Below are 115,343 nucleotides of genomic sequence, written 5' to 3' on the forward strand. Positions count from 1 at the left end.
GATCTTTAGGCACAAGCTCATCAATACAGACAAACTCAAGGGTGGACTGGGTTTGGGGGCGTTCTTTTAACATGGCTCTATTATAAAAAATCCTCGTCATTTGACGAGGACTTTTTCAGCAGTCTGACCGCTCAGTGAGCGGCTTTTAACATTTTCAGCGGTTCATGAACCAAAGATCAGGTTCGGTAGCCACAGTGCAATCTGCGGGAAAATCACCACCAACGCCAAACCAATAACCTGCAGAATAATAAACGGAATAACCGCTTTATACAGGTCGTAAATGGTAATGGACGGCGGTGCCACCGATCGCATATAGAAGAGATTATAGCCAAAGGGCGGCGTCAGATAAGCCGTCTGCATACTGATAATAAACAACACAGCAAACCAAACAGTATCAAAACCCAACTCCTGCACAATAGGTACAAACAGCGGTACGGTGATAAACACGATGGCAAAGTCATCGAGGAACATACCCAAAATAAAGTAGGTTGCCAGCATCGCCACAATCACCATATAAGGCGATAAGTTCGAGTCCTGCACCAGCTCAGTAATCAACATACCCGCCCCTAGGCCGATATAAATCTTACTGAAAAATACCGCCGCGAGCGTAATCCACAACAACATCCCCATCAGCTGCGTGGTGCTCATCAACACCTCTTTAAGCATCTTCAGGTTAAGCGTGCGATAGATAGCGGCGCAAACCAATGATCCCGCAGCTCCCACCGCAGACGCCTCGGAAGGAGACGTGACACCACCAATAATAAAACCCAGCACCGTGGTAATCAGGGCTCCAGGTAGAATCAATGCTTTAAGCGCCTTGATCTTATCGATTGCCCCCAAACGTTCAGACAGCGCAATCGGCGGTGCTTTATCGGGGTTTTTCACCGCAAATATGAAGATATACACCATATAAATAACGGCTAACATCAAGCCTGGCATCATACCCGCAGCAAACAGTTTGCCAACGGATTCCCGCGCTAGAAAGGCGTAGACAATCATCAACACACTTGGTGGAATCAGAAAGCCCAATGCGCCACCGGCCATAATCGTACCGGTCACCAGCTTCTTATCGTAACCACGACTCAGCATCGATGGCAGCGCAATAATCCCCAGACTCACAGTCGCCGCACCGGAGACCCCAGCCATCGCCGCGATAATCGCACAGATAATTACCGTGCCCATACCGAGGCCGCCCGGCACTCCACCCATGAGCTTATTGATCATATCAAACAGATCATCGGTGATACCCGAACGCTGTAGCATCAAGCCCATGAAAATAAACATCGGCAACGCCACCAACAGGAAGTTATCCATGGCGGAAAACGAACTGGTGGCCAATAACTCAAGCCCGGCTGGACCCCACAAAAAATAAGCCGAACCCACACCCACAGTGAGCAGAGCCCACGTCAGCGGAGCACCTATCGCCAACAGAATCAGCATCGAAAAAAACATGCCGAAGGTAACCAGTAAGGGATCTAGATCTAACACACATACACCTTTCTTATCATTGAGGGTCTGATTCGGCAAACACCGAGTGCTTGCCGAATTAGACAAAGAGCGTTACTACACTTTTAGATCAAATCGACTTTAAACCTGTGGTTCTGGTTGTATGCCGATCATGATCATAAAGCTACGAATCAGCTCAGCAATACTCTGCAAAATCATCAACCCTACTGCCAACGGCAGCACAGATTTAAATGGGTACACCACAGGTCCCCAGGTGCTTTTTGACGAGACCTCTCTAATCGCCCAAGAATCAGCAGCGAAATTAAAGGTAATGTAAAAGAACACCGCAAACACCACGATACCGATCACACCGGTCAGCACATCAAATGCCGCCCGCGTCCGCTCGGAGAACAGGTTGTAGATCACTTCACTGCGCACATGGCCATGGTGTTTATGGGTATAAACACCGGCCAAAATGCAAAATGTGCCGTACAACATGGTGGTCGATTCGTGTGCCCACGAGGTTGGGCTGTTAAATAGATAACGCGCCCCCACCTCGTAGCAAAGCCCTGCGATCATGGCCAGACATAACCAACAGAACGTCCGGCCGACCCACTCAGATACCCTGTCCTGAAAAGCAAGATATTGAGAAAGCTTTGACATCAGATTCTCCCTGTTGCCTTCGCTGTCGCTGTAATCGCCTCAATCGCTTTAGCGTTACGTGGAGACTTAGCCGCTTCTTCTTTCCAAATATCCATCGCAGCGGTTGTCAGGGCTTTAGAATCGGCTTCAGGCAGTGAGGAGAACTCAAAGATACCTTCACCATTCACATCCAAGCAGCCATTCACGTTCCAAGCATGCATATTGACCGCATGTTTAGCGGTGGCCAATTCCAATGCTTTTTGCTGATCTTCCGAGAGAGATTCCCATTTCTTCATATTGATCAGCATACCGTCGGCATAGCCTGGGTTGATCATATTCAGGTAGGTGTAATATTTCGCAGATTCGTGCAATTTAAGCGCTTTATATTCCAGTGAACCGCCGTAAATAACACCATCAATGGCACCGGTCGACAGCGCAACATAGAGCTCTTGGCTTGGCAGGTATACGGTAGGAATATCAAATTTTTCTAAGATTCCAGCAACGGTTGCCGTCGCACGGATTTTCAGTTTTTTCAGATCTTCAAGGCTATTCACAGGCTTAGTGGTCAGCAAATCATAAGGCCCACCAAAGACAGCCCCTAAGTACTTAACACCTTTCTCGGCATAGGCTTCTTCCAGTAAGGCAGTAAATCCTTTGCCCTGATGCAGGTAGATCGCTTCATCGTAGCTCGCCCAAGCGCCAGGAATACCGGATTCAATTTTGCCAATATCCAACTGCCCAGCCCAATAGCCCGCATAGCCTTGGCACATATCCAACGTACCTTTAGAGACCGCATCTAACATCTGGTCATTAGGCACTAGTTCTGAACCACGGAAGCGCTGAATACGAACACTCTTATTAGAGACAGTTTTCACATCATTAGTGAACGCCTTATAAAGATCATCCGTTTCAGTACCATAGAGCGTCTGCATACGCAGGCGAACATTTTTACCTGCATGAGCGGCGGTTGAGGAAAGGGCCAGTGGTGCAGCAGCAATACCGGTTGCTGCGGCTTTAAGCAAGTCTCTTCTTTTCACTATCGTCTTCCTATTTTTTTATAAATTCTTATAACTCAGGTAGGCATAGGCCTTGCGACAATCGATTTATCGACTGTTCTCTGGTGCCTGAATAACGAGCCCATCTCTTAGCGGATAGGTGTGCAGTATTTTTAACACTCATTATTATAAATAGGAAGTCCGTCTGTTCGGATAATTGCCACACTCACCTTCCATCAGTAGGAGAAACCTTACTAAAGAAGCCTGTAACAAAAACCGATAACCAGCTAACAAAACAACTCTAATTCATTGTTTTTATGACATAAATCAGAAAAAATAAAATTTACATCCACCCTGAAATGATGCTTCATTTTGATGTTTTTAACTGCCTACCCCTTTCAGGGGATAGTCTATGTTTGATATTCAGAACAGCAATAAACCCGCCAGCCTCAATAGCCAACCACTATAACTTAGTCTATTACACACAGAGAGCATGCAGGCTAAATACCGACAACCTAAGCGGATAAAACGAAAAACAATCGAACAACAACGGGGACAATATTGTTAATAGCACCTAAGTAAAAACGGGCTTCCCGCGCTAACAGGAACCTAACCCCTTAACGCCGCCAGATTAAGGTGAAACGAAACTATGTAATTTTGTTGGCCTACGCCGTAGAATCAATCTCATACCAGTCAAAAATAATTCTTCTAGATCTGGTTCCTTTATTCATTAAATGCGACTCCGCCGACGAATGAACGCGCAAGAGCAACAGGTCGCTACCTACTATTAAGGAACGCTGATGTCTCAAGCATTACTGATAGCCCCCACCGGTGTGGGTGCAGGACTAACCACTGCGGTGCTGGGCCTTTTTCAAGCCATGAACCGGCAAGGTATAAAGGTCCACTTCTTTAAGCCGATCGCCCAAGAAGAGCGTGATAAGGTCGATTCAACGATCGCCATGCTGCAGGGAGATTGTGCCGCCCCGATTGCCGAGCCGATCAGCATCCGTGATATAGAACAACTGGTCAGCCAAGATAAAGGCAATCAATTATTAGAACAGCTGGTTGCCCGCTATGAACAAAGCCTGCCGGCGGATAATGAAGTGGTGATTATCGAGGGAATGGTGCATACCGAACATCAGCCCTATGCGACTCGCATCAATAATGAGATCGCTAAAGCACTGGATGCTCAGGTGATTCTAGTGGCGACACCCGGTACCGACAGCATTGAAGCGTTGCAGGATCATATTGATATTACGGCGCGCGCTTATGGTGGCATTAAAAGCAAACAGCTAGTCGGCTGTATTTTAAGCAAACTGGGCGCACCGGTTGACCGTGATGGCCATATGCAGCCATTCCTCGGCGCCGGCCAAACCGTTATTCACAGCATAACCGAAGAGGTTATCCGCGAACACGCCACTATCTTTAGCGATCAGTTTCGCTTGCTCGGTTGTATTCCGTGGAACCGCGACCTGATTACTCCCCGTATCAAGGATATAGCCTCGTACCTAAATGCGACCATTATCAACACGGGGGATATCGACACTCGCCGCGCCAATCGCATCACACTCTTCGCCCGCAGTGTCGCTAACTCAGTCGACGAATTGCGGCCAGGTGCCCTAGTGTTTATCCCCGGCGACCGGGACGATATGATCATTGCCGCCTGCATGGCCGCCGTCAACGGGATTGAATTAGCTGCCGTGGTGTTAACCAGTGGCTTCACCCCCTCCTCGCCGGTATTGAAACTCTGTGCCGGTGCCTTTAAAACCGGCTTACCGATTCTCAGTATTCAGTTGAACAGTTGGCAAACGGCACTAGCGATGACACAGATGAATCAACGCACCCAAACCGATGATCATCAGCGCATCCGTGATATCAAAGAAGCGACCGCCGCCTATATCGATCGCGACTGGCTTAACACCATGGTGGATGATAGTTATCAGCGCCGTCTGTCTCCTCCGGCCTTCCGCTATCAATTGATCAACCGAGCGCGCCAAGCAGATAAGTTAATTGTGCTCCCGGAAGGCAATGAACCACGCACCGTGAAAGCCGCGGCGATCTGTGCCGAACGAGGCATCGCCCGCTGCCTACTGCTCGGCAATATCAAAGAGATTGCTCAGGTTGCCAAGAACCAAGGGATCACCCTCAACGATAAGATCACCATTCGTGATCCAGAGCTCATTCGTAATGACTATATTCAACGGCTAGTCGAGTTGCGGAGCCAACGTGGTGTCTCAGAGTTTATTGCCAAGCGATTGTTGCAGGACAATGTAGTGCTAGGCACTCTGATGCTGGAGATGGGCCATGTTGATGGGCTGGTCAGCGGAGCAGAACATACCACCGCCAATACCATTCGCCCGCCCATGCAGCTGATTAAAACAGCGCCCGGTAGCGACCTAGTGTCATCAATCTTCTTTATGTGCCTTCCGGAACAGGTATTGATTTACGGCGACTGTGCGATCAACCCCGATCCTAACGCCGAACAATTAGCCGATATTGCAATCCAGTCGGCGGATTCAGCGACCGCCTTTGGCATCCCCCCGCGCGTTGCGATGATTAGCTATTCCACAGGCATTTCCGGCAAGGGAGCCGATGTTGATAAAGTTAGAGAAGCGACCCGTATCGTACGCGAAAAACGTCCGGATCTGCTGATCGATGGTCCATTGCAATATGATGCCGCCGTCATGGAAAGTGTCGCGAAATCTAAAGCCCCCAACAGCTCGGTGGCTGGCCATGCAACCGTCTTTATCTTCCCCGACCTAAACACCGGCAATACCACCTATAAAGCGGTACAACGTAGTGCCGATGTGATCAGTATCGGCCCGATGTTACAGGGGATGCGAAAACCGGTGAATGATCTATCCAGAGGCGCCCTTGTGGACGATATCGTTTTCACTATCGCGTTAACGGCGATACAAGCAAAAGCCTGTGAAAACAACGAATAACCAACGGAAGAAATGCCGTCAAACTTGAATAAAAAAAGGCCGCTGTCGAAACAGCGGCCTGAAAAAAGGACAATGAAAACCCAGTGTTACCGGATGCATCAATTGACCACAGCAGTTGAACATCATCGGGAAAAAGAACAACAGGCGTTATCTGGTGAGAGAACAGATGAATATACAGCGCTGTTAGAATCCGAATCAATTACCCTTTGAGTATATATACCCCACTAATTCAGTCAAGAATTTATTGGCTGTTTTTTAACCAAGCAGTTCTGTTTTGATGATTCCAATTAAGATTGAGATTCGATATCACTCTTGTTTAAATCGCTACAAACCTTATGTGCCAAGGACTACAAGTAATTGATGATGATCTTTCAAAATGAACCTTTTAAATTTAACGTGAGATCCTTCTCTGAAGGCAGGTAAAACTTAAGTTCGAACAACAACGTAATCATGCATCATTGCCTGCTCTGAAAACACGTTATGGAGGATCTATGTGATTTATTATTCCAATTATGATTTATTGCTGAACAGTAAATCGAATACAACCCATGCAAAGCTCTGAGATACCACGGGGTTGCTCAATGTTTACATCATCAAGTTTTATCCGTCTCCGAGCTATCTATCTCGACATCATCAACCGTTTTTTGGGGGGAAATCGGGGTCCCCGCCTTTCGCTATTACTGGTTTTATAATAGGTAGTCGCATAATTCTATGTGCAGGATGACATCTACTGTAACAGGCTCATTTGTAGTGAGCACGCGAACGAAAAATACGGCCTTGTTAGCCATGTCTCTGCTTTGTCATGACTCTTGCCTCTGTTAGTTTCTTTCCATTCAAAGTAAATAGCTCAAAAACGGGGTCATGGCCTGTCTCTTTGAGCATGCCCATAAAATGAGACAAGCGATTCACCATTTGCTTAAATGGCACAAGGCCCTTATTAGCAGTATCTTCGATTTTAAAAACACATGATCCTCGATCGTTATTTACAGAGAGTACTTTAAATCCTTCCAGCCCGATTCCATTACCAATTTGCGAGATAATGGTTTCTATAGTAAGTTCAATTCTTCCATATTTATCGAATTGAATCTCTTCCATGAACTCTATCATGCAAAAACTTACGGCTATTTTTTGTAGCGCTTGTAGCTTGTTGAGAGCAAATAATAATTCAAGTAGTTGTTCAACAGTAAGATGAACTGTTTGAGAATTGTTTAACCCATAAATGCACGTAATTGTCTTGCTTACCTTGTTATATTGGTAGCCTGAATGTTGTGCAATATTTCGCCATTGGCTCAAACTCACACCATATAACTGTGTTTTATACACTACTTCTAACTGATTTATTTCCAGCAAAGAAGAAACAGCTTTCCCAAAAGACACAACTTCTGGGCGCCCATATAATTGGTTAGATGGATCACAAGAAATCATTCGGTAGATTAGTAGTGCGAGTGGCTTGTGAGTACTCTCTACGGTATCACCAAGCATTCTAAAGTACGCACGCACAGTATGTCTTGGGTTTTGTGAGTTAACCCCCTGCTGTAAGAAGAAAGAATCATGGTAACAGGCTAAGGATTCATGAATACTGGGGTACATCTGTTCAATAATAGATATTCCCTTTTCTTTATTTTTAATCATTGTTGAACGAAGTGAGCGCGTCAAGTACAACAAAGATTCAGAAAACCAAGGTTCTTTTTCCATTTCCAGTATTAATGATAGTTCCCAATTATGGGATCCTATATCCATCATTTTAGAAACTATTTCTTTGTTATCAATGAATCGATTAAGTGTTTTAAAAGCGAGAGAATTAAACTCCGCTTCCTCCAAGTCGCTTTTGAGTTTGGCAAGATATTCAACATCATTAATTGATGCTTGCGCCATTATTTTAAACTGATCGTGATCCATATTTTTTTCTGGCTAACAGTTAATCGCAGTCCCATTTGGCACTAAAGTTCTGAAAACAGATAAGCCAAAGACAAGAAAACTTTACATTAAGTATCAGCAGACTAACAACCATAAAAGGAATTTTCAATGAATTATAGCGCCAATTTAGGCGGTATCCCTGCCATCAACTTACCTCTATTTAATAGCCACATGCCGTTAAATCAAAGTGCTAGTTAGATGCTAAGAAGTACGGCTTCAATCACGACGAGGCGTCGTTCGCTACAACCGGCGGTGGTGATATATCGCAACATGCTGCGCTTCATGTTTCGCCACACTCTTGCTCCTATCCGCTTGCCTGTTTGTTCGGCTGCGCTGATTAAGTAATCGCCCCTAGAAGGGGCTCCCACATAGAACGCGACCACGCCTGCCTTTCAGCTTCCAGCTTCAATTGCCATCATCCTCCATACAGCGGTGATACACGACATCGTTCTAGGTTTATTATTGATGGGGCATTATTAGTTATTGTTAATATATCAGAGCAATCTGGCTCGAATGTTTGTTACCTAAGGCGATATCATCTTACGTTAAAAAAACGGGTAAAGATCTGACCTTAATGCTTCAGACCATCCTAAGTTATTGAAAAATAATATCAGAAGGTCTCAGCGTAAATGCAAATCATCAGAAATCATCGGCCGCCACGATGATCCACTGCTAAGCTTTGTACGTACAAGCCTTTAATAAAGCTGAGAGCCAAGGAAATAAGCATGAATACAATCTCCGAAACCACTAATATCCCCGTCGGCATCAGCGCCTGCGTCATGGGTGAGGAAGTTCGTTTTAACGGTGGCCATAGCCAATCACGAATCTGTCGTAATCAGCTCGCTAGCCATTTTAAGTATCAAACATTCTGCCCGGAAGTCGCGGCGGGCTTTGGTATCCCCCGTCCCACCATGCGTCTGACCGGTGATCCACAAGCACCTTCGCTCATCTTTTCGAGAACGAACCCTGATGTCGCCAGCGAAAACCTCGGTCAACGACTCACCGACGCCTGCCAGCCCATGCTGCAAAAATGTGTCGACCTCGACGGGTTTATCCTCAAAAAAGATTCGCCAAGTTGCGGTATGGAAAGGGTGAAAGTTTATCAGCCGTCCGGCCATCCCCACGAGCAACGGGGCGCAGGATTATTCGCCAAAGCATTGATGCAACAGTACCCCAACCTGCCCATCGAAGAGGACGGGCGTTTAAACGATGCCCAGCTGCGGGAAAATTTTGTTATGCGGGTCTTTGCTCACCATCATTTTCGTAAAGAGGTGATCGAACAACCTAGCTTCCATCACTTATTACAGTTTCATAGCAGCTATAAATATCTGCTGATGGCACACAACCAGGTTGCCTATCGGACCCTCGGAAAGATGCTCGCTGATGCTCACCAAGAGCCGCTAGACAAGCTGATGGAGAGCTACTTTGAGCAGTTTATGCAGGCGATTAGCCAACCCGCTTCCCGTGGTGCTCACTGCAATGTGATGCAACATATCATGGGCTATTTAAAGCAGAGTGTTGATAGCACCGCCCGTCAGGCTATTTTAACGGTGTTTGAACAATATCGACTCGAAGAGGTTAACCTCATTACCCCGATGACCCTGCTCTCCCATTATATAAGTCAAAATGGCAGCGACTATATCCGCGCCCAACGCTACCTCGAGCCTTACCCAGCACACCTTGGGCTACGCAATCAGGTATAAGGAGCAACAACTTGAACACCCCCGTTATTGTCTGGCTGCGGCACGATCTTCGACTGGCCGACAATCCAGCCCTTTACTATGCCGCTCAGACTGGCCGAGTGATACCGGTATTCATTGATGACTGCACCACGCCAGATCAGTGGAGCCTAGGCGCAGCAAGCCGATGCTGGCTCAATCACAGTTTGGTCGATCTCAATGATCAACTCTCCGGCCAGTTACGCATCTTCAGGGGCGATCCGCTGCCGATTTTATTATCGCTAGTACAGCAAACCGGTGCCCAAGAGATCCACTGGAATCGCTGCTATACCCCGCATGCCATCGGGCGAGACAGCCAGATCAAGCTCGCGTTAAAAAGCGCAGGCATTGAGGTACACAGCTACAACGGCTCGCTGTTGTGGGAGCCTTGGAACATCAGCAAAGCCGATGGTAAGCCCTATAAAATATTCACCCCCTATTATCGTAAAGGTTGCCTCAACGCAGCGCCTCCGTCCGAACCCCTTCCCCGTCCAGATCTACAACTGTTTACTGACGAGATTACCGGTTCAGACGAGCTACAACAGACGCCCGTGGCTGAGCTGATATTAGATGAGCCTAGTTGGACCAAGAAGATAACCGATCACTGGACGGTCTCGGAAGAGGCGGCTTGGCAACATCTACAGCAATTTATACGCGAGCGCCTGCCAGACTATCAGGAAGGTCGTGATGTTCCCTCATTAGAGGCCACCTCTAGCCTCTCGCCTTACCTTCAGTGGGGACAGATATCACCCCACCAAGTATGGTATTACAGCCAACAACAGGGTAATCAACCCGGCTTAGAGGATGCCCTCGATACCTTTTTAAAAGAACTCGCTTGGCGCGAATTTTCCTATTACTTGCTTTATCACAATCCAAAGATGGCAGAGGAAAACCTGAATGAACGCTTTAATCGTTTCCCTTGGTTAAACCACCCCGATCAATGCCAAGACTGGCAACAGGGGCTAACAGGATTTCCGATTATAGATGCGGGGATGCGGCAACTATGGCAGACCGGTTATATGCATAATCGCGTGCGCATGTTGGTCGCCTCATTTCTGGTGAAGAACCAGCGCCAACACTGGCACCTTGGTGCCGCGTGGTTCTGGGATACACTCGTGGATGCCGATCTAGCCTCCAACAGCGCCAGTTGGCAGTGGGTTGCCGGCTGCGGTACCGATGCATCCCCCTACTTTAGGATTTTTAACCCCGTACTTCAGGGACAAAAATTTGATAAGGATGGTGCCTATATTCGTCACTATATTCCCGAGCTTAAAACTCTACCGAGCCGTTATATCCATACGCCTTGGGAAGCACCGGAACAGGTACTCACGGAGGCGGGCGTCACACTCGGAAGCAGCTACCCTCATCCAATACTGGATCTTAAGCAATCCCGGCAAGATGCACTCAGCGCGTTTTCGAGTCTCAAAGAGCAACAGAATCAAGTGCTCTAAGCCGTCGGTGAGCACGGATATTCACTAGCAGCAAAGCAAAAAAAACCAACACAAGCGGCTGGTTTTTTTATCTTTAGCAATGACTCATCGATACTTAGAAGATCAATAAGCCCAATGAGATAATCACACCCGAGCCCAACAGCGCCATGATGCAATAACCCATCACATCTTTAGCCCCTAAGCCAGCAATCGCCAGCGCGGGTAGCGCCCAGAAAGGCTGAATCATGTTGGTCCAAGCATCACCCCAAGCGATCGCCATCGCGGTCTTAGCCGCATCAACGCCTAGCGCCGCACCTGCAGGCATCATGATCGGCGCCTGAACAGCCCACTGACCACCACCGGAAGGCACGAAGAAGTTAACAATACCCGCACTCAAAAAAGTGAATAGTGGGAAAGTCGTTTCGTTGGAGATAGAGACGAAGGCTTCCGAAATAATCCCAGCCAAAGAGGCACCTGAATCACCGGTAGCCGTCATCATGCCCATGATACCGGCATAGAACGGAAACTGAAGCAGGATGCCCGCACAGTTTTTCGCGCCTTGAGATACCGAGTTCAGCAGACTTTTAGGTGTGCCGTGTAACAAAATAGCCGAGAACAGGAAGGTGAAGTTCACAATGTTTAGGTTTAGCGCAAAACCATTATTAATAAAATAATAAATAATGTAAGCAAAACCCATCGCACCCAATAACAGGGACAGGATACGGCTGTTTTCTAGACGTTCCGCTGGAGACATATCCGCTTTGTTAGGCAAAGGCTCTGGCGCGGCCGTCTCTGCTAACAGTGCAGGATCGATCACCATGGTGTCTTGAGCAGCCGGATGCATTAGACGATTCAACAAAGGAATGGTAATAAACATCACCGCAAGAATCGCCAAGTTCATGGTAGAAAACAGCGTTTCAGAGGTTGGGATTGGCGCTGTAACGGCACCATTGGTCACGATTTCAATTTTGGTACCACTGGCGATCGCCAAAGGAATAGAGCCGGACAGGCCCGCATGCCAAAACAGAAAACCACTGTAAGCCGATGCGATTAACAAACGGTAATCGACGCCTTTCACTCTAGCCGCAATTTCGCGGGCAAAAATAGCCCCCACGACTAAACCAAAACCCCAGTTAACCCAACAGGCAGCAGCACTGATCATGGTCACGAGAATAATAGCTTGGCCTGGCGTCTTAGCAATGCCAGCCAACATGGCTAACTTACTTTTAAACGCAGGTGCACTGGCCATCGCATGACCGGTAACAACCACCATCGCCATCTGCATAGCAAAGGTTAATAGTTTCCAAAACCCACCGGCCCAAGCATCAACAACCTGCATGGGGCCTTGGTTTGTGGCTGGCATCACCAACACAAAAACCACCAAGGTTAAGACAATAGCAAAGATAAATGGATCGGGAAGATAACGCTGCAACAGGGTAACAAAAAATTTACTCAGTCGTTGCAATAGCGTTAATTGCACAGCACTCGTATTCATATTTTTTCCTATTATTATTTATTATTAAACAGCCTCGATAAGAGGCCCTTTATTTATTGACGCTTTTGGCGTAGATCAAGATAACGGCATGTGGCCCCTACCCTGATAAGTTGATATTACCCCTAATCGGGCGCGCAATCATATAGCAACACCCGCGCTTGCACCAATACCCAATAAAATCAAACCGTTATTCTCGATATTTCAGCTGGCTGAAGCGACGCTCTCCATAGGCCGTTTTACCGGTTGTAGAGAGATAAAAGCCACGGAGAAAAGTCCCCTGATATTGCCAAGCTTTATATCAGTGGGTCAGGAAGCGAAGAAACGTTGGGGGTTTAAACGATTGAGGCTGTTGAAGTCGTCGCTAATAGCGCGGAAATAATAGTGTGATGTTAGGCTGTAGAACGACGCTCATCACGAGCGTCGATTGAGTTGTGCGTTGGTACATCAAGAGATTTTAGAGCTATGAACATTCTCTTTAACGCTAAATGCCTGAGCTTAGTTATGAGTGAAGGTCAAAACCCATCGCCACCATTTCGACTGATCAGCTCCACCCCTGCTTCCAGGTTTCGCTATCATTGAGTTGCTGCCAGGGGATTCGTTGCTCACGATGGGTTAGCACCGCTTCTAACACACACTGCTGTACCACGCCGTCATCATCCCTGATTAACGCGGTCACCAAAAAATGTTTTTCTCTCTGCTGTGGCTTAATCGCGGTCCACTTGCTGAGATTAAGCTTGTTAGGGTTGAGTTGTCCCATCCTAAAAACCGGTCATCGGCTGTACGAGCTTGCCAAACAAGGTGGTGAACCGTAACGGCGCATCGGTCGCAATTAAGCAGATACAATCCTCATCACTATCCACCAGCGGTTGATGTTCTATTTGGTCATCCAAATCGGCAATATCACCGCGACAAAAGCGGCCTACCTCATCGGAAAATGAGCCACGTAAAACCAGCGTCAGTTCATTACCATTGTGGGTATGGGTTAACATCGACTTACCCGGCGCTATCCGCAATAACCGTGACACCCCTCGTCCCTGCCAAGGCATATCGTAATACGCCACACCAGGAACAATTCTTTTCCACTGCAACTCATCCAGAGGACCGCTGACATATTCATTTAACGGCATTGGAATTTCAGGATCACAGGCGCGTGGAGTCTGCTGTTGTGGCTCGATGATGCTAGTCTCAGGCTCATCGATCTGCGCCAGTATCGCAGCTAACATATCATCTTCGATGGTTTCTGCATCAAGGGATTCAAGCAACACCCCACCCACCGCATCATTCATTTCCGCACGTTCACGGCAGGCAGAACAAAACGCCAGATGAGATGCCACCACCAATGCCATGCCTTGCGATAAGCTTCCAGCGGAATAGCTCATCAGGGTTGCATCATCCAGATGGTGATTAATGTTCATACTGATCACCTCCCCAGATCTGTTTAAGTTTTTCTGACGCCAAACGGATTCTAGATTTGACGCTGCCAAGGGGAATATCGAGACGACCGGCGATGTCACCATGTGACCGCCCTTCGAAATAAGACATATAGATAACCTGCGCCTGTTTTTCAGGAAGTAACTTAATAGCGGCCGCAATCCGATCCGATAGGACTTTCTGTTCGCCCTGACCCGGCTCAGAAGCAGTTTCGCTCCACTCATCCAGACTGTATTGAGGGTATTTCTGTTTACGCATCCAATCGATGCTTTGATTTCGTGCGAGGGTGAAGATCCAAGTACTCGCAGCCGCTTTTTCCGGGTGATACATGTGCGCTTTGCGCCACACCGACAACATCACTTCTTGGGTTAGCTCTTCGGCTGTTGCTAGCGCTACCCCTAAACGAACAATATAGGCCTTCACTTTAGGGGCGAAATGGCTAAACAGCCGAGCATATAAACGCTTATCAGGCTTAACCGCTAGGTGACCCAGCAGATTACTCCAGTCAGCGCTGGCCATCTCCGCTTGCTTCAGTTGTATGATGTTATCCACATCGTCTCCCGGTGGTCTTTTATTCATATACCTCCTATACGTCTTGCCGAGTTAAGCGGATCAGTCGAATGCTAAAAAAATCGACCCGTATTGATATATCAATAAAAACAACGGTGATCCTATTTCTGCTGCCACACGTAAAGTGCTGCAAACAGATTACAGTATGGACTGCTCAGATGAATATTACCGCCATCCGCCCGAAAAAAATTGCCGTTATCGGCTCAGGTATCTCCGGCCTCAGTTGCGCATGGCTGTTAAATAGAGCCCATCAGGTAACCCTGTATGAAAAAGATGATCGTTTAGGTGGGCATTCCAATACCGTTAACTTCGATCTTAACGGCACCCGAGTGGATGTGGATACCGGTTTTATTGTCTTTAATCCGGTGAACTACCCTAATTTGGTTAAGTTTTTTGAACATATCGATCTGCCCACCTGTGCAACCGATATGTCCTTTGCCGTTTCGATTGATGATGGCCAACTCGAGTACAGCGGTTCCGGCCTGACAGGCCTCTTTGCCCAAACCCGCAATATTATCAGTCCCTCTTTTTGGTCCATGATCAAAGACTTAATGCGTTTTTATCGCAACACCGACAGCATGATGCTAGACCCCTCGTTAGCGAATATCAGCTTGGGGGAGCTATTAACCCAGCACGGCTATGGCGACCGTTTTATTTACGACCATCTATTACCTATGGGTGCGGCGATCTGGTCGACGCCGGTCAAGCAGATGCTCGACTACCCCGCTCTCAGCTTCCTACGCTTCTGCAAAAATCATGGTTTATTGCAGGTCAAAGATCGCCCTCAGTGGCACACTATTCCCGGTGGCAGCATCGGCTATGTCAACAAACTAGCCGCCGCATTAGCGGGCAACATCAAGCTCAACAGCCGTATTCATAAGGTTATCCGACAGCCTGATGGCGTCATTATCGAAGACCTACACGGCGCTCAGGAACACTATGATGATGTGGTATTAGCCTGCCATGCAGACCAAGCACTCGCCTTGCTGGATAATCCAAGCGATACAGAGCAGCAACTGTTAAGCAGCTTCCCTTATCAGCGCAACAAAGCTTATCTACACCTAGACCAAAGCTTGCTCCCCCGTGACCCTAAGGTCTGGTCGAGCTGGAACTATATGGCCACCGGTAGCGGCCCGGATGACCGTGAGGTATCGATCAGCTATTGGATGAACTGCCTACAACCGCTGGCAACCAAACAACCGGTGATCGTATCGCTCAACCCGCTCAAAGAGCCGGCCGCCGATAAGATGATTCGCACCTTCTTCTATGATCATCCCGCCTTCGATCGCCACTCGCTAGCCAATCAACAAAAACTCTGGAGCCTACAGGGGCAGCAAAACACCTGGTTCTGTGGTGCCTGGTTCGGCTACGGTTTTCATGAAGATGGTCTACAATCCGGTTTAGCCGTTGCCGAACAATTAGGTGGCGTCCCCCGCCCTTGGCACTTGGACGAACCGAACAGTCGTATTTTTGCCTCGGCACCAGCATCAAGTGATCATCCGACAGCGGAAGTTAGGGAGAGCGCCAATGGCTGAGTATGCATCAGCAATCTACACCGGCACGGTGGTGCACCAACGGTTTACCCCAAAACAGCACCGCTTTGCTTATCGGGTGTTCTCACTCTGTCTCGATCTCGATGAACTGCCACGGTTGCAGCAATTAAAATTCATGGGCATTAACCGCTTCGGTTTATTTTCCTTTCATGAAAAAGATCATGGCCGTGGTGATGGCCAACTGCGCACTGAGATCACCGAACTGCTGTCAGCACGAGGCTACAGCAGTGCGAGCGCCAGAATAGAACTTCTCTGCTATCCCCGCATTATGGGGTATACCTTTAACCCCCTGAGCGTTTACTTCTGTTACAACCAGCACAATGAGGTTGAGGTGATTATCTATGAAGTCAGCAACACCTTTGGGCAGCGCCACAGCTATTTATTGAGTAATGACAACCGCGACCATAAAACCGTCACCCAGGGCTGCCAAAAGCAGATGTATGTCAGCCCTTTTATGCCGATGGATACCGCCTATCAATTCAACATTCGCCCGCCCGCTGAACGGGTTACCGTCGCCATTCTACAATGCAGCCAAACGGCAGAAGCGACCCCTATACTCAATGCGACATTTAGCGGTCAACGACAAACACTCACCGACCGCGACCTATTAACACTGTTTTTCAGTCACCCTCTTATGACCCTGAAAGTCATCGGGGCGATACATTGGGAAGCACTCAGACTATGGCTGAAAGGCCTAAAACTACAACCGCGTCATACCACCAAAAGTTACAGCATTAGCTGGTCAGATCGCAACGGAGAACATCACTATGAAAACCTGTAACTATAAAACCGCGACCTCGGGCCAAGCACAGGTTAAATCGGTTGCCCAACAACACCATTACAGATCCAGTAAACCTAGCTGGCTGGAGCAACAGCTACTCAAACGCCTTGAGGGACCGCTGAGTAAAACCCGTGGCCGTTTACACTTGACCATGCCCAGTGGTTATCAACAGAGCTTTGGCCACTTAACGCCTTTAACGGCAACTGAATCTGAACCAAACGATGCCATACAGGTGAGTGTCACACTCAACTCTCTGCGCTGCCTGCTACGCCTCGTTAGCGGGGGTATCACCGGCTGGTCTGAGGGTTATATCGCCGGAGAGTGGGATAGTTCGGATGTCACCGGGCTGGTACGCTGGGCATTGCAAAACGAAGCCACACTGGAAGGCTTATCAAAAGCCAGCTTTATCAAACAACTCTTTGATAATATTCATCATTGGCGCAATAACAACAGCCCCAGCGGTAGCCGTCGTAATATCGCCGCCCACTATGATTTAGGCAATGACTTTTATCGGCTCTGGCTGGACCCTACTATGTCCTACTCTGCCGCACTGTTTGAATCGGAGAGCCAGCCCCTCGAAGCGGCACAACGGGCGAAATACCAGCGCATATTAAGTCTGTTAAAACCGGCTGAAACCGATCATATTCTCGAAATTGGCTGTGGTTGGGGTGGTTTTGCCAGCGAATTATTAGAAAATCATAATGCTCGGCTACATGGCATCACCCTGTCGAAAGAGCAGCGTCAATGGAGTCGTCAGCAACTAACAGCCAAAGGCCTCGATGAACAAGCCGATATCAGCCTGACCGATTATCGAGACTTACTGAAGCAATATGATGGCGTCGTTTCCATTGAGATGTTTGAAGCGGTGGGAGAACAGTATTGGGACACCTACTTTAGCACCTTGAAAAATAGCCTCAAACCCGGCGGGGTCGCTGTACTGCAGGTGATCAGCATAGAGGAACAGCGGTTTGACAGCTATCGTAAACAAGCTGACTTTATTCAACGCTATATCTTCCCTGGCGGAATGCTGCCAAGTATCGAGCGACTCGAACAGAAGTTCGCCGAACATGGCTTCAGTCTGCAGCATAAACAGCTATTTGGTAAGGATTACGCCCGCACCCTGCGCCACTGGCGAGCCAGCTTTGAACAGCAAACCGACGCCCTCGAAAAACTCGGCTACGATGAGCAGTTCCGACGCCTGTGGCATTACTATCTGTGCTATTGCGAAGGTGGATTCGAAGAGGGTTCTATCGATGTAGGGCTCTACCAGCTAGTTAACAACAACTCTTAAACTCGATAAGCCGTATGAGGTTACCCCTCATACGGCGTCGTTAGACATAGACAACGTCTAGGCGCCAGCCTCTATAGACACTACTCGATAGAACCGTCTCGATAGAAACAATCCCTACTAAACAGCCCCGATTAAACAATCCCGACTAAACAGTCCAGACTAAACAATCCCGACTAAACAGCCCCGATTTAACAGGCGAAAAAGGTGTCTCTTTCAGCCTGAATGTTATTTCGCCTGATAAGCACCACGCTGACGAATATAGAGGATCAATCCCTCTAACAACGGAAGCTGCTCCATTAATAGGCCAGCATCCTAGTATCGTTCATCCCACTCCCTATAAATTCTTTATAACTCATGCATTCACTGTTTTTTTTGAGTTTTCACCGGACATAAACGCACCATCCAGGTACATCGAAAAAATCGATTTTATCCATTGAAATATTTAGTTTTTCTGTTCCCGTTTTTTTCACTAAATTGTTATCCATGGCTTTTGGCCAACAACACTTTTATTCACATGAAAAATGATAAAAACTGGAAACAACCATGACAGAAGCAATCAACTTTACTGAACAAAACGCGGTGCCTTTTGATGTTGCGCCATCGGTCATACCTGCACTCGCAGACTTTGTTGATCTGGATAATTATCCTATTGACGATACAGCATCATCAACACGTCAGGCGCTGATCGAGCAATGCCGGAAAGAACTGGATGCCGTCGGTTGTTGCCGGATTCCTAATATCATTCGCCCGGAATCGATTGAAAGAATGCGTCAAGAAGTTGAACGTCAACGTGCCAATATTTACTGGTCCGAGGACAGCCATAACCCTTATATGACAAAGGAAGATGTTTCCCTGCCAAAAGAACACCCTGCACGCTCTTTTCAGAAGCGTTCCAGTGGGTTTGTTAATTCAGATATCCTAGAGGAATTTTCCGACCTCAGGGCGATCTACAATAACGATGTCATGTTGCAGTTTATATCCGACTGTCTGGGTGTCGCTCCACTGTATCGCTGGGCTGACCCTCTGGGATCCAATCCTTACAGTGTGATGGATGAAGGCAATTATTTTCCGTGGCATTTTGACGGTAACGAGTTTACCGTCAGCATCTTGGTTCAGGAGCCAGAAAAAGGGGGAGAATTTCAATATTGCCCCGACTTACGTACGTCTGAGAATGAAAACCTAGAAGCGGTTGCAGACGTCCTAAATGGTGATCATTCAAAGGTGCACTCACTCGAGCTTCGCCCAGGTGATATGCAGATTTTTAAAGGACGCTTTTCTATGCATCGAGTGACTCCCGTAGAGGGCAAGCGTTCCCGCTATATTGCTTTGCCAACCTATATGCGCGACCCCAATACCGTTAACCGTCCGGAGCATGCTCGGCAGTTCTATGGCCGCGCTTTACCCATTCATTACGAGCGTGAAGCTAATCGTCCCGATACTTTACTCGACTGATCAATAGCAAGATAACAAACTGTTTCAATGGTTAAACGGGCGGTTGAAATTCGACCGCCCTATTACACTTCGAGTATTCCAACACACAAAGCATGATCTTATCTGAAAACGACTAGGCCCCTAATATGGATTGATTGAAACTCGAATATCGTTATATTAACGCTATAAATATAAATGGCTGCGCTCTATGAATATCAATCACATGAAGGCTTTTTTAGAAGTTGCTCGTAGTGGCAGTTTTCAAGTAGCTGCAGAAAAACTCTATATTACTCAATCAACGGTTAGCGCACGCATCAAAGTACTGGAAGATCAGTTAAACACTCGTTTGTTTAACCGTATGCGGGGTGGCTCCGAACTGACATCCTCTGGACGGAATTTCATACGTTATGCAACGACGTCTGTCAGAGCTTGGGAACAAGCAAAACAGGAGATTGCTCTGCCTGAGGAGCTAGATGCCATGATCTCCCTTGGTGTACAACTTAACCTCTGGCAGCAAATCACGCCAAACTGGATTGAGCAAATGCAAAATAACTCACCAGAAGTCGGAACCCGCGTGGTAATGGATTATTCCGATAATCTGTTAAGACAACTGATGGATGGTGAGTTAGATCTAGCACTCACCTATGTTAACTGCAATCTCTCTGAATTATGTACAAAACAATTGTTTGAAGACACCCTAGTGTTAGTTGCAACCAAAGCTCGTGATGTACAGTCAGGTTGGGTCGATGATTATGTCTTTGTTGACTGGGGTGAAGAGTTTCGCGAAGCTCATGCTATTGCCTATCCAGACACACTGGCCCCGCGCCTATCGGTTGGCCTTGGTATGACCGGCTTAGATTATATTTTAAATTATGGCGGTGCTGGTTACTTCCCAGAACGCATGGTTGATGCACTCATTAACGATGGTCTGCTATTTTATGTTGATAAAGCTCCCATGTTTAAACGCCCCGTGTATTTATCCTACCCAAAAGAGCCGATCAATTGCGAACTATTAAATATGGCACTGATAAATTTACAGCAAGTGTTACAAAATGCTAACCAGACAAATAATGTTAACGCCTTCAGTAACATGCATGTATCCCTGAGCTGACAAGGTCGGTTTCGCTTAACGAAAGAACTTAACAAAAGAGCTAAACCATAAACGACATAGCCCTTAGGCTTTATATGCCGCCCGTCGGCGAATATAGCGAATAATTCGGCCAAGCAGAGGAAACTGTTCGATCAAAGCACTGGCATCCCAGAAATCCTGATGACTGACCACCAAGCCCTGATGATTAAAACAGACGCGGCTGGTGCCTTCGGTCGAAAAAGCTCCGGTTAACGAAGATGATGCTGAGAAACGCCAGTATAGATAACCGGTTTGTCCCTGTATTTGCGTTTCAAATACCTCAAAACTGACATTATTTAGCTGCTCAAACATCTCACTCATCAAGCCAAGAAAGTTAGCCTTGCCCTTCAGTCGATTAAAGGGGTCAGTGAAATAGATGGTTTCGCTGACTAACGGGTCGAGTTCGACAACATTGGCCGCTGTCAGTTGAGACAGCAGCAGCGCATAACGGTTTAAGCGCTCGGTATAGGATACCGTTGCAATAGGCCCTTCAGGATTAGGCCGATCTTGGCCTTCCGCTTCATGCGTCGATCTAGTCGTCGAGTCAGTCATTGTCTTATCCTCCCGTTATCCGCTTAACCAAACTAAAGTAACAGCTATAGGGCAACAGTCTGAAGAGTTTTAGCAGATAAACAAAGCGACGGGGAAAGACAATTTCGAATCGCTGACTTAACAAGCCTTTTAGAATTCGCCGAGCAGCTTCATCCGCCTCCATTAACGCAGGCATAGGGAAATCATTCTGCTCTGTTAACGGTGTCCGCACAAAGCCAGGGTTAATCAGCTGTAACTTCACCCCACTACCCTGCAGATCAAACCTCAGCGCTTCGCATAAATTTATCAACGCCGCCTTGCCGGCCCCATAGGCCGCCGCGGTTGGCAAACCTCGATAACCCGCCACCGATGCGACCACGGCGATATGTCCTCTACTCGCAGATGGCCCCTGCCTTGCTGTTAACGGTTCAGCGATACTATCTTGATTCTGATCAACGCCATGAAGATAACGGTATAAAACAGGATCGAGGCAGTTAATGGTTCCCTGTAAATTAATATCCAGCAGCGCCTTACAACGCTGTGCCGAAAAATCAGAGGCTGAAAAGGCATCATGGGTGCCGGCATTTAAGACCACTAATTCGGGCATAAGCCCCTGCTGATCCCACAGGTTAAACTGCTGCTGCAAACTATCGAGATCGCCAATATCAATCGGCACGGGGATAAAGGTACCGGCGGAGGAAGCCAGCTCCTGTTGTAACTGTGCTAACTGTTCGGTACTGCGGGCTGAGCCGTAGACGGTTACACCATGACGACATAATAGACGGCTTAGTTCAGCGCCAATACCTCTTCCTGCCCCCGTTATCCAAGCACTTTTCCAAGGCAGGGTTGTATTCCCTCTATTCGTTTTCATCGATAATTCCTCAGACTTTGGTGCTGCCATACGTCATTACGATGGCTCATCTTTATGCTCAGTTCTCTAAGTCCAATGCTAGGCCCAGCACTTAGACCAACCCTTAGTTCAACGCTAAGCCCGTCTCAAGACTCAGCCGCTGGTTCAATCACACAATCCGGCGTAGCCGACACAGCCGTAGCGGCGCTTTCTGCATCGCTCAGTTTGCGGATATGCAGGGTTAACTCCCCTACCGGTAAGCCCCATTTTTTCATCTTGGTTCGATTGATCAAATTATTCTCATCGATCAGATATAACCAATCATCCAATGCGATATCCCACACTTTGCCATTCACCGGCACCTGCAGTGTGTAACGCCAGTTAAGGGCATTACCCTGCACTTCGCCACGGGCTTCACCGACAATATCCTCGGCCGTACCACGATAATGATTACCCTGCTTGGTTAAACGCCAACAGCGCTGTTGCTGTTCACCATCACTGAACACAAAGCGTTCATCTAATATGCCCTGTTCACCTTGCCACTGAGCGGTGATGTCTGCGCGAAATCGACGGGTCACTTTGCCCGAGAAATTCTGCACCATGCCATAGGCCACCAGTTGACCGTTAAAGAAACGATCCAGCGCCAAGGCGGGTTGCTCATCACGGTATTCATCCACGCTGCGGGCGCACCCTGGCAACATAAGTAAAAGCGGTAAGGACAATGCCATAAATGTAAGACTGGTCGGTGTCATGTCTGATAATCCTGCTGCTCTTATACGATTATTGTTGACCGGTTAACGCCCGGGTTAACTGGGGGAAATCACTGTTATCCGCTAACCAGATGGCCAGAAAGGCTTGGCTAAAGCCGGCATCATTGATCGAGCCGATATAACGCTGATTGTGATAGAAATGACCACCATCACTGGCTTGATAAAAACTCAAAGAGTCCTGCTGGCGGATATCCGGCCAAATCTGCGCTAATGATGTTAGCCAACGGGCTTGATCGGTCGGATTGACCTTCGCCCTTTGCCATTGAGAGGCGGTTTCGTCGAGTAATTGCTGGCGACTAATATCTCGCTGATAATCCAGATGCAGCACTAAAGGCGACATGTCAGCATCATAACGTCCGGCCAAACTTTCAAGCCGGGCACTGTAGACCTTGAACCACAGCACCTTCAGCTCTGCCTGGCCGACTAGCTGCATATTGTCGGGTAAGGGTTTGGGTTTGGCTAAGGCATGGGTGATACCGGTAAAAAATAGAATTAATGAGATTACTAACAGATTAAGCCGCATCACTTAGCTCCCGTCTTAAACGGCCGTTACTCAAGCCGATTAACAGTGGAAATAGCACCATCCAGATGAGCATCAATAGCAGACCACTCTGTAGTAACGGCCAACCTAGCGTGACCGCCTCTAAGTTGGCGGCGGCTAAATAGGTCAGGCTGCCAAAGAGTCCGCCACAGAGTGAGGCGAGCGATAGATGCGAAGCAAAGAAAGCTAAACTCTGGCGCAGCGTGGCCGCAAAGCAAAACCATAAGAACAGCAACCACAGGGGCAAACCCGGTAATTCAAAGCGAAAGATTCCCAGGGTGGTGAGCAACATATCCACCGCGAAGCCGATAAGACCACATAGCAGCAATACGTAAAACTCCCGCAAAGGCTGAGAGTGAAACAGTAGATGCAGCATTAATAGCAGGATCAAAACAGGCACACTGGCGCTCGTGTATAAAATGGCACACCACCAAGCCAGCTGAAAGCCGAGCAGATTAACCCATGTATGTTCTGAGACTGTTTTGTTCATTATCTTTACCTCTTCTGACACTGCTTACGTAAATCAGCAAGAGAAAGATCAGTGGTTTTATTTCACCGTCGATAATGGTTAAACACGACCTATATCAAGAAACCCCTATTCTGTTTGAAACTAAACAGGATAAACAACCATTTTGGGTATCTGCTATCTGTACCCGTTTAGAAACACCCGTTAAGATGGCCCTCTTTTTTCTATCTAAGCTTCTGGTGAAAGGGTTTATTTTCGATGTCCAGGCCTCCGCAGGTTAATAATCGGTTACTCGTACGGCATATTGCCCAACCGAACCTCATCAACTGCCAGCCAGATACTCAGGCTGATCAGCTAGTGCAACTGATGGATGAGAAAAAAATTGGCAGTATTGTGGTCTGTGAACAGCATCGGCCCATCGGTATTGTCACCCGTCACGACCTGATCAACCGATGGCTAGAACATGAAGCGACGGCCACCACAGCGGTACGACATTTTATGTCTAGCCCCGTCATCACCATTTCCGAATGGGCCTCCGTCGATGACGCTGGGCAAACTTTCCTTAGCCATAAAATACGCCACCTGGTTGTCACCAAAACATCGGGAGAGGCCTGTGGGATTATTTCTGAAACGGATGTGGTGAACAGCCATAGTATTGAACATGATCTTTTTATGCGTTCCGTGGATGAAATCGCCAACCACAGCCCGATTATCCTTGATGGCGAAACCTCCGTTCTCGCAGCCTTAACCATACTCAATGAATCGAATGATTCTGCCCTACTGGTCCGCCAGCATAACGATATTAAGGGCATACTGACTGAACGGGATGCGATCAAACTATTAGCTCAGAACCGCCAACATGACATTCTGATCGATACTTGTAACCCGTTACGGCTCACCATTGAAGAGGATTTAAGTTTATATAACGCCCGTCAGGTGTTTAATCAGCACCGCGTTCAACATCTCGCCATTACCAATCATGGTGGCGAGATTACCGGTGTTATCTCCTATTCGGATATTCTAAAAACCGTCGAAAATGACCATATCGACCGTCTACGTGAACTGCTCAGCGAGCGGGATCGTGCCTTAGAAAAATCTCAGCATAACCTCAAGCTAGCGGATAAAGTGATTGAGGCGTCGATGGAGGCCATCGTCATTTGCGACCGCCATGCCCGCATCGTACGGGTCAACCCATCGTTTACCGAGATCACCGGCTACACCAGTGCCGAAGTGTTGGGACAAAACCCGAATATTCTCAGCTCAGGACGGCATCGTCCCGATTTTTATATCGATATGTGGCAACACCTGACTGAGCAGGGCTCTTGGCAAGGGGAAATATGGAACCGCCGTAAAGATGGCTCAGTTTACCCTGAGTGGCTGAGTATCACCGCGATCAAAGATGAAGAGGGTGAAATATCCCAATACGCGTCCATTTTTACCGATCTAACCGAGGTTAAGAAATCGGAAGCCCGCATCAAACGGCTCGCCTATTTTGACGAACTCACTCGGCTGCCCAATCGTAAGCTGTTTAATGACCGCCTGCAGCTGTCGCTAGGCTATGCAAAGGAACATGGACACCGGGTAGCCGTGGCCTATATCGATGTGGATTTTTTCCAGCAGATCAATGATCTACATGGTCATGAGATAGGCGATAAAGTACTCAAAGAGATTGGCCGGCGCATCGATCAGCAACTCGATGATGGGGATACTGTCGCCCGCTTTGGTGGCGATGAGTTCAACCTTATTCTGACCGATGTCGATGATGATGACAGCCCGCAAATCAGTGAGTTTCTCAACCGTATTCTCAGCTCAGTCAGCCAACCGATGCTGTTTGATGATACAGAGATTAAAACCACCGTTAGCATTGGTGTCAGCTTTTTTCCAACCGATGCCGATAAGGCGGAAGCGTTACTCAAATGTGCCGATTCAGCGGTTCACTTAGCGAAAGATTTTGGTCGTAATAGCTTCCGCTTTTTTTCCTCTGAACAGCACCGCATGATCCAAAGCCGTTATCAGATGGGCAGCGATCTGCAGGTAGCCATCGATAACCAAGAGTTTCAACTCTACTATCAACCCAAAGTCAGCTTAAAAACAGGTAAACCCACCAGCTGTGAAGCCCTATTGCGTTGGCTACACCCCCAGTTGGGGTTTATCTCTCCCGAGGAGTTTATTCCCCTCGCGGAAGACTTAGATCTGATCAACCGTATCGGCCACTACGTCATCGAAGAGGCCTGCCGCCAAATGGCCGATTGGAGTTTACAGGGCGACACTGTCAATGTGGCCATCAACGTCTCGGCCAAGCAGTTTCAACAAGGGGATATTGTCGAGCAAATATTTGCGGCTCTGCAACAGCACCAGATTCCACCGCAGCAGCTATCGGTCGAACTCACCGAAACCAGCTTTCTTCACTGCCCCGAAGAAACCAAACGTGCCATCAATGAATTACGTAGCCAAGGCATTCAGGTTGCCATCGATGATTTTGGAACCGGCTACTCCAGCCTGAGCTATATCCGTAATATGGCCTTGGATATTCTAAAAATTGATCGCAGCTTTCTGATCAACCTAGAAGAGTCCGAAGTCGATCGCGCCATCGTTTCATCCATTATTGAGATGAGCCATGTCTTGGGCTTGCAGGTGGTGGCCGAAGGGATCGAAAACGAGACACAGCTGAATATTCTCAAAGGGATGAACTGTGATCAGTTACAGGGGTTCTTGCTCGCCAGACCGATGCCACCCGAAGACTTTAGAAATTGGTATCATCATCAAATGAATAGCCGATAAAGCCTTAGTCAAGCCTGTCCCCCGTTGCTCATACGGGGCTCTCTATCGAAAGCCCCGACATTCGCCAACCTCTTAATTGATATCCCCTTCCCGCTCACCTAGACACTGACCAGCCTTCCGCCACCTGACATTCCCAAGCAACCAGCCTTTTAATCCAACAGCGTCGTTATGGCGAAATATAAAACAATTGTATGAATTTCAGCTACGCTGAAACTAAGGCTTGTTATGCCGTAGAGGTCATTTACGCCTTTAACAAAGCGTTTACTGAGCGTTATCCGCGGCCCTTTAAGCTATGTTTAATTCGCTAAGCTGATGATCATTGCCTACCTTTAGAGGTGATCTAACGGTGTGATCCTCATCCTTAGCGAAGCAGCCTTATACCTTAGAATCCAATAATCGAACGGACAGATCTTCTCAGGGAGTCAACAATATGAGCGATGACATTATCACTAGCACCGGCCAATGGTCCCTTGTCGTGCTGCGCACCACACAACAGAGCGTGAAGATCTGGGCCGGCACCCTGTTCTCCACCTTGACCATGCCCGAGCAAGCGAGAATCGAACTGATTGCGCCGGATAATAGCGTCACCGTGCATCCTATTGTGAAAGCCGATTGGCACAGACCCTTTAGCAGTATCCGCAAACGCTTCTATATCACCGCGGAGTTTTCTGACTTACAACCGAATACCCACTACAAGGTGCGTTTTCTGCGGCGCATCGAAGCCGTCAGCGGCGTCCGCGAAGCCTCTTGGCAAGAGTTACGCAGCGCACAGTTCAACACCCTGCCGACACAGCTACCCCTGCCAGATCAAAAACCCTTTACCATCGGCTTTGGTAGTTGTTTCTATAATCATCGAGATGGTGGTCAGGCGGCAGGCTCCTACAAAGCGCTCTATGATCGCGGCGATGAGGCGGTCAAACCCGACATCACCTTTCTGACGGGCGATCAGGTTTACCTCGATATTGGCTTCGATTCGCTCTCCTTTATTAGCAGCGAAATCAGACAACGGGTTGCCGACGATTATGCGTTACATTGGCAAGCCCTAGGCAGTATTCTTAATCGCGGTGCCACCTGGATGCTGCCCGATGACCATGAATACTGGAATGATTACCCCTTTCATGACTCGCTGATTCCAACGCTACTGGCATTAAAAATCAAAAAAGTCAGAGAAACCTGGGCGAAAGCCTCCCTTGATGGCGTCCAACGGGTGCAACAAAGCCCTAAGGTAGACATATTCAATCTCGGCACCGACCTATCATTCTGCCTAGCCGATCTTCGCTCTTTTAGGGACGATGATGGTTTTATGCCGGCACGTGAATTCAAACAGTTAACCGACTGGGCCGAATCATTGCAATCGCCCGGTGTACTGGTATTGCCGCAGCCGCTCATCGTGGAAAAAAACCCAACCGAACGCAACCTGCTGAGTTTTAAAAACCAATACCAAGCGTTACTGCAAGCACTCGGCTCGAGCGGCCATGATATCGTATTACTCAGCGGTGATGTCCACTTTGGCCGTATCGCTACCGCGACCCTCGGACCACAGGGCGGACGACTCATTGAAGTGATCTCTTCACCGCTATCGAACCTCACCGGCCTGAATGGTATTGCTACCGCGAAGCCCAGCTTCAAACCCACTCACTTTCCAGACCCTTCGGTCCTGAGCGTACCCGGCTGGTCAGCCGAACCGGTGCACTACAACAAATCATTTGCGGTGAGTACGAAAGAGGGTCGTTTGTTTTCCGCCTACCCTAAATCACGTACCCGAGAGCATTTTATGACCGCCAGCTTTCATCAGCTAGACAGCGGTGCTGTGCGCTTAAACGTCAATGCTTGGCGTGTCCGTGAACGGGACAATAACAACCTGCCTGTGCGTGATTTTGACACCTATGAGGTCGAACTGACATGAGTCACGCGGACGAGATGATTCATCAGCTACACTCAATATAGGTAAGAAAATCAGATCACAGTCAGATCAAGGAGCACCACTATGCAGATCGATTTCCATCATGCTGTCACCTATGTGGTTGCTCGCTTAGCAGGGTTTGCCCATGCTAAAGCCGAGGTCATCGCCCATGCGGCACAATATGTCGATGATGCCACCAATGAGGGGCTGATCTCATTTGATAATCAGGCGATGTATCAACGTATCGCCTCGGCCCACAAAATGATCGACTACAAAAACATCCAAAAATTAGCCAATCATCAGGTCTGGATTCCGTTTCACTTTCTACCCGGTAATGAAGGCCTAGCGGCGGGTGAGAATCCCGATGCGGATTTTCGCCATAAGATTGTTTGCCGCCCCAATAGTTTTGTCGCACAGGAGATGGTGCGCGCCTGTATCAACGATCACCAGAAACCCAACGCCCTTCATCGGCTGGGTATTACCATGCATGTCTTTGCCGATACCTGGGCACATCAAGGCTTTTCCGGTATCAACGATCGCATCAACCTCGTTGAAGACGTGCTCGATGAGAATAACGATCCCGATCCTAGTTTATTAATACAGGTGAAAAATTACTTTCTAGACCGCTTCGATGAAGCGCAGTCGCAATTTGTAGGCGGTCTTTTGCCCCTTGGGCATGGTGCAGCGCTGAGCTATCCCGACCGCCCCTATCTTAAATGGCATTACACCAATGGCGAGGGCCTTCATATTGAGCGCGATAATCCGAAAGACTTTATCACCGCCGCGGATGAGATGTGTAAAGCGATGCGGCGCTTTCAACTCGGTGATGCCGATGCCAAGGTGGCGGGGCTCTCTCCCGAAAGCCGCCATCAACTCGAAACGATGATGCGCGAAATCGTTGAGGAGAACGGTGATAAGCGCCATAAAGTCTGGCTCAACGCCATTGCCAATGAAGCCTTTGGCTTTCCTGCCGAGAAGCTACGTTATGTCGCTAAAGGGGTGGGATCATGGAAATATCAGGCGATTAAAGATAACCGCGCAAAACAGCTCAAGCATCAGATATACAGCTATCACCCTTCCTTTCTCGACAGCGATTGGAAGCATTTTCATGATGCCCTACAGGCCCATCGCTTCGCGGTGATCCATGAAATTCTGCCACGTTACGGCATCAGTGCCGCCTGATGTGGCTTATGCGCTAGGCAGGCATCGCTATGCTGCACAGCACAAGATCATTGTAATAAATAGCTTTATGCTCCCCAAGAGCAGTTGAAATAGACTAAATCCTGTGCCTATTATAGACGCCTAGTTGGCTTTAATGATCACAAAGGCAGGTGTAATTATGGCGATGGTTAATCGATCCAGCGATATAGTGATCTTCGGTGCCATGGGTGATTTAGCGCAACGCAAACTCATCCCGGCCCTATTTCAACTCGACAGTGCAGAGCTACTCGGACAGGACACCCGCATCATCGGTCTGGCCCGCGTGACACAAGACAGCCCCGATTTTCGCAAAATTTGTAGCGACAGCCTCAGTAAACACATCAAACCCGCAGAGCTCGACACCGATAAGGTCAGCCGCTTTCTAACAAAACTCGAATATGCCATCGTCAGTTTCGCCGACCTGAGTAGTTATCAAACACTCAAGTCCACACTCGACAGCAGTGCCGAACGGGCGCGTATTTTTTACTATGCGACCCCCGCGTCCCTCTATGGTGCCATCAGTCGAAACCTAACGAAGAGCGACTGCATCAATACCAATAGCTGCGTGGTATTGGAGAAGCCCATCGGCCATAACCTGAGATCTTCCAACGAAGTTAATGATCAGGTGGCGGAGTATTTTGATGAATCGCAGATCTATCGTATCGACCACTATTTAGGTAAAGAGACGGTACAAAACCTGATCGCCTTGAGGTTTGCGAACCCCCTGTTTGGCTCGCAGTGGAACCAGAGCCACATCTCTCATGTTGAGATTACCGTGGCCGAAAAGGTCGGTATTGAAGGCCGCTGGGGTTATTTTGATAAAGCCGGTCAGATGCGCGATATGGTGCAAAATCACCTGTTACAGCTGCTCTGTTTAACCGCCATGGACCCACCCGACGACCTCTCTGCCGATATGATCCGCAATGAAAAGGTCAAGGTACTCAAAGCCCTACGCCCCATCACCGCCGCCATGTGTAACACCCATGTCGTGCGTGGCCGCTATACCAAAGGGATGGTTGAGGGGAATCCCGTGCCGGGCTACATGGAAGAAGAAGGTGCTAACCCCGATAGTAATACCGAAACCTTCGTCTCCATCAAAGCAGAGATCAACAACTGGCGCTGGGCGGGGGTGCCCTTTTATCTACGCACGGGAAAACGCTTGCCGGAGAAACTGTCGCAGATCACCATACATTTCAAACCGCAACCCCACTTTATTTTTGATGAGAGTCAGCGCCATCTAGCACAGAACAAACTGATTATCCGCCTACAACCGGAAGAAGGCATCTCTCTGCAAATTCTCAACAAGGATCATGGCTTAAACCAAGGGATGCGTCTACGGAGTGAAGCACTCAATCTCAACTTTTCACAATCGTTTGAGAAGAGCCGCGTCCCCGATGCTTATGAGCGTTTATTACTCAAAGTGATTCAAGGCAACCAATATCTGTTTGTCCGCCGAGATGAGGTGGAACATGCTTGGCTTTGGTGTGATCAACTGATGGAGCACTGGAAAAACGAAAACAAAGCACCACTACCCTATGCCGCCGGTAGCTGGGGACCGAAAGCCGCCGACCTGATGTTAATCAAAGATGGGAACTGCTGGTATGAAGATCAGTGACCTACGGCTACCCGATCACATCCAACTACAGACTTTCGCCTCCCGCGACGCCCTCAACGCTGAACTTGCTGAATCCATCGAACAGCAGCTTAACCAAGCGATAGCTCACAAAGGGCAAGCCACTCTCGCCCTCTCTGGGGGCTCGACCCCGGTGCCGCTGTTTAACCGTTTAAGTCATACACCACTCACGTGGGAGCAGGTCACCATCACCCTCGTGGATGATCGCTGGATCAACCCCAGCGAGCCCGACAGTAATGAACACCTGCTGCGTACACAGTTGCTGCAAGATCACGCCCGTCAGGCCCGGTTTATTCCCCTCTGGCAAGCGGGGATGACGGCTGAAGAGGCGGTACAAAGCTGTCAGGCCCGCCTGCAAACGATCAACGGCCCATTCGATATCGTCATACTCGGCATGGGCAACGATGGCCATACCGCCTCGCTGTTTCCTGACGCCGCCGAATTGACCGCAGCACTGCATAGCAGGGCCGACTGTGTGGCGATCAACCCAACCCAAGCGCCCTATCCGCGCATGTCATTGACACCCGCACGGCTACTCAACAGCCGACAACGGATTTTACATATCGTCGGTGAGGACAAATTAGCCACGCTGGCGAAAGCCTTAACTCGCCCCCCAGAAGAGATGCCCATTCATCTGTTTTTACAACACCCCCTGACCATCTATTGGGCGCCCTAACCTTCAATATGACTCAACAGAGCCCGCTAACCTTTTGCACAGAGGATCACCGATGAACACATTATTACCGGAGATGATAACCAGAACCGATCAGCTCTGCAGTCTAGGGCCGGTGATACCGGTGCTCACCATCAACCGATTGGCAGACGCTATCCCGATCGCCGAAGCTCTCGTGGCGGGCGGCTTGCCGGTGTTAGAGGTAACATTACGCACGCCAGATGCTCTCAAAGCGATTGAAGCCATTGCCCGTGCCGTGCCTGACGCCCATGTCGGAGCGGGCACCGTGATCAACCCAGCAGACTTTAAACGGGCCATCGACAGTGGCAGCGCCTTTATCGTCAGCCCCGGTATCACTCCTGAGCTATTAGATTACGGTACCACCAGCGACGTCCCGTATTTACCCGGTATACAAACGGTGTCTGAGATGATGGCAGGCATCCAGCGGGGCTATCGACGGTTTAAGTTTTTCCCCGCAGAAATAGCCGGCGGTACCGCGGCACTCAAAGCCTTCTCAGGGCCCTTTGCTGATATTCGTTTCTGTCCGACCGGAGGGATTCGTGCCCACACCGCCAAAGAGTATCTCGCCCTCGACAATGTTATCTGCGTCGGCGGCACTTGGCTGACACCCTGCGATATCGTCGATAAGCAGGCATGGCAAGCCATCACCCAGCTCGCGCAACAGGCGGTAAAGAGTGCAGCCTAGGTAAAACCAATTTTTAAGACTGTTCATAAACAGAATTTTAGTAATCACTGAATCACTACTTAGTAATTTTTTAGTAACTTCTTAGTAACTTCTTAGTAACTTCTTAGTAACTGTTTAGTAAAAACGTCACAAGGCAAAGAAATATGGATATAGAAATGAAGCAGATAGCGATGCCAGTACAAAAACGCATCGCACTGATCGCCCACGATAATATGAAGCAAGACCTGCTTGATTGGACACGCAAACACATCGCGACCCTGAAGCAACATAAGCTATTTGCCACCGGCACCACTGGTCACCTGCTGGAAAACAAATTACAAACCCCAATCACCAAGTTGATTAGCGGCCCCCTAGGCGGTGATCAACAGATCGGCGCCATGATAACCGAACAGAAACTGGATATTATTATCTTCTTCTGGGACCCTTACGAACCGATGCCCCACGATCCCGATGTTAAAGCGCTATTACGGGTCGCTGCGGTCTGGAATGTGGCCGTCGCCTGTAACCGCAGCACAGCCGACTTTATGATCAGCTCCCCACTACTGAATGAGCTACACCCCTATAAAGTGCCTGATTATGAACGCTATCTAGAAAAACGCTTGGGTAAAACCACCGGTTAACCGCGAAGGTCTCAACCCAACATTGGCCGTCATTAAGCCCTGATAATCAACCTGATGCGCTTTAATCAGTGGTTTTATCTGGGTAAGGCAGCACACGAAACGAGGTGGTTAACCTCTGGGTTTCGCCCGCCGCTATCCACGGGTGGTCATAGAAACGGGTGCGGGCCGCCTCAACACACACAAAGCGAGAAACCTGATCCACCCCCACATCCAGCATGGCCGCAGCGGACGCCCCTGGGTTCCAGACGACGGTAGAATGACTCCCCTGTTTCTGAATACCGATCACCCGTTGCCAGCCATGATCGATCAGCATTACCTCTGTCTCACTGTTATGGGCGAAAATCACATCGGTTTCCGCAGGAAAAGTCACCGCGCCCTGATGAGTGCGCTCGGCCATATCCTGCAACTTGTCCCGTAACGGTAAAGCATCCAGTCCCTGCAATTCAACACCGGCGATGTCAGACACAGCAAAATAACTGTGCAGGGCCTGCGTCATCGCGATAGGTTGATCGGTTCGGTTAACTGAGATTAATGACAGACTCAGCACTCCTTCCATCACCTTCAGATCAAGGGTCAGTGACAAACCATCCCATAGCGTCTGCGCAGGAGACAATCGCCAATGCCCCCCTTGGGCATCCATTTCAACACTGTCTAACATCCAAGATGCAGTTCTGGCCACCCCATGTTTCGGCAGCGAAGGGTCATCAACATGTTCTGCAAACCAGGGCCAGCACACCGGCACTCCACCACGAATAGCCCCCGCTAACGCCGGTTTATCGCTTACCCACAGTAACGGCTGTTCGCCAGCGGGGCGAAACAGCAACACCTGACCACCGTCCAGTGCTATCACTAGCTCGCCCCAGCCCTGCTTAAACACACAGAGATCATAACCATACCATTGCAGATCGGTGCGTCCCTGCTCATATCCTGAAACCATCTGCTCAAGCTCACCCTGCCACTGCTGCTCACCCATCCAATCTATCCCCGCCTGCTATTATGTTGTACTGTGCTGTTTTGTGCCGTGCTGTTTTGTACTGTGCTGTTTTTATGCTGATCCTTTCGATCATCTCATGGCGATTCAATCGATCCCTGTAAAACTAAACACGCTGGCCCCCTGTTCGGCGCAGTTTACCTGTTCACGCATCGGGGCAAACAGTTCACGTCCCATCCCCTGATGATGCGTTGCTGCGGCACTGGGCATTTCCTGCCCGCGGGATAACCATGTATCGTCAGCCGCCAGCAGTTGCAATACTCCTCGGCGGGCATCGACGCGAATCAGATCGCCATCGGCCACCTGGGCTAAGGGTCCACCCAGACTCGCTTCCGGCCAGACATGAATCGCCGCAGGTACTTTACCCGACGCACCTGACATACGGCCATCGGTCACCAAAGCCACCTTAAAGCCTCGATCTTGAAGCGTACCGAGGTATGGCGTGAGCTTATGTAGCTCTGGCATACCGTTGGCTTTTGGCCCCTGATAACGCACCACCGCGACAAAATCACGGTTGAGTGAACCGGACTCAAACGCCGCCTTAACATCATCTTGATCATCAAAAACCACCGCGGGAGCTTCAACCACTTGGTTCTCTAGTGCGACCGCAGACACCTTGATAACCCCGCGACCTAAGTTGCCCTGCATCAGTTTCAATCCACCATCAGCGCTGAAAGGCTCGTCAACGGTGCTTAAAATCGTCGCATCGAGGGATGCCTTTACTCCGTCACGCCAAACCACTTTATGCTGTTCGATAAAGGGCTCTTGGGTATAACGGGACAAGCCGCGCCCAACCACCGTCATGACATCCTCATGCAACAAGCCAGCCGATAGCAGTTCACGCACCAGATAAGCCACGCCACCCGCCGCCTGAAAATGGTTAATATCCGCCTCACCATTGGGATAGACCTTGGCCAATAATGGCACGACCGCCGATAGATCAGAAAAATCATCCCAGTTGATAATAATGCCCGCCGCACGCGCAATCGCGATCAAGTGCAGGGTATGGTTGGTCGACCCGCCGGTGGCTAGCAACGCCACGAGTGCATTCACTAACGAGCGTTCATCGACGATCTGGTACAGAGGGGTGAAATCACCATTCTGATCGGTCAGACGGATCACCTGCTGGGCCGCTTCACGGGTCAAGGCTTCACGCATGGGTGTATCAGGATTAACAAAAGAAGAGCCCGGTAGATGTAACCCCATCACCTCAACAATCATCTGGTTGCTGTTAGCGGTGCCATAAAAGGTACAGGTGCCGGCACTATGATAAGAATCCGACTCACACTGTAGCAACGCGTCACGATCCACTTTGCCTTCGGCATACAACTGGCGAATCTTGGCTTTCTCTTTATTGGGTAAACCGCTCGGCATCGGGCCAGCCGGTACAAACAGTGTCGGTAGATGGCCAAAGCGCAGAGCGCCAATCAACAGGCCCGGTACAATTTTATCGCACACCCCGAGGTACAGCGCCGCATCAAACATATTGTGGGATAACCCCACCGCCGCAGCCATAGCGATCACATCGCGGCTAAACAGGCTCAACTCCATCCCCGGTTGTCCCTGCGTCACCCCGTCACACATCGCCGGTACGCCAGCAGCGAACTGAGCCACCGAGCCCATCTCATGTACCGCCTGACGAATAATATCGGGAAACGCCTCAAAGGGCTGATGGGCAGATAAGAGGTCGTTGTACGCGGAAATAATGCCCACATTGACCGCATTGGATAGTTTCAGCGCCTGCTTATCATCGCTACCACAGGCGGCAAACCCATGCGCGAGATTGCCACAGGATAAACGTGCACGATGCACACCCTGCTCTTGCGCATCCTGCATCTGCTGCACATAGGCCGCTCGACTGTTCCGGCTCCGCTCGACGATTCGGGCGGTAACTTGCTCAATAACACTGTGCATAGTGACTCCTGAATAGAACGAATAGAAAGCTGTTAATAAAATCCGTGCTTCGTTACCAATATACCTGACAAAAAATATGCGAAACAGCCTAAGCATCATAGTTAAGCGGTTAAAGCCGCCTTAAGACTGATAAACCACAGCCTTTGAATCGGTGCGCTGAAACGCTTTCAGCCGTAAACCAAAGTTGCCTAAAATCAGCATCAACCCGCCGATAATCTGATATTGCGTTAACCCCATGCCCAGTGCAAACCAGTTGATCGCCGCCGCAAACACCGGAAAGGAGAGTTCTGCCAAGGTGGCCATCTGGGCCGGTACTGTTTTTAACCCCTGATAATAAAAACGCATACCAATCAAACCACTCAATAACGCCATAGCGATCGCTAAACTGAGATCCACCGCCGGCATCGGCATCAAACTATCCGTCTGTAGCAGTGCTAAAGGTAACAAAACCCACAACCCTGCCATAAAACGTCCTGACATAATCGCATTGGGATGCATCTGCTGTTGAGAAAGATACTTACCACAGACCGTGGCTGCCCCCCAGGCTAACACTGCCAATAACGTATAACCGTAGCCGGTTAAAACACTCAAACTGTCGCTACCATAGTGCCACTGCACCTCACCCAACGACTGAATATCGGGCCACAGCATCACGAGACTGCCAGATAAAATCACTATCGCCCAACGAATAAACCCTGCTTCGATGCGCTCATTGAGATAAGCATAGGCGAGCACGATAGCCACCAAGGGCTGTAGCTTTTGCAATAAAATCACCACCGTTGGATTCAGATAATGAAACGCTTCGGTAAAAGCCAAGGTGCCGAGTGCAGAACCGACCCCGCCAATAAAAAACAGGCAGAGAAAGTTATTCAGTGATAGTTGACGAAAGACATGACGATAGCGCCACAGCATCGGGCTGACTAACAGCACCAAGGTGAGGTGTTCGATTAAAACGATTTGTAGTGTGGCATAACCCGCCCCCAGCAGGGGATAACGAATTAATGTATCAAGTGCCCAGGTAAAACACGCGATCATGATAAAACATGTGCCTGCCATCTTTGGTTTCTCCCAAAATAAGATGCCAGGGGTGATGAAAACGAATGTACCAGCCGTTGCCATTAGCTAAACGCAGCCAAACACAACAAAGCTATCTCTGAATATTTCAGAGATAGCTGCTGACTGGTCGATCTTCTATCATCCGGACTATGACCGTCGGCTCTGGTATCTCACCAGATCTGCTGACCTTAATGTGGTTGAGTTAATCACACTAAGCGCTCGCGGGCTGTTTGATGGAGTAGCCCATCAAAATCACCGCCGGTGGGGAATTTCGCCCCGCCCCGAAGTTCGATTTATGTAAAATTACGCGTTAACTGTAAACCTCCGCGATTATTTTTTAAAGCCAAATGAACAACTTTGACATCACTCCATAAAAAAACGGGGTAAAAGAAGACTCTCTTTTACCCCGTCGATGTTAAAACAGCGCCTCTGCGTTAATGATCAGTTTTTGAATTTCTTAATCTCACCCGACTTCAAACGTGATAGATAAGATTTCAGATCAACTTTCACCAAGCTCATCAAGAAATACAAGCCGATAATATTGACCACCGCCATCGCGAAGATCGAAGCATCGGAGAAATCGATAACCGGTCCAAGGTTTGCCGCGGCACCAATGATGACGAACAGACAGAAAATAACTTTAAAGACTAACTCGGTGGTTTTGCCTTCACCAAAGAGATAGGTCCAAGCTTTCAATCCATAATATGACCAGCTAATCATGGTTGAGAAAGCAAACAACACCACCGCTACCGCCAGCACATAAGGAAACCAGGATAAAGCCGAACCAAACGCCGCGGAGGTCAAGGCAACACCTGAAGAACCATCCGCAGTAATGATACGACCACTCTCACCTACCAAGTACAGCCCCGTCGTCGGATCAGTGGTTAACTGGCCGGTAATGATGATCACCAGCGCCGTCATCGTACAGATCACCACCGTATCGATAAAGGGTTCCAGCAGTGAGACAAACCCTTCGGTAATCGGCTCTTTTGTCCGCACCGCAGAGTGGGCAATCGCCGCCGAGCCCACACCGGCCTCATTGGAGAAAGCGGCACGTTTAAAGCCTTGAATCAGCGCGCCAACAAAACCACCAGCAACCCCCAACCCCGTAAAGGCACCTTCAAATATCTGACCAAATGCCCAGCCGACTTTATCGATATTCATTAAAATAATCACTAACGATGCCAATACATAAAGAATGCCCATAAAAGGCACCACTTTTTCGGTTACATTAGCGATCGACTTAATACCACCCACAATCACCGCAAAGACAATCAGGGCAAAAATCACACCGGTGATCCAACCAGGGTAATCCCCCACGATACTACTGATCTGGGCATGGGCCTGATTGGCCTGAAACATATTGCCGCCGCCAAGGGCGCCCAGAATACAAAAAATGGAGAACAACACCGCCAGTATGCCACCGCCCGGCAAACCCTTCTCTTTAAAACCCTTCGAGATGTAATACATCGGGCCACCGGAGACCGTTCCGTCGGCATATTCGTTTCGGTATTTGACACCCAGAGTACACTCGGTAAATTTGGAGGCCATGCCCATCAAGCCCGCTAAAATCATCCAGAAGGTTGCACCGGGACCACCAATACTCACGGCAACCGCCACACCGGCAATATTACCTAAACCGACCGTACCGGATAACGCCGTTGCTAATGCCTGAAAGTGAGATACCTCACCGGCATCATCAGGATCGGAGTAATCCCCTTTAACCAACGATATAGAATGTCGTATCGCTTTAAATTGAATAAAACCAAAATAGACCGTGAACACCGTCGCACCCGTGACTAACCAGAGAACGATCCATGGAAAAGTGGTGCCCGGCAGGGGTGCAAAAATCAGATTAACAAACCATCCGGTCGCCGCTGCAAAGACTTCATTGACCGTCTGATCGATACCGCCCTCTTCGGCTAATACCGATGTGCTAGAAAAGCACAAGGCGATAAATACGCAACTTATTATTTTTTTAATATGCATGAGATAACCTCAATTAACGACCGTGACAGGGACACTCGCACTCATCACCAGTTTTGCAGTGACACTACCAAAGAGCTTTGCCGCTAAGCCACTCTCCGTCGAACGGGCCACAATTATTTGCTGCGCCTTTTCTTTGATCGCCACAGAATTCAACAACTCAGCAGCATCACCATGTAATACCCGCCCTCCTGCCGCAAAACCTTCGGTTTTCATGACCTCTAATGCCGGTGTAATCACCCGCTCTGAGGCAAGTTTTATCTCTTGCTCTCGCCGCTTATGTCGCATGGCGTTTTCTTCCGCGGTTTGAAAACTATAGGGGGACCACTCAATGACATAAACTAGCTCGATCTGACAGTCACCGATCAGCTTTGACAGATGCTTGGCATAGGTCAGCGCACGCTCACCGGACTCACTGCCGTCTAAACCAACAATCAATTTTGTTGACATATTTTTGTGCCTCTATTTTTTGCGCGTAAACAGCGCATAAGATGTAAGTATAGGCACGGATTTTGAATCCTGCGGTTAAACATAAAATTGATCCTCAGGAACCACAACATACACCTCAATATTCCCCCATTAATCATCTGAATGTTTCAGAGAGACAGGCCTGCCATCCTTAAATAGGTTAGTATTCTCAAGAGGATAGCCGGTTAGTGAATCTAGCGGCTGGTATGACAGACAGTACCGCCGGAGTATCGCCACCCCCCAACTGGCTTATTCTTGATGATCAGCCACCGCATCTTGCAAGGAGTCGAACCGCCCCATGACAGCAAAGCAGCACACAACCGTATCACTAGTATTAGGCAGCGGTGGCGCAAGGGGTTTCGCCCATATCGGCGTGATTCATTGGCTGGAAACCCACGGTTTTAAAATCGAATCGATTTCGGGCTGTTCGATGGGAGCATTGATTGGCGGAGTCTATGCCGCGGGTAAATTGGATGAATTTTCCAACTGGACCCAAGCGATACGCAAAGTCGACATTGTGACTTTTCTTGATATCTCATGGAAAAAAAGCGGCTTAGTCAAAGGCGATAAAATCATCAACATTCTCACCGAACTCGTCGGCGATGTGATGATTGAAGATCTGCCCATTACCTACACTGCGGTGGCCACCGATATCGTTAACGAGAAAGAGATGTGGATCAACTCCGGCAAACTATTTGATGCCATCCGTGCGTCGATCTCCCTGCCACTTCTCTTTACACCGTTCCGTTATAAGGGGATCGATCTTATTGATGGCGGCGTCTTAAACCCTGTGCCTATCGCGCCCACCTTTAATGACAAAACCGACTTAACCATCGCGGTGAATCTTGGCGGCAAAGCCATCGATAAATCGGAAGTCACACTCAACATTCAATCCAGTGGCAACAAAAAACCACTGTTTTCAGCCAAAATAACGGAGTTTCTCGATAGCTTTAAAGATCCTGAACTGATTCTCCCCTCTAAGGACAATGGCGTATACGATATTGCTCATCAGGCCTTTGATGCGATGCAAAGCACCATTGCTCGCCAAAAACTCGCCGCCTATCCGCCCGACCATTTTGTCGACATTCCCCGTAACGCCTGTCGCATGTTAGAGTTTGATCGCGCCACCGAGATGATTGAGTTCGGTTATCAAGCCGCGGAAAAAAGCTTAAGTCATATCAAGCGATAAACCGGTACAGCCTCAAGATTCACAGAGATACACAGCCGATCGTGGGAAAACTACTCTAGGCTCAACTATGCAAGCGGGTCTAGTGGGCTAGGTTTTGAGATACAGTAACCCTGCGCGAAGTCGACACCCATGCTTCTTAGATGCTCGAGTATCTCTTCATTCTCCACGAATTCAGCGATCGTCTGTTTACCCATCACCTGCCCTACTTCGTTAATCGAGGCCACCATCACCCGACTGGTCTCGTCATAAACGATATCTTTGACAAACATGCCGTCAATCTTCAGATAATCTACCGGTAAGATTTTCAGATAACCAAATGAAGACATACCACTACCGAAATCATCCAGCGCGAAGAGGCAGCCCTTTTGTTTTAGGCGCTGCATAAAATTCAGTGCCAACGTCAGATTAGAGACGGCCGCGGTTTCTGTTAATTCGAAGCAAAATTTACAGGCATCGATTTCGGGTGAATCAAGCTGCTCTTCGATATAACGCAGTAAAGCATCATCTGATAACGATTTACCGGACAGGTTAATATTACAAAGCTCGAGTGCCTCCATTTTATCCGGATGCTGACGAAACCAGTCCATCGTCCGGCTGATAACCCAATGATCAACTTTCGGCATCAGCCCATAACGCTCGGCGGCCGGTATAAAAGCTCCAGGCGGCACTAAGGAGCCATCCGGTTCCACCAACCTGACGAGTATTTCGATATGATCGCCCTGACTAGCCTCCTGCAACGGTAGGATGCTCTGTTGATACAAGACAAAACGATCCTCTGCCAGTGCCGCATTCACCTTACCGAGCCAGTTCATCTCGCCTTGACGGCCAATCACCTGCTCATCTTTCTCGGTATACACATAATGTCGATTGCGCCCCAGCTCTTTGGCCGAGTAACAAGCCTCATCTGCCTGTTCGAGCAATGTTTCAGCATCGGCGGATTCGACGGTGATCGCAACGATACCGGTACTGATACCGATGGAAAATCCAACCTGATTCCAAACAAACCGGAAAGACTCAACGGTCTGACGAATAGATTCAGCGATAATAACGCCAAACGTTAGGGGGCAGTCGTTTAACAAGATACCGAATTCATCGCCACCAAGCCGGGCAAAGATATCCCCCCGTCGAAGTTCACCACTCATCAGCTGCGACAGTTGCTGTAACAGTGCATCGCCTGCCGCATGTCCACAGGTATCATTCACAATCTTGAACTGATCGAGGTCGATATAGAGTAATGTATGTTCTGCGTTATGGGTCAGATCCTTTCTATACTGGAATAGCTGACGGTCAAACTCCTTACGATTGATCAAATCCGTCAGGCTATCGTGGGTCGCTCGATACTCTAGTTCGCGGGTCATGTTGCGCGATTCGGTTACATCATGAAACACCATAACAGCACCCATAATGTCACCGTTACGATTACGAATCGGCGACACCGAATGGTCGATCGCCGATTCTTGTCCATGCTTAGCGATCAACAACGCATGCGCTAAGGTTGTCACTCGATCTTTGTCCTCCAAACACAAACGTATCGTGCTGGGCAAAGGCTGACCACTCACCTCATCAACCAGTTTGAATATCTCTTCGATCGGTTTGCCCTGTGCCTCTTCATTTTGCCAACCGGTAAGTTTTTCACTCACGGGGTTTAAGTAGCGCACATAACCGTCAACATCAGTCGAGATAACACCATCACCAATGGAGTGCAGGGTAATCTCTGCTATCTCCTTAGCCTCAAACAGTTCTCGCCGCGCTAATTCCAGTTCAGACTCGCGGAGTTTTTGTGACGCCAATACATCCGCAAGGCTGTTAACACCTTTTCCTAAAAGAGATAGTTCACGGGAGTTATTAATATCTACTCGGCTCTTCAGGTCACCCTGCTTTAGGGCTAGAAGATGGTGGTGAATTTTGCCGATAGGCCGTATGACAAAGACATGGATGAAGACAATGATAATAACCGTTAATATCAACAACGAAGCGATCAACCAATAGCGCATGATATTAGTATGTCGTATCACTTCATGATCCAAACGTTGGGTGCTCCAATCAATGGATAGCATGCCAAACACTTCAGATTCAAAACTGATCTCTTTAGAAAAGCTCACCAGATTCATCGTTTCTTGATCGGCAGCGCGGCTCCATGAAGCCAATAAAACACCGTCTTCATTCATGACCCGTATGGCGTAGATGTCCGGCTGTAATCGAACCATTTCACTAACAATGCTTCGGAGCTGAGGAATATCTTCGCTTATCACCGGCTCGAGAGTCGCGGCGGAGAGCAGTAAAAAGGTATCTTCACTGGTACTGCGCAGTCTGGCTGAATAATCCGACTGCAGCTGTAAACGCATCAGCTCACCGACGCTAATCGCCACCACCATCAAGGCAACCAGTAGCGAAAGCATGATTTTAATCCACAGCGGTTGACGATTAATCATTATCACGCTTCCTCCACAGGGTATTAAAACAGAAGACGGATATCGCTAACCTTGCCTGCAGATGAGGCTTACCGTCAGATAGAGAGATCTGACTAACTCGTTTGAAGACTAAGATATTAATTAAAGAACCGTGAGTTATGATCGATTGCACGGCGAATCACCGTATAGTCGTGGTCATCGCCCTCAACGAAACCGTGTATTTGTAACCCCTTGAGCGCAACGGGATCGGTAATATTCAGCAAGCCTGCCCTTAATGCCGTCACGACTCTTTCATCTAACCCTGCGCGGGCAATCCAAGGTTTAGTAACATTATAAAACATCACCAAAATACGCAGCTTGGCACCATTATCCACGAGGCGTTGATAGGTTCCCTGCTTCAAAGCACCGGCATCGTACTGCCCTAAAGCAACCGCAGTACCGACTTTGTCGTGTCGATCAAGATAATCATAATGAGAGAAGTCATCCGCGTGCAGGCCATGTTCAACCAAATATTGCTGCACGAGATAACGACCGATCGTGGAGCTTTCATCGCCAAAGGCAAAACGTTTTCCTTTGAGATCAGACACTCGGCGAATCGCACTATCGGCTCCGACGGCGATCACACCACTAAACCGCTTTTTACCGTTTTTCGCTTCTAAAGCAAGAATCTGAATACCCGACTGTTGTGCCTTGGTTTCAACATAGGAGGCGGGACCGAGACGGGAGAAGTCGACCCTGCCCAAACTGATGTCGCTAACACCGGCGGCATAAGAGCTAGCGACCTGTAGTTTGATAGTGACGGGTTCTCCGAGATCATCACTGACGAAGCGTTCCAGTTGTTTCAGCAAGGGTTTGAATGCTCTCACTACCACCGTCGGTTTATCGGCGGTATAAACACCGAAACTCAATTTGATCTCTGCCGCTGCGTGACTCGCCCAGCCCAACGACGCAATGAATAGAATGAAACTCGCATATCTCACCGCCAGCCAAGCTTTCTTCATCTGATATCCTAAGTAAACGGAACGTCTCTGATCGCTTTTTAACCACGTTACCATCGATCAGACATACAAGCGAAAGATAGCGTGTAAAACACTCTCTTAAACTTAGGCGAATATAGCTGAAATGCAACGACTAACCTTGATTCAACGCATTACCTAAACTGAACGCCTCTTTTTTCTCTTTTCATATACAGCAAACAGACAGTCAGGCGCGTTATTTGATAGTCGGTGTAGAAGGTTATTAGGTGGGACCTAATAAACAGAAAAAACCCATCGTGTCGCCACGATGGGTTTTCTAGAAGAGAGCTAAAGCACGTTAATGAAGCAGATCAACAAAGCAGTTCAATGCGGCCGCTAACGATGAATATCAATCAATCAAATAAGCTAAGCTAAGAAGCTAAGCCAATAAACTAAACAAACAACGGCATTAAGCCACTCGCATAGGTTAGCAGAGTATCATCTTGGCGCGCCTTGCCTACTAACTGCAGTCCAAGAGGCACACCATTGTCGTCCACCATCCCCGGCACATTAATAACCGGTAGACCCATCGCCTGCCATGGCCGACTCATATGTGGCGCGCCGGTAGCTTCGTGTCCTAAAGGTGCGATACCGGGCGCTGCCGGTGTCAAGATAGCATCCGCTTCTGGGGCAAAGGACCACAACCACTCACGGCCGCTTTCCACTGCCGCCAATGATGCCACATAGGTTGCACGATCCATCGACAAGCCTTGTTCGATCAACGCCGCTAAAGGACCACTCAGTTGTTCTTTGTGGAACGACTCCATCACCAGATTACGACAGACTTCCCATGCCATAATATTGATGTGATGAGTCACCATCTCTTTAATGCGCTCACCCGCGTCCAACTCGATGACCTTAACGCCCTGCGCTTGCAACAAAACAACCGCTTTTTCCGTCGCGACCTGCATCTCAGGGGATACCTCTCCGACCGATTCACCACGACACAGCAAAACGCAGCTAGGCAGTTGGGCGCTAGCGGGTGCAATCGAGGCTGGCTGACGCAACAAAATAGCCCGCAGCAGTTGCACATCTTCAATCTGACGGGCAAATAAGCCGAGCGAATCCAGTGATTGAGCCAACGGCTGACCACCACGTAGCGAGAATTCACCGCGACTCCCCACGTAACCGATAGCACCACAATAGGCCGCCGGACGAATCACCGACGCTGCGGTTTGCGAACCCAATGCCATCGGCACCATATCATCGGCAATCGCCGCCGCCGAACCACTCGATGATCCGCCGGGCGTACGAGACAGATCGGCGGGGTTTTTAGTTTTACCCGGTTTAAAGTAGGCAAACTCAGTGGTCACCGTTTTGCCCAGCACAATACCACCGGCAGCCCGCAGCAGCGCAACACAGCTTGCATCTTCGATCGGCTGTCGACCTGCATGAATAGGCGAGCCCATCTCGGTGAGCATCTCCTCGGTATCGATAATGTCTTTAACCCCTAAAGGCAGCCCCTTTAATAGACTGGCATCGTAAAAGTCTTGCTGCGCGCGATAAGCCGCTAGATACTCTTCGCGGGAACGCTGCACCTGCCAAGCGCCGACCTCAAGCTCACGCGCATCAATACGGTCAAAGCACGCATTAATCAACGCTTCCGTCGTGCAAACACCCTCGTCGATCGCCCGTAGCATTTGGCACAAACCCATTTGGTTCACATCGATATTAGTATTCATAAATAAATGGGATCCTTGTGTTAAAAATAGGGAGTAAAATCGTGATTAATGCTTAATAAATATGTTGCGATGATAGTTCAGCAAGTCGCTGGACGCCCATTAAATTAAGACAGCGCTGTAACTCTTCTTCTAAAATATCTAATACTCGAGTAGCTCCCAGCTCGCCACCCGCCGCCACACCAAACAACGTTGCCCGCCCAAGCATGACCCCTTGAACACCTAACGCCGCCGCTTTCGCAATATCACTTCCACGGCGAACACCGCTATCGAGCAGTAGATCCATCTCACCGCCAACCGCCGCGGCAATGGCAGGTAAAGCCGCAATGGATGATAAAGCGCCATCGAGCTGACGACCGCCATGGTTGCTCACCACCACTCCATCAAACCCTAACTGTTGCGCATGTATCGCATCATCGGGGTGTAACACACCCTTTAAGATCAACTTACCCGGCCATTGATCACGGATTCGGGCGACTTTCTCCCAATCCAGCAATGTGTCGAGCTGTGCTTGAATAAACTTGATCGCACCTAAGGCGCTTTGTTCATTCGCTGGCAGGTATGGATTGAGGTTGCCCATGGTCGGCAAACCATTGGGTAGCATCACACGTCTAATCCATTGGGGATGTCTGAGAACATCAACTTTATTACGCCATGTCAGTTGGCGCGGCTTAGCAAAATTACGCCGATCCCACTCACGGTTTCCCACCACCAAGGCATCGGAGGTAATAACTAACGTATTCACTTCGACCGCTTTAGCTCTGGCAAGCAACGCATCATTCAGAGCACTGTTTTTGAGACCATAGAGTTGAAACCAAAAATCAAGATCCTCCACCTCAGAGCGCACCTGCTCCATCGATTCATTCGACACGGTACTTAAACAGAAGGGAATCTTTTTTGCGCTCGCCGCTTTCGCCAAAGCAATATCCGCTTGTGGCCAAAGCATGCCATTAAAGCCGGTAGGACCGATCATCATCGGTAAAGCACTCGCCGAACCCACGAGGGAACTGGCAAGTGCGGGGGGATGGTTGGCAACCAGTGTATGCGAGGTCAGGCGGTGGGCGGCAAAGTCGGTCTCATTACAGCGCAATGTCTGCTCATTTTCTGCCCCTCCGGCCAAGTATTCCCAAGCAAACTCAGGCAATCGATGGCGCGCCAGCGCCGCCATCTCCACTACACTGAGCACACGGGAAAGATCAGAACCTTTATAAAATCTACGCATGATGCTTTCCGATAGTGCCAACTCGCTTCAATTCAAACCAATAAACTATTTCGCTGAGGCCGCCGATTGCTCATTCAAACAATGATAAGCACGGTTAAAATAGACTAAACCTTCGCCATCAGTACCAACTTTTGCATCTTTAATTCGGCAATAAAATACCGTATGAGAGCCCATCTCATGGCTTTCATGGATCTCACAATCAAAGCTAACTAATGCGTCATCGAGTACCGGTGATCCGGTTTTTAAGGTTTCCCATTGGTGCTTAGCAAACCGCTCATCACTGGTTAGATCGCGGTTAGCAAAATCCCAAGAGACCCCTTGATGACAGTTTTGCAACACATTCACACAGAGTACCCCATTCTTTTTAAAATGAGGGTTCGCAAACGAATTACGATTCATGCACACCAACAGTGTGGGTGGCTCATCGGTCACACTCGTCACCGCTGTCGCGGTAAAACCAAACTTACCCGCTTCGCCATCGGTCGTAATCACCGACACTGCGCCGCCCAACATCGACATACCGTCGCGGAATAATGTTGTATCGATCATTAAATTTGCCCTTCTTAAACCTTATTAATTAGACAGCACCAAACGAGACGTGAATGAACGCCAGATCACAATCTCATCTGTTCGTTATCCTCTTGCTCTTCATGCGTTAAATAAACGTCTTAGTGCTCTGAAATACGCGCGAAAACATCAAAAAATAGATGTGGATGTCCACAGAATGAATACCCAATGTGTATTGTCGAATCTAACCGCCGCGCAATGCAGATTATACCCAGCCGTATCAATAGCAGCCCCGTCATACGATGCCCCTTTTGCCAACGCAAAAATAGAACAGTATGACCACTTCAAACCGAATCACAGGCACCTCTTAACGAAAGAGATGCCTGTATACTTGCCGCTGATGAATAGATGCATCAACACAACAAAGGGTAAACCCGCTTAACGCATGTACAAGCCGCCATTCACATCCCAAGTGGTGCCGGTGGTGAAATAGGCTTCGGGACGGGCGAATTGCACCACCATGTCACCGATAAAATCACCATCGCCCAACTGCCCCACCGGAATCGCGCCTAGCAGTGTAGGTAAACGCTCCTCGGGCACCAATGCTTTAACCATTGGCGAATCGATTGGCCCTGGCGCAATAGCATTCACCGTCACACCACGGCTAGCAAGCTCTTTGGCAAAGATCTTCGTCAGGGTCAAAATACCCCCTTTAGAAGCGGCATAATGGGCACCGGTGGATGTCCCACCATTTTGCCCAGCCAAGGATGCCATATTAATAATACGGCCATAACCTTGCTCGGCCATATACTGACCAATCACCTGGCAGCCAACAAACACGCCACCCAAGTTGATGTTAACCACCTCATTAAACTCGTCTAATGAGATATCCATCACCGGCGTCGCCTTAGTCACCGCCGCATTGTTAACCAACACATGCAATGAGCCAAACTGAGTCAACGCAACCTTTAGCGCCGTCTCAAAATCAGCCTTTTTAGCGATATTGAGTTCACACGCAATTGCGTTTTCTCCTTCAGGATCAAGTGAACGTGCCGCAGCCTGCGCCGCATCAGCGTTCACATCGGTCAAGACCACACGATAGCCTGCGTTAAACAAACAAGACGCAATTTGAAAGCCAAGCCCTTGCGCTGCGCCGGTGACTAATGCCACCTGCGCATCTGTAGAATGAGTCATAATCTATCCTTACGATAAAACGGTTTAGAAAATAAAACTCACGGTGCGTAAAAAGCTTTCCGCATGCATCAGTTTGACCACTTTACGTTCAATCACAAAACCATTATCGGTTGGTTGTAAACGATATTCCATATCGGCTGGATAGGTAACCAAATTGCCATGACGCAGCTCGTTCAAAGTCATTGCGCAGCGAACCACAACACAGTCCGCGGTTTCTTCTAATACCCGCACACGAGACATCATGCGTACCGTCACACCGGCAGAACCCGCCGATACCGACTCACCGCTTTCTAAACGGGCAACACGCATACGGCGCATATCCGCATCATCAAGCGCTAAGTTAACGCTGTCTTCATAGTTGGTTTCTTTGTTGTCCGTAGGCACAATGTATAAGCCTTTAGGATCCCAAAGCGACAACCAAGCTTGATATTCTTTATGGTCGAGCAGATCCGCTTCATAACCAATAAACGCGGTGACCTTGTTAACCAAATCCGTATTGATATTCATCTTACTTCTCCTCTGCCGCCATCATCTTCTTATACTGCTGATAAGCGCCGCGCATACCGGTTTCAGAACAGACCGCACCCGCGACATTACCATCTTCCGATGTGTGCAAATGACCCAAACCACGATTCACTAAAATCCAACCATCTTTACCCGCAATGGATCCTTTTTGCACCCGCTCCCACGCTTCACCATCATCCGGCGTACCAAAGCCCATAGGCCCTTGGAAGTGCTCATGAAGACGCATACGCTTGCGGTTAAACGGTGCTGGTGCACCCTCACCACCCAACGCAACGTGCTGAATTTCGGTTAAGCCCACGCTAACGGGGCGCAAGACGCGGAAAAATGCCATAGAACAGGATACATTCGGGAACAGGTTCAAATTGAAACCGGTACCATGGGCGGCACGTACTAAGCGTTTAACTTGCTCTTCATCTTGACCTTCATCACGCAAGGCTTGAGCTAGCTCTTCAAAGCGGGCTGGAATAGGTTGATCCAAATCCTCTTCAAGATCGACTAATTGCGGGATCATCACCATCACACTGTGACCATGCCCCAGGTCTTCAACAAAACCATCGCCATCGAGGAAATCAAAAATATCCTGAGTAGCGTCATCGAGTGAGCTAACGAAGGACTTATGCACAATCGGGAAGTGATAAGCATCGGTGGTATTTTCTAACTGAATCTTCCAGTTGCCTGGGAAGTTGAAGCGATGTTCGCCCAATACTTTTAATGGGTAACCGCCACCCTGCTTAACAAACAGGTCGATCCATTTTTTCGCCCCGCCGAGAAAATCTTCTAACGGCTCGATATCGTCTTTAAAGGTCGCAAACACCAAGCCTTGGTAGGATTCATGACGCAAACTTTCAAGTGGCAGTTCGCTTTTATCAATAACACCTTCATACTCTTCCGGCTTAGGCACTGCGCGCAAGCTACCGTCGAGAGCATAGCCCCAACCATGATAAGGGCAGGTAAAGGCTTTCGTTTTACCCTTACGCCCTTCACATACCGTAGCACCACGGTGGCGACAACGGTTCAGCAAGACATGGGTATTCTTTTTACGATCACGGCTGAGAATGACAGGATGCTGACCAATATATGCGGTTTTAAAACTGCCCGCCTCCGCGACCTCGCTTTCATGTCCGACAAATACCCAAGTATTTTGAAATACTTTATCCAACTCTTCGGTAAAGATATCGGGATCAGAATACAGGGACTTATGAACACGTCCCTCTTCAACCATATCAGCCGCTTTTAGGCTGATACTCTGCACATCAATTAATTCACTCATCATCATTCTCTCTATAATCGTTCAAACGTCATCCATCACACAGGCAAAATTTGACGTTTATTCCGGCACCGGTAAGGTTGCCTCGTTATTCCAATCCGATACCGGACGGCTAAACCGGTTTTCCGTTACAAAATGGCTGATACGCCAAACGCCGTCATCACGTCGAAAGGATAAGCTCAGACGCGCACTGTTTAAATGCGAGCCTCCTGCACTGAAGCTAGACACCTGAATCATGTTCCAGCTACCCGTCGCTTGCTCACCTTCAACACGAATCACTTCAGACGCTAAATAATGCACATTTAGGGAAAAATGCGCCGGTTCTGCGGTGTATTTCGCCAACATAGCCACGATATTGTCGCGACCTTGATAGCCACCAAAGCTCTTCGCGTAACGTGCACCCTTACCCTCCCAAATAGCGTCCTCGGTGAACAGATCACCAAGTTCGTCTAATGGCGTTGCAGGATTCAGGTGGTCACATAGATCCATATATCGATTGATACAGGCACGAATCGCCTCCGCACTTTCTAAGGCATCGACTCGCGCTAACAAGGTATCTAAAACGCCTGTTTGCTCGCTCATCACGTCAGCCTTACGCTGTTTGTACGATCAGTTCACGACCGATACGTGATTCAACTTTCATATAACGCCACAGTTTGTAAGGGGTTTCGCCGACAGCCGTTGTGCGGAACAAGTTACAGCACGCGACCACAGTGTCGTAATCGGCCACATCCGCTAGGAGATAAGTAGTCCAAGGGTAACCCGTAGAAGCACCCACCATGCTTTGATCGTCATCCATATTGCCGATCACATTGACGCCATCCATATCGGTGATGCCGTTCCACATTTCACTAAAGGCAGCCCAAACATCCAGTTGCTCTTCCCGTGGAGCATCCATAAAGTTTTGGTTAATACCCATGCAAAACAATACTCGTAATGGTTTTTTCTCACTCATAATCTTATTCTCCAATTTTTATAATGTATCGACTAACGTCAGTGAAACAATCTAGAAAAGGCTACAAATAACCGGGCAGTGGTGGTTGATCAAAAAACACTGCTCCAGCATTTTGCCAGGTAATATCGCCCATAAAGGCATGCTGAGTAACCACTTGTGCGTCATTAACAAAGCGCGATAGTGGGCTACTTTTGAATACGCCGGTCATACCCGACAGTAATTGAACTTTTCGTGCGACCTCGGCAGAAACACGAGTCGCATGTGTTGATGATAGACGTAACAAACTAATTTGCTGTACTGATAGTGCTTCGCCTGTCTCTAAGGTAGCCCAAGCATCATCAATTGCTTCATAAAAAAAGCAACGCGCAGACCGTAGATCCGCTTCAGCTTTGGCAACATCCACCTGAGTGAGGGGACGCTGAGCAATATTCGGAGCGCCCGTCACCGATGTTCTACCCGTGGCCATCGCTTGCAGCTCATCCAGTGCAGCCCGAGCGACACCCAGTCCGACGACCGCTAATACCTGGGTCGCAAAAGAGAGTGAAGGATAGCGAAACATCGTCTCGTTTAAGTTGGAAGCACCACCTCGAACAAAGGTCCACTCTTCGGCGACTTCAACATCATTCACGAGCAGGTCATGACTGCCGGTACCGGCTAATCCAACCACATCCCAGTTTTTCTCGACCGTTGCTTGGCTAGCCGGCATCACCGCCATACGAGGCAACTCTAATTTGTCTCCCTCTTTTGGCGCAATGCCCACACCAACAACATCCGCTCCCATACAACCACTGGAAAACTTCCAACGCCCTTTAACACAAAAGCCCTCTTTGGTTTTTTCAGCCGGCTGTGGCGGGAAAATACCGCCAGCAAAGACGATGTCAGCTGTTTTAGCATACAGGCTCTCTAGGGTTGCTGTTGGTAATGCGGACAAGTAAACAACGCCCATACCAAAGCTCGCTACCCAGCCAGCAGAACCATCGGCTTTCGATATCTCTTCAATAACCTGACAAAACTGCCCAGCCGTGAGTTCATCACCACCAAGACGCTTAGGCACTAATGCGCGATAGATACCGAGACTGCGAAATTGTTCAATCACATCCTGGCTAATAAACTGCTGATCATCAAATTCATTCTGACGAGCACGGGTTTTAATGTCGCTCATCAATTGTTTAAAGCCTTCGCTATCGAGGGCTGCGAAAACCGATCCCTTGGCCGATTGTTGGTCTGAGACCGCGGTTTTATTCACACTCATCAATAGCTCCTTATTATACAGAATCAATCGTTGATCTAACGCTGTCACACTCTGATTAAGCCGACCTTTCCAAGCCTGAATCAAAGAAATGATTTAAAGATCGATAGAGACAGCCTTTCACCCTTTTGTCATTCAGGGCCAAGACCAACGACCTTCACCAAAAAACCTGTTCTGCTAAAAACTTGCTCGACATCAAACAAAACGTCCTTATAAAATCGTCAATTTTGGTTGATTTGTCAACTAATTATTCAACTAATTATTCAATTAAAATCTAAAACCTTCGTTCGGCACCGGATTAATGCATCCCAACACCAAACGCACCAACAGAAAGCACTATCAAATATCCACTAATAATTCAGAGACTCTGCCAACAAATAAACACAACTTATTGATTTTAAATAATTTTATTTTATATAAAACCCAAAAAAACAACAGTAAAACCCATCCACTACTCGCACCATAAACATAATAATCAGAAACAACACCTCCGCTTGACGAGCGTCTAATTGATCGACAAAAAAACAATTTATAGATAGTTTTATTTCTAAAAAAACCGAGTAATAGCAAGCATTTAAGCCGCTAAAAACACAAAAATAATAACGTTAACTCATGCACTCAACACACTATCCGTCTTCTATCTGGCACGCTAAATGCATTTCAAAAAACACCTAAACCCAAATATCGCTGGGAAATGGCGCTACAACAAGGGGTTGTACCCCACAGTAATCAAACGACTCACGGTTAACCACGTTAGGAGAATTTTATGCCGTCGAAGAAAATGCTTTCTGCCTTATTCCTCAGTACGTCACTCATCGCACCACTGGCGAATGCAGACATCAAAATTGGCGTTGTATCATCCAGCACAGGCCCTATCGCGCTGGTCGGTATCCCACAGAAAAACACCGTTGCACTGCTACCTACCTCGATTGGCGGAGAGAAAGTTTCTTACATCTCGTTAGATGATGGCAGCGACCCTACCGCGACGGTAAAGGCCTTTAAGAAGCTGATTGATGAAGAACATGTTGATGCCATTATCGGACCAAGCGGTTCCGGTAATGCGATGGCCGTTATTCAGTTCGCAGCCGAATCCGGTACGCCCATGCTAGCTCCCGTCGGTACCGCCGCGGTTGTCTTACCCATGACTGAACAAAAAAAATGGGTTTTCAAAACAACCCAAAACGATGACCTGATCGCCGCCGCCATCGTTGAACAGATGAAAGCCTCTGGCGTTAAAACCATTGGCCTGATCGGCACAGCAGATCCTTACGGTGAAAACTGGGCCAAGGTGATGACTAACCTGACCGAAAAAGCAGGTATTCAGATTGTTGCCAGCGAGCAGTTTCAACGTCAAGACACGTCGATGACCGGCCAAAGCTTAAAAATCATTATGACTAACCCCGATGCCGTATTGATTGCTGCTCCGGGTAGTTCATCTGTCATGCCGCAAACCACACTGAAAGACCAGGGCTATGGCGGCACTATCTATCAAACCCACGGCGCAGCACTGGATGCCTTTTTAAGACTCGGTGGTAAAGCAGTAGAGGGCACCATTCTCGCAGCAAGCTCGATGCTCGTACTAGACGAAGTGCCCGATAGTGTTTCTAAAGAGATCGCAACGAAATACATCGCAGACTATAAAAAGCTCTACGGCGAAGTACCCGCCACCTTTGGCGGTAATGTCTACGATGCCGGCTTACTACTCGAAAATGCGATTCCAAACGCACTTAAATCCGGCAAGCCCGGCACAGCGGAATTTCGCAGCGCACTGCGCGATACATTGGAGATATCTAAAGAGGTGCCAAGCACACAGGGCGTTTATAACATGACACCCGCTGACCACAGTGGTTTCGATGAGCGGGGACGCATCATGATCACCGTAAAAGACGGCAAATGGGCTTTATTGAAATAATGCTGTTCACCTTGGGGGAAAGGTCTAAACCGCTCATTACCCCAAGGTATCGATACATATAAACCTTTGTCGCTTTCACGACAAAGCTGATAAGAGCCAAGGAATCAGAACGCATGAACCTTCAGATTGCCACACTGCTCGGACAGGACGGCCTCACAAACGGCGCGATATATGCTTTATTAGCCCTGTCCATTTTGCTGGTGTTTACAGTCACTCGCATATTACTCATCCCTCTCGGTGAGTTTGTTACCTTCGGCGCGCTAACCATGGCAGCGATCCAAATGGGCAAGCTTCCTCAACTGGAGTGGTTGCTCCTAGGTCTAACCTGTATTGATTGCAGCCTTGATCTATACCAACAGGCGAGAAGCCGCTTTAATCGCCGTAAGTTGCAAGGGGTCGCCCTAAAGCTAGGTTATGCGGCAACACTGGTCATCCTTGTGCATACGCTGCCATTAGCCGAACTGCCCATGGGCGCTCAGATTCTACTGACACTCGCCCTTATCGTGCCGCTTGGCCCGATCATGTACCGCCTCTTTTTTCAACCACTGGCGGATGCGCCTTCACTGGTTTTATTAATCGTATCGATTGCGGTTCACGTCTCTATGGTGGGCACAGGGCTGCTTCTGTTTGGACCAGAGGGTGCGCGCACTAAACCCTTTTCCGACAGTGGCTTTCACCTCGGCTCCGTGATGCTAAAGAGCCAAACACTGTGGGTTATTTTAGTCTCCATTTTCTTGATCGTTACCCTATTTATTGCCTTTGAGCGAACCCTTTATGGTAAAGCACTACGTGCCACAGCGGTCAATCGTATGGGGGCTCGTTTATTGGGTATATCCCCCGTGTTTGCAGGCAAAGTAACCTTTGCGCTCGCCGCCTTTATTGGTAGCGCATCCGGCATTTTGATTGCGCCCATCACCACCCTGTATTACGACTCCGGCTTTATTATCAGCCTCAAAGGTTTTGTTGGCGCCATTATCGGCGGACTCGTCAGCTACCCCCTTGCCGCGATCGGTTCAGTGGCGGTCGGCATGGTCGAAGCCTTTTCAATGTTTTGGGCCAGCGGCTACAAAGAGATCATCGTTTTCACCTTGATTATTCCCTTCTTAATCTGGCGCTCGATGACCAGCCATCATGTCGAGGATGATGAATAATGAAACAACGCTACCTGATTATTATCGGCCTTATTACACTGTTCCTTGCGCCCTTAGTGCTGCCAACCTTTCAAATAACACTACTCAACTATATCGGTCTATATGCTCTAGTTGTACTGGGCTTAGTCTTACTCACCGGTGTCGGCGGCATGACTAGCTTCGGACAAGCCGCTTTCGTGGGGCTAGGTGCGTATGCCACCGCCTATATCACCACCACCGAGCAGCTGCCTGAATGGCTTAGCTGGACCGCAGGATCACCCTGGGCGGGTTTGCTGGTAGGCATACTGCTAACCGCCGTTGTTGCGCTTTTTCTTGGCGCCGTCACCTTAAAGCTATCGGGTCATTACTTACCGCTCGGTACCATCGCTTGGGGCATATCGCTTTATTACCTATTTGGGACCATGAGCTCAATGGGGGGACATACCGGTATCAGTGGTTTACCTTCACTCAATATTTTCGGGATCAGCCTAGATAAAGGGGAGAAGATCTATTACCTGATCTGGGCCATTTTAATGGTCGCCATCTGGATCACCAGCAACCTGCTTAACTCGCGGGAAGGTCGTGCTATACGCGCCCTTAAGGGCGGCCAACTGATGGCTGAGTCAATGGGTATTAATACCTTTCGCTCGAAGATGGTTATCTTTCTGATCTCCGCTATCTTTGCTGCGCTATCTGGCTGGCTTTATGCCCATACACAACGCTTCGTCAACCCAACGCCGTTTGGCTTACAGATGGGTATTGATTACTTATTTATGGCCCTGATTGGCGGCGCTGCCAGTGTTTGGGGAGCTCTTTTGGGCGCCGGTGTACTCACCATGTTGAAACAGTGGCTACAAGACTTTTTACCGTTAATCATGGGCGGTAGCGGTCAATACGAAACCATTGTGCTGGGCTTACTGATTATCTTTATGATGCAACGCGCCCCCGGCGGTCTGTGGCTCATCTTAGTCAAACTCACACCGGTATCATGGCGTAACCAGCACCGTATCAAGGTTGATACCTCGGCAGCCGATCTACCGCGCCAAGCGTTACCGAAAAAAGGCGACCTGCTGCTCGAAGCCCGTCATGTTACACGGCGCTTTGGCGGTCTCGTTGCCAATAACAACATGAGCCTGCAACTGCACGCGGGCGAAGTGCTGGCACTCATCGGCCCGAACGGCGCAGGTAAAAGCACCATGTTTAATCAGCTATCGGCGGTCGATAGTCCGAGCGACGGTGAAGTGCTCTTTTTAAACCAGAGCCTCAGCAATAAAACATCACGCCAAGTCGCCCAAATGGGGATGAGTCGCACCTTTCAGCACGTCAAACTGCTGCCCACCATGAGTGCGCTGGAAAACGTCGCCCTAGGTGCCCATATGCGCGGCAAAAAAGGTGTCCTCAACGCCCTCTTCCATCTCGAAAGGGATGAAGAACAACGGCTATTAAAAGAAGCACAGTATCAATTAAATCGCGTTGGATTAGGTGACCACCTGCATACCGAAGCCGGTAGCTTGTCACTCGGTCAACAACGTATTTTAGAGATTGCCCGCGCGCTATGCTCAGACCCTTGCGTCTTGCTACTCGATGAACCCGCCGCAGGACTGCGTCACAAAGAGAAACAGGCGCTAGCAGGGTTGCTCAAGAAGCTACGTGCCGAAGGCCTCGCTATTTTGTTGGTGGAACATGATATGGACTTCGTGATGAACTTGGTTGATCGCATTGTGGTCATGGAGTTTGGTGAGAAAATCGCCGAAGGCCTACCAGAAGAGATACAAACCAACCCTGCGGTTCTAGAAGCCTACTTGGGAGGTGCTGAATAATGAGTACTCAGGATAATAAACTACTTAATGTCAGCGACCTACACGTGGCCTATGGCAAAGTTGAAGCCCTAACGGGCATTGACCTCACGCTAAAAGAGGGCCAATTAGTCACCGTCATTGGCCCTAATGGTGCGGGTAAAACCACCCTACTATCAGCCATCATGGGAGTGCTTCCATCCACCGGCACTATTCATTTCAATGGTCAGGATTTCTTTAGCCCTGAAGTTGAAACTCTTGTCGGCCATGGTCTGGGATTAGTGTCTGAGAAACGTGAGTTATTCTCAACCATGAGCGTGCAAGATAACTTGCTCCTCGGCGCCTTTCTTCGCTATCGCCGCGGCGACACGAGTTACGATACGACCCTCGCAGAAATCTATAGCCTCTTCCCGCGGCTATGGGAACGTCGGCATCAACAAGCCGGCACGCTCTCCGGTGGCGAACGGCAGATGTTGGCCATTGGTCGGGCGATGATGGGTAAACCCAAACTGCTTATGCTGGATGAACCTAGTCTTGGGTTGGCGCCGCTGATTACCCGAGAAATATTCCGTATCTTCGCCGACTTGCGACGCCAAGGCGTATCCATCCTACTCGTTGAACAAAACGCACGTGCCGCACTAAAAGTAGCCGATTACGCCTACGTATTAGAAGGGGGTCAGGTCGCGATGCATGGGCCAGCCGCTGATCTCGCTAATGACCCCCGCATTATTGAAGCGTACCTAGGTTTAGCGAGCAAACACCAAGAACTGCTATCGAGCTAACACATTAAACGCTGTGACCAAGGGGAGAGACGTTCACCTCTCCCCTTTCATAATGGAAGTATCAATGATGAAAATATGTATTGCCGGTGCCGGCGCAATCGGATGCACATTAGCCGCTCGCTTAGCCCAATCGGGGCAAAGCGTGAATGTCTTAGCGAGAGGCAAAACACTGGAAGTGTTACAACAAAATGGGATACAGCTGTCAGATATAGATGGCGATTACCGCGTAGAAGTTAACGTCTCAGATTCGGCCGAAACCTTAGGCCATCAGGATCTTATTTTTGTCTGCACTAAGGCTCCCTCGCTGACCAGCATGCTCAAATTGATTCAACCGATGTTACATGCAGAGACCATCATTATTCCGGTCGTTAATGGCATTCCCTGGTGGTATTTCCAAGGAATCCAAGGCCGCTTCGCCGGTGAATCGATTCAGGCGATCGATCCTCAAGGGCTAATGAGCCGCCTAGCGCCGCAACAGCACCTGATCGGTTGCGTCGTATTCATTACCGCCTGCCGTGATGCCCCCGGCGTTGTCACCTCAACCACGCCTCACTTAATGGTGATAGGGGAGATCGATCACCGCATGAGTGAACGACTGACCCATGTTAGAGCCATCATTGAAAACGCCGGTATCGAAGCCCGTGCGGTTGATAATATTCGTGACTACATCTGGACAAAGGTAGCCGCCAACCTCACCTCAAACCCGCTCTCGGTCGTCACCAAAGGCACCCTAGAGCAGATCTATGGAGATACCCACTTAACACCGTTGGTGAGAACCATGTTCAACGAGGTGCTGTTAACCGCAGCGGCCTATAGCGCACGTATCAGCTTTGACCCACAAACCTTTATGGAACAAGGGGCAGAGATGGGTGCCGTTAAAACCTCCATGCTGCAAGACTATGAAGAGCATCAACCATTAGAGCTCGAAGCGATCGGTTACGCGGTATTGGAACTCGCCAGTAAGGTTGATATCCCCATGCCTGCGACACAAAACCTGTTGGCGTTAACACAGTTTATCGCCGACCAGTGCCAACCTTAATACCACAGATTCGACGGAGAGCAACCATGACAGACAACCGCCCTAGCCATATCAGCGAAGATGAGTGGGCACTGCGTGTTAAGCTCGCGCATTGCTATCACTTGATCAATTTTTTTGGTTGGACAGAGACCATTTTCAACCACATTTCGGCACGCCTACCCCAGATAGAGGGCGAATACCTAGTTAACCCATTTGGCCTAAATTACACCGAAATAACCCCCGCCAACCTCCTTAAGGTGGATGTCGATGGTCACAAGTTGGATGAATCGTCCTATGATGGCAATCCTGCGGGATTCGCCTTGCACGGTGCGATTCACGCGGCCCGCGACGATATCCACTGCGTCATCCATACGCATACGAACGAAATCTCTGCCGTCGCCATGAAACAATCCGGTTTTACCCATGACAGCTTCTACGGCGCTCAACTCTATAACCGAGTCGGCTATCATGCTTTCGAGGGCATCACCCTATTTGATGATGAAAAATCCCGTATGCTCGCTAGCCTTGGTGAAAAACATATTCTCGTCTTGAGAAATCATGGTATCGCCGTCGGCGAGTTTGATATTGAACGAACCTTTTTCCTCTTGTGGACCGTACAGCGTGCTGCCGAGATACAGGTGACCGCCGGTGCGCTAGGCGGTGAAGACGTTCTACTCGACACAAGCATCAGCCAAAAATGTGCCGATTTAACCCAGATGTTGATTAAGGATAGTGGCTTCGCCATTAAATTTTTTACCGCGATGGTGCGCAAGATGGAAGCCGAAAAAGGCCCCTGTTGGTAGTAGCCTTACTGCTTGACGGCTTCTCTATCGGGGCGCTTTTATCAGCGATTAATAGACACATCAGGAACCCATATATCCAATGACACAACCTGTTCGCAAACCACGCAGCCAACGCTATAACCCCGCTAGCGAAGCGTTCCACAAAGAAGAGTTTCCTTTTTATTGGCTGGCTCAGGTCCATGGCCGCTATTCGGTCGCACTCGAAAAAGCACTCAAAAAGATCAACCTCGATATCCCCCGCTGGCGAGTGCTATTCACCCTGAAAGAGGAAGGTACCTGCAGCATTTCACAGATCGCCAATGAGGCCATCGCCAAAGTCCCGACGATAACAAAAACGATTCAACGCATGAAAGAGGATGGGTTGGTCGAGACCCGAGTCCGACATGATGATGGCCGAGTGACCGAAGTGCTGATGACTCAGAAAGGCGAAGAGGCCATTGCCGATATCCAAGCAGCGACCCACCAGCTGTTTCGTCAAAGTTTTAAGGATATGACCGAAGCGCAAATCAAACGATTGAATAAACTATTAGAACAGCTCTTTAACAATTTACCGGACCATTAATAGTCTTCAGGCAATCGACATAGCAAACTAAACAGCCATTCAACACATCAGATGTCAGCCGCCATAAAAGCGACCCAGGTGACGTTGAATCAGCCCATAGATAATGCGGGCTCAGGTTGAGCAGACTTGTTACAAGAAAAAAGCCGTGACACGAAAAGAGCTGTAGCAAGAAAGAGTTGTAACAAGAAAGAGCTGTGACGAGAAAGAGCTATAACAAGAAACAGAGAGACAAAAACCCCCACGTCACCTTGAATAGCAACGTGGAGGTAGATCAGAATTAAGCTAGATCGAAGCGATCCGCATTCATCACTTTAGTCCATGCTGCGACAAAGTCGTGCACAAACTTATCTTGGTTATCATCCTGTGCATACACTTCCGCGTATGAACGAAGGATAGAGTTAGAGCCAAATACCAGATCAACCCGTGTTGCGGTCCACTTAACCTTATTCGTTTGACGATCACGAATTTCATACAGGTTTTCACCGCTTGGCTTCCATGCATAGTTCATATCGGTCAGGTTAACGAAGAAGTCATTCGTTAATGCCCCTTCACGATCGGTGAATACCCCGTGCTTGGTACCACCATAGTTGGTGCCAATCACGCGCATACCGCCCACTAGCAAGGTCATCTCTGGCGCCGTTAAGCCCATCAGTTGGCTGCGATCCAACATCAGTTCTTCCGCACTGACCACATAGTCGCGTTTCAGCCAGTTACGATAACCATCATGCAGAGGCTCAAGTACATCAAATGAATCCTCATCGGTCATCTCAGCGGTGGCATCTCCCCGTCCTGGGGTAAAAGGTACACTCACCTCGGTGCCTGCCGCTTTAGCCGCCTGCTCAATACCGACATTACCAGCAAGTACAATAACATCGGCGATACTCGCGCCACTCTCTGCGGCAATGCCTTCTAATACCGCCAACACCTTAGTCAGACGTGCAGGTTCATTACCTTCCCAATCCTTTTGCGGCGCTAATCGAATACGGGCGCCATTGGCACCACCACGCTTGTCAGAGCCACGGAAAGTACGGGCACTGTCCCATGCGGTAGAGACCATATCACTCACGCTTAGGCCGCTCGCCGCTATTGTCGCTTTCACCGCTTGCACATCATAGGTTGTGCTACCGGCGGGGATTGGGTCTTGCCAGATAAGTGTTTCCTGCGGCACATCAGGCCCGATGTAGCGCGCTTTAGGCCCTAAATCACGGTGGGTCAATTTAAACCATGCCCGAGCAAACACCTCGGAGAAGTATGCTTGATCCTGCTGGAATCGCTCAGAAATTTTGCGATACTCAGGGTCCATCTTCATCGCCATATCGGCATCGGTCATGATCGGGTTATAACGGGTGGTTAAGTCTTCAACATCGACCGGCTTATCTTCCTCTTTAATATTGATAGGCTCCCACTGCCACGCACCGGCCGGGCTCTTCTTCAGCTCCCACTCATGGTTCATCAGCAGTTTGAAATAACCGTTATCCCATTGGGTAGGATGGGTCGTCCAAGCGCCCTCAATTCCACTAGAGACGGTATCCCGACCAATGCCCCGTGTGGTTTTATTCAACCAACCGAGCCCTTGATCTTCAATTTCAGCCCCTTCTGGATCAGCCTCAAGTAAGCCCGCATCCCCATTACCGTGACATTTACCCACGGTATGACCACCCGCCGTCAAGGCAACGGTTTCTTCATCATTCATTGCCATACGTTCAAACGTGACACGTATATCATGGGCGGTTTTAAGTGGATCAGGCTCGCCATCAACACCTTCGGGATTAACGTAGATCAGCCCCATCATGACCGCGGCCAATGGATTTTCCAGATCGCGTTCACCGGAGTAACGGCTACCTTCACTCCCACTCGGCGCTAACCACTCTTTTTCTGCGCCCCAATAGGTATCTTTCTCTGGGTGCCAAATATCTTCACGACCAAAGGCAAAGCCAAAGGTTTTCAGCCCCATCGATTCATATGCCATGGTGCCCGCATAAGCGATCAGATCCGCCCAGCTAAGCTTGTTGCCGTATTTCTTTTTGATCGGCCACAGGATACGACGGGCCTTATCTAAGTTGACGTTATCCGGCCAAGAGTTGATCGGAGCGAAACGTTGATTGCCTGAGGCAGCACCACCACGCCCGTCAGCAATACGATAGGTCCCAGCCGAATGCCAAGACATACGAATCATCAAACCACCATAATGCCCCCAATCCGCAGGCCACCACTCTTGACTGTCGGTCATCAGCGCATGCATATCTTTCTTTAGCGCCGCGACATCAAGCCCCTTAACCGCTTCCCGATAGTTAAACGCGTCGCCCATCGGGTTTGTCTTACTGTCGTGTTGGTGCAAAATATCGAGGTTTAGAGCCTTAGGCCACCACTCCATATTGGACATACTACTTTCGGTAGCGCCGCCATGCATCACAGGGCATTTATTATTAGACATCTTTCAAGCTCCTACTTGTTCATGAAAAGACCTTGTTGTCTTGCCACGTTATGATCAATTCAGGCACTACTATCCATCACCCCTGACAGGATGTGAAACCATTTACGCCTATACTGATCATAGGTTTTATCTATCAGTTTGCATGGTTATCGTTAAAAATATTCTGATCTCTGTCTATAAACCCTATGAGATTGAGATAAGTTGCTCGATATCGCCAGCAGTAGCACGTGGAATGAGCCGATAAAAGACACTAAAACAATTTTGACGAAGAAGACTGACGAGAAAGTAGAGTGATCAAAAGCAGGTAAAAACGGAGCATAAAAGAAGTTGAATGAGCGGTTAAAGGTTTCCACTCAACTCAGAGGTGACATAACTTTTTGTGGGGGAAAATAAATCGACCTAAACACCTTTTTAGATGTTTAGGTCGTAACAACATAATGATTTACTAGCGATTACCGTTCAGTCGTGCGGTTTAAATCCAAGAATAACGATTTAAACCGCCCTGGTTAAAACTGAACATTAACGGATAGCTGCACACGGCTTGAGTCATAGGTGTCGGCAAAGAGACCGCTATAATCAAAACCAACCGTTGTTTGAGATGCTTTACCCCGATTTATCTGGTAGGCAAAACCCAGCTCTAAATCAGCATATTCACTATCACGTGCATCAACGGGTGTATCGAAAGCGCGCATGGTGCCAAAAGCAGTCGACACATCTAATGAATCGCTATTCTCTTTAACAATAGACAGTTTAGCGTGTGGAATGAAGTTGCCATTACTCATTTTAATTTGTTTAGAGGCTTGTCCACCCAAAGACACCCAAGTGGTTTCGACAGAAAAATCGTCTGTTGAAACCGCAACGATAGGATCTCCACCGGTTTCGGTGAAACCATCAACATCAGTCTTAACCCAGTAAGCCGAAGCAATAGGGCCCATTGACCAGCCACCGACATCGTAATTCATGCCTCCAGACAGACCCGCAACGTATTGAGTACCATCAGTCGACGCTTTGTACGTTTCATTAATGGTATCGCCAATAATCACTTTCCGCTCAGAGTCATAATCCAGCGAATAAGCACCCACCATGGCATTTAAATAGGCCTTTTGCTGAAACTGTTTAGCCGCGTAGAACATGACACCTTTGGCGGCTGTATCCAACGAACCTCGGTTATCATCAATATCAGCTTCACTATCGCCATAACCTAAGGCGACCCCAAGAACCACATCGTTACGCAACCTAAAATCAACACCCGCACTAAGGGTGTAATCTTCTAGGTCATAGCCGACTGAGTTAGTGGTGCTATCGTATTCACCTTTACCCGCAGTACCGTCAACGAAAATACCAATGCCATTCCCACTATGACGTAATCCGCCCGCATTGCTTGTAGCAAGACGAGAGGCTACCTCTTCCACCCCTTCTGCGCCGATATCCTCACCATCACTGCTAAACGCCATATTATCGATGATAGCGCCGCTAGCCGCAGCATTCGCACGCTGATTAATGCTAGACCGCTGACTCCTAACCAGTGCAAGAGCAGACTCGCTATAAGCACCTAAGAACGAGTAACCCACTCTCTCAAGGGATTGCGATATATTACCACTCGTTTCGATCGCATCGATAAGGTCATCATATTGATTCACACTCGTAACACTCGGACTCAACGCTTGAATTGAGTACGCGCTCACGGCAGGAACTGCAACAGGAACATATTGACCCAGATAGGCAATATTCGAACTATCAATGGACGCTGCTATCTTAAATTGAAGATCGGTATTAGCCGCAGCAACAATGGGGGCAAAGACCGGTGCGATACGAAGGGTAAAGATACCGCCATCTAATCCAGCATAGTCGGCCACATCAAGACTGAAATTAAGGTTAACCTTACCTAAATCTTCCAGCACATCTTTTTCATACTTAGACTGTGCCAAAATAGCTTCGACCTGTGCGTCGGTCAGGATTACTTGCACATCGTTATCAACAACTAGGTTTGGACTCACAATAGTATCATTATCAATACCATCATCGACCAGATCGGCGTCTTGCTCAACGAAAGTAACTTCATTGGTAACGGGATCAATGGTTAGCTCACGATTAGTAAACCACTCCATGGTGCCATCACCGTTTATATCCATATAGGTGGCCATCAATACGCCATCGGTATCAGGATTGTCATCGTTATCCCAATAGATACCATCGGTACCCTGCGAAAAGCTGACCACCGCCGTATCACTGCCGAAAATGCTGTCAAAAAACGTCGATGTAGTGCCTGTATCAGGGTCAAAAGTCGTGGCAGCGCCGGCATTCAGTGTTGCAACGCCATCAGCCGTAAACTCGAGGCCGGTCCGTTCTGTGGCTGAAAAAAAACCAACAGCCAACATATCATCGGTACCATCACCATTCGTGTCTTTCGCTTCTTTACCGAAGAGACCCGCAGAATAAAAGGTTCTCTGCAAAGGATCTTGGGCAACCGAAGCATCAGCAGGCGCCCAATTAGTCACTTTATCTTCAGTTGAGTTATCAACCGTATTATCAAACAACACGGGATCAAGCGCCTCTGCCTTAACAAAGTCACTGCCGGTCCCTGTACCAACCAGCATCTGATAACCGACTAAACGTGCACCGGTATCATTCGACAGTTTTGTATAAGAGAAATACTCGGTTGTACCGCCGGTATTAGAGGTTTGAAAAGTAAGGTCTAAAGGCGACCGCCCAGTCAGGGTCAGTTTTGTACGCTTACCACTATGGGGATTATCATCACAGCTTCCACCGGGAACCGAAGCACGAAGGCAGTTAACAACCCCTTTTGCAGAAAAATGATTCGCCGATGTAAAGTCATCGTTATTCGTTTGCCCAGTAACGATTGACACTCCCGGTGCTACAACGCCTTCCGTCGCATCGACGGTCAGAACACCACCGCCTGAGTCATCAACAAATGAAGTTATCTCACCTGCGCTAACCTGTGAAGCGGCAAGCGAAAGAGCCAAAGCAGATATAGGAAAACAGTTGTTCGAGAATTTGTTCACTATCGTTGTCCAAGGTAGTTTATCCATTTATTTAATAGGAGTGACTACTCTGCAGCATCTCGCTGTAAACTACTCCAACGCAGTTCTCACAACATAAGGGAATCTACTTACGTTAACCATAGTAACATTAGTTCAATCTAATTTAGAAAAGCCTTAAATAAAATTGATCTAGATCAATTAAATTAATTGCGCTTGAAATTCGATATCTATCTTACGATAACGCTACAGCCCTTATAGACTAAGCTCCACAGCGATTTTAAGATGGATTTAATAATGTTTTTGAATCTGAGATCGTTCTCTAAGCACCACTAAAGCCTAAGCACGAAGAACAACGCCTTCATGCCTCACTGCCGGCTCTGATGCTTGGGGTTGAGGGTGGAATTGGGGTTGGGGTTGGGGTTGGGGTTGGGGTTGGGGTTGGGGTTGGGGTTGGGGTTGGGGTTGAAATCGGCGCTGTTTTCGAGTGTTTTTTTACAACTGTGGTAGACCAAAGCGCCCAGTGGAACAGCTTGTTAGCTTGCACTCCTTGATGCTCTAACCATGTCAATATGGGGGATGCCATCCTCATCATATCCCTCGTTGACAGCTTCAAACCCCAACGATTCATAGAAACGTTGCAAGTAAACTTGAGCGCCAATTTTAATACCCATTTCTGGGAACTGCTGTTCTGTGAAGCGAATAGCTTCATTCATCAACGAACGACCAATTTTCAAATGTCTGAATTTTTCCAAAGTCATCACGCGACCGATTGAAGGTTGGTCATATTTAATACTGGGATCAACCACTCGAACATAAGCAGCTAATTCACCATTTAAAGAGATAGCAAGGTGCCATGAGTGAAGATCCATATCATCCGTTTCTTGATAAGGGCATTGTTGCTCTACAACAAATACTGACTCGCGAGCTTTGATTATTTCAAATAATTCCAGAGCACTTAAAGAATCTAATCGAGACCACTTAAAATCTAATTTCATTAATTATCATTCCAAATAAAGAAGGTCGTGCTATGTGATTGTGCATGCTAACGCCGCGCTCACCGATAGATTGGGAGCACAGCGACTACTTTACCCAAGTGCAGTTTCTTATTAGGCATGGGCCAATTTAAGACCAACAATACCCGCAAAAATCAGCCCTAAACTGACTAGCTTAAGGACGTCAGCGGACTCGTCGAATAATAATATGCCTAGAAGCGCCGTGCCTAGAGCACCAATACCCACCCATATCGCATAGGCTGTACCGACTGGTAACGTTTTCAGCGCCAAACCTAGCAATAGAAAACTAGCAACCAGCGAAAAAACCGTGCCCACCGTAGGCCATAGCTTCGTAAAGCCATCGCTGTACTTTAATCCGATGGCCCAACCAACTTCCAACAGACCCGCGATCAACAAAATCACCCAACTCATAAATACCTCTTAATTTGCTTTGAGGCCGTCCCCTAACGAAATAGAGAGGTGAGGTCGTCCTCACTTCAGAATGTTTAACGCCTTGTTAGCTGGTTAGCTATTACAGGAATATAGTTTTAATGCGATGAATGACCCAATAACCATCTCAGCCCATGCTAGAGGGAACACAATAAAAGCTGAAGACCAATCGCCTAACCCACTATTAACTGTCGCTATCCAGAAAAAACCTATCGTTGCGAAACTCGTTGTTGTACCTGAAATTACAATTGATTTTAAATGTCACTTTTATGGACTCTTAGTGTCTATCTAGGCTGCTTCCATGCCGTCAATTTAGCAATCATAATAGCCTGCGATTAAATTAAAGCGCAAGCGCGGTACCTTTCCTAATTTGGTGCTCAGGAAGTATGGATTTCATCGTGGTGAGCGTCACTCACGACAATAGATATATGATATATCGCGGTGCGGTTTATGCTTCAGCGCATGCTACGACTTTATAGAGATTTTCAGTATCGGGTTGACGCTGATAGATAGGAAACCGTTCAGCTAACGCTTCTTGCAATGCTTGTCTATGAAAGGCTTGTCCATGACAGAATCCCTTCGACAATAGCCGGCCTTAGTCTTTTGGGCATGAATACCCGAATGGTCAATCGATGGCGAACATATCTCACCGATATGAACGCCATTTTATAACGAGCGGTTAAGACAAACACTCAGACATAGAGTGCTCGCTTCGCTTTTTCTGTTAGCTGAATCGCCTGATCGCATGCATTAGCCAGTTCAATACCCTTCTGGAAAAAGTGACGGCTGAAATACCCTTTATGCTCGTCATGTTCATGGAAGTGATGCGGTGTCAGTACTGCCGTCACGACCGGCACCTCGGTTTCGAGTTGCACTTGCATCAACGCCTGACAGACCGTTTGCGCGACAAAATCATGACGATAGATACCGCCATCCACCACCAACCCACTGCCGGCGATCGCCGCGTATTGCCCAGTTTTCGCAAGCAGTTTAGCCTGCAGTGGGATTTCATACGCACCGGGTACCGCTATCACATCAATCAGTGATAGATCGTAACCGCGTGCTACTAATGTTTCTTTAAAGCCTTCCAGACAGTTGAGAACGATCTCTTCATGCCAAGTCGCGTGCAGAAAAGCAATGCGTTGAGTTGCTGGAGTGAACTTCGTTGAGCTCTGATTCATAGTAAAACCCTATAATAAAAGATGAATCAGGGCGAACGGACAGGAAAATACGCTATATAACATAGCGCCGACACCGCCAAAAAAGCGGCCCAGTTTAATATTTTGTCTGACACGTTCCCTATCATCCGGACTATAACCGTCGGCTCTGGAATCTCACCAGATCTGCTGACCCTAAAAGTAGATACTTAAAGGCGCTCGCGGGCTTAGAAATAATTCTTTACCGCCGGTGGGGAGTTTCACCCCGCCCCGAGAACGAAATCGAAAATAATTCGACGGCAGAGAATATACTGTCTTTTACCGCGTATTGTCAAAACCTGTTATTAGCATCATACACAACTCCCACTAAACGCCGATTAAACACCTATTAAGTGACCAGGTTGCGGTCTATAGCGTCAGCACTACAGCGGCTGACAGAGGGTCCAGAGATCCCAAAGGGTTAAAAATTGCAGAACCCCGCTTGCTGAAACATCCACAGGATAGCTTGTGATAACGTGGAGCCCCTCGTGTCGATCATCTCCATTATCAATAAAAGCTGAGGCTGAGCGCTGGCGCCGATTGATAACAACACAAGAGTCAATAAAAGCCTTTATCGACATCTAACCTCTCATATACAATATTTCATATATTAGCTACTATTTAAGGCAAGCATTCTAAAGGTCGCGCTATGAACCCTGTACAGTTTTACAAATGCCTCGCTGACGAGACGCGATTAAAATGCATCTTACTGATTGAACATGAGACAGAGCTCTGTGTTTGCGAACTAACCGAAGCCCTACAAGAATCTCAACCTAAAATTTCTCGGCACCTAGCTCAGCTTCGCCAATGCGGAATCCTACTTGACCGACGACAGGCAAAGTGGATTTTTTACCGTATTAACCCTGCCCTGCCGGAGTGGAGCCAAAAAATCATCACCGACACAACCGTCAGCAACAGCGACTTTCTTAAAGAGAGCCTAGCGCAGTTAACCCGCATGGGCAGTCGACCCGAAAGAATCTCCACTTGCTGCTGAAAAAACTGAGGCTCACCACCGAAACAAAGGACAAGCAGATGAAAACCATAAAAGTATTGGGTAGCGGTTGTGCTAAATGCACCAAAACCGCCGAGCTAATCGAAAAAGTGGCTCAAGAGCAAGGTGTCGCTGTCACCGTCAGCAAAGAAACCGACCCTCAGGTGATGATGGCTTATGGTGTTATGAGTACGCCCGCGGTGGTGATCGATGAACAGCTGATCCATTCAGGTTCGGTGCCTCAAGCTCCCCAAATTAAAGAATGGCTCGCGCAGCCGTAATTGCCTTTTATCGGCGGCAAAGGCCGTAAAAAGCTCAAGAAAGGACGCTAGGTATCACTGATACTGTAAGCCCCTTCGTGAACTAAGGGTGTGTATTTAAGGAAGATAATCATGACCAAAAAAATGACCTTTAACGTCGTGGCACATCGCACGGATGCGCACGGTAGCACAGTCACCTGCAAAGATGCTTCACTAGTAGTCGATACCGATTTGCAAGGCCGAGCGGATGCGTTCAATCCGGCAGAACTATTAATGGCTGCACTCGCCGCCTGCATTATAAAAGGTATTGAGCGCGTCACGCCGATTTTAAAGTTTAATCTACAACAGGTTGAAGTAGAAATTAGTGGTGTCAGGCAGGATGCCCCACCCAAAATGGAATCGATTCAGTATAGGATCAAAGTCACAACCGATGAATCTGATCACCGTTTAGACCTGCTCCATGACAATGTTAAAAAATTCGGGACAGTCTTTAATACTATCGCGCCGGGCACCGATCTGACCGGCACCTTAATTCGTGCCTGAAAGAAAACCTCCGCACTATCCGTACTAGCGGGTTTAAATGCCACATCCCGTTGGGCTCTATTCAGACCCCATGAAAAGCAGCACCCAAAACCGATGGTTTTGAGTGCTACTGGGGTTATTTAGCTAACGCGAACTCACAACCGCCATCTTCCATTTTCATGAAAGCATCGTCGCCTTTAATGATCTGTTCAATAGCGAATATATCATTCTTACTTTTTCGCTCCGCTGCCGTTTTAATCCGTACTTGCAGCATATCGTGGACCATACGGCCATCTTTGCGTAAGTAACCATTACGGGAAAAGAAGTCTTCAACCGGCGTAGCCTTCATTTGGGCCATCACCGCTTTCCCTTCATCGGTACCGGTCGCTTCAACGGCCTTCAAGTAATGCATCGTAGAGGAATAGGCGCCAGCATGGGCCATGGAAGGAATCTTACCGTCCATACGCGCCATATAACGTTTAGACCAGGCACGCGTCTGATCATCCATGTCCCAGTAGAAGCCCGTCGTTAACTTCATGCCACCGGCTATCTCAGGATCGAGCGCTTGGGCTCCGGGCGTAAAGACCAGCAGGCCGGCAACTTCAGCGGTATCAGTCACCCCAAATTCCGCCGCTGTTTTTAATGCATTAATCATATCAGCACCTGCATTGGCCAATGCGATAACATCAGCGCCTGACGATTGTGCTTGAAGAATATAAGATGAAAAGTCGGTCGTACCAAGCGGTGCACGGACACCACCAACCACTTCTCCGCCATTACTCTTGATCACGCCGGTAGCTACTTTTTCCAACGCATGACCAAAGCCATAATCCGCCGTAATGAAGAACCATTTTTTACTACCCCCTTCTACCATGGGCTTAACGGTGCCGTTAGCCAATGCGACCACATCATAGGTCCAGTGAGCATTGAACGGAGAGCAATCCTTGGTTGTAAAGGTATGGCTTGCGGATGCCGCAATCAGCGTGATCTTTTCTTGCGACGTCATAAACTTCGTGACCGCTCCCGTTACAGAGCTAGCAACCGCGCCATTAATGACATCAACCTGTTCATCTTCCACCCACCGACGCGCGATAGAGGAGCCGACATCCGCTTTGAGATGAGTATCGCCAACCACCACCTCTATGGGCTTACCCAACACCTTGCCGCCAAAATCTTCGACAGCCATCATCACAGCTTCAACACTGCCTTTACCGGTGATATCGGAGTAGCCCGCGCTCATGTCGACTAGCACACCTACCTTAACCTTGTCGTCGGAAAGGCTGGCTTGCCCCGTGCTTGCAGCAAGGGTCAAGGCAGAGGCAAGCAGTGTTTTACGTATCAATTTCATGGTATATCCACTTTATTGTTGTTGTTTTATGTTGTTTTCATGGTGATACGGGTAAATAATTTCTTCGATGGCCTCGGATTAAATGTTCATATAACAGGGCATTGAATCAAACACCTCAAGCCTCCCATGTTGGATATTCAATCCATGAATCTTTTAATGGTACGGTGAGACTAACAGCCTTTAAACTGACTGGGCCGGCGCTCAAGAAACGCCTGTACCCCTTCAATAAAGTCATCGGTCGCCGCACACGTCAGAAAAGAGTTTAACTCTTGATCCATCTGCTGACTCAGTTGTGATCTAGCACGCTCGGTCACCAGTTTTTTAAGATTACGTTGTGCTTGCCGAGCCCCTTGAGACAGTGTCGCGGTGATCTCTTCGACGGTTTGCGCTAACAGACCCGGCGCACACACGCGGTTAACCAGTCCCCAGTCAAGCGCCTCTTCTGCCTTAACGGCACGATTAAGCCACAGCACGTCCAACGCACGTTTTTCACCGATCAGCGACGGTAGTAAATAGGTAAGCCCGCCATCCGGCGTAGCACCTAGAGCCGTATAGGCAGGAATAAACTGACAACCCTGTTCGGCAATCACAATATCCGAGATACACGCCAAGCTCATACCATAGCCTGCCGCCGCCCCCTGAACCGCCGCCACAACAGGGCAAGGAATGGCCATCAAGGCGGCAATCACCTGATGGGCTGAATGAATATAACCAGCCAGTTGTTGCTGTCGAGACGCCGGTGTGGCCGTCAATAGTTGACGAAAGAACTGAATATCGCCACCGCCGCAAAACACATCACCTTCACCGCGCAGCACTAGCACGCGTAACGAATCTAAGGTTTCACACCGCTGCAACACCCGCAGTAATGATTCAAACATCGCTTCGTTAATCGAATTGCGGGCGTTTGGCCTATTCAGAGTGATATAGCCCACGCCATCCACTAACTCAAAGCCGATAAGCTTTTCTACAGTCTGTTCCATTCTATGACCTCTAGAACGATGATTAGGATAAGTGACGTCGAATAACAGTCACGCTATGCCGTCTTTAACAAGACGACATAACGGTATCCAACATAGAGATCGTTAGCCGAAGGTTTTGCGCAAGGAACGCTTGAGAAGTTTACCGGCGGTATTTTTGGGCAGTGCATCGACAAAATGAATCGCTTTCGGCACTTTAAAGGGGGCTAAGTGCGCTTGTGCGTGGGCAAGTAGCTCCGCTTCATCGATTTCAAAGCCAGGCTTGATCGTTACAACCGCCGTGATCGCCTCTATCCATTTTTCATGGGGAAGCCCGATGACCGCCACTTCGGCAACCGCAGGATGTCCGTAGAACGCTTCCTCGACATCACGGCTCGCCACCAGCACACCGCCGGTATTCACCACATCTTTGATACGGTCGACGATAAACAGATAGCCCTCTTCATTCTGATAGGCCAGATCCCCTGAGTGGAACCAACCGTCGGCAAAGGCTTCTTCGGTTTCAGCCTGTTTATCCCAATAACCCACCATCAAATGTGGTGAACGGTGCACGATTTCACCCTGCTGACCCGGTTGACACTCCTCATTCGTGGCAGGGTCAACAATACGCGTCTGTACATTAAAGATCGGCTTGCCCGCAGAGGCTGGATAACGCTTATGCTCCTCTGGCGACAATACCGTTGCCAGCGGTGCTATCTCGCTTTGCCCATAACAATTATACAAACCACAGTTCGGTAAACGCTCGGCCAGCTCAGCCACAATAGGCTCCGGCATAATCGAGGCGCCGTAATAGAGTTTTTTCAGGCAGCGAATATCACGCTGATCAAAATCAGCATGGCGCAACAATCCGATCCAAACGGTCGGTGGGGCAAAAAATGAATTGATCTTTTCCGCTTCGATTAGCTTCAATACGTGTTCGGCTGCAGGGCTTTCGATCAGATGAATATGGCTACCGACGAGCAACCCAGGCATAACAAACACATGCATTTGCGCCGAGTGATACAGGGGTAGACCCGCTAAGGATTTGTCTTCGGCCTGAATATCTAAATGGAGCAGACAGCTGCTATATTCACTCAATAATGAACGGTGGGTATGCATCGCCCCTTTCGGATCGGACGTTGTGCCCGAGGTATACAACAGTTGAACAACGTCGTTTTCGTTTAGTTCAACCGATGGCAATTCCGCAGAAGCATCCGATTGTGCGACAGCCAGAATATCCAACTTACCATCTGATGGCGCTGTACTACGCAGTGATCCGATAATATCGGCTTTAATCTCCCCCTGAAGACTCGTTATATTGTCAGCAAGAGAGTCATCACAGAAGATGGCGCGGGCACCGGATTGATTGAGAATGTAACTCAACTCTTCCTTAATCAGCGCAAAGTTAACCGGAACATGAATAAGGCCTGTACGGGTGCACGCTAACCATAGCAATAAATAAGCATCTGAATTTTTACCATAACCGACCACCCGATCACCGGGAAGCAATCCCACCTCGATCAATTGATTGGCCACACGGTTAACCGCATCGTCTAATTGCCGGTATGTCCAACGGCGATCGGCAAAGGCTAGCGCCTCTTTGTTTTCTTGACGCATGACCGAGCGGGCCAAAGCATCACCGATACAGTTACGTGTGGCGTATTGAATTTGTGCTGACAGTGCTTGTTGCATATACGTATCCCTCTTCTTGTTATGTCCCATGACCGGTATGAAAGCGGTCTGGGTAGGATTTCTTTAAATTAATAAGACGCTATATCGGTGACTAATTCTGTAAGGCTCGCCCGGTTTCCAGCAACTGTACCATTCGCGCTTTAGCTTCCGGTATTTGACACAGAGCCTGATTCGTTTCCCGCTCTAAGGGGTAAAAATGCTGATACCAATGAGCGGATGTTGCCTGTGATAGCAGGGTTAGCAAAGCGGTGTCTAAGGTTGCCTGATACCCTTCTGTGCTCAACATCATATCTTGTGCCGGTGAGAGTGGCTGTGGCTCTTTAGTCTCTAACGGCAATATTGGGCGCAATCTTAATGCCCGTTGTTTGGCATCAAATAACAACCGATCAAGGTTCATACTGATACCGTCCGTCGAACGTAAAAAACCGAGCTGTTTCGCTTCCTCTGCCGACCCGGTGACTTTACTGTTACGAATAAGATCGAAACAATGAGCCATCGCGGCATCGACCCCAAAACGTTCGGCGCTGCGTAGCAACATCTCTTTACAGCCACCCCAACCCGGCACGATACCCACCTGATTCTCAACTAAGCCGACCGCACTTTCCGCATGAGCCTGTATCCCGTGACAGTGTAAAAGCAGTTCGAGACCGCCGCCCAGCGCTTTACCTGACAGCGCACCCACGATAGGGACCGGTGCCGTTTGCAGCGCATGAAACACCGCCTGGCCTTTGTCGATATAGGCTTTTAGCACATCCGGTTGATCGATAAATGATAAAAACTCTTTTAAGTCTGCCCCCGCCGCAAAGATCGGGCCTTCATTATAAAAAACGAGCGCTTTTTGTTTACCAACCGCCTGCTCAAGGGTGGCCGATATCTGATCCAGTAGTTCGTTACTGAGTACCGGCACTTTACCGGTAAACTCTACGCACCACACATCGTCAGCCAAATCCCAGAGCGACAGCTTACTGTATTGCTGTAGCGCTGGACGACGCTTGATATCCGCCAAGCTGAGAATACCTTCGGCGGTCTTCACTCGCTGGTATTCACCACGCTCATTCAGGGTAACCCGCTGTAGATCTTGATCGTTATAAATCGGACGCTGGTCAACCGCCTGTAAAAAAGCGGAAGGCTGAATACCCTCAGCCGTCAACCGATCAATAAAGGCCTGTGTACCGAGCTGGTCGATCATCTCGAATGGACCCCAAGACCAGTTATAGCCTAGCTTCATCGCTTGATCGAAGGCGGTAACATCGGTAGCCACATCGGGGATCAACTTGGTCGCATAATGCAGCACCTGGGATAATACCCGCCAAGCATACTGCCCGCCTTTATCACTGCAGGCGATCAACTCGGCTAGCTGACCCGGCTTCAGCCGTGCGCTGGCTAACAGCGTTTTTTGCACTGCGCGATACTCGAAGCTTTCAAGGTCGATCGCCTCTTTAACTCGGCCCCCGTTGGCATCCTTCACTTGCCGATAGAACCCCTCGCGGGTAGCCCCTTTGCGGCCGTAATAGCCCTTATCGATCATCCCCTGCACTGTTTGAACCGTTTGTGCATAAGGTGCAAAATCATCGCCGTCAGGTAGCAGGTCGCCTAAGCTTTGCGTCACCGATGGCATGAGGTCGATTCCCACCAGATCCCATAAACCAAAAATACCGGTGCTAGGAAAACCACAGACCTTCATGATCGCATCGGCTTCTTCAACCCGTAAGTTCAGCTTGATCGCTTCCTGCAGGGCGACTTGTAACCAAAAGACACCTAAGCGATTTCCGATAAACCCGGGACGATCGGCGCAGTGAATCACGGTTTTACCCATGCATTGATCATTAAACTGGCAAACACGGTCGACCACTTCTGTGAGGGTATCCGGCCCTTTAATCACCTCGACCAAGCGCATATAACGGGGAGGGTTGAAATAATGGGTAATCACAAAATGCTGTCGGAAATCGTCGGGTAACCCATCAACCAATGTCATCAATGGGATGGTCGAGGTATTTGAGGAGACAATGGCATCGTCACGACGCACCTCGGCGATACGGTGAAAGAGTGCCTGTTTTACACTCAAACGTTCGACAATTACTTCGATGATCCAGTCATAATCAGAGAGCAGATGAAGGTCATCATCGATATTGCCCACCTGAATCCGCTCGGCAACCGACGGATGCATCAATCCACCAGCACAACCGCCTTTCAGTAAACGATTCACGGCATCCTGAGCAATTCGACTACGATCCTCATCGCCATTCACCGATGCCATGTCTAATAACAGCACCTCGGCCCCGCCGTTGGCAGCTTGGGCCGCGATGCCCGCGCCCATAACACCAGCGCCGATAACCGCGACTTTTTTAATCTCGGCAAGCGGCTCAATGTTGACCGTTGGCTTCATACTAAACGCTCCACAATCAAAGCAATCCCCTGACCGCCACCAATACACATGGTCACCAAACCGTAACGTCCCTCGGTACGCTCAAGTTCCGCTAGGGTTTTAACAATCAGCATAGAGCCTGTAGCGCCGACGGGATGACCTAATGCCACAGCACCCCCGTTAACGTTGACCTTCTCCGCCGGCAGATTTAACGATTGGCTAACCGCCATCGCTTGGGCGGCAAAGGCTTCGTTGGATTCAATCACGTCAAGATCGGCAACGGTCAAACCAGCCTTTTCTAAGGCCGATTGAACAGCGGTAATGGGCCCTAAGCCCATCATATTCGGTTTGACGCCGGCAAAGGCGTAGCTCACAAAACGGGCACGGGCTTTTAAACCACGTTTTTCGGCTTCCTGACGACTGGTTAACACCATTGCCGCAGCGCCATCGTTCAGGCTCGATGCATTACCCGGCGTGACGATACCGTTCTTGATAAACGCCGGTTTCAGCTTGGCTAAACTATCCGCGGTAATATCCGTACGAGGGTGTTCATCTTGGGCAAAGATAAAGGTCTTACGCCCCTGCTTTACGGTAACGGGCACAATCTGCTGGTCGAAATATCCCTTTTCAATAGCCGCATTGGCACGACGATGACTCTCAACCGAAAACTCATCGAGGTGCTTACGATTAAAACCATACTCGGCGGCAATATTTTCCGCCGTGATTCCCATATGACCACTACCAAAGGGATCACTCAAAATACCCAGTGTCATATCGACCACTTGACCGTCCCCCATCCGCAACCCTTTGCGAATGTTAGGTAGTAAGTAGGCACCTTGGCTCATACTCTCAGCCCCGCCGGCGAGTGCTATACGGCTATCGCCGAGTAGAATCATCTGGGCGGCAGAGATGACCGATTGCACCGACGAGCCACAAAGACGGTTAACATTGAGGGCCGCAGAATGCTCCGGCAAACCCGCATTTAAACCGATGTGACGGGAGAGGTAGACATCCTCAGGACCGGTGGTAATGATATGACCAAATACCGAATGATCGATATCGGCCGCCGGCACACCCGATCGTTTGATGGCTTCAATCGCGGCCACCGTACCTAATTCAGCGGGCGACAAAGACGACAAGCTTCCACCAAAACCACCAATGGCGGTACGCACTCCATCCAAAATCACGACATCGGTCAAATTCATACTCTACTTCCTTATTCTTATCGGTTGATCAAAACGGTTATTTGCCCAGCAAAGAACGGGCGATCACTTCTTTCATGATTTCTGAGGTGCCGGCGTAAATCGTCTGTACCCGCGCATCCACATAAAAACGCGAGATGAGATACTCCTCCGTATAGCCATAACCACCAAACAGCTGCATACACTCATCGGTAATCTTGCACTGCATCTCGGTAAGCTGCAGCTTGAGAATAGCCGCATCGGTTGGCGTCATCGCCTCACGGTTATATTTATCGATACAGTGATCGAGATACACCCGCGCCATATCCAACTGGGCCTTCGCCTCGGCAAGCTTGAAACGGGTATTCTGAAAGTCGCCGATCTTCTGTCCAAAAGCCTTACGCTCTTGCACATAGTTTAAGGTTAGTTCTAACGCCCCTTCGGTCGCACCAATCGCATGTGCGGCGACCCCTAAGCGCTCACGGGGCAGCTCCTGCATCAAATAGCTGAAGCCTTTATTCTCTTCCCCCAGCAATGCGTCATGGGGCACCAGCAGGTCAGCGAAAAACAGCTCCGCCGTATCGCTCGCGTGTTGGCCTATCTTTTTAATCCCCTTCCCGCGCGAAAAGCCCGGCAAGTTGGTATCAACCAGAAAGAGAGAAACGCCCTTAGCACCTGCATTAAGGTCGGTTTTAGCGCAGACGATCACTAAATCAGCATGCAATCCATTGGTAATAAACACCTTAGCGCCATTGATCAACCAGCCTGCATCGGTGCGTTTGGCAGAAGTACGTATCGCCGCCAGATCACTACCGGCGCCCGGCTCGGTCATGGCGATAGCCCCCACGGTTTCACCGCTAATCATCTCGGGTAGCCATTGCTGCCGTTGGGCTTCGGTGCCGATATGAAGGATATAGGGCATCACAATATTGGCGTGAATATTGTAACTAGCGCAGAGGCCACCAAACCCCTGACGGGCAATCTCTTCAACGATCTGCTGGCAGACTTCAACCCTTGCTCCTGCGCCGCCATACTGTTCAGGCATATCAATGCCCAACATGCCCGCCGCACCCAGTGTCGACCAAATAGATTTAGGCATCCCGCCCGCCGCTTCCCAAGCGTCATAGTAGGGTGCAACCTCTTGTTTCAGCGCACGGCTAATCATGGTTTGGTAAAGCTCGCGGTCTTCATAATGTCCTAGCATGCCAGTCCTACCGATTGTTATACTGAATTTAGAATCTGTTGACAGGCAATATACTATTCAGTGGGAAGCTAAAGAAATGACCGATAAAGACGAAAAAATTAACCGAATCGGCCATATCGTTTGTGAAATCTTCCCCTTATGAGCCGAGCCCATATCGCCAACCACTATCTGCAAGCCTCTATCCGTGGTGCACAACGCCAAGGGTTTGACGCAGCGGAACTATTAACAGCGGCTAAGATTCCCCCTGAGTGGCTCAATCAACCCAGTAAACTCATTACCGAACAACAGCTAGCCGGCCTGATTAAAACCGTCTGGCGCGCCACCCATGATGAATTTATGGGGCTCACGTCGCGACAGTGTCAGATTGGAACCTTTGGGCTGATGGCGGAATATTGTCTGCCCTCACAAACCTTAGGCGCCATGCTGCGAAAGAGTGCTCGCTTTTACAATACGATATGCCCTGATGTTGATCTTGCCTTAGAGGAAGCGTCTAAAGATGAAAACCTGGTGTTTCTCCGCTTAATGCTCAAAGACAATACGACGGACCCCGACCACTTTTTACAAGAATTCATCATGCTGATGTGGCAACGCTTTAGCTGCTGGCTGGTTGACCAACAAATCCCTTTTGCCGGTTCTGAATTGAGTTATCCATCGCCACCCCATGTGGAGGAATACCGAGTATTGTTTCCCGGCAATCACCTGTTCAATCAACCGAGCAGCGGTTTCTACCTCCACGCCCGACACCTACAGCTACCTATTGTGCGACGTGAATCAGAGCTGGCCGAGTTTTTACAAAAATGCCCCGCCTATGTTCTGCACCGCCCGAGTCAAGACGACAGCTTCCAAGCCAAAGTCCGTGGGCGACTGGCACTGCACGACTATACGGATATGCCAAACTTTGAGGAGATCAGTGAACAGATGAACTTAACGCCGAGAACCCTAAGGCGAAAATTGAAAGAGGAAGGCAGCTCGTTTTCCATTATCAAATCATCCCTACGGCGGGAGTACGCGATCAAACTACTCACCATCGAAGATTTGAGAATCGTGAATATCAGTGAGCGGCTCGGCTTTTCAGAAACCGCCGCATTTTGTCGGGCTTTTAAACGCTGGACAGGCAAGACACCCTCCCGCTGGAACAGCGACAAGGGCTGAGACGGTTAGTACATCCGGTGACGAAACAGCCAACCGGCTAACGATAGGGTGACAAAACCGATAATCGCCATCGGCCAATACTGATGGATCAGCAGTGAATAACTGTTCCCTTCCAGCGTAATGCCCCGCACGATAATCAAGAAGTAACGCAAAGGGTCAAGGTAGGTGAGCCATTGCACAAACACCGGCATATTAGCGATCGGTGTGGCAAACCCCGACAGTACAATCGCGGGCACCATAAACAGAAAAGCACCGAGCACCGCCTGCTGCTGTGTCACCGATATGGCGGAGATCATCAAACCGACCCCCACCGCAGAGAGTAAGAATAAACCGATCCCCAGATACAATGCCCCCAGATTCCCACGCAGAGGAATCTCGAATAAAACCACCATCACCACAATGATCAGCGTCGCTTCCAGCAAGCCGATAACAATACCGGGAATCGCTTTACCAATCAGGATCTCCATGGGCCGTAAAGGTGTCACCAATAGCTGATCAAAGGTGCCCGCCTCACGCTCCCGTGCTACTGAAAGGGAGGTCACTAACAGGGTCACCAGCAGGGTCAATAGACCGACAATACCGGGCACAATAAACCAGTTGGATTGTAAATTATCGTTATACCACGCCCGTGTTTGCAACACCGCAAACGCGCCACTCTTACCCTCTGCCGCCAACCAGTTAAGGTTATAATCCAACACAATACTATTGAGATAGTTCATCGCCATCATGGCGGTATTGGAGTTCCGGCCATCCAATATCACCTGCAACGACGCCGTTGTCCCCTGCAGAAGGTCACTGCTGAAATGCTGACCAAGGTGCAGCACCAGCAATACATCGCGGTTATCGATTAACGGCGCCACCTCACTGTCATGCTCAAGGTAAGCGATCACCTCGAAGTTAGGTGAACCCTCGATATGACTGATTAACTCCCGCGACGCGCCCCCAAGATCTTCGTTATAAATGGCCACCGGCACATGGTTAAGGTCATAGGACGCGGCAAAACCAAACACCAGCAGCTGTATAATCGGTGGGCCTATAATGACAAAGCGACTGCGCTTATCGCGCAACAGCGCAAGAAACTCTTTGATCGCCAAAGCAAAGATATGTCTAAGTACATGTCTAAGTACCATAGATCACTCCAACCGCTTGTGGAATTTGCGCCACACCAGCAAAAAATAGAACAGCGCCATCATCAGCAAAGCGCCAATATTCGGCAGCACCACCGACCACACATCCCCCGCAAGAAACAGGGTTTGTAGAATCGCCACAAAATAACGTGCGGGGACTAAATAGGTGATGAACTGTATCCAGCTCGGCATCGAATGAATATCGAAGAGAAAGCCCGATAAGATAAACGCCGGTAAGAAAGTGACAATAATAGCCAATAGCCCCGCCACAAACTGATTTTTGGCCACGATAGAGATGAGCAAACCGATAGCCAATGCCACCAGCATGAACAGAGCGGAACTCAGCATCAATAACCAAAAGGAGCCATGCAGCGGCACTTTGAACTGCCATACCGCCAACGCCACACTGAACAACATCCCCCCCATCCCCAGTACAAAATAGGGGATCAGTTTACCCGCCAGTATCTCGCTACGACGCAGGGGCGTCACCATCATCGCTTCCATGGTACCGCGCTCCCACTCACGCGCCACCACCATGGCGGTCAGCAGCGAGCCAATCAAGGTCATCACGATGGCGATCAATCCCGGCACGAGAAAGAGACGACTCGACAGTGCGGTATTGAACCACACTCGCTGTTCCACACTCACCGGCATCTGCAGTGATTGGCCACGGCTCTCAGCATAATGGCTCAGCCAAGCCTGCCAAGTACCGGTGATATAGCGCTGGGTGATATTCGCCTGATTAGAGTCCACCCCATTGACGATCACCCCGATGGGCGATGCGCTATTGGATAATAGCTGCGCGGAAAAGTTACTTCGCAACCAGACAATGCCATCGATCTGATGCTCATCCAGTGCCTTTTGTGCGGTTTGAATAACGCTAAAATACTGCGGACTGAAGAATTCGGAACGCTCAAAGGCGCCCGCTAGGGATTGCGTTTCCCTATCCGGTTGTTCAATCACAATCCCCACAGGGATATGTTTCGCATCTAAAGAAACACCGTATCCAAACAGAAACAGCAACACCACCGGCATGATAAAGGCGATGGCGATACTGGAAGGGTCACGCAAAATCTGCAGGCTCTCCTTACGGATCAGCCCCCATAGACGCATCTGGGCTAACCGGTTCACGCCGCGGTCTCCGATGTCTGCTGCCGCTGTTCAATTAGCTGAATAAACGCATCTTCCATCGTCGGATCTGGATGCTCTACCGTCCGTGCCTGCATCTTCATCTCCAGTGGTGTACCGGCAGCTAAAACTTCACCGTCGGCCATAATAACCAAGCGATCACAGTAATTGGCTTCCTCCATAAAATGGGTCGTCACCAACACGGTCACCCCAGATTCCGCCAGTGCATTGGTGCGTGCCCAGAACTCCCGGCGGGCGAGTGGATCGACACCGGATGTAGGTTCATCCAGAAAGAGAATCTCCGGTTCATGCATTAACGCCGCCGCAAACGACAGGCGCTGCTTATACCCTAAGGGTAGATCGCCCGCATTCACATCTTGGAAGCTGGCTAACTCGAAGGTGTTTAACGCCCACTCCAAACGCGCTTTCTGTTGTTTGCCCCTTAACCCATAAGCACTGGAGAAAAATCGTAGATTCTGTCGCACCGATAGATTGCTATACAAGGAAAATTTCTGTGCCATATAACCAATACGCCCACGGGCGGTCGCCGCCGCACGCCGTAGATCATAACCGGCAACCGCCAGTTCGCCACTGCTGACCGGCAATAAACCACAGAGCATTCGAAAAGTAGTGGATTTACCCGCACCGTTAGCACCGAGCAACCCGAAGATCTCCCCCCGTCGTACGCTAAAGCTCACATTATTCACAGCGATAAAATCACCAAAACGGCGCTGCAACTTATCGACCCGAATCACCACATCATCCTCCGCCTTATCAAGGCTGGCAGATGGGGAGAATTCGACCGGTGGCGCGTCTGTCTGGCGAACTTTAAGTCGGGCGATAAACGCATCTTCAAAACAGGGCTCCACCGCCGTGATATGAATATCCTGTCCCGGTAGCAGTTGTTCAGCGGCCGGTGCGCAAGCGGTTTCCATGACCAAGCGTACGGTTTCACCTTCAATCAAGGCATCTAACACACCGGGCGCTTGGCTCAAGGTTTCCTGTAAACGGCGATGACTCAAGGCGTTACTACTGACTTGAAAGGTACGCCCCGCCACTGAGCGACTAAATTGTGCGGGCTTACCCTGATCGAGTAGTTTTCCCTGATGCAGTAGCAGTACCTCATCACAGCGTTCCGCTTCATCAAGGTAAGCGGTGCTCAGCAACACCGTCATGCCCGCCTCCTGTACCTGCCGATAAACAATCTGCCACAGCTCACGGCGCGATACGGGATCAACACCCACGGTCGGTTCATCCAATAGGAGCAAGCGTGGCGAATGCACTAAGGTACAGGCGAGGCCGAGTTTCTGTTTCATACCGCCAGACAGCTTCCCAGCTAAACGCTCGGCGAAGGGCGACAGTCCGGTCATCTGCATCAACTCGGCATAGCGCGCGGGGCGTTTAGCCACCGGCAACCCTTGCAGATCCGCGTAGAGGTCGAGATTTTCCTGCACACTTAGGTCTTCGTAAAGACCGAAGCGTTGCGGCATATAGCTGATACTGGACTGAACCTTCAAGGGTTCGGCCAGCGCATCCATATCCAATACCTGAATCTCACCCTCATCCGGCAGCAACAAACCCGCAGCCAGACGGAGCAAGGTGGTCTTACCCGCCCCATCAGGGCCGATCAACCCCGTCACTCGCCCCGGCTGAATACTAAAGCTCACCTCCGCTAGCGCCGACACCTGCCGACCACGGGTAAAGGTTTTGCTAACCGTCGAAAATGTAAGTGCCGCCGTGTTCACTACTCTTGTCCGCAAGTGTTCATGGTTGCATCTAACGTTTGGTCAAGCTCAATGGAGACCGTCGCCGGCATGCCTAAACGTAGCTCCCCCTGCCCATTACAGGCATAAATTCGCACGGAATAGACTAAGCGGGTACGCAACTCTTCGGTTTGAACACTTTTCGGGGTGAACTCGGCAGTCGGGGAGATATAACCCACCCAACCTTGGTAGACTTTATCCGGATAGCTATCGGTACGGATCAGCGCTTTAGCACCTAACGGCACTTGCCCCAGCATCCCTTCCGACAGATAAGCACGTACCCAAACGGGATCAACAAAAGCCAACGTCAGCACCGGTGTTGAAGGGAATGCCATATCGCCGGGTTCTAAAATACGGTTGCGGATAACACCGTCAGCGGGGGCATAAAGGTTGGCATTTTCCAGTTGCTGTTCAGCTAGTACCAACCCTGCTTGCCGTGCGGCCAATTCTGCGCGAGCCACGGAGATATCCTCTTTGCGAGGCCCCGCCTGTAACAAGGCGAGAGAATGTTTTGCCGCCTCCTGTTGAGCTTCAGCGACATCCGCCAAAGAACGGGCATTTTCCACATCTTCGTCGGACGCTAACTTCTTCTCGACTAAGCGCAGTAATCGCTTATAACTGTCTCGGGTTGATTTCGCCTTAGCGCTAGCGGCTTTGAGTTCGGCCTTGCCTTTACTAATCTCTTCGGGACGACTCCCTGCTTCGAGTTTCGCGACCACCTGTTGCTGGGCATCCAACATCGCCTTAGCGGACCCCAGTTGGGCATCCAATAATTCAGTGTGCAAATTAGCCAGCAACTGCCCTTTTTTAACTCGGTCGCCCTCTTGTACAAGGATTTCGGCAATATGCTCACTACTATTGAAGGCCAACAAAGCTTCTCGAATATCAACATTACCGTAGAGTTGCACGCTGGTGTCATGGTTATCCCCATGTTCGGTGCGCCACCAGAACAAAGCAGCCGTAACAACAAACGCCGCTACCACGATGGCTATAATGACTTTTTTCTTACTCATCTTCACACTTCCTTATTGCGCTGGCACACCCACGGTCGTAGTCCGAGAGCACAGGACGACACCATCAATCACCCACCATTATACCACTCGGTACAGCGAGGCACGGCATTAACACCTCGGTGATTGACCGAAAACAACAAACAACGGCCACGCTATTTTTGTTTTTGACACAATAGACATGGCTTTCAGCCTAGAGTTTTCAGACTGAGTGTTTATAGATATAGCGCGATCGGATCCCCGCACAGCCTTGAAGTAATGGCCAAAACAGGCACCCCTAGTATGGGATAGTATAGGGACAGTATGGGGATAGCATGGGATAGTATGATTGATTAGCTGAAGCAAAGACGATGAGGCCGTTAGCAGCGAAGGAGTGCAGGCGTGAACAAGGTGAAAGGAAGCCGGTAATCATCGATGTCCGTTTTGCGGCCTGAATCACTGTTAAAAGCACATCAGGCACAAATGCTATCGTATAAAACGATCAGCGATCAGCTGATCAAATATTACCGGCTTTAGCGTCTACATGGATAAAGTAATCATCACATGCAGGACAGTTGAGTGTTAAGGGCGCAAGACCAATACCGAGCAACCCGCACGTTCAACTACCCGTGAGGAGTTTGACCCCAATAACGCGTGATCGACTTTACCCCGGTGATGGGCCGTCATGATAATCAGATCAGCATGGCAGCGTTTAACATGCTTGATAATCCGTTCGGCCGGATTACCCTGATGTACCGAAAGCGTCCGTTCAACCTCTGGCGGCAACTTCTTCTCAGCCAGTGCTTGTAACTGTTTTTCAACGGCTTCATGCGCCTTTTCAACGGCTGATTTTTTAAAATAGGATGCCACCAAGGGTGAGTTAAACCCAGGAATCACCGTCATCAGGTGGATACATCCCTCACTATCGAGTTCACGTAATGCCAACTCAATCGCCTTATCAGAAAATGACGGTTCTTCGATATCAACCGGAACAATAATTTGCTTAAACATAAGTCCTTCCTTTACCACAGAGTATGGCAATCGAAACCGAGGTGCTCACGAAAAAGCACCTCGGTTTTGGATTAAGTATTTGCGGGAACCGGCTGAGCATCATCAAAGCGTCGACGACGGCGCTGAAACAGCACAATCGGTATCAGCAACAACAACGCCGGAATAAACATCAGCTCTTTAGGCGGTTGCCCCTGAGGCACTTCCACCTGCCCTATCTGCTGATCAAACATCAGCCCCGCTTTCTCTGCATGACTGCCGAAGCCGACCATATCGACTACCACTTTGCCATCAAGATCCGCCAACTCTAGACCCGCATTCACCATGCGTTCCTGAGTATCCGCCCCATCGGCCAACTCAAACAGTGCGACAAAATCCCGTGGATTACCGACAGCATCCTCACCGATCAAATGCAGCCTCAGTTCGGCGCCATCTGGCAGATCCAAGCTATTCCCCATTAACTCACTGGCGGCCACTGTCTTAAAGGGTGGTGCCACCATATCCATCCAAAAACCGGGACGGAATAGCGAGAAGGCAATCAGGATCAGTAGCGCCGTTTCATACAAACGGTTACGCACCAGAAAGTGCCCTTGGGTCGCGGCGGTAAACAGCAGGATCGCTGCAGTCGACACCACGAAGACGATAATGCCCTGCCACCAGCTCACATCGATCAATAATAGGTCGGTGTTGAAGATAAACAGGAACGGCAGAATCGCTGTGCGCAAACTATAGAAGAATGCGACAAACCCCGTACGGATCGGATCGCCACCGGACACTGCTGCCGCCGCAAAAGACGCCAGCCCTACCGGTGGGGTTACATCGGCCATGATGCCGAAGTAGAACACGAACAGATGCACGGCAATCAGCGGCACAATCAAGCCTGACTCTTGCCCCAAGGTCACGATCACCGGTGCCAGCAAGGATGACACCACAATATAGTTGGCGGTGGTCGGTAAACCCATGCCCAGAATCAAACTGAGTACGGCCGTTAGCACTAGCATCAACAACAGGTTGCCCATCGACAACACTTCAACGAGATCCGCCAGCACCGAACCTACACCGGTCTGCGATACCACACCCACGATAATACCCGCAGTTGCCGTCGCGATGCCGATGCCGATCATGTTACGCGCACCGACAATCAAGCCATCGATCAGCTGATTAAAACCCTTCCTAAACTGTCGTCCCAGACCGCCCTCATTACGGAAATACGCAAACAGGGATTTTTGAGTCAGCAGGATAAAGACCATCAACATAGTCGCCCAGAACGCCGAGAGCCCAGGAGACAAACGCTCAACCATTAGGCACCACACCAGTACGATAACCGGCAGAATAAAATGCAAACCCGATTTAACGGTCGGCCCAACTTCTGGCAGCTCTACCACATCAGAGTTCGGATCATCCAATTCAAGGTCGGGATAACCTGCAGAGAAACGCACCAGCAAGACATAGACAATCAATAACAAGACACCGATCACCAGACTCGCGTATTGGCCAAACAGCGGTTTAATCCAACCGATACCGTAGTAGACCGCCAGCGACACGGCAGCGGTGGCAAAAAAGCCAATCAACAGCCCCATCAAGCGCGCCATCCAAGGCTTAGCAGCACTACGTCGTGGCAGGCCGTACATATTCTGTTTAAGCGCTTCAAGGTGAACGATATACACCAGTGCAATATAAGAGATCAATGCGGGCAGGAAGGCATGTTTGATCACCTCCACATAGGAGATACCCACATACTCAACCATCAAAAACGCGGCTGCACCCATGACCGGCGGCATAATCTGGCCATTCACCGACGAGGCCACTTCGACCGCGCCCGCTTTCTCCGCACTGAAACCCACGCGGCGCATCATTGGGATAGTAAACGTACCCGTGGTGACCACATTAGCAATGGAGGAACCTGAAATCAGCCCCGTCATACCCGAAGCAACAACCGCGGCTTTAGCTGGGCCGCCACGTAGATGCCCTAGGAGGGAGAAAGCGACCTTGATGAAATAGTTGCCGGCACCGGCCTTATCCAGCAAAGCACCAAATAACACAAATAGAAATACAAAACTCGTCGATACGCCCAGTGCGATACCAAACACACCCTCGGTGGTGATCCACTGGTGATTAACGACTTCCTTCAGACTCGCGCCCTTATGGGCGATGATTTCCGGCATATAGGGGCCGGCAAAGGTATAAAACAAAAACAGAGACGCGACGACCACTAATGGTGGTCCGAGTGCACGTCGGGTAGCTTCGAGCAATAGAATCACGCCGGCAATGGCCACGACGATATCCAGTGTCGTCGGCAAGCCCGGACGATCCGATATTTGGACATAGAAGATAAACAGATAGCCCGCGCAAAAAGCACCCGCTATCGCCATCACCATATCCGGTAAAGGCACCCGTTCTCGGGGAGAACCACCCAAGGCGGGATAGGCCATGAAAGAGAGGAATACGGCAAACGCAAGATGGATCGAACGCGCTTCAGTATCGTTAAAAACACCAAAACTGCCGATCAGCGGCCAATCATAAAACGGTAGTGGCGAGGCGATCCACAATTGAAATAGCGACCAAAACAGTGCGGCGGCCAACAGTAGCATTCGCTGAGCACCTTGGGGGTCCCGCGCACCACTATCCGTCGACGCCACTAAATCTTGGAGCTCGGCTTCGCTGAGTTTAGTAGGTTCTTTTGAATTCAGTTCAGTCATAATACTCTCCGATCCAACACTCCCAGCGTTACCGCCGGTAAATATTAGTACGATCCAGCAAGGCCTAAAAGGTCACGCCAGAACTGAGAAAAGACTATCCCAGGGGTGCCCTAGGATAGTCGATAGAGACGGCGGATTCGCCGGTCAGGAGTGTATTAATTACATCCAGCCACGTTCTTTGTAGTAACGTACAGCGCCTTCATGTAATGGAGCAGACAGGCCGTTTTTGATCATTTTTGCAGGATCAAGGTTGGCAAAGGCAGGGTGTAAACGCTTGAAGCGGTCAAAGTTATCAAACACCGCCTTAACAACCTGATAGATCACTTCTGGATCAGCCTTAGTTGAAGAGACAAAGGTCGCACCTACACCAAAGGTAGTGGTATCGGCATCATTACCGTTATACATGCCACCTGGGATAATCGCCTCAGCATAAAAAGCATTATCATCGATCAACTTAGTGATCTCTGGACCGGTAACCGGCACCAAAACGGCATCACATGAAGTCGTTGCTTCTTTAATTGAACCATTAGGATGGCCAACAGCATAAATGATTGCATCGACCTTGTTATCACACAGCGCTTGTGACTGCTCAGACGCCTTCAACTCTGAAGCCAGTTTGAAGTCATCCATGGTCCAACCTTTACGCTCCATCACCACTTCCATGGTGCCGCGCTGGCCAGAACCTGGGTTACCAATATTAACCCGCTTGCCTTTCAAATCGTCAAAGCTCTTAATACCAGAATCGGCACGCGCAATCACGGTGAATGGCTCTGGGTGAACAGAAAATACTGCGCGTAGCTCTGTGTTAGGTCCCTGATCGGCAAACTTACTGGTGCCATGGTAAGCGTGGTACTGCCAGTCAGACTGGGCCACACCCATATCTTGGTTCCCCGCACGAATGGCATTCAAGTTCGCGATCGAACCACCCGTCGATGGCGCGGTACACTTGATACCGTGATCTTTGTTACCGCGGTTAACCAAACGACAGATAGACTGCCCTACCACGTAATAGACGCCTGTCTGTCCGCCTGTACCGATAGTCACATAGGATGGCGGAGCTGCAAATGCGGCACCACTTTGAATCCCAATCGCGATGCCGGCGGCAACCACGGTGTTAGTCAGTAATTTCTTTAATTTCATTATGTGTATCCTTATTGTTTTCTATCAGACCGGTGTAACCGGCTATGCACTTACTACTTTTATCGGGCAAGGTATAACCTCACCGTTATTTTTTCGCCATTGATTCCAACATTTTATTCACTGCGTCCAAATGCTCTGGTTCATTGTGGCACATACCCTGAAATACCGCACAGACATCGAGGAAATCTTTTAACTCCATCCGCTGCGCCATCTTCATTAACCGCTTCGTTAGACGAGTCGCTTTAGGCGGTTGACTGGCAATACGGGTCGCCAGTTTCATCGCCGTTGGCATCAACTCATCGGCGGGCACTACCTCCATCACGATCCCTAGCTCTTTGGCTTCAGCCGCATCGATAACCCGACCCGACAGCGTCAGTTCGAACGCACGCTGGTAACCGATCAAACGCTGCATCAACCAAGCACCACCATCTCCTGGAATAATCCCAAGATTAAGGAAGGTTTCACCGAATTTGGCCTTATCCGAAGCAAACCGAACATCCGCCATATTCGCCAGATCAAAACCTGCACCGATGGCAGCACCGTTCACCGCAGCGATAATTGGCACTTCAACAGCTTGCAGAGCCAATGGAATACGTTGTATCCCCTTGCGATAGCGGTCGGCACATTCCGCGACATCGCCCGCGAAATCACCACCGCGCTCTGCCATGTCGCGAATATTACCACCCGCACTAAAGGCTGATCCAGCCCCTGTTATCACCAGCACTGAAACGTCATCGCAATGATTAACCCACTCGGCAACGGCGATAATATCTTCGATCAAATGAGAGCCCGTGAGCGCATTACGCAGATCATGGCGATTGAGGGTTAATGTGGCGACGCGATCATCCAAAGTAATCAGCGCATCGGTCAATTGTGGTAGGTTCTTCATATTTATCTGGCTCACTTCTGTGTCTCCTGATCAACAATAACGCGGGCATCAACCACCGCATAACCATCATCGTAAGCGATAACAGGGTTAAGATCGAGTTCCGCTATATCGGGGTGAGCATCGACAATAGCAGACACTTTCATTAGCAGATCAACCAAGGCTTCTTTATCAACCGCGGCTTCTCCACGAACGCCTTCGAGAATCTTACGGGCCTTGATCTGATCGATCATCGAACGCGCATCATGGCGACTCAGCGGAATCGCTCGGAACGCAACATCCTTAAGAATTTCAACAAAGATGCCCCCCAGACCAAACATCAACACCGGGCCAAAGATCGGATCTCGGCTCATACCAATAATCACTTCAATCCCTTTGCGAGCCATCGGTGTGACCAGCACACCTTCAATCTCAGCATCGGCTTTATACTGCTGACAGGAGGCCAAAATCTCATCACGGGCGACGTTAAGTGCCGCTTCACCTGAGATATTTAATTTAACGCCACCAGCATCGGACTTATGCAAAATATCTTTAGAGACGACTTTCATCGCCAGCGGCGTATCACCAAACGCTTTGATAACACCAGCTAACTCGCTTTCGCTACGCACGATCATCTCTAGAGGAACATCTACGCCGTAAGAACGCAATAAAGACTTCGCCTCAAACTCAAACAGATCACGCCCCTCGGCATGGGCTTTACGGAAGCTGGCTGAACAATCCTCATTAACCACCAATGGCGCGTTATTTTCAGCCTGTTGACTGCTTTGAATATAAGCTCCCCGCTCGCCCAGCGCCGCCATGATTTTTACCGCATGTTCAATCGAAGCATAGACCGGCAAGCCCGCTTCACGCAGCCGTTGCAAAGGTGTAGGTTTGATATGCGCGTAGAGGCTATCGATAATTAATGGCTTACTGGTGCGTTTTGATAGTTCGATAATCGCATCCGCACAAGCTAACTCCTCTTCTTTCAGTTCTTCAGCGAAACGGATGCTGTAGCCGCCAAACATACCCACTAAAAAGACCATATCAACATTGGCATCGGCGGCTAAAATAGCCATGCAATCCGCTAATAGCGCCGGATGTGCATCGGTGCTCCCTGCGACATCAACAGGGTTCGCTAGGGATGCCTGAGGAAACAGAATATTGGCCAATGCATTGCGTGTTGTCTCGCTAAGTTCAGCCAGTTCAAGTCCCGCTTCAGAAATCCGATCGGACGCGATGGTCGCCTGACCACCGCCATCCGCCAGTACGGCAACCCGCTTACCCGCCGCTTGCTGCAGCAAACCTAAACCTTCGGCAACCGGTAAAATCTCATCTGAATTTTCGACCACATTGACGCCGACCTGACGCAACAGATCGACTGTCATCTGATAGCTACCCGCCAGAGCGCCAGTATGGGAACTCGCAGCTTTCTGCCCGGCTTCCGTACTACCCGATTTATACACAACCACGGGTTTTTGCTTCGATGTTTGTCGCGCGACATCTAAAAAGGCACGGCCATCTTTAAAACCTTCCACGTAAAAGGTCGCCACTCGGGTGTTTTCTTCTTCACCCAGATACTGAAGATAATCAGCAAAGTCGACATCGGTTTGGTTGCCCGGCCCCGCATAGGTGCTAAAACCAATATGGCCGTTATACTGTGCTTCGAGCGCCAGTGACAACAACATATTGCCGGATTGAGAGATAATGCCAATATCGCCGGGTTTAACATTATCCAACGCCAGCAAATTAACTTTTTTATGCAGGTTGAAAATACCCGAGGTATTGGGGCCGACAATGCGGACATCCGCTTGTTGCGCCGCCTCAAGCACCTGTTGTTCAAGCGCCGCACCCGCTGCATCTACCTCGGCAAAACCACTGGCCAGAATAATGGCGCCTTTAACACCATTCTCCCCGCACTGTTTTAACAAAGCCGGCAGCGTTTTCGCCGGAGTACAGATCAACGCCATATCGGCAGCAGCCGGCAGATCCGCGAGCGAAGCATAAGCTTTGACGCCCATGATCTCATCGGCTTTCGGATTAATCGGATAGATAGCGCCCTCATAGCCATCATTCAACAGGCCAACCATCGCCTTATAACCGCGTTTGGTTGGGTCCGCGGATGCGCCTACAATCGCGATGGAGTTAGGTGCCAGAAAATCATGTAATGCACTTCTCATCTCACTGGCCCTTAAACATTGGTGCACGTTTTTCAGCAAAAGCATCGACACCCTCTTGCCAATCTTTAGTGGTTGTACAGGTGAACACTCCGTCTAACTCCTGCTGCAATTGAGCATCTAAATCCGTATGTGAAGCATTGTTTAATAGCTTTTTAACAAACCGCATTGAGATCGGCGCTTTAGTCGCCAGTTCCGCCATAAAGGCTTCAGCCTCTGTCTGTAAATGGTCGGCAGCAACGGAGCGCGTCACCAAACCAATCGCCAGCGCTTCATTGCCATCGATCTTAGTGCCTAGAAAAATAAGTTCGCGGGCTTTCGCTAGCCCCACTAATCGGGTTAAAAACTGAGTCACACCACCACCGACACAGGTACCGATACTGACTTCCGGAAAACCAATTTTTGCGCTATCAGCCATGATCACAAAATCACAGGAGCACGCCATCTCGGCACCGGCCCCTAAGGCATAACCATTGATGGCGGCAACCACCGGTTTTGTAGAGCGAAAAATCGCTTCACAAACATCATTACCTAATTGCAGATATTCACGGCGCTGGTACTGGGTACGCTCACCCGCTCCATGCTCTTTCATATCCGCGCCGACACAGAAGGCACGGCCTTCACCGGTCAAAAGAATCGCACGAACATCCCTATCGGCCTCTGCCTTAGCCAAGGCCTCCAGCAGCTCTTGATAGAACAACTCAATCACAGCATTCAGACGATGCGGACGATTAAAACGAACCTCTGCGTAATTCCCTTTTTTAGTGTAGATCAGCGTTTCATAGCTTGGTGTAGTCATTAGTCTTACCTGTCTCAATATTACCGTGCTGTATTAACGAGCTGTATTAACGTGCTGTTGCCAAGTCGCCTCACAACACAATAATACATATGTACTTATAATTACATAATAGAATTCATTTGTATTATTGCAAGACAAACGTATCAAAAAAGACAATCGAGTGCTTTATTTGTATTACCTCGTTAAAATGGGATACATAGCTAAATGGGATCGTTCAAGGGATCAAGCCAAACATGACGACAGAAACCAACCCTCAGACCACCAGTGATGCCGATCGAGTATTGAAAGAACTCTCTTCACTTTATCCAACACTGACCCCGCAACTAAAAAAAGCGGCTGATTTTGTCCTAGAACATCCGGTGGAAGTCGCTCTATTGTCTATCCGCAAGAGCGCTGAAACCGCGTCCGTCACCCCTTCAACCATGACGCGATTGGCGAAAACCTTAGGCTTTGAACGCTATGATCGTTTTAGGCAGTTATTCCAAGAAGCGATACACACCAAAGCGCCATCCTCTTTTAGTCAGCGTGCGGAGTCTTTACAACACCTTGCCAGTAACAACACTGAAAACAATGTGTTATCCGAATACTCTACCGCTACCTTTAATAACCTCGAGCACTTCTTCCAAACAGAAACTTTAGAAAAAATAGAACAGGCTGCCCCTATCATCGTGAATGCCCGTAAAGTCTTCACGCTAGGCCTTAGAGATAACTTTGCGTGCGCCCACCACTTCGCTTATGTAGGCCAAATCGCCTTCCCCCATATCCAACTCATCAGAGGCGATCAAGGCACACTGTTAAGTGAACTCGCGGTCATTAACGAACAGGATGTCATCGTGGTATTTGGTTCAGACCCCTACGCCATCGACACGGTCAATGCGATCAATATCGTGCGAGAAGCCGGTGCTAAAATCATTGCCGTTACCGATAGTCTGAGATCCCCTTTAGCAGGCGATGCGGCCATCGTTTTTACCCTAAACAACGAAACACCCCATTTCTTCGGCACGCTTGTGCCCGCCATAGCACTCATCGAAGCGTTACTATCCGTTTGTGTCTCGTTGGGAGGCAGTGAAATAGTGCGTAATATTGATCAATTTGAAGAAAACCTTCGCCGTTTAGGCGGTTATTACACGCCCTGAGCATTTATCTAAGCTATATTCAGATGAGTAAGCATTTTTCTTTACCAACTTTCCTTACTAACGGTCTTTAGCAGCAAAGCAGATGTTTGATTTTCCAGTGTTTTAACCAGCTTTATTACTTTCAGGTACCTAGGAATAGACCTAGGAATACACCCACTATTTTCATGGGTAAAACCCCAAAATCCAGCGTTATCCAACGCCTTATGATCTGTCACTGATCAAAATAGACTTGCATGGGTAGCGCTCTCTGAATATCATTAACATATTAACTATTGGTCAATACATCAATAATAAGACCATCAATAAGGAGGATCGTATCATGCAATATCATCTGAACGGGTTCAAACCCGGTAATTATCAGGTTCCCGATGAGGCTAGGAAGCCTTACCCTGAACCGCCGATTGTAGATCTGCCTAATGAAGTTGATGTGCTGATCATCGGTACCGGACCTGCTGGTTTGACCATGGCTCGGCAGCTGTCTGAGTTTCCTGATATTAAAACCTGCATTGTTGATATGGCTCCCGGCCCTTTACTATTTGGCCGCGCAGACGGTATATCCTGTCGCACCATGGAGATCATGGAAGCCTTTAATAGCAGCGAAATGGTGGTTAAAGAGACCTACCAACTGAAACAAAACACCTTCTGGGAGCCGGACGAGGCCAACCCTGAAAACATCAAGCTGACGCACAAGATTGCCGATGCTCGCGCAGGGCTTTCCGAGTTTGTCCACGGTATTGTTAACCAAGCACGCCTGCATGAGCTACTACTTGATGGTATGGAAAGATCGGTTACCCACCTTCTTCCTCATTACAGCCGCCAATTGGTTGAGATGAACATCGACGAAAGCCTCACTCAGGATCTCGATGCTTACCCGATCACGGCCACCTTCAAAAGAGCCGACGAAGCAGGCGAAGGTAAAACAGAAACCGTTAAAGCCCGCTACATCGTAGGCGCCGATGGTGCCAGAAGTAACGTGCGCAGAAGCATGGATATCCCTCTAGAAGGCGACTCGGCCAACAAAGCCTGGGGCGTTATGGATATTCTGTTGAACACAGACTTCCCGGACATTCGCGTCAAAAGCTTTATCCAATCCAAAGATCACGGCGCCGTGATGACCATCCCACGTGAGGGCGGCTACCTTTGCCGTTTCTATGTCGAGATGGACCTACTGGGTAAAGACAAGCGCGTTAAGGATGTCAAACTGACCGAGCAAGATCTCATCGCCAAAGCGCAAAAGATTTTTCATCCCTATACGCTGGATGTGAAAGAAGTGGCTTGGTGGTCGATCTACGAGGTTGGCCAACGCCTAGCGGAGCGCTTTGATAATCGCCCTGTCGGCAGTTCAGACGATATTATCCCCCGTGCCTTTGTCGCCGGTGATGCCTGTCATACGCACAGCCCTAAAGGTGGCTGGGGATTGAACACCTCTCTGCCTGACACCTTTAACCTAGGTTGGAAGATGGCTGCCGTACTCCAAGGGAAAAGTCATCCTAAGTTGCTGAGCACCTACAGCACGGAGCGACGCAAAGTAGCGCAACAGTTGATCGACGCTGACCGCGAGCTATCTAGACTGGTAGCGACACGACCCACCGCAGGCGATAGCTCTCAGCAATCAACCGTTGATACGGCCAAGATCGAAGCCTTTATGAAACGCCAAAGCGGTTTTGTCTCTGGCACATCGATTGAATACTTCCCGTCATACATTTGCACAAACCAAGAGAACCAACATTTGGCCAAGGGCTTTCACATTGGTCAACGCATCCACTCGGCTGAAGCCACACGTGTCGCTGACGGTAGAAGCCAGCACTTGGGTCACTTGGTCAAAGCGGATGGTCGCTGGAGAATCTTCCTGTTTGGCGATGCGCAAGATCCGAGAGAGCCTTCATCAGCCGCCTACCAATTCGTCGATTTTTTAGCCAACGATGAATCTTCACCGGTGCAGAAATACACACCGAAAGGTGCTGACGTCGACTCAGTCATTGATACCTATGCCGTCTTTCAGCAGCAGGATTTGTCGATGCACGACCTACATGATTTCCTCTGGCCAGCCAAAGGGAAATATGGACTGCGTGACTATGAAAAAGTATTCCGCGCTGAACCTAGCAATGACATCTATGACCTTCGCGAAATTGACCGCTCCGCTGGCTGCATAGTCATTGTAAGGCCTGACCAGCATATCGCGTCTATCCTGCCCGTAACGGCACACGAAGAGCTGAAGCAATTCTTTGATGTCTTCATGATCGAGCAGAAGTAACCCGCTATCAAATGCACCTCAAAGCCCGCTAAGTAAAACTTAGCGGGCTTTTTACTTTCTGCAGAATAAACCCTGCCCCGCAGCCGCAAAGACAAAACACACTTCACTATTGCGTCTTTAAGAATACCGGCCCCACCTTGGGAATAAGTCAGGCTCATGCTACTTCGAAACACTTGCTATAAAGTAACTAACGAAAACGCTGTTGCAATAACGCTCTCAGTTTCATCGGTTTAAGTGGTTTATGCACCACAGGATACCCCTGAGCTTTAATCTGTTGCAGCTGTTCTGGTTCAGTATCTCCGGTGATCACTAAGCCAGGGATTTTTTTACCGAATTTGGCGCTTAATATATCGATAGCGACGCAGCCCTTTTCATTATCACTTAAATGATGATCGACTAACATCAGGTCTGGGCAGCATTTAATCTGTTGAATCTCAGTGAGGTTTGTTGCCGTATCCACCCGACAACCCCAATCGCGTAATAATAATGCTGTCGCTTTAAGGTTATCTAGATCATCGTCCAGTACGAGGATGCAGTACTGGCTTATATCGGGGTATTCCGTGGCCTGAGGAATAACCTCCACCGCTTGGATAGGTTGTTGATGCAGCGGAATAATCACCCTAAACATCGAGCCACGTCCCACCAGCGAGCGGATCTCCATCGGGTGTTGCAACATATTACAGAGCCGATTGGCGATCGATAATCCTAGCCCTAATCCCTGTCGTCTTACCTTACCCACCTCGAGTTGTTTAAACTCGCCTAACATAATATCGATTTGTTCCGTCGGAAAACCGATGCCGGTGTCCCATACTTCGAGTGCCAATGCTCCCATGTGCGGTCTGACCGCAACGAGCACTCGCCCAGTATCGGTATACTTAATCGCATTAGCCATTAAGTTGCGTAAGATACGCCCTAACATAGAGCTATCGCTGTAACTATAATATCCGCAGCCACGAATCGTTAAGGTTAACCCTTTGCTTTGCGCTTGGGGTGAGAACTCCTGTTCGACATGTTTCAACAATAAGCTAAGGTCTAGAGGCTGTAGTTTTGGTTCAATAACGCCGGCATCTAATCGGGAAATATCTAATAACGAATCAAACAGGCTTTGCATGGTATTGAGGCAGGTATCAATTCCGGAGAGGAGCTCACGCTCTTCCGAGGATTCTAATCGCCCCGACAGGGCGCTGACAAGAATGCCCATGGCATGCAACGGCTGGCGTAAATCATGGCTGGCCGCGGCAAGAAAGCGCGACTTACCCTGGTTTGCTCGGGCTTCCGCGATAGCCGCCTGATGCTCGCGCTGTTCGGCCTGTTTAATCCCAGTGATATCAGTATAGATACCAACCGTGCCACCATCTCGCGTTTTCCGCTCTTTCGCTTGTAACCACTTACCCGAATAATTCTCCACCTCAAAGCTACCGTGGCCACTATGATGCAGTGCCATGCGCTTTTCACGATAGGCCTCGGGAGACGCAGACACGTCATTAATATCATCAAATCGCACCACTCGACCGGTACGAATATTTTGCTCAACCAGCTCAGAAAAGTGCACGCCAGGTCTAACTTTATCCGGCTCAAGAAACTGTAGGGGATATTGGCTATTACACATAACTAAACGATCATCCGGCCCCCAATAGACAAACGCCTCGGCGATATTTTCAATCACATCTAGCAACCAACCCGCTTCACTACTCAGCAGCGCCCACACATCGGGGTTGGCGAGATCAGCACGGGCGGTTTTAATCGCGGGACTAAAGGAGGCGGTCTGCATAGTAAGATTCCATCATATTTTTCACTATGATATTTCAAGTTTATTACGAATTGACTAAAGCCTCTGTTCGCACATGACTCAAAGGATTATTGAGTAAGGCATTTAGGTTGATCGCATCCGCCTCGGGGTGCTGTCCCACCAAAAATGTTCGTATACCCAAGGCTTCAGCACCATCACGGTCGGTTTTAGGGTTGTCACCAATCATGACACTGTGGCGCGGAGCCGCATGGGCTTTGGCCAATGCCATCTGAAACAAACCCGCTTCCGGTTTACCTATCACTCGATACTGTAGTTGCGGCAAAATACTGGTGAATAACATCAGTAAGCTACCGGTTTCAGGCACCGGATCACCATCAGGGTCAGGGTGTGATAGATCTGGATTGGCTACCAATAAAGGCACCCCACGGCTAAGATGCTTAATGGCCAAACTTAAACGCTGATAACTCAAATCAGTATCACGCGTTAGTACGATCACCGCCGGTTGATTATCATCTTCAACAATACCTAAACTGGCGGCATAGGTACGCAGCGATTGACGGGCTAGTAACATCATCCCTTGCGTCGAATAGCAACGACGGGCCTCGGCTAGTACCACCTCTCCGGCCAGTAGCATCTGCTGTGGCGCAATCGTTAACCCTAGCTGCCCTAACCGGCGACTCAGCTCATCGGCGCTATGGCTAGAATTATTCGACACTAACCAGAACTTCTCTGCCGCCTGCTCAATCAGCGCTGCGGCACCAGGTAATACCTGCTGCCCCGCAATTAGACAGCCATCCATATCAACCAATATCGCCTCAGATTCAGCAATTAATGCACTAAACGCCTTCATCAAGCCACCCCTTGTGATTGGCTTTCTTGCTGCGCATGGTGAATTAACAGCTGCTCTAAAGCATTCGCATTACCGCTCCAATTTTGCCCCCGTGCGTTATAGCATGCCTCATTAACTAAACCGGGCCAGCGCACCGGTTCAATACCGTAAGACTCAGGCTGCGTAGAGACACCAAGTGTTTTTAGCCATGCAGTTAGAGTCGCTTCTGCGATATCGAGATGACCAAAAATCGCTCGTAATGCTTGGTCGATATCGGCATGCATACCACAGGAAGCGGTTAAAATTTGAGGCAATGTAAACGAACAAGCGATCCCGTGAGGTACGTCATATTTCAGTGTCAACGGATAGGATAGCGCATGGGCGATGGCGGTTTGAGTATTCGAAAACGCCAACCCTGCTAACAAGGCCGCTTCGGCCATTTGACGGCGTAAATCATGATTACCTAAATCGTTTAATAATTTTGGCAACACATTAAGAATAGCTTTTGAAGCATCGATGGCAAAACTTTTACTAACGGGATTTCGGTTGATATTCCAGATGCTCTCTAACGCATGACTCAGAGCATCTAAACCGGTTTGTCGAGTTAATTCAAAGGGGAGATTGATACTCAGTTCAGGGTCAATGACAGCCCACTCTGGATACAGAGACGGCCCTTTTACCGAGTATTTTTTACCGCCGCTGCGGTGCCAAATGGTGCCCCAACAGGTAACTTCAGAGCCTGTACCTGCCGTGGTCGGAAGCGCGATAATCGGCCAAGTTGGCCCGCTAACATCCTTGGCGGCTAAAAGGTTTTGATGAAAGCAATCGAAGTCCCCCCTTGAGGCCGCTAAAGCTTTAGCCGTATCGAGTACTGAACCGCCCCCCAAAGCAACAATTAGCTTCGGTGCTTGGGGTAAGTTGGCCAACATCTGACACTGAATTTTAATATCATCTAAGTCAGGGTTAGCACGAATAGAGTCAATGACCATCAATGGTTTGGCTTGCTGGGCAATACGTTCAGCCCACTGTTTGAACACCGGTTCAGCATAGGTAACAAGGATATAGGGTCGGCCATCAATTAAGCTGGATAGTTGATCAATTGCGCCGTTAGCACAATAAATCTGCACCGGGTTATTAAATTGCCAAGGGGGTGATAAGACGGTGCTCATGCATTCCACTCCGGCTCGGTTGAGGCATTAAAAGGAGTAGATGGGTCTAAGAAATCATGATTATGAACGATCACATTATCGTCATCAATAAACACAATCGCATAGGCCGGTGGTTCATGGTTGAACAGGTAGTGATCTTCCTCCTGAAAATCCAATACCACTTGATGGTTTAGGCCTCTGAGCGTGGAAAAGCCGATACCCGACCATGAACCGTGCATAGGCCGATGGTAATGGCCAAAAAACAGATGTTTTACTCTGCCATGGCTATGTAACAGGCTTTGTAGTTTAGCCGCATCCTGAATATCCAGACCGATTTTATCCATCGGTTTAATACCTGTTTTAAAGGGGGCATGGTGCATAAACAGATAAACATCACCACTGGCTTGTGCCAACTTTTCCGCCAGCCACTGTTGCCGTTTTTCGCAATAAGCGCCGGCATGAGTACCCTCTTTAACCGAATCCATAAAGATAAAACTACCACTACTGTTATGGATAACCGATTGTACAAAACCATTTTCATCATATTGCAGCGAAGGAAACTGTGCCCCTAGACGACCACGATGATCATGATTACCTACCACTAATTGCACCGGCACCTTTAGCTCGGCAATAATGTCAGCGAACTGAGCATAAGCCTCTGGCTCGCCAGCATGAGCTAAGTCACCGGTAATTACGCAGAGATCAGCATCAGCATGCTCGGCATTAATCGAAGCGACACAGGCTCGCAACCGTTCAGCGGGAAAGGAACCATACAATGGCTGCCCCGGCTGCGTTAAATGGGTATCGGTTAGGTGGATCATTTTCATGGTATTACCTTGTTATCTGTATACCTGAGCTGACAGCTCGGTGAGGCGAAGCCGCACATCCGACAATGATGGCGGCTCGATGAATAGTCTGATTAACGCGGCAAATATTTTTGAACGTCTGAGACCATATCGTTAAGCACAGCGCCGGATTCATTCACACGATCACCACTAGCGATCGACTGCATATGATCATGAATGATCTTGGTGATTTTGAGGCCGTTTTTACCGGGAAAAGCATACCAATCAGTCATCAACGGCAGTTGTTTGACGGCGGTGTAATGATTGGGGTGATCACGATAAAAATCAGTTAGATATTCCTCATTGGCTTTTTTGTTTGGTGGCATATAACCGGTGGTTTGCGCTACGATGGCTGCCCCCTTACCCGATGTGGAAAACTTGATAAATTTCCAGGCAGCATCCTGTTTAGCTGCATCTTTGGTTAACATGACGATGGCGTTGCCCCCAGCTGGCAGGCGACCACCAGCTTTCACACTGGGAAAGAAATTTGTTTTCATCTCAAATTTGTCCCCAATAAGCTGTTCAGCTTTAGTCACGTTCGAGGTTGACCAGAACCAGATGCCGGCTTTACCCGAAATAAAAGACTGTCGGCCATCTGCGCTAGAGTAATTTTTCATACCGCCCTCTTTAAAGAAGCGAGCAAAGGTTTCTAATGCCCATTGCCCTTCTTCGCCACCGAAGCTCACTGTTTTTTCGTCAGCGCTCAGCATCGAACCTCCTTGCGAGAATACGGGTGCTTGCCATAGCCAATTACCCGTGATCTGCCAGCCATAAACCATCCCCGTCACATCATCACCGAGGGCATCGATTTGCTGAGCTAACTGAATAACCTCATCCCACGTTTTCGGAAGGTTATGTTCATCCCAACCCGCTTGACGAACTAGATCCATATTGTAATAAGCGATGGGTAAAGACACGGCAAATGGCACGGCATAGACTTCATGATTGTAAGTGCCGATATCCAGCATGGCTTTATGATATCCCTCTTTATCAAAGCTCTGCTCTTTAGCAATAAAAGGTTCTAATGAAACGGCAATATCACGTTCAACGAGGGGTCTAACTCGGTTGAGACCCTGAAATGAGATATCTGGCAGGCGCTTAGTAATCGACTCACGCATTACCTTTTGCGTTGCATCTTCATAATTTTCATAAGGGGCCCGAAAATTCAATTGAATATCAGGGTACTGGGATTCAAACTCTGCTTTGATCTCGGTAAAAGTTTCTTTAAAGGTACCGCCATATGGATATTGCACTACCAGTTCGGTGGCTGCAAAAGCACTTCCCGTTAGGGTTAGCGTACATGCCGCGATTAAGCGTTGAAGAGATTTGAGTGTCATTTTTGACTCCTTAATAGATAGAGAAGGTTTATTTAGTCGATATTTATTTCATGCCCGAGAGCGTGATGCCCTCGATAAAACGTTTTTGAGCCAATAAAAATGCGCCGACTAACGGAGTAATAACGATCGTTGCGGCGGCCATCAATGGGCCATAATCGTTGCCGGTGTCATCATTTCTAAAATTCACTAAACCGAGCGGCGGGGTGTAATAATCAGGTGAGTTCAGCACAATAAGTGGCCAAAAATAGTCATTCCAGTGAGCAACGATAGAGAAAATACCGAATGACACCAGTGCGGGCATCGCCGTTGGCAGCATTACCTTCCAAATAATGGCTAACTCGCTAAAACCATCAATCCGCGCGGCATAAATCAGGTCATTGGGAATGGTCATAAAAAACTGTCTCATCAAGAAGATACCAAATACCGAAATACTAAACGGCGCGATTAACGCCATATAGCTATCGAGCCAACCAAACTGATACATCAGCAGATACCAGGGAATCGAGACCGCCTGAGGTGGAATAAGCAAACAAAACAGCACCGCCGCAAACAGGGTTTTCTTACCTTTAAAACGCATCTTTGCTAAGGCATATGCAACGGGTACCGCGATGCTCACTTGACATAAAAAAATCGTTGCCGTGACCACAATACCGTTTAGCAGAAACTTCATTAACGGTATGCGCGTCAGCGCTTCACTATAGTTTTCAATGAAATACCAGTGTTGTGGCCATAGTGTCAGCTCTGAGCTAAAGATCTCATCCGGTGGCTTAACCGAAGTCAGCAACATCCAGATAAACGGCATCAGCATGACCATCGCCCCACTCATAAGAACTAAGTGCCGGAACAAACGAAACAATAAGGAAGGTTGACGATTCATGAGTAGTGCACCTTACGTTCAAGGAAACGGGTTTTAAGCAGGGTTAGCAGCAGCACGAAGAAGAGAAAAACAACCGTGATGGCCGCCGCATAACTGGTGCGGAAATACTCAAAGGCTTCGGTATATATGGTGTATAACAACACTTCTGAGGCTTTATTAGGGCCTCCTTTGGTTAACACCTGCACCGTATCAAACACCTGAAATGCCTTACTAGACGTGATCACGACGACAAACAGAGTGATAGGGCCGAGCAGAGGCCAGGTCACCAGCCGAAAACGATCCCATGCAGAACTTGCACCATCCATCTCAGCAGCCTCATAAAGGTGTGACGGGATGCTCATTAAGCCGGAGATGAACAATACTAAATTGAACCCCACTTGCTGCCAGATGCCGATGCCGCAGAGCACATACAACACCAAGTCACTGTCCTGTAGCCAGTTAGGGCCCGCTATGCCAAGCTCTTTTAATATCAGATTCAATAGCCCAAAATCAGGATGGAGTATCACCTGCCAGACAATTGACATAGCGATCAGCGTAGCCATTACCGGTAAAAAATAGACCGCCCGATAGAACGATTTGCCCTGCTTACCCGCTTCGATCAGCATGGCAGCCCCTAAGCCTAGGAAAACAGAACCGGGCACCACAATAGCAACATAGATCATGGTGTTTTTTAACGATTGCCAGAAGGTGGGATCGCTAAACAACTCAGCATAGTTATCCAAGCCGATCCACTCAAAAGCACTCATGCCCAGTTGCCAATCCGTAAAAGAGAGCAGCAGGACCGCAGCAATCGGCCCGATCAAAAACAGCAACATCAACCCCGTGGCGGGGAGTGAGAGAAACCAACCCAGTAATCGTTCATATTGGTCAGCTCCTCGGTAGACACGCCAGCGGCTTGTGCGACGAGGTAAAACCGGTGATACATCAGACAGCGACTGATTCATGATGCACCTCCGCAGCGATTTTTTCTGAGGCAACACGACGGCCACTCTGATTGAAAATCAGCGTATGTTTCGGTTTAATACGGATGCCGACCGTTGCCCCCAAGCTTAACTGTTGGCCCTGTTCAACATCGCAACGCACCAGCATCGGCTCTGTTAGAGTGTCGATGGTGATATGGGCAAAAAACTCCGCGCCCATATTCTCTAAATAGATAAGCTGCCCTTGAATATCCCCCTGTTCGGCGCGACAAACGGTGGCATTTTCCGGACGCACCCCCACCCTAATTTGTGTCTGTCTAGGCTGAGTAGCGACACGTAAAGGCTGCCCACAAACAGTGACTCGGCCAGCACTGTTAACCTCACCTGGTAACAGGTTAATTTTGGGGCTACCAATAAACTCCGCCACCCGCACATCCACCGGGTTACGATAGATCTCTTCAGGTGTTGCCACTTGCAATAGCTCACCATCCATCATCAACGCAATACGATCCGACATCGTCATCGCCTCGGCCTGGTCATGGGTGACATAAATAAATGTCGTGCCAAGCTGCTTATGTAATTGAGCGATCTCGGTACGCATATGAATACGTAGCTTGGCGTCTAGATTGGAGAGTGGTTCGTCCATCAGAAAAGCAGCAGGGTCTCTTACCATCGCTCGTCCTAACGCCACACGTTGCCGTTGGCCACCGGAAAGCTCACCTGGACGGCGATCTAATAAGTGCTCTATCTGTAATAACTCAGCGACCGCCGCGACTTTACTATCAATGCCGGATTGACGTTCAGCGGCACCGGGTAGAACACGTGCTAACAGCGGCAGACGCTGATACCAACAGTAGCTACGCATACGAATGGGGGTAGCAATATTCTCTTTAACCGTGAGGTGTGGGTATAACGCATAAGACTGAAACACCATCGACAGATTACGATCTTTAGGCCGAAGCTGATCCACGGGTTGGCCGCTGATATTAACCTGACCGTTAGTCTGGGATTCTAAACCCGCAATAATGCGTAGTAGTGTTGACTTACCGCACCCAGATGGGCCAACCAGGGTCATAAACTCACCGTCTCTGACCGTTAGATCGATCTGATCCAAAATCTGTGTTTCACCAAACGACTTGTTCAATTTACGTATCGAAATTTCAGCCAAAACCTGTGCCTCATGTGCAAATGTTGCTTAATGGCTGAGGATAATAGGAGGCAATTGTGACTGTTTTGTTATAATAAAATCATTAATTTTCAATAATCTACGATTAAATCAAGTACTTGAGTACCCAGGAAAATACCCCAGAGGTACCGCATAAATTACAATTTCATTGCAGGTGTATGACTTAAAAGGCTTATTGCAACATCACTGTCATAGCGACAAGGTACTTTAGTACTTTGACTGGGTACCTAGATTTAAATTTAATTGAGCAATATTTTATGAAAATTCTTCTGGCAGATGATCACGAACTGATTCGCAAAGGACTAAAAGAGATAATTTCGGCGCTCAATATCACTTGGCACATATCGGAAGTAGCATCTTTACCTGCGGCTATGACCGCGTTAGCCAACGATCATGAGATAGAATTGGTGTTACTCGATCTTTATCTACCCGGTGCTACCGGAATCGAAGGGTTAATACAGCTCAAACAGCAGTTTCCTGGCACTGCCGTCGTGATCATTTCATCGGCAGAAGCCCCCGATATTGTTGCCGCCGCGATGCAAAGCGGTGCCTCTGGTTATATCCCTAAATCAACTAGCAATGAGGTGATGGCTAAGGCGCTTGATTTGGTTATCTCTGGCGGAGTGTATATTCCACCACAGGCATTATTAAACAGTGTCACCCCTGCTGTAACCACGAGTCCCGCCGAGGTTTTTCCCTTGTTCGACAAACTCAATCACACCCAACAACGCATCGCTGCACTCTTGAGTGCGGGCCTGAGCAACCAAGAGATTGCTCATGAAACAGGCTTTGCTCTTCAAACTATTAAGAATCAAGTAAGTAATATTCTGCGTACCACCCAATTAGAGAATCGAGCAGCATTGGCAGCTAAGCTAGCGCTTAGGAAAATTCAATGACAGCGCGACTACGCTTAAATAGCACCCGATAGGAAGGCCTTTGAAGAATATAAAGCCTCCACCTTTAGCAAAAAATGTCGCACTTACGATATGCACCCTCGGAAGACCGCATCCTCTGCCGACTACGTTTTACATTCACTGCTTGCAGTATTGGTACAACATCAGCGAGCCTGCCATGGAGAATGGACTTTATGAAATCGCGACCATGCGTTTGCTCTCTGAGTTATCGAGGGGCACAAAACGAGACTAACTAAAAAACATCGCAGCAGATTGGCTTATTGCGCAATTCCAAGTAAGGTACGGCGTCTAAGGAAGATGCGAATAAGCCCTTCCCATGAGACAATTCATTTTTTAATTTTCGAGCCTGACCATGTCCTCCCATCTATTAGTAAAGACATTATCATCTATGTTCATCATTACTCGTTGATCGCCTCGAGTGCATCCTGTTTCAACATCAAGCATTTGAAATGATAAGAAAAATATAGATTTTTAGACTATCTCATTCACAGCCGTTGTGTGAGTGAATGAACGTATCCAAATAAATTAAAATGAATCTGTAAATAAAGATACAGTATTAAGGGTGAATAATGGCTATTGGCTTTGATTTTGGAACATCTAACTGTTCAGTTGCGCATGTTGTGAATGGTCATGTTCAAACGATTCCTCTATCAGAGAACGAAACGTTTATTCTATCAGCATTGTGTGCTCCAACTCGTGCAGCGGTATCAGAGTACCTCTTTCGTTGCTTAAATATTGCACCGTCGAGTAGTGCCGGAGAAGCCGTTCTCAGCCGTGCAATGTCAGACAACCGTGCCGAGGGTTTAGAGGTTAGATTAGATGATGTACTTTTTGGCAAACAGGCTTTAAATCTATACCTCGAAGACCCGGATTACGTCTACTACGTCAAGTCACCGAAGTCCTTTTTAGGAACGCTACAATTACGAGAACCCCAACTAGTATTATTTGAAGATATCGTTTGTGCCATGATGGCTAACATCAAAAGCAGAGCAGAGGCGTATTTAGGGCAAGAAATCACCGAAACGGTAATAGGCAGACCGGTGGTATTTAATACGCTAGGTGGTGAAAAATCTAATATTCAGGCTGAAGGAATATTGTATAGAGCTGCTTCTAGGGCTGGGTTTAAGCATATTGAATTTCAATTTGAACCTGTAGCAGCGGGTTTAGATTTTGAGTCAACCCTCACTTCAGAGAAAAATGTACTCGTCGTTGATATTGGCGGGGGGACCTCTGACTGTTCCATGATACGTATGGGCCCGAAGTGGCTAACAAAAAAAGACCGGCCCGAGACGCTTTTAGCACATGCAGGAAAATCGGTGGGTGGTAACAATTTAGATATATCTATAGCGTTTCAGCGATTTATGCTGGAGTTTGGTAAGGAAACAAATTATAAGTCCGGTAAAGCCATGCCTACGATGTTTTTTTGGGAGGCTGTTGCAACAAATGATGTCAACGCGCAACGAAAATTTTATTCGTATGAGAATTTAGAAACATTGAAGAGGCTCCGTGCAGAAGCTATGTATCCAGAAAAGGTACAAAGGCTTATTCAGGTGCATCAAAAAGCATTAGGTCACATGGTTGTCGGGGAGGCTGAAAAAGCAAAAATTACACTTTCAGACCAATCTGAGTATATAGCGAGCATCGACTTACTCTCGGAGAAAATTGATATTCCAATATTCTCTGAGCAGATGGAAAAATCCATTGCTGAGCCGATGCGTCAGATTAAAAATTTGATTAAAGAGATCTTGCTACAAGGAGAAGTCACTCCGGATGTGGTGTATATAACAGGCGGTTCGGCGCGCTCTCCTATTGTGCGAGAGGCTGTTAAATCGGTGCTTCCCAATACACCTATTGCTAGTGGAAACTATCTAGGTTCTGTTACTGAAGGCTTAGCTCGATGGGCGGATTTATGTTTCAAATAAACACTATTTCCAAATTTAATTGAGTTTTAACTGGCTGGGAAAATACGATTAATAGCTCTATAAAAAGGTAGATCTAATAGATCTACCAAACAACTCAACAATGAGATTATAGATTAAATTGTGTAGCGGGTAGAACCAGCAACGAAGCTGATTTCTATAGAGCCGTTATCTCCAAATTCCTGGCGGGGAACCCAACCGGCAACCAGCTCCCCTTCGGGTACGACAAGCTTATCAACAGTCTCACAAATAATTGAAAACTCATCTAGGTTCACAGGCCCGCCATAAATAGTAATCAACACTGCTTCTAACGGAGGTAATGAAACCTGACTTAACGCAATGGTTATAGCACGCAAAGCGGCGCCTTCACCTGATGAACGACCGCTAGCCGCATACAACTGCAATGCATCATTTCTCTTTAACACGCCACGAACATCAGCATAATCAACAGCGACTGGAGAAGGCTCCATGATCAGCGCAACGATGCCACGCACCGCGATAACAGCACCCTCAACAGACTCAAAAATAAGGTTTCCACTATAATATAAGGACTTATATTCAGCGGTTATAACTCTTCGCACATCATTAATTTGATCTGCAGACCAATGAACTGCTATGAGGAAAATATCCGCATCATAGCGACATAATTGTTCAATCGTCTTCTTACGCCACAAGTGGGTATCGCTACATAAAAAAACCGTTAGATCCCCGTTTTCCAATAAGTTAGAAAGTGCATCATCTGTAATTGCAACACTATCAGATGCTTTATGCATACCGCTTTCACCACGACCAGAAGCTCTAACCCAACGCCAATCAACCATATGCCCCGTAATTTCATCAATGACTAGATAATGGCACTGATCGATCAAAGAAAGAGTTTTAAACTCGGAAGAAAAACAGACAATTCTAATAATGGCGCCTTCTGAGCATGAATTTACCAGTTCAAACATATTGATATCCTTAAAAATATAAAAATTGTCTAAAAATTTACGAATCAATCAATCCTACTATTATCAATTAGCTTGGGGATTCATATAATAAATGCGACACTTTTTGCTAAAGAGGAAGAGGTGTTCAACTGCTGACCTTGGTACGTTTCTTCTGGCCAAAGACCAAGTGTATCACTATGACATATCAACAGTTGACCGAAGGGAAACGATATCAGATATCGATTCTTCTTGCGCAGGGTTATTGGCCTGCTTTTATCGCTAAAACAATCGATGTACATAGTTCAACCGTTTATCGAGAACTAGACCAAAACAGATCAAAGGATGCAATGAATACTATTGGCTTTATGCTTTATGGGGTCGTTCATGATTATAAAACCAAACCAGATTGTTGCATAGTCTTGGGAAACTACGATTAAGAAGTCGCAAAACACTCAATCTCTATTTTTCAAATAAAAAAGCACAGAATTCCACCTGTTTTGATGCTTTTTCACCACTAAACAAGCTTATTTAGCCTTGTTTAGTGGATTTTGAACGGATTAACCCCTTGCCGCTCGTATCATCTGGTCAACCCTAAACACATTGGCTAAGGAAAACAGCATCGCCAGTTTGTTATCATTTTTCTCTAAGCCGCGATAGATGACTTTCCTAAAGCCAAACTGACGCTTTATGATCCGAAACGGGTGCTCTACTTTTGCTCTGATACTGGCTTTTATGTATTCCGTTTGGATAGGTTGCTTGTTTATTCTTGGACGTTTCTTGAGAAGACGCACCTTGCTTGGCATTTCAGCAATCAACCAATCCGCTTTGATGTCTTTGAGCTCTTCTCGTTTTTGTGCGCCTCGATAACCCGAATCTGCCGAGATAAAACGTTCTTCACCATGAAGCAACTTCTCTGTTTCTGTAATGTCGTGTACGTTGGCCGCTGTCGTACTTAAGCTGTGTGTTAGTCCTGTTCTGGCGTCAACGCCAATGTGAGCTTTTAGCCCAAAAAACCATTGTTTCCCTTTTTGAGTCTGGTGCATCTCTGGATCGCGTGCTTTCGCTTTATTTTTAGTCGAGCTAGCCGCTTCAATAATAGTGGCGTCGACAATTGTGCCTTCTTTTAGATAAATCCCAGCGCTAGACAACCACTTATTGACCTCTTTGAACAGCTGACGGGAGAGCTTATGCTTTTCCAGTAAGTGCCTAAAATTCATGATGGTTGTGTGGTCCGGGATAGCGCTATCCAGCGACAATCCAGCAAACAAACGCATGGACGTGATTTCATAAAGCGCGTCTTCCATAGCAGGGTCGCTCATGTTGTACCAATGCTGCATGCAGTGAATGCGAAACATCGTAGACAGCGGGTACGGTCTTCTTCCTTTTCCAGCCTTTGGATAGAAGGGCTCAATAACTGTTTCAAGCTGATTCCACGGCATCAGTACATCCATTCGAGTCAAAAAATTTCTTTACGTGTTTTACGACGTTTGTTGTTGAATTCGCTGTCGGCAAAGGTAAGTTGATGTGGCATGGTCAGGCTCGAAGATTAAAAATAAATTGTCTCATGAGCAGGGCTTATTCGCATCTTCCTTAACAATTCTCTTCTTTTAACAACGAGATCAGAGCTATTAAAAACCCCCTGCGTTTTACTTAAAAGGAATCGGTAAATATTTCACCGTCACATTGATAATATTGGATTTTTGAGGAAAATCCAGATATACAAAACGGGCAATCTACCCATTCTACTTGATCGGTGAATATTTTATTGGCACTAAACTGCTTACGTTTATCATAGATATAGGAGTTTAACCCTTCCCATTCGTAGTACTGATGATCTGCATTACTTTTCGCATTCGGCTTTTGAAAACGATATTCCTTAAAACCATAAAAAAGTATATTTCGTTCGACTCGACTCAGCTCTTGTATAGGTTTAGTGAAATCAAACAACCCTTCCTTTTGTGAGAAATAGTTGATGGTACTTTTAGGTAAACTTTTTTCTAGAGCGAATGGAAACGATCCTTTATCTAACACACTTCGAGTTTCATCCACCCAATCGTGGAGTGGATAGCTCAGCAACTTTCCATATCCGTGGCAGTGATGACAAGAATTTTTGTAGAGATTAAACACAAAATTTTGGGGAAATACCCTATCAACAACACGGTTTTTTAAGCTGAATAAGCGAATGCCATGGTAACTCAAGCGCCCTTCACTATCTCGAATAATGACAACACCTGCTCCCTGTAAATATGCTAATGAAATATTATCCGCCAACACTAAACAATGCCAATCATCATTACTGTGAAAAATAGTTTTATCAGGAATTGTTGACAGTAGCTTTTTCTTGATGTTTAAAGGAACAGTCGAATAGCGCTCTAGTTGACGTATTAACGGATTATAAAAAATTTCTTGTGGTTTCCGAGCAAGAACCGCATCGTGTAATGTTTGCCAGTCTCTATAAAAGAAGCAGTTATCATCTGGCACCTCAACATGATAGTTCGCATTAAAATATTGTTCCCGCTCGAAGTTTTTCTGTTGACGATAAAGTGCTGGTATAAACTGGTAACGCTGTTTGCTTCGTTCTGTTTTATGCGTTGTAGTAAGCGGCAGTAAAGTTTCTAACAACATGCTATCATCGAGTGTACCTGAGGTTATCGAATCGGCCTCATACTTCGTAGCCTTTACCCCTTCTTCAACGTTACCCATTACTTCCCGATGATTTAAACTTGGGAAGCGGGTTAAGAGTTCTTCCGTATTTAAAGCTTGAATAGCATGCATTTCTGCATGATAAATATTATCTTCTCTTTTTTTCTCACCACTTATTCCAAGATCAACAATATAATCACTACGATAAATAAAATAAGGATTATGCTCAATAACAATAAGTGTTGCATCTGATAAATACTTACGTAACATTATGATTAAACGGTCAACCGCTTGACTATCCAAACCACGGCAAGGCTCATCCAGAATCATCACTTGCTGAATAGCTTCTGTAGTACTCTTTGACAAATCTTTACTATTCAGCTGATGTTTTAATAAGAATTTCGCAATCTTTAAACGTTGAAGTTCTCCACCACTTAATGTCTGTGTTTCTCGCCCTAACTGCAAATAACCTAGAGACAATGCGTCTAATACTTCAATGGCTTTATGTAATTGAGACAAATCATCTTGTGAAGCAATCCACGTAAGATCCGACTGCAATACTTCAGAAAGTGTTAATTTCTGTTCGCCAATTTTCGCATAAAATAACGCAATCTCAGGACGAAAACGAGAACCAAAACATACAGGACAAGGTTGTTTTATAGTAGTTTTACTTGGTGAATGTCCATTACCTACCGTAACAACACCTTTACCACTACAATGCTCACAAGCCCCTCCCGCATTAAAGCTAAAATCACTCGCGCTATACTGCCCATGACTTTGTGTAGAAAAGAACTGTCGTAAGCAAGCAAATACATCAAGATAAGTCGCCACAATTGAATGAGAAGCTCCTAAAAATGGCCGGCTATCAAGTAATTCGACCAAATAATCTAGTTGCTTTAGTGCAGGGTAGATCATTTCACGACATAACGTTGATTTACCGGATCCACTTGCACCAATAACAGTGTTGATAGCATTTTTGGGGAGGCTTAAATGTGTTAACTGTATATGGCGAATCGGCTGTAAATTAAGCTCAATATGCTCATGTGCCATTAAAGGAATAACGTTGGTAGGAATGGATAAACCTTTCAACTGTTGTGCTAGTGTCAATGGTGCACAATACTCACCACCCTGAGCACCGGCATTAGGGCCTATACAAAGTACTTTATCGGCAAACACTTGATAAAGTGGGTTATGCTCCACAAGTAAAACTCTATTTCCTTTAGCTTTTATAGTTTGGAGCAAATTAATGATCGAAAGGTTATCTTTAAACTGTAGGTTAGATGACGGTTCATCTAGAATGAAGAGTCTTTGATGAACTTCTTCAAGTAGCGAAGGAAGTAATTTCATACGTTGCAATTCACCCGAGCTTAAGGTGCTTAATGAACGCTCAAAACTAATATGCTCAATTGCAAGTGCATGTAAGTAGTACAACAGATTTTTTAATCGCATAAGTAGCGAGTGAGCCTCTCCAAACTTTGTAATAGCATCACTTAGCTGTTTGCCATTCATTGCAAGATATTCATGCAAGGAGCGCTCACCTACCTTAACAGCCCGCGCTTGCCAGCCAAATCCTGTACCTTGACAGGATAAGCAAGACTTTTTAGTTGTTAGTGACTGTGCAAATGTATCGTGACGATTAGACGATAGTTTTTCTTGGAGAGTTTGAAGGATAGTTTCTCTCTGTGATTCGGGAAGCTCTTTAAAACTTAATGTAATGTCTACACCTTTCTTTTTTAAAACACTAAGCAAACCAGAGGGCAAATACTTGAATCCTTGATAACGTCCTGATTTTGTTTTAGGTACATTAAGAAAACCTTTAGATAGAATAACATCAGTGATAATTACACTATCTAGGTCGTAATCTATTTTTTCACCTGTTCCCTCACACTGACGGCAATAACCTGAAATTGATGATTGCGTTGCACGAGAAAATAGTTGTTGATTAGGTAAACGAAATATTCTAGCTTCATTTGGAACAAACCCGTGCTGATCAAATTCAATTTCATCATGATCATATTCATCAAATGTTGATTCATCAACTCGGCGTGAAGCTAGCATAAGTACAGGTATCGCTTTTACCTGCGAAAGTTCATCTGCTATTTGTGAACTGTTGATTTCAATAAAACCTTCATACTT

At 48.4% G+C, this 115,343-nt stretch carries 92 protein-coding genes, 2 pseudogenes and 2 riboswitches (1 of these 96 running past the window's edge); of the genes and pseudogenes, 33 read left to right on the plus strand and 61 right to left on the minus strand.

Annotation, left to right across the window (positions count from 1 at the left end; all coding sequences use genetic code 11):
* Positions 1-162: 162 nt before the first annotated feature.
* The 3 genes from EH243_RS12550 to dctP all read right to left on the minus strand — a co-directional run bounded on the left by EH243_RS12550 (position 163) and on the right by dctP (position 3,125).
* Positions 163-1,488 carry a TRAP transporter large permease gene (locus EH243_RS12550; protein WP_126159021.1) on the minus strand — a complete coding sequence of 442 codons (1,326 nt, stop codon included), beginning with the start codon at positions 1,486-1,488 and terminating at the stop codon, positions 163-165.
* Positions 1,489-1,587: 99 nt separating this feature from the next.
* Entirely contained in the window at positions 1,588-2,109 is a 522-nt protein-coding gene (locus tag EH243_RS12555) for a TRAP transporter small permease subunit (RefSeq protein ID WP_126159022.1), read from the minus strand.
* Positions 2,109-3,125, minus strand: a complete 1,017-nt coding sequence (gene dctP, locus EH243_RS12560) for a TRAP transporter substrate-binding protein DctP (RefSeq protein WP_126159023.1) — start codon at positions 3,123-3,125, stop codon at positions 2,109-2,111. Before dctP ends, EH243_RS12555 begins: the two co-directional genes overlap by 1 nt.
* Before the next feature lie 758 nt (positions 3,126-3,883).
* Here dctP and pta point away from each other — a divergent pair.
* The gene (gene pta, locus EH243_RS12565) at positions 3,884-6,028 is read left to right on the plus strand and encodes a phosphate acetyltransferase (protein WP_126159024.1); all 2,145 of its coding nucleotides are present in this window, start codon (positions 3,884-3,886) and stop codon (positions 6,026-6,028) included.
* Between the two features lie 780 nt (positions 6,029-6,808).
* Here the strand turns inward: pta and EH243_RS12570 are convergent.
* Positions 6,809-7,927 (minus strand): hypothetical protein, encoded by a 1,119-nt coding sequence (locus tag EH243_RS12570; protein ID WP_126159025.1) that lies wholly within the window; start codon positions 7,925-7,927, stop codon positions 6,809-6,811.
* 743 nt (positions 7,928-8,670) lie between these two features.
* Here EH243_RS12570 and EH243_RS12575 point away from each other — a divergent pair.
* Complete coding sequence (locus EH243_RS12575; protein ID WP_126159026.1) at positions 8,671-9,648, plus strand: DUF523 and DUF1722 domain-containing protein; 978 nt, start codon at positions 8,671-8,673, stop codon at positions 9,646-9,648.
* Positions 9,649-9,659: 11 nt separating this feature from the next.
* Entirely contained in the window at positions 9,660-11,114 is a 1,455-nt protein-coding gene (locus tag EH243_RS12580; protein WP_126159027.1) for a cryptochrome/photolyase family protein, read from the plus strand.
* A gap of 94 nt (positions 11,115-11,208) precedes the next feature.
* Here EH243_RS12580 and EH243_RS12585 read toward each other — a convergent pair whose 3' ends face one another.
* The 4 genes from EH243_RS12585 to EH243_RS12600 form a co-directional block, all read right to left on the minus strand.
* Positions 11,209-12,588, minus strand: a complete 1,380-nt coding sequence (locus tag EH243_RS12585; protein ID WP_206441613.1) for a short-chain fatty acid transporter — start codon at positions 12,586-12,588, stop codon at positions 11,209-11,211.
* Between the two features lie 541 nt (positions 12,589-13,129).
* Positions 13,130-13,345, minus strand: coding sequence for a TIGR02450 family Trp-rich protein (locus tag EH243_RS12590; protein ID WP_126159028.1), 216 nt, complete (start codon positions 13,343-13,345; stop codon positions 13,130-13,132).
* A 1-nt stretch (position 13,346) separates the two neighbouring features.
* The gene (locus EH243_RS12595; RefSeq protein ID WP_126159029.1) at positions 13,347-14,003 is read right to left on the minus strand and encodes a ChrR family anti-sigma-E factor; all 657 of its coding nucleotides are present in this window, start codon (positions 14,001-14,003) and stop codon (positions 13,347-13,349) included.
* A complete protein-coding gene (locus EH243_RS12600; RefSeq protein WP_126159030.1) occupies positions 13,993-14,598 on the minus strand; it encodes a sigma-70 family RNA polymerase sigma factor in 606 nt (201 codons plus the stop codon). The genes EH243_RS12595 and EH243_RS12600 overlap by 11 nt, the downstream gene beginning before the upstream one ends.
* Before the next feature lie 149 nt (positions 14,599-14,747).
* Between EH243_RS12600 and EH243_RS12605 the strand changes: the two genes are divergently transcribed.
* The 5 genes from EH243_RS12605 to EH243_RS12625 all read left to right on the plus strand — a co-directional run bounded on the left by EH243_RS12605 (position 14,748) and on the right by EH243_RS12625 (position 20,756).
* Positions 14,748-16,124 (plus strand): NAD(P)/FAD-dependent oxidoreductase, encoded by a 1,377-nt coding sequence (locus EH243_RS12605; RefSeq protein WP_126159031.1) that lies wholly within the window; start codon positions 14,748-14,750, stop codon positions 16,122-16,124.
* Entirely contained in the window at positions 16,117-16,923 is an 807-nt protein-coding gene (locus tag EH243_RS12610; RefSeq protein WP_126159032.1) for a DUF1365 domain-containing protein, read from the plus strand. The genes EH243_RS12605 and EH243_RS12610 overlap by 8 nt, the downstream gene beginning before the upstream one ends.
* Positions 16,910-18,214, plus strand: a complete 1,305-nt coding sequence (locus tag EH243_RS12615; protein ID WP_126159033.1) for an SAM-dependent methyltransferase — start codon at positions 16,910-16,912, stop codon at positions 18,212-18,214. Before EH243_RS12610 ends, EH243_RS12615 begins: the two co-directional genes overlap by 14 nt.
* Positions 18,215-18,757: 543 nt before the next feature.
* Positions 18,758-19,666, plus strand: coding sequence for a HalD/BesD family halogenase (locus tag EH243_RS12620; protein WP_126159034.1), 909 nt, complete (start codon positions 18,758-18,760; stop codon positions 19,664-19,666).
* Between the two features lie 187 nt (positions 19,667-19,853).
* Complete coding sequence (locus tag EH243_RS12625) at positions 19,854-20,756, plus strand: LysR family transcriptional regulator (RefSeq protein ID WP_126159035.1); 903 nt, start codon at positions 19,854-19,856, stop codon at positions 20,754-20,756.
* A gap of 63 nt (positions 20,757-20,819) precedes the next feature.
* On the opposite strand, the gene EH243_RS12630 is transcribed toward EH243_RS12625, so the two are convergent.
* From EH243_RS12630 to EH243_RS12650, 5 genes are all read right to left on the minus strand, one after another.
* Positions 20,820-21,326: a nuclear transport factor 2 family protein gene (locus tag EH243_RS12630; RefSeq protein ID WP_126159036.1), complete on the minus strand. Its 507-nt coding sequence runs from the start codon at positions 21,324-21,326 to the stop codon at positions 20,820-20,822.
* Positions 21,327-21,330: 4 nt separating this feature from the next.
* Positions 21,331-22,176 (minus strand): SDR family NAD(P)-dependent oxidoreductase, encoded by an 846-nt coding sequence (locus EH243_RS12635; RefSeq protein WP_126159037.1) that lies wholly within the window; start codon positions 22,174-22,176, stop codon positions 21,331-21,333.
* A 125-nt stretch (positions 22,177-22,301) separates the two neighbouring features.
* Positions 22,302-22,907 carry a DUF3833 domain-containing protein gene (locus tag EH243_RS12640; protein ID WP_126159038.1) on the minus strand — a complete coding sequence of 202 codons (606 nt, stop codon included), beginning with the start codon at positions 22,905-22,907 and terminating at the stop codon, positions 22,302-22,304.
* Between the two features lie 28 nt (positions 22,908-22,935).
* Complete coding sequence (locus EH243_RS12645; protein WP_126159039.1) at positions 22,936-23,448, minus strand: chalcone isomerase family protein; 513 nt, start codon at positions 23,446-23,448, stop codon at positions 22,936-22,938.
* Positions 23,438-23,956, minus strand: coding sequence for a DUF2878 domain-containing protein (locus EH243_RS12650; RefSeq protein ID WP_126159040.1), 519 nt, complete (start codon positions 23,954-23,956; stop codon positions 23,438-23,440). The genes EH243_RS12645 and EH243_RS12650 overlap by 11 nt, the downstream gene beginning before the upstream one ends.
* A gap of 234 nt (positions 23,957-24,190) precedes the next feature.
* On the opposite strand from EH243_RS12650, the gene EH243_RS12655 reads away from it, so the two are divergent.
* The 7 genes from EH243_RS12655 (at position 24,191) to EH243_RS12685 (ending at position 33,448) form a co-directional block, all read left to right on the plus strand.
* On the plus strand, positions 24,191-26,713 hold the full coding sequence (locus EH243_RS12655) for an EAL domain-containing protein (protein ID WP_126159041.1): 2,523 nt from the start codon (positions 24,191-24,193) through the stop codon (positions 26,711-26,713).
* A 430-nt stretch (positions 26,714-27,143) separates the two neighbouring features.
* Positions 27,144-28,619, plus strand: coding sequence for a metallophosphoesterase family protein (locus EH243_RS12660; RefSeq protein ID WP_126159042.1), 1,476 nt, complete (start codon positions 27,144-27,146; stop codon positions 28,617-28,619).
* Positions 28,620-28,700: 81 nt separating this feature from the next.
* Positions 28,701-29,798, plus strand: a complete 1,098-nt coding sequence (locus EH243_RS12665; protein ID WP_126159043.1) for a DUF6765 family protein — start codon at positions 28,701-28,703, stop codon at positions 29,796-29,798.
* 157 nt (positions 29,799-29,955) lie between these two features.
* Positions 29,956-31,431, plus strand: coding sequence for a glucose-6-phosphate dehydrogenase (zwf, locus tag EH243_RS12670; protein WP_126159044.1), 1,476 nt, complete (start codon positions 29,956-29,958; stop codon positions 31,429-31,431).
* Entirely contained in the window at positions 31,418-32,125 is a 708-nt protein-coding gene (gene pgl, locus EH243_RS12675; protein WP_206441615.1) for a 6-phosphogluconolactonase, read from the plus strand. Before zwf ends, pgl begins: the two co-directional genes overlap by 14 nt.
* A gap of 52 nt (positions 32,126-32,177) precedes the next feature.
* Complete coding sequence (locus EH243_RS12680) at positions 32,178-32,828, plus strand: bifunctional 4-hydroxy-2-oxoglutarate aldolase/2-dehydro-3-deoxy-phosphogluconate aldolase (RefSeq protein WP_241235076.1); 651 nt, start codon at positions 32,178-32,180, stop codon at positions 32,826-32,828.
* Between the two features lie 143 nt (positions 32,829-32,971).
* A complete protein-coding gene (locus tag EH243_RS12685) occupies positions 32,972-33,448 on the plus strand; it encodes a methylglyoxal synthase (RefSeq protein WP_126159045.1) in 477 nt (158 codons plus the stop codon).
* Between the two features lie 61 nt (positions 33,449-33,509).
* On the opposite strand, the gene EH243_RS12690 is transcribed toward EH243_RS12685, so the two are convergent.
* From EH243_RS12690 to EH243_RS12710, 5 genes are all read right to left on the minus strand, one after another.
* A complete protein-coding gene (locus EH243_RS12690; protein WP_126159046.1) occupies positions 33,510-34,421 on the minus strand; it encodes a D-hexose-6-phosphate mutarotase in 912 nt (303 codons plus the stop codon).
* Positions 34,422-34,526: 105 nt separating this feature from the next.
* Entirely contained in the window at positions 34,527-36,353 is a 1,827-nt protein-coding gene (gene edd, locus EH243_RS12695) for a phosphogluconate dehydratase (RefSeq protein ID WP_126159047.1), read from the minus strand.
* 120 nt (positions 36,354-36,473) lie between these two features.
* Positions 36,474-37,409, minus strand: a complete 936-nt coding sequence (locus EH243_RS12700) for a DMT family transporter (protein ID WP_126159048.1) — start codon at positions 37,407-37,409, stop codon at positions 36,474-36,476.
* Positions 37,410-37,535: 126 nt separating this feature from the next.
* Positions 37,536-37,702, minus strand: a riboswitch (FMN riboswitch).
* Between the two features lie 148 nt (positions 37,703-37,850).
* Positions 37,851-39,398 (minus strand): alanine/glycine:cation symporter family protein, encoded by a 1,548-nt coding sequence (locus EH243_RS12705; protein ID WP_126159049.1) that lies wholly within the window; start codon positions 39,396-39,398, stop codon positions 37,851-37,853.
* 9 nt (positions 39,399-39,407) lie between these two features.
* Complete coding sequence (locus EH243_RS12710) at positions 39,408-39,845, minus strand: universal stress protein (protein ID WP_126159050.1); 438 nt, start codon at positions 39,843-39,845, stop codon at positions 39,408-39,410.
* Positions 39,846-40,161: 316 nt separating this feature from the next.
* On the opposite strand from EH243_RS12710, the gene EH243_RS12715 reads away from it, so the two are divergent.
* The gene (locus EH243_RS12715) at positions 40,162-41,052 is read left to right on the plus strand and encodes a patatin-like phospholipase family protein (protein ID WP_126159051.1); all 891 of its coding nucleotides are present in this window, start codon (positions 40,162-40,164) and stop codon (positions 41,050-41,052) included.
* A gap of 65 nt (positions 41,053-41,117) precedes the next feature.
* Here the strand turns inward: EH243_RS12715 and EH243_RS12720 are convergent, their stop codons facing one another.
* The 11 genes from EH243_RS12720 to EH243_RS12770 all read right to left on the minus strand — a co-directional run bounded on the left by EH243_RS12720 (position 41,118) and on the right by EH243_RS12770 (position 53,080).
* Positions 41,118-43,484: an EAL domain-containing protein gene (locus tag EH243_RS12720; RefSeq protein ID WP_126159052.1), complete on the minus strand. Its 2,367-nt coding sequence runs from the start codon at positions 43,482-43,484 to the stop codon at positions 41,118-41,120.
* 116 nt (positions 43,485-43,600) lie between these two features.
* On the minus strand, positions 43,601-44,464 hold the full coding sequence (locus EH243_RS12725) for a PhnD/SsuA/transferrin family substrate-binding protein (RefSeq protein ID WP_126159053.1): 864 nt from the start codon (positions 44,462-44,464) through the stop codon (positions 43,601-43,603).
* A 407-nt stretch (positions 44,465-44,871) separates the two neighbouring features.
* Positions 44,872-46,161, minus strand: a complete 1,290-nt coding sequence (locus EH243_RS12730) for an amidase (RefSeq protein ID WP_126159054.1) — start codon at positions 46,159-46,161, stop codon at positions 44,872-44,874.
* A 52-nt stretch (positions 46,162-46,213) separates the two neighbouring features.
* On the minus strand, positions 46,214-47,380 hold the full coding sequence (locus EH243_RS12735) for an alpha-hydroxy acid oxidase (protein WP_126159055.1): 1,167 nt from the start codon (positions 47,378-47,380) through the stop codon (positions 46,214-46,216).
* A gap of 45 nt (positions 47,381-47,425) precedes the next feature.
* Positions 47,426-47,929 (minus strand): flavin reductase, encoded by a 504-nt coding sequence (locus EH243_RS12740; RefSeq protein WP_126159056.1) that lies wholly within the window; start codon positions 47,927-47,929, stop codon positions 47,426-47,428.
* A 396-nt stretch (positions 47,930-48,325) separates the two neighbouring features.
* The gene (locus EH243_RS12745) at positions 48,326-49,081 is read right to left on the minus strand and encodes an SDR family NAD(P)-dependent oxidoreductase (protein ID WP_126159057.1); all 756 of its coding nucleotides are present in this window, start codon (positions 49,079-49,081) and stop codon (positions 48,326-48,328) included.
* Between the two features lie 24 nt (positions 49,082-49,105).
* Positions 49,106-49,588, minus strand: coding sequence for an aromatic-ring-hydroxylating dioxygenase subunit beta (locus EH243_RS12750; RefSeq protein ID WP_126159058.1), 483 nt, complete (start codon positions 49,586-49,588; stop codon positions 49,106-49,108).
* A 1-nt stretch (position 49,589) separates the two neighbouring features.
* On the minus strand, positions 49,590-50,876 hold the full coding sequence (locus EH243_RS12755) for an aromatic ring-hydroxylating oxygenase subunit alpha (RefSeq protein ID WP_126159059.1): 1,287 nt from the start codon (positions 50,874-50,876) through the stop codon (positions 49,590-49,592).
* A 57-nt stretch (positions 50,877-50,933) separates the two neighbouring features.
* The gene (locus EH243_RS12760) at positions 50,934-51,455 is read right to left on the minus strand and encodes a nuclear transport factor 2 family protein (RefSeq protein WP_126159060.1); all 522 of its coding nucleotides are present in this window, start codon (positions 51,453-51,455) and stop codon (positions 50,934-50,936) included.
* 10 nt (positions 51,456-51,465) lie between these two features.
* The gene (locus tag EH243_RS12765) at positions 51,466-51,828 is read right to left on the minus strand and encodes an IacB protein (RefSeq protein ID WP_126159061.1); all 363 of its coding nucleotides are present in this window, start codon (positions 51,826-51,828) and stop codon (positions 51,466-51,468) included.
* Positions 51,829-51,889: 61 nt separating this feature from the next.
* A complete protein-coding gene (locus EH243_RS12770) occupies positions 51,890-53,080 on the minus strand; it encodes an acyl-CoA dehydrogenase family protein (protein WP_126159062.1) in 1,191 nt (396 codons plus the stop codon).
* Between the two features lie 763 nt (positions 53,081-53,843).
* Between EH243_RS12770 and EH243_RS12775 the strand changes: the two genes are divergently transcribed.
* The 7 genes from EH243_RS12775 (at position 53,844) to EH243_RS12805 (ending at position 61,080) form a co-directional block, all read left to right on the plus strand.
* On the plus strand, positions 53,844-54,989 hold the full coding sequence (locus tag EH243_RS12775) for an ABC transporter substrate-binding protein (RefSeq protein WP_126159063.1): 1,146 nt from the start codon (positions 53,844-53,846) through the stop codon (positions 54,987-54,989).
* Between the two features lie 113 nt (positions 54,990-55,102).
* Positions 55,103-56,140 carry a branched-chain amino acid ABC transporter permease gene (locus EH243_RS12780; protein ID WP_126159064.1) on the plus strand — a complete coding sequence of 346 codons (1,038 nt, stop codon included), beginning with the start codon at positions 55,103-55,105 and terminating at the stop codon, positions 56,138-56,140.
* Positions 56,140-57,939, plus strand: a complete 1,800-nt coding sequence (locus EH243_RS12785; protein WP_126159065.1) for a branched-chain amino acid ABC transporter ATP-binding protein/permease — start codon at positions 56,140-56,142, stop codon at positions 57,937-57,939. Before EH243_RS12780 ends, EH243_RS12785 begins: the two co-directional genes overlap by 1 nt.
* On the plus strand, positions 57,939-58,697 hold the full coding sequence (locus tag EH243_RS12790) for an ABC transporter ATP-binding protein (RefSeq protein WP_126159066.1): 759 nt from the start codon (positions 57,939-57,941) through the stop codon (positions 58,695-58,697). Before EH243_RS12785 ends, EH243_RS12790 begins: the two co-directional genes overlap by 1 nt.
* Positions 58,698-58,761: 64 nt before the next feature.
* On the plus strand, positions 58,762-59,736 hold the full coding sequence (locus tag EH243_RS12795) for a ketopantoate reductase family protein (RefSeq protein WP_241235077.1): 975 nt from the start codon (positions 58,762-58,764) through the stop codon (positions 59,734-59,736).
* Positions 59,737-59,762: 26 nt separating this feature from the next.
* Positions 59,763-60,518 (plus strand): class II aldolase/adducin family protein, encoded by a 756-nt coding sequence (locus EH243_RS12800; protein ID WP_126159067.1) that lies wholly within the window; start codon positions 59,763-59,765, stop codon positions 60,516-60,518.
* A gap of 79 nt (positions 60,519-60,597) precedes the next feature.
* Positions 60,598-61,080, plus strand: coding sequence for a MarR family winged helix-turn-helix transcriptional regulator (locus EH243_RS12805; RefSeq protein WP_126159068.1), 483 nt, complete (start codon positions 60,598-60,600; stop codon positions 61,078-61,080).
* Positions 61,081-61,357: 277 nt separating this feature from the next.
* On the opposite strand, the gene katG is transcribed toward EH243_RS12805, so the two are convergent.
* The 5 genes from katG to EH243_RS12830 form a co-directional block, all read right to left on the minus strand.
* Positions 61,358-63,514, minus strand: a complete 2,157-nt coding sequence (gene katG, locus EH243_RS12810) for a catalase/peroxidase HPI (RefSeq protein WP_126159069.1) — start codon at positions 63,512-63,514, stop codon at positions 61,358-61,360.
* A gap of 506 nt (positions 63,515-64,020) precedes the next feature.
* A complete protein-coding gene (locus tag EH243_RS12815; RefSeq protein WP_164549115.1) occupies positions 64,021-66,537 on the minus strand; it encodes a choice-of-anchor F family protein in 2,517 nt (838 codons plus the stop codon).
* A 512-nt stretch (positions 66,538-67,049) separates the two neighbouring features.
* Positions 67,050-67,511 (minus strand): GNAT family N-acetyltransferase, encoded by a 462-nt coding sequence (locus EH243_RS12820; protein WP_126159071.1) that lies wholly within the window; start codon positions 67,509-67,511, stop codon positions 67,050-67,052.
* A 111-nt stretch (positions 67,512-67,622) separates the two neighbouring features.
* Positions 67,623-67,940 carry a quaternary ammonium compound efflux SMR transporter SugE gene (sugE, locus tag EH243_RS12825; protein WP_126159072.1) on the minus strand — a complete coding sequence of 106 codons (318 nt, stop codon included), beginning with the start codon at positions 67,938-67,940 and terminating at the stop codon, positions 67,623-67,625.
* 710 nt (positions 67,941-68,650) lie between these two features.
* Complete coding sequence (locus EH243_RS12830; protein ID WP_126159073.1) at positions 68,651-69,139, minus strand: 6,7-dimethyl-8-ribityllumazine synthase; 489 nt, start codon at positions 69,137-69,139, stop codon at positions 68,651-68,653.
* 109 nt (positions 69,140-69,248) lie between these two features.
* Positions 69,249-69,397: riboswitch (FMN riboswitch) on the minus strand.
* A gap of 406 nt (positions 69,398-69,803) precedes the next feature.
* On the opposite strand from EH243_RS12830, the gene EH243_RS12835 reads away from it, so the two are divergent.
* From EH243_RS12835 to EH243_RS12845, 3 genes are all read left to right on the plus strand, one after another.
* Positions 69,804-70,148 carry a metalloregulator ArsR/SmtB family transcription factor gene (locus tag EH243_RS12835; RefSeq protein WP_126159074.1) on the plus strand — a complete coding sequence of 115 codons (345 nt, stop codon included), beginning with the start codon at positions 69,804-69,806 and terminating at the stop codon, positions 70,146-70,148.
* 38 nt (positions 70,149-70,186) lie between these two features.
* Positions 70,187-70,426: a thioredoxin family protein gene (locus EH243_RS12840; protein WP_126159075.1), complete on the plus strand. Its 240-nt coding sequence runs from the start codon at positions 70,187-70,189 to the stop codon at positions 70,424-70,426.
* A 111-nt stretch (positions 70,427-70,537) separates the two neighbouring features.
* Complete coding sequence (locus tag EH243_RS12845) at positions 70,538-70,948, plus strand: OsmC family protein (RefSeq protein WP_126159076.1); 411 nt, start codon at positions 70,538-70,540, stop codon at positions 70,946-70,948.
* 115 nt (positions 70,949-71,063) lie between these two features.
* On the opposite strand, the gene EH243_RS12850 is transcribed toward EH243_RS12845, so the two are convergent.
* The 6 genes from EH243_RS12850 to EH243_RS12875 form a co-directional block, all read right to left on the minus strand.
* On the minus strand, positions 71,064-72,275 hold the full coding sequence (locus EH243_RS12850) for an ABC transporter substrate-binding protein (protein WP_126159077.1): 1,212 nt from the start codon (positions 72,273-72,275) through the stop codon (positions 71,064-71,066).
* A gap of 170 nt (positions 72,276-72,445) precedes the next feature.
* Positions 72,446-73,255 (minus strand): enoyl-CoA hydratase/isomerase family protein, encoded by an 810-nt coding sequence (locus tag EH243_RS12855; protein WP_126159078.1) that lies wholly within the window; start codon positions 73,253-73,255, stop codon positions 72,446-72,448.
* 102 nt (positions 73,256-73,357) lie between these two features.
* Positions 73,358-74,923 (minus strand): fatty acyl-CoA synthetase, encoded by a 1,566-nt coding sequence (locus EH243_RS12860; protein WP_126159079.1) that lies wholly within the window; start codon positions 74,921-74,923, stop codon positions 73,358-73,360.
* Positions 74,924-75,014: 91 nt separating this feature from the next.
* The gene (locus EH243_RS12865) at positions 75,015-77,309 is read right to left on the minus strand and encodes a 3-hydroxyacyl-CoA dehydrogenase/enoyl-CoA hydratase family protein (protein WP_126159080.1); all 2,295 of its coding nucleotides are present in this window, start codon (positions 77,307-77,309) and stop codon (positions 75,015-75,017) included.
* Positions 77,306-78,493: a beta-ketothiolase BktB gene (bktB, locus tag EH243_RS12870; RefSeq protein ID WP_126159081.1), complete on the minus strand. Its 1,188-nt coding sequence runs from the start codon at positions 78,491-78,493 to the stop codon at positions 77,306-77,308. The genes EH243_RS12865 and bktB overlap by 4 nt, the downstream gene beginning before the upstream one ends.
* Before the next feature lie 37 nt (positions 78,494-78,530).
* Entirely contained in the window at positions 78,531-79,673 is a 1,143-nt protein-coding gene (locus EH243_RS12875; RefSeq protein ID WP_126159082.1) for an acyl-CoA dehydrogenase family protein, read from the minus strand.
* A gap of 138 nt (positions 79,674-79,811) precedes the next feature.
* Between EH243_RS12875 and EH243_RS12880 the strand changes: the two genes are divergently transcribed.
* The gene (locus EH243_RS12880; protein ID WP_126159083.1) at positions 79,812-80,825 is read left to right on the plus strand and encodes an AraC family transcriptional regulator; all 1,014 of its coding nucleotides are present in this window, start codon (positions 79,812-79,814) and stop codon (positions 80,823-80,825) included.
* Positions 80,826-80,830: 5 nt separating this feature from the next.
* On the opposite strand, the gene EH243_RS12885 is transcribed toward EH243_RS12880, so the two are convergent.
* The 10 genes from EH243_RS12885 to EH243_RS12930 form a co-directional block, all read right to left on the minus strand.
* Entirely contained in the window at positions 80,831-81,955 is a 1,125-nt protein-coding gene (locus EH243_RS12885) for an ABC transporter permease (RefSeq protein ID WP_126159084.1), read from the minus strand.
* A 3-nt stretch (positions 81,956-81,958) separates the two neighbouring features.
* Positions 81,959-83,083, minus strand: a complete 1,125-nt coding sequence (locus EH243_RS12890; protein ID WP_206441617.1) for an ABC transporter permease — start codon at positions 83,081-83,083, stop codon at positions 81,959-81,961.
* The gene (locus tag EH243_RS12895; protein WP_126159085.1) at positions 83,080-84,825 is read right to left on the minus strand and encodes an ATP-binding cassette domain-containing protein; all 1,746 of its coding nucleotides are present in this window, start codon (positions 84,823-84,825) and stop codon (positions 83,080-83,082) included. The genes EH243_RS12890 and EH243_RS12895 overlap by 4 nt, the downstream gene beginning before the upstream one ends.
* Positions 84,825-85,856, minus strand: a complete 1,032-nt coding sequence (locus EH243_RS12900; RefSeq protein ID WP_206441618.1) for an HlyD family secretion protein — start codon at positions 85,854-85,856, stop codon at positions 84,825-84,827. The genes EH243_RS12895 and EH243_RS12900 overlap by 1 nt, the downstream gene beginning before the upstream one ends.
* A gap of 558 nt (positions 85,857-86,414) precedes the next feature.
* The gene (locus tag EH243_RS12905) at positions 86,415-86,843 is read right to left on the minus strand and encodes a universal stress protein (RefSeq protein ID WP_126159087.1); all 429 of its coding nucleotides are present in this window, start codon (positions 86,841-86,843) and stop codon (positions 86,415-86,417) included.
* A gap of 71 nt (positions 86,844-86,914) precedes the next feature.
* Positions 86,915-89,539, minus strand: a complete 2,625-nt coding sequence (locus tag EH243_RS12910; RefSeq protein ID WP_126159088.1) for a TRAP transporter permease — start codon at positions 89,537-89,539, stop codon at positions 86,915-86,917.
* Positions 89,540-89,698: 159 nt separating this feature from the next.
* Positions 89,699-90,679, minus strand: a complete 981-nt coding sequence (locus EH243_RS12915) for a TAXI family TRAP transporter solute-binding subunit (protein ID WP_126159089.1) — start codon at positions 90,677-90,679, stop codon at positions 89,699-89,701.
* Positions 90,680-90,764: 85 nt separating this feature from the next.
* Positions 90,765-91,568: an enoyl-CoA hydratase-related protein gene (locus EH243_RS12920; RefSeq protein ID WP_126159116.1), complete on the minus strand. Its 804-nt coding sequence runs from the start codon at positions 91,566-91,568 to the stop codon at positions 90,765-90,767.
* An 11-nt stretch (positions 91,569-91,579) separates the two neighbouring features.
* Positions 91,580-93,724: an acetate--CoA ligase family protein gene (locus tag EH243_RS12925; protein ID WP_126159090.1), complete on the minus strand. Its 2,145-nt coding sequence runs from the start codon at positions 93,722-93,724 to the stop codon at positions 91,580-91,582.
* Position 93,725: 1 nt separating this feature from the next.
* Positions 93,726-94,520, minus strand: a complete 795-nt coding sequence (locus EH243_RS12930; RefSeq protein WP_126159091.1) for an enoyl-CoA hydratase/isomerase family protein — start codon at positions 94,518-94,520, stop codon at positions 93,726-93,728.
* Positions 94,521-94,753: 233 nt separating this feature from the next.
* Here EH243_RS12930 and EH243_RS12935 point away from each other — a divergent pair, with 233 nt between their 5' ends.
* Together EH243_RS12935 and EH243_RS12940 are read left to right on the plus strand one after the other, a co-directional pair.
* The gene (locus tag EH243_RS12935; RefSeq protein ID WP_126159092.1) at positions 94,754-95,656 is read left to right on the plus strand and encodes a MurR/RpiR family transcriptional regulator; all 903 of its coding nucleotides are present in this window, start codon (positions 94,754-94,756) and stop codon (positions 95,654-95,656) included.
* Between the two features lie 319 nt (positions 95,657-95,975).
* Positions 95,976-97,910, plus strand: coding sequence for an FAD-dependent monooxygenase (locus EH243_RS12940; RefSeq protein WP_126159093.1), 1,935 nt, complete (start codon positions 95,976-95,978; stop codon positions 97,908-97,910).
* Positions 97,911-98,097: 187 nt separating this feature from the next.
* Here the strand turns inward: EH243_RS12940 and EH243_RS12945 are convergent, their stop codons facing one another.
* From EH243_RS12945 to EH243_RS12980, 8 genes are all read right to left on the minus strand, one after another.
* Positions 98,098-99,681: an ATP-binding response regulator gene (locus tag EH243_RS12945; protein WP_126159094.1), complete on the minus strand. Its 1,584-nt coding sequence runs from the start codon at positions 99,679-99,681 to the stop codon at positions 98,098-98,100.
* Between the two features lie 43 nt (positions 99,682-99,724).
* Entirely contained in the window at positions 99,725-100,510 is a 786-nt protein-coding gene (locus EH243_RS12950; RefSeq protein WP_126159095.1) for an HAD-IIA family hydrolase, read from the minus strand.
* Complete coding sequence (locus EH243_RS12955) at positions 100,510-101,658, minus strand: iron-containing alcohol dehydrogenase (RefSeq protein ID WP_126159096.1); 1,149 nt, start codon at positions 101,656-101,658, stop codon at positions 100,510-100,512. The genes EH243_RS12950 and EH243_RS12955 overlap by 1 nt, the downstream gene beginning before the upstream one ends.
* Positions 101,655-102,464, minus strand: a complete 810-nt coding sequence (locus EH243_RS12960; RefSeq protein WP_126159097.1) for a phosphodiesterase — start codon at positions 102,462-102,464, stop codon at positions 101,655-101,657. The genes EH243_RS12955 and EH243_RS12960 overlap by 4 nt, the downstream gene beginning before the upstream one ends.
* Before the next feature lie 92 nt (positions 102,465-102,556).
* On the minus strand, positions 102,557-103,819 hold the full coding sequence (locus EH243_RS12965; RefSeq protein WP_126159098.1) for an ABC transporter substrate-binding protein: 1,263 nt from the start codon (positions 103,817-103,819) through the stop codon (positions 102,557-102,559).
* Between the two features lie 43 nt (positions 103,820-103,862).
* Complete coding sequence (locus EH243_RS12970; protein WP_126159099.1) at positions 103,863-104,696, minus strand: carbohydrate ABC transporter permease; 834 nt, start codon at positions 104,694-104,696, stop codon at positions 103,863-103,865.
* Positions 104,693-105,640 carry a carbohydrate ABC transporter permease gene (locus EH243_RS12975; protein ID WP_126159100.1) on the minus strand — a complete coding sequence of 316 codons (948 nt, stop codon included), beginning with the start codon at positions 105,638-105,640 and terminating at the stop codon, positions 104,693-104,695. Before EH243_RS12975 ends, EH243_RS12970 begins: the two co-directional genes overlap by 4 nt.
* Positions 105,621-106,784: an ABC transporter ATP-binding protein gene (locus tag EH243_RS12980; RefSeq protein WP_126159101.1), complete on the minus strand. Its 1,164-nt coding sequence runs from the start codon at positions 106,782-106,784 to the stop codon at positions 105,621-105,623. Before EH243_RS12980 ends, EH243_RS12975 begins: the two co-directional genes overlap by 20 nt.
* A gap of 275 nt (positions 106,785-107,059) precedes the next feature.
* On the opposite strand from EH243_RS12980, the gene EH243_RS12985 reads away from it, so the two are divergent.
* From EH243_RS12985 to yegD, 3 genes and pseudogenes are all read left to right on the plus strand, one after another.
* A complete protein-coding gene (locus tag EH243_RS12985) occupies positions 107,060-107,698 on the plus strand; it encodes a response regulator transcription factor (protein WP_126159102.1) in 639 nt (212 codons plus the stop codon).
* Positions 107,699-107,747: 49 nt separating this feature from the next.
* Positions 107,748-107,927: pseudogene (locus EH243_RS18700) on the plus strand (transposase); the annotation flags it as partial.
* Positions 107,928-108,285: 358 nt separating this feature from the next.
* Positions 108,286-109,638 carry a molecular chaperone gene (gene yegD / locus EH243_RS12990; protein WP_126159103.1) on the plus strand — a complete coding sequence of 451 codons (1,353 nt, stop codon included), beginning with the start codon at positions 108,286-108,288 and terminating at the stop codon, positions 109,636-109,638.
* 113 nt (positions 109,639-109,751) lie between these two features.
* Here yegD and EH243_RS12995 read toward each other — a convergent pair whose 3' ends face one another.
* Positions 109,752-110,585, minus strand: coding sequence for an FtsZ/tubulin family protein (locus EH243_RS12995; RefSeq protein ID WP_126159104.1), 834 nt, complete (start codon positions 110,583-110,585; stop codon positions 109,752-109,754).
* 176 nt (positions 110,586-110,761) lie between these two features.
* Between EH243_RS12995 and EH243_RS18705 the strand changes: the two are divergent.
* A pseudogene (locus EH243_RS18705) lies at positions 110,762-110,887 on the plus strand (helix-turn-helix domain-containing protein); the annotation flags it as partial.
* A 234-nt stretch (positions 110,888-111,121) separates the two neighbouring features.
* Here EH243_RS18705 and EH243_RS13005 read toward each other — a convergent pair.
* A protein-coding gene (locus EH243_RS13005) for an IS5 family transposase (protein ID WP_241235078.1) occupies positions 111,122-112,095 on the minus strand; the annotation gives its coding sequence in 2 pieces (ribosomal slippage) (positions 111,122-112,029 and positions 112,029-112,095; 975 coding nt in all).
* A gap of 119 nt (positions 112,096-112,214) precedes the next feature.
* Positions 112,215-115,343, minus strand: partial view of an excinuclease ABC subunit UvrA gene (locus EH243_RS13010; RefSeq protein WP_126159107.1) — the 3' portion only. Its footprint extends 591 nt past the window's final position; only the last 3,129 of its 3,720 coding nucleotides appear in the window; its start codon lies off the right edge, out of view; it ends in the stop codon at positions 112,215-112,217.

This window comes from Amphritea opalescens (assembly GCF_003957515.1).
GTDB classification, from domain to species: Bacteria; Pseudomonadota; Gammaproteobacteria; order Pseudomonadales; family Balneatricaceae; genus Amphritea; species Amphritea opalescens.

What these genes read in the sequence shown, in the direction of transcription:
- EH243_RS12555 (WP_126159022.1), bottom strand. Translation starts at nt 2,109, where the DNA reads ATGTCAAAGCTTTCTCAATATCTTGCTTTTCAGGACAGGGTATCTGAG.
- pta (WP_126159024.1), top strand. Translation starts at nt 3,884, where the DNA reads ATGTCTCAAGCATTACTGATAGCCCCCACCGGTGTGGGTGCAGGACTA.
- EH243_RS12570 (WP_126159025.1), bottom strand. Translation starts at nt 7,927, where the DNA reads ATGGATCACGATCAGTTTAAAATAATGGCGCAAGCATCAATTAATGAT.
- EH243_RS12575 (WP_126159026.1), top strand. Translation starts at nt 8,671, where the DNA reads ATGAATACAATCTCCGAAACCACTAATATCCCCGTCGGCATCAGCGCC.
- EH243_RS12585 (WP_206441613.1), bottom strand. Translation starts at nt 12,588, where the DNA reads ATGAATACGAGTGCTGTGCAATTAACGCTATTGCAACGACTGAGTAAA.
- EH243_RS12590 (WP_126159028.1), bottom strand. Translation starts at nt 13,345, where the DNA reads ATGGGACAACTCAACCCTAACAAGCTTAATCTCAGCAAGTGGACCGCG.
- EH243_RS12595 (WP_126159029.1), bottom strand. Translation starts at nt 14,003, where the DNA reads ATGAACATTAATCACCATCTGGATGATGCAACCCTGATGAGCTATTCC.
- EH243_RS12600 (WP_126159030.1), bottom strand. Translation starts at nt 14,598, where the DNA reads ATGAATAAAAGACCACCGGGAGACGATGTGGATAACATCATACAACTG.
- EH243_RS12605 (WP_126159031.1), top strand. Translation starts at nt 14,748, where the DNA reads ATGAATATTACCGCCATCCGCCCGAAAAAAATTGCCGTTATCGGCTCA.
- EH243_RS12610 (WP_126159032.1), top strand. Translation starts at nt 16,117, where the DNA reads ATGGCTGAGTATGCATCAGCAATCTACACCGGCACGGTGGTGCACCAA.
- EH243_RS12615 (WP_126159033.1), top strand. Translation starts at nt 16,910, where the DNA reads ATGAAAACCTGTAACTATAAAACCGCGACCTCGGGCCAAGCACAGGTT.
- EH243_RS12620 (WP_126159034.1), top strand. Translation starts at nt 18,758, where the DNA reads ATGACAGAAGCAATCAACTTTACTGAACAAAACGCGGTGCCTTTTGAT.
- EH243_RS12625 (WP_126159035.1), top strand. Translation starts at nt 19,854, where the DNA reads ATGAATATCAATCACATGAAGGCTTTTTTAGAAGTTGCTCGTAGTGGC.
- EH243_RS12630 (WP_126159036.1), bottom strand. Translation starts at nt 21,326, where the DNA reads ATGACTGACTCGACGACTAGATCGACGCATGAAGCGGAAGGCCAAGAT.
- EH243_RS12635 (WP_126159037.1), bottom strand. Translation starts at nt 22,176, where the DNA reads ATGAAAACGAATAGAGGGAATACAACCCTGCCTTGGAAAAGTGCTTGG.
- EH243_RS12640 (WP_126159038.1), bottom strand. Translation starts at nt 22,907, where the DNA reads ATGACACCGACCAGTCTTACATTTATGGCATTGTCCTTACCGCTTTTA.
- EH243_RS12645 (WP_126159039.1), bottom strand. Translation starts at nt 23,448, where the DNA reads ATGCGGCTTAATCTGTTAGTAATCTCATTAATTCTATTTTTTACCGGT.
- EH243_RS12650 (WP_126159040.1), bottom strand. Translation starts at nt 23,956, where the DNA reads ATGAACAAAACAGTCTCAGAACATACATGGGTTAATCTGCTCGGCTTT.
- EH243_RS12655 (WP_126159041.1), top strand. Translation starts at nt 24,191, where the DNA reads ATGTCCAGGCCTCCGCAGGTTAATAATCGGTTACTCGTACGGCATATT.
- EH243_RS12660 (WP_126159042.1), top strand. Translation starts at nt 27,144, where the DNA reads ATGAGCGATGACATTATCACTAGCACCGGCCAATGGTCCCTTGTCGTG.
- EH243_RS12665 (WP_126159043.1), top strand. Translation starts at nt 28,701, where the DNA reads ATGCAGATCGATTTCCATCATGCTGTCACCTATGTGGTTGCTCGCTTA.
- zwf (WP_126159044.1), top strand. Translation starts at nt 29,956, where the DNA reads ATGGCGATGGTTAATCGATCCAGCGATATAGTGATCTTCGGTGCCATG.
- pgl (WP_206441615.1), top strand. Translation starts at nt 31,418, where the DNA reads ATGAAGATCAGTGACCTACGGCTACCCGATCACATCCAACTACAGACT.
- EH243_RS12680 (WP_241235076.1), top strand. Translation starts at nt 32,178, where the DNA reads ATGAACACATTATTACCGGAGATGATAACCAGAACCGATCAGCTCTGC.
- EH243_RS12685 (WP_126159045.1), top strand. Translation starts at nt 32,972, where the DNA reads ATGGATATAGAAATGAAGCAGATAGCGATGCCAGTACAAAAACGCATC.
- EH243_RS12690 (WP_126159046.1), bottom strand. Translation starts at nt 34,421, where the DNA reads ATGGGTGAGCAGCAGTGGCAGGGTGAGCTTGAGCAGATGGTTTCAGGA.
- edd (WP_126159047.1), bottom strand. Translation starts at nt 36,353, where the DNA reads ATGCACAGTGTTATTGAGCAAGTTACCGCCCGAATCGTCGAGCGGAGC.
- EH243_RS12700 (WP_126159048.1), bottom strand. Translation starts at nt 37,409, where the DNA reads ATGGCAGGCACATGTTTTATCATGATCGCGTGTTTTACCTGGGCACTT.
- EH243_RS12705 (WP_126159049.1), bottom strand. Translation starts at nt 39,398, where the DNA reads ATGCATATTAAAAAAATAATAAGTTGCGTATTTATCGCCTTGTGCTTT.
- EH243_RS12710 (WP_126159050.1), bottom strand. Translation starts at nt 39,845, where the DNA reads ATGTCAACAAAATTGATTGTTGGTTTAGACGGCAGTGAGTCCGGTGAG.
- EH243_RS12715 (WP_126159051.1), top strand. Translation starts at nt 40,162, where the DNA reads ATGACAGCAAAGCAGCACACAACCGTATCACTAGTATTAGGCAGCGGT.
- EH243_RS12720 (WP_126159052.1), bottom strand. Translation starts at nt 43,484, where the DNA reads ATGATTAATCGTCAACCGCTGTGGATTAAAATCATGCTTTCGCTACTG.
- EH243_RS12725 (WP_126159053.1), bottom strand. Translation starts at nt 44,464, where the DNA reads ATGAAGAAAGCTTGGCTGGCGGTGAGATATGCGAGTTTCATTCTATTC.
- EH243_RS12730 (WP_126159054.1), bottom strand. Translation starts at nt 46,161, where the DNA reads ATGAATACTAATATCGATGTGAACCAAATGGGTTTGTGCCAAATGCTA.
- EH243_RS12735 (WP_126159055.1), bottom strand. Translation starts at nt 47,380, where the DNA reads ATGCGTAGATTTTATAAAGGTTCTGATCTTTCCCGTGTGCTCAGTGTA.
- EH243_RS12740 (WP_126159056.1), bottom strand. Translation starts at nt 47,929, where the DNA reads ATGATCGATACAACATTATTCCGCGACGGTATGTCGATGTTGGGCGGC.
- EH243_RS12745 (WP_126159057.1), bottom strand. Translation starts at nt 49,081, where the DNA reads ATGACTCATTCTACAGATGCGCAGGTGGCATTAGTCACCGGCGCAGCG.
- EH243_RS12750 (WP_126159058.1), bottom strand. Translation starts at nt 49,588, where the DNA reads ATGAATATCAATACGGATTTGGTTAACAAGGTCACCGCGTTTATTGGT.
- EH243_RS12755 (WP_126159059.1), bottom strand. Translation starts at nt 50,876, where the DNA reads ATGAGTGAATTAATTGATGTGCAGAGTATCAGCCTAAAAGCGGCTGAT.
- EH243_RS12760 (WP_126159060.1), bottom strand. Translation starts at nt 51,455, where the DNA reads ATGAGCGAGCAAACAGGCGTTTTAGATACCTTGTTAGCGCGAGTCGAT.
- EH243_RS12765 (WP_126159061.1), bottom strand. Translation starts at nt 51,828, where the DNA reads ATGAGTGAGAAAAAACCATTACGAGTATTGTTTTGCATGGGTATTAAC.
- EH243_RS12770 (WP_126159062.1), bottom strand. Translation starts at nt 53,080, where the DNA reads ATGAGTGTGAATAAAACCGCGGTCTCAGACCAACAATCGGCCAAGGGA.
- EH243_RS12775 (WP_126159063.1), top strand. Translation starts at nt 53,844, where the DNA reads ATGCCGTCGAAGAAAATGCTTTCTGCCTTATTCCTCAGTACGTCACTC.
- EH243_RS12780 (WP_126159064.1), top strand. Translation starts at nt 55,103, where the DNA reads ATGAACCTTCAGATTGCCACACTGCTCGGACAGGACGGCCTCACAAAC.
- EH243_RS12785 (WP_126159065.1), top strand. Translation starts at nt 56,140, where the DNA reads ATGAAACAACGCTACCTGATTATTATCGGCCTTATTACACTGTTCCTT.
- EH243_RS12790 (WP_126159066.1), top strand. Translation starts at nt 57,939, where the DNA reads ATGAGTACTCAGGATAATAAACTACTTAATGTCAGCGACCTACACGTG.
- EH243_RS12795 (WP_241235077.1), top strand. Translation starts at nt 58,762, where the DNA reads ATGATGAAAATATGTATTGCCGGTGCCGGCGCAATCGGATGCACATTA.
- EH243_RS12800 (WP_126159067.1), top strand. Translation starts at nt 59,763, where the DNA reads ATGACAGACAACCGCCCTAGCCATATCAGCGAAGATGAGTGGGCACTG.
- EH243_RS12805 (WP_126159068.1), top strand. Translation starts at nt 60,598, where the DNA reads ATGACACAACCTGTTCGCAAACCACGCAGCCAACGCTATAACCCCGCT.
- katG (WP_126159069.1), bottom strand. Translation starts at nt 63,514, where the DNA reads ATGTCTAATAATAAATGCCCTGTGATGCATGGCGGCGCTACCGAAAGT.
- EH243_RS12820 (WP_126159071.1), bottom strand. Translation starts at nt 67,511, where the DNA reads ATGAAATTAGATTTTAAGTGGTCTCGATTAGATTCTTTAAGTGCTCTG.
- sugE (WP_126159072.1), bottom strand. Translation starts at nt 67,940, where the DNA reads ATGAGTTGGGTGATTTTGTTGATCGCGGGTCTGTTGGAAGTTGGTTGG.
- EH243_RS12830 (WP_126159073.1), bottom strand. Translation starts at nt 69,139, where the DNA reads ATGAATCAGAGCTCAACGAAGTTCACTCCAGCAACTCAACGCATTGCT.
- EH243_RS12835 (WP_126159074.1), top strand. Translation starts at nt 69,804, where the DNA reads ATGAACCCTGTACAGTTTTACAAATGCCTCGCTGACGAGACGCGATTA.
- EH243_RS12840 (WP_126159075.1), top strand. Translation starts at nt 70,187, where the DNA reads ATGAAAACCATAAAAGTATTGGGTAGCGGTTGTGCTAAATGCACCAAA.
- EH243_RS12845 (WP_126159076.1), top strand. Translation starts at nt 70,538, where the DNA reads ATGACCAAAAAAATGACCTTTAACGTCGTGGCACATCGCACGGATGCG.
- EH243_RS12850 (WP_126159077.1), bottom strand. Translation starts at nt 72,275, where the DNA reads ATGAAATTGATACGTAAAACACTGCTTGCCTCTGCCTTGACCCTTGCT.
- EH243_RS12855 (WP_126159078.1), bottom strand. Translation starts at nt 73,255, where the DNA reads ATGGAACAGACTGTAGAAAAGCTTATCGGCTTTGAGTTAGTGGATGGC.
- EH243_RS12860 (WP_126159079.1), bottom strand. Translation starts at nt 74,923, where the DNA reads ATGCAACAAGCACTGTCAGCACAAATTCAATACGCCACACGTAACTGT.
- EH243_RS12865 (WP_126159080.1), bottom strand. Translation starts at nt 77,309, where the DNA reads ATGAAGCCAACGGTCAACATTGAGCCGCTTGCCGAGATTAAAAAAGTC.
- bktB (WP_126159081.1), bottom strand. Translation starts at nt 78,493, where the DNA reads ATGAATTTGACCGATGTCGTGATTTTGGATGGAGTGCGTACCGCCATT.
- EH243_RS12875 (WP_126159082.1), bottom strand. Translation starts at nt 79,673, where the DNA reads ATGCTAGGACATTATGAAGACCGCGAGCTTTACCAAACCATGATTAGC.
- EH243_RS12880 (WP_126159083.1), top strand. Translation starts at nt 79,812, where the DNA reads ATGAGCCGAGCCCATATCGCCAACCACTATCTGCAAGCCTCTATCCGT.
- EH243_RS12885 (WP_126159084.1), bottom strand. Translation starts at nt 81,955, where the DNA reads ATGGTACTTAGACATGTACTTAGACATATCTTTGCTTTGGCGATCAAA.
- EH243_RS12900 (WP_206441618.1), bottom strand. Translation starts at nt 85,856, where the DNA reads ATGAGTAAGAAAAAAGTCATTATAGCCATCGTGGTAGCGGCGTTTGTT.
- EH243_RS12905 (WP_126159087.1), bottom strand. Translation starts at nt 86,843, where the DNA reads ATGTTTAAGCAAATTATTGTTCCGGTTGATATCGAAGAACCGTCATTT.
- EH243_RS12910 (WP_126159088.1), bottom strand. Translation starts at nt 89,539, where the DNA reads ATGACTGAACTGAATTCAAAAGAACCTACTAAACTCAGCGAAGCCGAG.
- EH243_RS12915 (WP_126159089.1), bottom strand. Translation starts at nt 90,679, where the DNA reads ATGAAATTAAAGAAATTACTGACTAACACCGTGGTTGCCGCCGGCATC.
- EH243_RS12920 (WP_126159116.1), bottom strand. Translation starts at nt 91,568, where the DNA reads ATGAAGAACCTACCACAATTGACCGATGCGCTGATTACTTTGGATGAT.
- EH243_RS12925 (WP_126159090.1), bottom strand. Translation starts at nt 93,724, where the DNA reads ATGAGAAGTGCATTACATGATTTTCTGGCACCTAACTCCATCGCGATT.
- EH243_RS12930 (WP_126159091.1), bottom strand. Translation starts at nt 94,520, where the DNA reads ATGACTACACCAAGCTATGAAACGCTGATCTACACTAAAAAAGGGAAT.
- EH243_RS12935 (WP_126159092.1), top strand. Translation starts at nt 94,754, where the DNA reads ATGACGACAGAAACCAACCCTCAGACCACCAGTGATGCCGATCGAGTA.
- EH243_RS12940 (WP_126159093.1), top strand. Translation starts at nt 95,976, where the DNA reads ATGCAATATCATCTGAACGGGTTCAAACCCGGTAATTATCAGGTTCCC.
- EH243_RS12945 (WP_126159094.1), bottom strand. Translation starts at nt 99,681, where the DNA reads ATGCAGACCGCCTCCTTTAGTCCCGCGATTAAAACCGCCCGTGCTGAT.
- EH243_RS12950 (WP_126159095.1), bottom strand. Translation starts at nt 100,510, where the DNA reads ATGAAGGCGTTTAGTGCATTAATTGCTGAATCTGAGGCGATATTGGTT.
- EH243_RS12955 (WP_126159096.1), bottom strand. Translation starts at nt 101,658, where the DNA reads ATGAGCACCGTCTTATCACCCCCTTGGCAATTTAATAACCCGGTGCAG.
- EH243_RS12960 (WP_126159097.1), bottom strand. Translation starts at nt 102,464, where the DNA reads ATGAAAATGATCCACCTAACCGATACCCATTTAACGCAGCCGGGGCAG.
- EH243_RS12965 (WP_126159098.1), bottom strand. Translation starts at nt 103,819, where the DNA reads ATGACACTCAAATCTCTTCAACGCTTAATCGCGGCATGTACGCTAACC.
- EH243_RS12970 (WP_126159099.1), bottom strand. Translation starts at nt 104,696, where the DNA reads ATGAATCGTCAACCTTCCTTATTGTTTCGTTTGTTCCGGCACTTAGTT.
- EH243_RS12975 (WP_126159100.1), bottom strand. Translation starts at nt 105,640, where the DNA reads ATGAATCAGTCGCTGTCTGATGTATCACCGGTTTTACCTCGTCGCACA.
- EH243_RS12985 (WP_126159102.1), top strand. Translation starts at nt 107,060, where the DNA reads ATGAAAATTCTTCTGGCAGATGATCACGAACTGATTCGCAAAGGACTA.
- yegD (WP_126159103.1), top strand. Translation starts at nt 108,286, where the DNA reads ATGGCTATTGGCTTTGATTTTGGAACATCTAACTGTTCAGTTGCGCAT.
- EH243_RS12995 (WP_126159104.1), bottom strand. Translation starts at nt 110,585, where the DNA reads ATGTTTGAACTGGTAAATTCATGCTCAGAAGGCGCCATTATTAGAATT.